Here is a 114,558-nt window from a genome sequence, read left to right as displayed (position 1 = left end):
TTGATGTGTGTGAGCAATGCGATTTTGAACGCTGATTTCGCCTTTGACGCATATAGCTTGTGCCTGACAAAGCAATGGATTTTTAACCTGGTCGCGCAAACCAATGCGCCCAGCGTTGATGGCGATTTGGCGTATGAACAGGCACCCATCCGACCCCACCATTTTGGGGCTGTTGCAGGGCGGGAGGGCTTTGCATAGGCTTGTTCTCAACGGCCCGGGCTACTGAGTCAGCAGCATGGGACGTTAGCTTTTCAGCCAGCAGATAAAGGACTATCTGATGAGTAATGCGATGGATCGTAACCGGGTTTGGGGTTTTTTTGCCGCAGGCTGGTCATTCGCTGAGGAGTTGTTGAAGGATATTTGTAGTTGCGTCTGGCCTGTCGGGTCTTGCGCAAGGTGGGGCTGAGGATTGCTGTCTGAATCGCATGAATGTGCGTCTGGACGCTCACGAAGGCTTCATTGATGTTTCAAGAAATGCCCGGATCCTCTGGATTCGGGCATTTTCTTGTGGGCTGGTTCTTGTTGCGTTGCATTTGCACTGGAGATATGGGCTTTTTGGCCGATACATCTGTATCAAAAATGGCAGTTAGCCATGGACAGCAAGTGCAATGCAGAGAACGCCCACGCATTACGAGCTGCTGAGTGTTGCTCGCGATGCCTCTCCTGAGCAGATCAAGAAGGCTTATCGCAAGCTGGCGCAGAAGCTGCACCCGGACAGGAATTCCGACCCTTATGCCTCGGACATGATGGGCGTGGTCAACGCGTCTCATGATGTGCTGGCGGACCCTTCGCGGCGTGCGGCTTATGATGCGCAGCTTGCTGCAGATGAGCACAAGGCTCGTATGGACGCGTTGCGGCGCAAGCAGGCGCGTGCGGCGGGTGGGCAGGCGGTGCATGTATACGCCGCAAACTCTGCGACTGCCACTGCAACGCCCTCTCGGGCCGCTCGGACGGGCCCGGCGCCCAAGGCTTCTCCTTCCTCTTCATCGCCTTCCAGTGACAAGCGGCGCCGCAGTGCGTGGCGTTGGGCGCTGGTGTTTGTGGTGTTTTGCGCAGCCGGGGCGTGGATGGGTTATGACCCGGGTGCTGGCAAGGCGTTTGTGCCAGCCGAGCCGGTGCCGGTGGCGCAGACGTGGGTCAAGCCAGCGCCCGCCGCGCCGGTTGAAGAGCCTGTGGCCAGCCCGGCCAAGCCGGTTGATGCGGTGACGTCGGAGTGTGAGGTGCCGGCGCTGGATCCGATGGGCGCGCCTTGGCCGGAAAAGGCGGGTTACGTGAAAGATATGCCGTTGCTCAAGGACAACGGCTGGTCGCAGATCACGGTGGATAACTCGGCGGGCGAGTCGGCGGTGTATGCCAAGGTCACGGATGCGGTGGGGCGCAGGGCGTTTCGGCATGCGTTTGTGCCGGCCGGTGCGGTGTTTACGTTCGCCAAGATGGACCCGGGGCTGTATCTGCTCAAGTACAAGATGATGAGCACGGGCTGTGCCTTTGCGTCGGGTCGGATCTTGCTGGAAGAGACGCCGATGGGCAGTCAGATCAAGTCCAGTGCGTACAAGCTGACGTTGCGCAAGTTGCAGAACCGTAGCGTGCCGTTTGCGCGGTTGAAGGATGATCAGTTTTAGCGGTTGGGCTGTGACGTGAGTACCGCGTCGTCTGTTAAGTCTTCGCGGACAAGTCCGCTCCTACGGGCTTCGGCAATTGTGTGCAGAGATCATCTTTTGCAACGCTTTCAGGCCGGTTTTTGCAGGCTTGGTCTCTTTCTTTTGAAGGACATTTCCGAGAGAATCCCCGACCGCTTGCGCCTCTCGATGTGTGCTTCTAATCTCCGCCCGTCGCTGCATATCAGCGATCGGGTTTAGTCGCCCGGATTTGAGTTAAGGCGTATCGCGTCGCTGTTTTGGTCAGGTCTTCTTCCTGCACTTTATGGCGGCTGTGCGCGAGGGCACCTTCGGGTGCGCCGGTCTTAGCTCCCGGTCGACTAACCTTCGCACAGCTGCCACCTCACTCGTTTAGTCGCGACCCCAGTGGCAGTTCCATTGAGGAGAGAGCTAAGCATGGTCAAAATAACCCCCGACCCACCCAAACAGTCCAGCACCGCGCCAATCTTCGACAAGGCGGTCGTCAAGCGCGCCATGGCGTGTTACCTGCCAATCCCCCGCACTGACAAAGAACCCCACGACAGCAAGTTCGACTTCATCAGCCTGGAAGCAACCTTGGTGCATGCGCTGGATTTCCTGCGCTGTGCATCGGCCACTGCCCACGAACTGGGCGATGAATTGTCCGGTGCGCAACGCGACCTGGCGTTTGCCTCCATGCACATGCTGGAAATGGCCAAAGTCATGGTCGAGCGCTCGCTGGAGTGTGTCGAAGAGGTCTGAAACCTCGCACTAAACAAGTCGTGCACAGGCACTTGCGTGTGCACGATTGAGCCAGATAAAAGGCTTGTTCCAGAGCCTTTACCAAATCTTTATGCACAATTGCTTGATAAAAAAATACGCGCGTTACCAGATGTGCGCACATTGGCCTGATGCGCCGCAAGGCATTGTTTTTGCGGGGTACGGAAAGGATTGCGGGAAAAAATAAGGGGCTTTAGTAACTGGCGCGCCAAGCTTTAACGCACTCATCCACATTTTCATCAACAGACTTATCCACAGGTTGCTCAATCGATTTAGGTCACGATTTTCGGGCCAGAATCAGCAGGTTGCGTGGTGTAATCCGGCTGTCACAGAAAGTGCCAACGCTGACGCTGTAGCCCTGCTCGTGGACATACATTGCCCTGTCGAGCACCAGCCACATCTCCAGCGGACGCCGAAACAGGTCGCGGACCAGTTCCAGGTTGCGCACTTCGGCCAGTCTCTTCCAGCCAGCGGCTTCCAGAGAAGCCCAGTCCTGCTGGCCCGGTGCTGGCAGATTCTTCAGTCGCGCCAGATGATTGCAGTAGTCCGCGTAGGACGCATCCAGCCAGGATGTCGGCAGCGAAGGCGTGGGCAAGTAATCGTCAATGCCGCACAAGCTGCGCTGCAGCAGGTCGAAGCCCAGACGGCGGGCCATCGAGGTGTCGCGTTGACGACGCACGCGAGCGCCAGCCGTCACGGTTTCGCTGAGTGGCAGGCCGAGTTCGTCTCGCGACAGCTTTAAACCCGATGCCTTGCCGTCGCTGGACAGCGGTCGATACAGGTCGTGCCGGGTGCGGTTGTAGCAGCATGGCGCGATTGCCATGTGCCGACAGCCGGTCTGGCTTGCCAGCTCCATCAGCTGAATGTGCAGGTCGCCGCAGGCATGCAGCGCCACAGGCGTGTGCTCGGGTTGCAGGCAGCGCCAGGCGTCGTCGGCCATTACATCCTGCTGCACATGCCTGGCGTCGATGCCTTGCCGCGTACTCAGTGCCAGGCCTGCTTCGATCAGCGCCGGGTCGTGCTCCAGGCAGGTCAGACGCTGACCGCGCCCGGTCAGGCGCCGCCCCAGGTGGCCTTTGCCTGCGCACCAGTCCAGCCAGTGAGTGGTGGTATCACGCATGTCCAGATGGCTGGCGAAGGCTTCGATCTGTTGCCATTTGCGCCCCGGCACGTCGACACTCATGCGCGCATCGACTGGCTCCAGAGGATGTGAAGGCAGTTCAGCGACGTGGCTCAGGGCGACGGCTTCGGCGGCCAGTTGCGGGAACGGAAACGGCGCGTCGAGTTGTTCCGGGTGGTTATGCGCGGCCTCGGCCTGTTCCAGCGTGCGTTGCCGCAGCCAGTTTGCGAGGTCCGGGTATTTGTCTTCCCACGGCAGACGCAGGTGCGTGAACGGCTTGGGCCGCCACAAGGCCTGATGCGCGAACAGAAAGCTGTCCAGCGCACGAAAGTGGCTGCCGAGGTGTTCATCCTGCAAGCAAGGTTCAGTGGGCATAGTGGCGGCCTCGCGGGGCAAGGTGCTGACTGGGTCGACGCCAGCACCCTTCATATCAGCGCCCCTGACTGGCGTCTACACGCAATAGCTTTTCCAGCAGGCGGAAGCCTTGTACCAGCACGAACGTCATCACGAGGTAGAACATACCGGCGGCGAAGAAAATTTCTACCGGCAAGTAAGTGCGGGCGATGATCGTGCGGGCCATGCCGGTCAACTCCAGCAGGGTTACGGTGCTTGCCAGTGCGCTGGCCTTGAGCATCAGGATGACTTCGTTGCTGTAGGCAGGCAGGCCGATACGTGCCGCGCGGGGCAGGACGATGTAGAACAATGCTTTCCATTTCGACATGCCCAGCGCCCGCGCAGCCTCGACTTCACCGACCGGCACGGCCTGAATGGCGCCACGCAGGATTTCTGCGATGTAGGCGGCGGTGTGCAGGGTCATGGTGACAACCGCACACCAGAAAGGGTCACGCAGGTATGGCCACAGCGGCCCCTGACGCACCACGTCGAACTGTGCCAGGCCGTAATAGACCAGAAACAGTTGCACCAGCAGCGGTGTGCCGCGGAAGAAAAAGATGTAGGCGTAGGGCAGGGCGCGCACCGGCCAGTGACGCGATGCACGGGCGATGCCCATCGGGATGGCGAGGATCAGCCCGGCGATGACGGCAATCGCCACCAGCTCAAGGGTCAGGGTCGCGCCCTGTGCCAGGCGTGGCAGCCACTTGATGATGATCATGACGCGCTCCTCAGAAAGCCGCGACTGGCACGCTTCTCAAGGAAGTACATGCCGGCCATGGCCAGCACGGTCAGGCCCAGGTACATGAAGGCCGCGACCATGTAGAAGGTGAACGCTTGCTTGGTGAAGCCCACGGCGATCTGCGCGTGGCGCATGATTTCTTCCAGGCCTATCACCGAGACCAGCGCGGTGTCTTTCATCAGAATCATGAACAGATTGCCCAGGCCGGGCAGGGCGATGCGCCACATCTGCGGCAGGACCAGTTTGAAGAGGATGCGCGAGCGTGACATCCCCAGCGCCAGCCCGGCTTCACGATGACCTTTGGGGATGGCCAGAATCGCGCCGCGAAACACTTCGGTCGCGTAGGCACCAAAGCAAATGCCCAGGGCGATGACCCCGGCAGAGAAAGCGCTCAGGGCCAGGTCAGGAATGTCGAACAGTTTGCCCAGAGCGCGCATGCCGTTGACGGTGCCGAAGTAAATCAGCAACACCCAAAGCAGTTCGGGAATGCCGCGTACCAGGGTCGAGTAGGTACTGCCCAGCCATTGCAGAGGCTTGTAGGGCGAGGTCTTGGCCAAGGCGCCGAGCAGTCCGAGTATCAGCCCCAGGCACAGGGCCGAGAGTGCAAGCTGGACCGTCATCAGCGCGCCAGCCGCAAGGGCCGGGCCGAATCCGTGGAGATCAATGTTCATGGGCAGGCTTTGTCAGGGCCGGTCGCCGCGCTTCGACAGGAAGCGGCGGCGACGCGGTCAGGTGAATCAGAGGATGCTGAAAGGGAAATACTTGTCGTTGATCTTCTTGTAGGTGCCATCAGCGATGATTTCTTTCAGGGCCGCGTTCAAGCGCTCGCGCAGGGCATCATCACCCTTGCGCACGGCGATGCCGATCTTGTCGTCTTCAACGACAGGCTCGCCCTTGAACTCGAAGTTCTGACCCGCTTCGCTTTTCAGCCACTCGAAGCTGACGTATTTGTCGGCCAGCATGGCGTCGACGCGACCGGAGGACAGGTCGAGGAAGGCGTTTTCCTGAGTGTCATAGAGCTTGGCGTCCATGATCCCGAGCTTGTCTTCCAGCCAGGTGGCGGCCAGTGTCGATCGCTGTGCACCCACTGACTTGCCGGCAAGGCTTTCTTTGGCTTTTTCAGTGCTCGATACGTCGATCGAGGAAGTTTTCGGCGCGATGAATTGCAGCTTGTTCGAGTAATACGGGTTGGTGAAATCGACCACCTGCTTGCGCTCTTCGGTGATCGACAGCGACGAGATCAGGAAGTCGAACTTGTTGGCCATTAACGCCGGGATGATGCCGTCCCAGTCTGACGTCACCGCTTCGCATTCGACCTTCATCCTGGCGCACAGGGCCTGGCCGATTTCATAGTCAAAGCCCACCACCTGGCCACTCGCGTCCTTGTTGTTGAACGGCGGGTAGGCACCTTCGATGCCCATTTTCATTGTTTCAGCAAAGGCACTGCCGCTGAAGGCAAGGGTGGCCGCTGCGATCAGCAAGATCTTTTTGTACGACTGCATGGGTGTTGCTCCGTTAGCGGTGACTCGACATGAATTGTTTGCACCTTGCCGACAGCGGGTTTTCGAATACTTGCTGCGGTGTGCCCTGTTCTTCGACCATTCCCTGATGCAAAAACACCACTTCAGTTGATACCTGACGTGCAAAATTCATTTCGTGGGTCACCAGCAGCATGGTCCGGCCTTCTTCAGCCAGTGCGCGGATGACGCCGAGTACTTCCTGAACCATCTCCGGGTCGAGGGCCGATGTCGGCTCGTCGAACAGAATGACCTTCGGCTGCATGGCCAGCGTACGCGCGATGGCGGCGCGCTGCTGTTGCCCGCCGGAGAGCTGCGCAGGGTAGGCATGGCGTTTGTCGGCGATACCCACCTTGGCCAGCAGCTCTTCAGCCACCTCGATGGCTTCGGCCTTGCTCTGGCCCAGAACGCGACGCGGGGCCTCGATGATGTTATCGAGCACGCTCATGTGCGGCCACAGGTTGAAGTTCTGAAATACGAAACCGATCTGGCTGCGCAAGCGGTTGATCTGCCGGTTATCGGTGGCAATCAGGTCGCCGTTGCGCGCTGCCTTGAGCTTCAATTCTTCGCCGGCCACCAGAATCTGGCCCTGATGCGGGTTTTCCAGCAGGTTGATGCAGCGCAGCAACGTGGACTTGCCGGAACCGGAGGAGCCGAGGATCGATATGACGTCGCCGTCGCGAGCGGTCAGCGAGATGCCTTTGAGCACCTCAAGCTGATCGTAGCGCTTGTGCAGGTTGCGGATTTCCAGGGCGGGCGTGGCCTCGGCCATGTGGGGTCCTCATTGAAGTGTGCGCGCTGGCTGCCAGCGAACGCCAAGCTAGCACAGCGTTTAAAGGACAACCATCGACGTATTGTGTCGAGCGTGGAGGCGCTCGACGGGTTGTCTCATCCGGGCAGCGGACGGTCGCATGAAGGCAAGTACCATGCCCTGCAAAACAGGGGCGTGCGCGAAAAAGGCGCGATGTTGCCAGCTTTGGCCTGGTGTTGGAAGTAGCATTTGCTGAGTGGTGGTCTGATTTCTGCACCATGTTTGCGCTTTGAGGAAGGTTTGGGGCATTTTTGGTGCGTGCATGTAGATGAATCTGAGGCGTTTGGTAACAAATCCTACAGACTGCGTATAAAAGCCATCGTCTTGCATGCCTCACGGGCTAAGCCACAGGCCTCGTATTCTCTAAGCGACGTCGTTTTCGAAATATTTTGGCGCAATTCTTGCGTCAATAATAAAGAACGGCACCGTAGCTTTCTTTTTACGTAACGCTTCGGTGTGCCTCGCTCGTCTTGCACAGGTGGTTTTATGAGCAGTACCGCTAACTCTTCCGAGCTCGAACAAGGGCTGAAACCGCGACACATTACGATGCTGTCGATTGCCGGCGTTATTGGTGCCGGTCTGTTCGTCGGCTCCGGCCATGCGATTGCCGAGGCAGGCCCTGCCGTGCTGCTGGCCTACGCCGCTGCGGGTACGCTGGTGGTGCTGGTGATGCGCATGCTGGCCGAAATGGCCGTTGCCTCGCCAGACACCGGTTCGTTCTCAACCTATGCCGACCGCGCTATCGGGCACTGGGCCGGCTTTACCATCGGCTGGTTGTACTGGTGGTTCTGGGTGCTGGTGATCCCGCTGGAGGCCAATGCCGCCGCGACCATTTTGCATGCCTGGTTCCCGAACATCGCGATCTGGATGTTCACGCTGGTCATCACATTGCTGCTGACCGCGACCAACCTGTTCAGTGTGAAGAATTACGGCGAATTCGAGTTCTGGTTTGCGCTGATCAAGGTTGTGGCGATCATCGCGTTCGTGGTGCTGGGTGTTGCAGCAATTTTTGGCCTGCTGCCCACCAGTAACGTCAGTGGCGTGAGCCATCTGTTTGATACCGGTGGCTTCCTGCCAAACGGCATGGGCGCGGTGCTGGCGGCGATGTTGACCACCATGTTCTCGTTTATGGGCACCGAAATTGTGACCATCGCTGCGGCGGAGTCCAAGAACCCTGGCAAGCAGATCACCAAGGCCACCAACTCGGTGATCTGGCGGATCTTCCTGTTCTATCTGGTTTCGATCTTCATCGTTGTGTCGCTGGTGCCGTGGAACGATCCGCGCCTGGCCGAGGTAGGTTCGTATCAGACCGTGCTCGATGCGATGGGTATTCCGAACGCCAAGCTGATTGTCGATCTGGTGGTATTGGTTGCTGTGACCAGCTGCCTGAACTCGGCCCTGTATACCGCTTCGCGCATGCTGTTCTCGCTGGGCAAGCGCGGCGATGCACCTGCCGTGTCGAAGCGCACCAGCAAGGGCGGTACGCCTCACTGGGCAGTGATCATGTCGACCGCGGCAGCTTTCCTGACCGTGTTCGCCAACTACATCGCGCCTGCGGCCGTATTCGATTTCCTGCTCGCCAGCTCCGGTGCCATCGCACTGCTGGTGTACCTGGTGATCGCGGTGTCGCAGTTGCGTATGCGCCAGAAGCGCATCGCTGCGGGCGAGGCCATCGACTTCAAGATGTGGCTGTTCCCATGGCTGACCTGGGCTGTGATCGCGTTCATCGTCGCGGTGCTGACCATCATGCTGCTGCAGGAAGAGCATCGCCTCGAAATCATCGCCACCGGCGTACTCAGCCTGTTGGTGATCGGCGCTGGCCTGATCGTATCGCGTCGCCGCAAGGCCGGCCGCGTGGGCGCTGCTGCGCTGGGTTGATTGGCCGCTGACTATCGTGCTGACGCTCTGCGTCGGCACGATCTCGATCAGCGTGCGGCCTTGGTGTCTCGCTTCATCAGCAGATCGGATGCCAGGGTGTAATCCTTTTGGAAGGCAGGGCTTTCGATCCATTCGATCGCCGTGTCTTCGTCTTCATCGTGGTACATGGCGCGGTACACGATCAGCAGGCCCATCATGAAGTCTGTGGCAGGGTCTTCGTCCTCTTCGGAAACGACCAGTGCCAGCACCGGGTACTGCAGGAAAACGACGCACAGCGCCAGTTGGCTGATGGCTTCAGCGGCTTTCATGGCCACGAAGAGATCATCATAGTCGGCCGGGTCGAAGCCGTTCTCTACAATGTCTTTGAAGTCGAACGTGCTTAGATCAAGTTCGACGTCATCAAACGGCAGATTGACCAGCGCAGAGGCAAACACCGGGTGGACGAGGCTGGTTGTGCCCTTGCCCGAGCGGTTCTGCTTGGCCTTGATTTTTGCGCGCTTGGCACGTTTTTGCTGCTTGTGTGGCGAGGCCATGAGCGGTCCTTTGGCTGGCGTGAAATGCGATGGCCGCTATTGAAGCGCAGACGGGCTGGATAACCAAGGCTTGGCCGTAATCTCTGGACAATAAAAAACCCGCAGGACGCGGGTTTTGATGTGCTGGGTGTTACACGATCGTCATCGCTTGCCCGGCTTTGCAAACGCTTCGGCTTCATCCATGCGCGTGGCGAACATGTTCACGGCTTCGACCGCATCGCTTGCGCCGTCGCGGATCTGCACGATGACCTGTCCGGCCTGATCGGCCAGTGTCACACCTCGAATGGCACCTTCCTGCGTGGCATCCATGCTCGCCACGGCTTCACGTGTTTCGGCGAGAATCTTGCCGATCATTTCGGCAATCTCGGTGGTAGAGCCGCTGGTACGTCCGGCCAGTTGCCGGACTTCGTCTGCCACCACGGCAAACCCACGACCCTGATCACCCGCCCGTGCCGCTTCGATGGCAGCGTTGAGCGCCAGCAGGTTGGTCTGGTCGGCGATGCCGCGGATGGTGTTGACGATGGCGGTGATCTGCTCGGAGCGATCGCCCAGTTGGCTCACCAGCTTCGCCGACGCGCCGATGTTTTCGGCAATCTGGCGCATTTCCCGAGCGGTTTCCTGAATGACCAGGGTTCCCTGTTCGGCCACTTTCTCGGTTTCTGCCGAGATATGGTAAGCACGCGACGCACCATGCGCATCGGCTTCCTGCTTTTCGACACGCTGGGTAATGTCACTGGCAAACTTGACGATCTTGTAGAGCTTGCCGTCGACATCAAAAACCGGGTTATACGTTGCTTCCAGCCAGACAACCCGGCCATGTTTGCCGAGGCGTTTGAACTGATCGCCAATGAACTCGCCCTGATTCAACTTGCGCCAGAATTCGGTATATTCCGGGCTGTTGGTCAGTGCCGGTTCGCAGAACGATCTGTGGTGTTTACCTTTGATCTCGTTCAGTGCGTAACCCATGACGTTCAGGAAGTTACTGTTGGCGGTTATCACATTGCCATTGGGCTCGAATTCGCAAACAGCCATGGCCCGGTCTACTGCTGCCAGCTTGCTGTTGGTCTCGTTTTCGAGCATTACGCGTTTAGTGACGTCCAGAGCATATTTGACCACCTTGAAGACTTTGCCCTGCGTATCGGTCACCGGGTTGTAGCTTGCCTCCAGCCAGACGCTACTGCCATTCTTGTCGATGCGCTTGAAGGTGCCGGAGATGAACTTGCCAGCCTTCAGAGACGCCCACAGGTCCGCGTATTCACGGCTGCGGAGCATCTCCGGCTCGCAAAAGTCGCGGTGCGTCTTGCTGGCCAGCTCATCGGCCCGGTAGCCCATCGTTGCAATGAAGTTATCGTTGGCACGAAGGATCTTGCCGTCGAGACCCAGCTCGACCACCGCCATTGATTTTTCCAGTGCGCTTGTCAGTCCTTTGAGTCCATCTACCTCGGCCTTCATGGCTGTCAGTTCAGCTTTGTTCTTGTTTCCGAACATAACCTGCCCCTTGGTGTGTTTGTGGACTTGCTGTGATTAGAGTATCGGCTCGAAAAGCTGCGACATGAACGGGTCATCGCAACAATCGACTGGATAAATGAAGAGATTTTCTGGCGTCAAAAAAGTGCAGTTTTTTGTCAAAAAGAAATACGCTGACTATAGGTACGCAGATATCTGGAAAAGCGCTCTGCCCGTCAAATTCAGGACAAAGAAAAGCCCGCGATGGGGGCGCGGGCTTAAGGATTCACACTTGGGAGCAGCTCTACAATGACGCGGCCGCTGTGAAAACTTTGTGAAGAGTATTCACTGTATTCACTTTTTTTCCGGCTGGATGGTGTTGGTCACTTCGGACGTCGGCACGAAGGTCTTCGATTCTTCGGCAGCCGCTTCCTTGGACGCAGCTTTGTCCTTGGCCGCTTCGGTGTTCTCTTTGGCAGCCTCGTTCACTTTGTCCTGGGCAGACTCCATCTTCTCCTGGGATTTCTCCTGATGAGCCTGAGCGTTCTGTGCTTTCTGTTCGGATTTGCTGTCGCAGGCAGCCAGACCCAGAGTGGCGGCGATGATGAGGGCGGAGGCAGTAAACTTGAGCACGTAATTTTCCTTGTGGAAGCAAATGTATGGCTTCGATGGTGGGGAGGGAAAATTAGTTCAACGGGATGGGGGTGGCAGGGCTCTGGATGGCTGGTCTTGATTTGCTCGAAGCACTGGGCTTCCGCGCTGCGTAACGCATGTGTGAGCATGCCTCTTCCAGGCGAAGGCCTCTCGCAGTCGATAAACGATTTTGGAGTTCAAGTATGGAGACCGTACGGATGACCGATCAAAAGGGCGCTTTAATAAGCGCGCAGACTGAAGTGGGCACGTACACCAGCGACAGCCAACATATTCGCGACTTGATTCGTCGCGAACAGGCCCGGAGCGCAGACATCGAAGCCACCCGGCTTGCGCTGATGAAGGCGAGTCCAGCGGGGCGCCTCGTCCATTCAGCGTAGATGAATTCAAACGGAGAATGTTGAAGGCGAATGGCTGAGTATCGTTTCGCCCAGACAACAAAAAGCCCGCACGAGGCGGGCTTCTTGTGTGTTTTCAGGTGTGCTTGGCATCACCTGAAAACGGAAGGTGGTGCCCAGAGACGGAATCGAACCGCCGACACGGGGATTTTCAATCCCCTGCTCTACCGACTGAGCTATCTGGGCAACGGGGCGCATTAGACGTGTTTTTCAGGAGGTCGTCAAGCGTGTTTTTTAAAAAATTTGAATTATTACCGACGCTTACGACCTTCACTGCGTGAAACGCTTTATTTTTCGGGGGGAACGTAGCCTTCGGCCTGGGCGTATTCTTCGCCCGAGAGAAACTTGTCCATCTCGGTCTGGAGGAATTTCCGGTCTTCGGCGTTCATCATATTCAGGCGGCGCTCGTTGATCAGCAGGGTCTGGTGTTTCTGCCAGTCGGCCCAGGCTTTTTGCGAGACGTGGTTGAAGATGTCTTCGCCCTTGGCTCCCGGATAAGGGGCGCGTTCCAGGCCGGGCAGTTCTTCTTTGTACTTGCGGCACATTACGGTGCGGGTCATGACGACTCTCCTGCGTTCAATACGTCGGCTGCGCGTTTGAGCAGCTTTTTCACCGGGGCAGCAAGGCCCAGGCGTGGCGGGGTGGCGAGGTTATACCAGAGCCAGTCGGCCTCGGCCACGTGATCGGCGGACTCCTGGACCTTGACCAGCCAGGGTTCGATGCTCAACTGGAAGTGGCTGAAAGTGTGGATCAGCCCCGGCAGTTCATGGTGCTCGCCCAATTGCAGTGCATGTTGCGTGGCCAGGTGCTGCAGGTCATCGAAGTCATCCAGTTCCGGAAGGCTCCACAGGCCGCCCCACAAGCCGCTGGAAGGGCGACGATAAAGCAGAATCGCGCCGTCTTCGTTGGCGAGCATCGGCATGAGCGTGCGTTTCTGCGGCACGGTCTTGCGTGGTTTGGGGATGGGGTAGCGGGTTTCCAGGCCGAGCATGTGCGCCTCGCAACTGCGTTCCAGCGGGCAGAGCAGGCAGCTGGGTTTGCTGCGGGTACAGAGCGTGGCACCGAGGTCCATCATGGCCTGGGTATAGTTGTTGACCCGGCTGTGCGGTGTGAAGCGTTCGGCTGTAGCCCACAGCTGTTTGGCCACCTTGGGTTCGCCCGGGTAGCCCTCTTGCGCGGTAAAGCGCGCCAGCACGCGTTTGACGTTGCCGTCGAGGATCGGCGCGCGAAGACCCATACTCAGGCTGGCGATTGCGCCTGCGGTGGATAGACCGATACCGGGCAGCAGGATGAGTTTTTCGACGTCACGGGGAAACTCGCCATCGTGATCGGCAACCACGATTTTTGCGGTCTTCTGCAAGTTGCGGGCGCGGGTGTAGTAGCCCAGCCCGGTCCATAGGTGCAGCACTTCGTCTTCCGGTGCCTCAGCCAGCGCCTGGACGGTCGGCAGGGCCTCCATGAAGCGGTCGAAGTAATTCAGAACGGTGCTGACCTGGGTCTGCTGCAGCATGATTTCCGATACCCAGACCCGATACGGCGTGATGTCTTGTTGCCAGGGCAGGTCATGTCGGCCATGACGGTCGTACCAGTCCAGCACGGCGCTGGAGAATTGTTCGGGTTGCATGGCCTGAAGGGCTCTCGTCGTCGGGATATGAGTCGGGATAGGAAAAGGTGCGCCAGTGGAGCGCCGCGAGGGCGCTCCTGAGCTGTTCACATTGCTCTAGCGTTTGAACAATCCCTTGAGGGCGTCCTTGAGTTCGGGGCTGACCTTGTCACCGAGTTTTTCATTCAGCTTGTCCTCAAGCTTCTCGCTGATCCGGTCGCCTGCCAGCCTGGCAGCGATCTGGCCCACGCCTTCCTTGTCCAGGCGGCAGGCTTTGGCACCCAGTTCCAGCGGGCCGCGGCACTGCACCGGCCACTCGATGCCGACAAAGCGCGGATTGATCTCGCACGCTGGGTCCGGCATGTCGCTCTTGTCGCCTTCGACGATGATGCCGACGCGGTAATTCATGCCCAGTACGCGCAGATCGACGTCGCCGTTACCGTTGACGGCCATGCCCGGCGTACGAACCTTGAGGTCCGGGTTGCTGGCCACGCCGTTGCGTATCACCAGATTGCCGTTGAGCTGCTGGAAAGGAGTGTCCTTGGCGCGCGGTTCGCCGCTAAGCGTCTTGCGGTTGAGGATCGAAATACCCTTGCACAGCTGCTGCTCCAGGTTGGCATTGACCAGTACGCCGTTATTGAGTGCAAAGCTGGCGGTGCCGTTCAGGCTGTCGATCAGGGCTTTTTCGCTGTTGCCTGTGCCGGTCAGGCTGCTGTCTAGGTTCAGCAGGCCACGCACTGGCGGCGTCTGGCCCTGGCTTTCCAGAATGCGTTCGACCGGTACTTTGGCAATGCGCGTCTGTACCGTGGCCACAGGCGTGTCCGGACGCGCGTCCAGATTGCCCTTGACCTCGAAGTTGCCGTTGTACAGGTCGCCACTCAGCGTATCGACCTTGATAAGACCACCGTTGGCTTGGGTCTTGAACGCTGCGTTGTCGATGGGCAGTTTGTTCAGGGTCAGTTTGCCGAAGCTCAGGTCAGCCTCGACATCCAGCGTACGCAAGCGCTCCAGCGGCAGCAGCCTGGCAGTGCTCCAGGCGGCCTTGGTCGGTTGTTCGGGCAGCGGTGAGTCGCCCGCAGCAGCGGCGGCTTCACCGGACTGAACCTCGGATTTGCGCGCGGCCTTGGCACCTTTGCTTTCTTCGCTCTCAGCTGGACGATAGCGGTCGGCGTCGAAGGTATCGCCCTTGAGCTGGACACGCAGCGCCTGTTTGGCGAAGTCGTCCACGGCGATGCGACCGGTGAAGGTGCTGTCGTCGACTTTCAGATTGAGGTTTTCCAGCGCAAGGCTGGTGGGCGTGCCGGCGAGGCGTGTGACCATTTCAACCTTGCTCAGCGCGCCCTCGGACATGGCGGGCAATGGCTGGCCGATGTTTTCGAAGAAGGTGCGCAGGTCGAGCTGGGCGATGGACAGGCCGCCGCTGATCTGTGGCGTTTTATCCAGATCACGGGCACGCAGTTCGCCCAGTGCACGCAACTGGTTGGCTGACACTTTGAGGCTGTTCCATTCGGCGATATTGGCGGCAAGGTCTACCAGCAGCTGGCCCTGCGCCGAGAAAGTGACGGTCTTGCCCTGCAGCGGCTCGCCTGCGACTTCGCCGGACAAGCGCATGTCTTCGAATTGATAGCGCTTGAGTACGCGGTCCATGCGCAGTTCGCCGACCAGTTCGGTCTTGGCGCGCACGACGGGCTGGTTGGTGCTCAGGAACGCCGTCAGTTTGATCGGGATGTCGGATGCTTCACGAATTGGTCCGGTGCTCAGTTGAATGCTCTCGGCCGTGAAGGTTCGGCCTTTGCGGGCATCACTGTAATCCACGCGGGCGTTGTTGACAGTCAGGCTGTCGATATCCAGCCGGATGGGCTGGGAAGGGCGATCGGCCTTGGGCGCGTCCGGGGCAGGCGCAGGGGTTGGTTCGCCAGGCGCTGCGGTGGTTGCGACAGCGGGCTTGCCGATGTCCTCCCAGTTGCCATGACCGTTTTCGTCACGGTGCAGGGCCAGGTTAAGGCCTTCGACGCGGATGTCACTCATCTGCACCTGACGACGAAGCAGCGGCAGGACACGTACGGACAGGCCGAGCATCTGCACATCGGCAAACGGCTGATCGGGGGCGGTCAGGGTGGCGACATGGGCGTCGTGCAATTCCAGGCCGAGCCAGGGGAACAGGCTCCAGCCGATATCACCGTTGAGCGTCAGCTCGACGTTGGCCTTGTCGCGTGCCAGCTGGCGAATCTCGTCTTTGTAGTCGTTGGGATCAAACAGGTGGGTCAGGGCGAAGCCGAGAGCCACGATGATCAGCAACAGCCCGAGAATAAACAGCCCCAGGATTTTGCCGAACGCTTTCATGGGCGAGTCCTTGTGTCGATATTCAAAAATAGCCCGTGAGTATACCGCTCTGACGCGCGTACCGGGCTGCGGATGCCTTTATTGCTGTCCGGTCGCCGGTTTGAGGTAGCAACGCTCCTCTCGACCCTACAGCTACATAGCTTTTCTGCCTCAACTAAGGTTTTGACAGGCTTTTCCTTATCATTTAATTGATTGCATCTATGGCGTCATAGAGCGCGCGGATTAACCGATAAAATAGATAATAAAAAGCATGTAACGAGATGCTTATTTGCCATCAGACAGTGATAGTCTCCGTTTTTGCTGGCTCAGGTGCGTCTTTTTGTCACGTATCTGAACAACCTGCCGATAAAACAGACATGGCCGCTCGGCATGGAGTCTGTGGCGGACCAGCGGACCATCTGCGAGCTTCACACATTGGGGTAATTATAATGAGCACAAGCACAGCCTTGGGCGGCGACGCCGTTCAGCCTGCGTTCTTGTCCAAAGAGCGCATTATCGCCAAGCCCGGTTTCAACCGTTGGCTTGTTCCACCAGCAGCATTGGCCATCCATCTTTGTATCGGTATGGCTTACGGCTTCTCGGTGTTCTGGTTGCCGTTGTCCAAGGCCGTGGGTATTACTGCACCCGTCGCCTGTACTCCGGACATGGGGTTCTTCGCGCAGATGTTCGCGTCGACCTGTGACTGGCAGATCTCCATGCTGGGCTGGATCTACACCCTGTTCTTCATTTTCCTGGGTTGCTCGGCTGCCATCTGGGGTGGCTGGCTGGAGCACGCAGGTCCACGCAAGGCCGGTGTTGTTTCGGCCCTCTGCTGGTGCGGTGGCTTGCTGATTTCCGCACTGGGCATTTATACGCACCAGATCTGGTTGATGTGGCTGGGCTCGGGGGTTATCGGCGGCATTGGTCTGGGGCTGGGCTATATCTCCCCCGTTTCGACCCTGATCAAGTGGTTCCCGGACAAGCGCGGCATGGCGACCGGTATGGCGATCATGGGCTTTGGTGGCGGCGCGATGGTGGGTGCACCGCTGGCCACTGCGCTGATGGGTCACTTTGCCTCGGCTGAAAGCGTTGGCGTCTGGCAGAGCTTCGTGGTGATGGCGGTGATCTACTTCATCTTCATGATCGGTGGCGCGCTGGGCTATCGCGTTCCGCCAACCGGCTGGAAACCTGAAGGCTGGACCGCTCCGGCTGCCAAGGCCAAGAACTCGATGATCACCAACCGTCACGTGCACGTCAGCGTGGCCTGGAAGACACCGCAGTTCCGTCTGGTCTGGCTGGTGCTGTGCCTGAACGTATCGGCCGGTATCGGCATTCTGGGCATGGCTTCGCCGCTGTTGCAGGAAGTGTTCGCCGGCAAACTGCTGGGCGTCGATCTGACCTTCAGCCAGCTCAATGCCGACCAACTGAAAGCCATTGCTGCGATTGCAGCCGGCTTCACGGGTCTGTTGAGTCTGTTCAACATCGGCGGTCGTTTCTTCTGGGCTTCGTGCTCGGACTTCATCGGTCGCAAGGCAACCTACTTCGTATTCTTCGCACTGGGCTTCCTGCTTTATGCGTCGGTTCCGACCCTGAGCCACATGGGTAGCATCGCCCTGTTCGTGGCCGCGTTCTGCATCGTGCTGTCGATGTACGGTGGCGGTTTCGCGACGGTTCCGGCTTATCTGGCTGACCTGTTCGGTACGCAGATGGTCGGCGCGATCCACGGTCGTCTGCTGACTGCCTGGGCTGCGGCCGGTGTGCTCGGTCCGGTATTGGTCAACTACCTGCGTGAGTACCAACTCGCCCACGGTGTTGCACGTGCCGATGCCTACGACATCACCTTGTACATCCTCTCGGGTCTGCTGGTGCTGGGCTTTATCTGCAACCTGCTGATTCGTCCGGTTGCCGACAAGTACTTCATGACCGACGCCGAGCTGGCGGCTGAACAAGCCATCGGTCACGACAAGGGTGCCAATGCCACGACTTCGCTGGAGTGGAAAGCATCCGCAGGCAGTAAGCCGCTGGTCATCGCCGCCTGGCTGGCCGTAGGCATCCCGCTGGCGTGGGGCGTCTGGATTACCCTGCAAAAAACCGCAGTGCTGTTCCACTAAAAGCCTGTAGGTAACAGATAAGCGCTTGCACTTAGGTGCAGGCGCTTTTTTTTGTGCGCAGAATTCTTGTTCCACGCACTCTGAATCGGACGCAGAGCGTCCCACTATAGTTGAGGCTATCGTTCCACACGCTCCAGTGTGGGAATGCCGTTCGTGACGCTCTGCGTCAACTATCTGCGGCTCAATGTGTTTGATGCACTGCCCGTTCCCCCGCAGACGCTGCTACATTAGCAACCCCTGTTCTTATTGCCTGTAGGAGTTGTTTGCATGCTAGCCCACGTGGAGTCATACGCTGGTGATCCGATCCTTTCCCTGATGGAAACCTTTGGCAAGGATTCCCGTGTGGACAAGGTCAATCTGAGCATCGGCTTGTATTACGACGCGCAGGGCCGTATCCCTCAGCTGGCATGCGTAGCAACGGCACAACAGCAACTGGCCGAGGGCGAGCAGGCGGCTTCTGTCTATCTGCCGATGGAAGGCCTGGCGGCTTATCGGCAGGCAGTGCAGACCCTGTTGTTCGGGGCGGATCACCCGCTTGTGCAGGCAGGACGCGTGGCGACCATCCAGACCGTGGGCGGCTCCGGCGCGCTGAAAGTAGGTGCCGACTTCCTCAAGTATGCCTTCCCGGACTCGCAGGTCTGGGTCAGCGATCCGACCTGGGAAAACCACAACGCGCTGTTCGGTGGTGGAGGCTTCAAGGTCAACAGCTACCCGTATTTCGACGCGCAGACTGGCGGGGTCAGGTTCGAGGCCATGCTCGATACGGTGCAGGGTCTGCCTGCGCAGAGCATCCTTTTGCTGCACCCGTGCTGCCATAACCCGACCGGTGCCGATCTGACAGTTGCGCAATGGGACCGCCTGATCGAAGTGATCAAGGATCGTCAGCTCATCGCGTTTCTGGATATTGCCTATCAGGGCTTCGGCAAGGGCATTGATGAGGATGCCTATGCCATCCGCGCAATGGCCAACGCAGGTGTTACAACGCTGGTCAGTAACTCGTTCTCGAAAATTTTCTCGCTGTACGGCGAGCGGGTAGGCGGGCTGTCGGTGGTTTGTGAAGACGCGGCCTCCTCTGCCAACGTGTTCGGCCAGCTCAAGGCGACCGTGCGCCGCAACTACTCCAGCCCGCCTGCGCATGGCGCCTTTCTGGTTTCAAAAGTGCTCAACACGCCGCACCTGCGCGAGCAGTGGCTGAGCGAAGTCGAGGCCATGCGCGTGCGCATCATCGACATGCGCACGCGGCTGGTCGAGGTGCTGGCGCAGAAGGTTTCCGGACGTGATTTCAGCTTTATCCTCAGGCAGAGCGGGATGTTCAGCTATACCGGTCTGACGCCACAGCAGGTCGATGAACTGAAAGACGTTCACGGCATTTACATGCTGCGCAGTGGCCGGGTGTGCATGGCGGGCCTGAATGAAGGCAATATCGACAAGGTATGTAACGCAATCGCGAGCCTCTTCACCCACTAAATGCCCTGCTGGTCGTCTGTTTGCTTCATGGCGGGCGCATCTGGGCCTATAATGCTCGCCTTTTTTCGCCCAATGATTTTGCGGAGCTGGTGATGGCCGAACGTAAGGCGTACGTCGAGCGTAATACTCTGGAAACCCAGATCAAAGCCTCGATCAACCTGGATGGCACCGGAAAGGCCCGATTCGATATCGGTGTGCCTTTTCTTGAGCACATGCTCGACCAGATCGCCCGGCACGGGCTGATCGACCTGGACATCGAGTGCAAGGGTGACCTGGCAATCGACGATCACCACACGGTGGAAGACGTTGGTATCACCGTGGGGCAGGCGTTCAGCCAGGCCATCGGCGACAAGAAAGGCATTCGTCGTTACGGCCACGCCTATGTGCCGCTCGACGAAGCGCTGTCGCGCGTGGTCATCGACTTTTCGGGTCGTCCGGGCCTGCAGATGCATGTGCCGTATACCCGTGCCACGGTGGGTGGCTTTGATGTGGACCTGTTTCAGGAGTTCTTCCAGGGCTTCGTCAACCACGCGAACGTGACGCTGCACATCGACAACCTGCGTGGCACCAACACTCACCACCAGATCGAGACCGTGTTCAAGGCTTTCGGTCGCGCGCTGCGCATGGCGGTCGAGCTGGATGAGCGCATGGCCGGGCAAATGCCATCCACCAAGGGTGTGCTCTGATGCAGACGGTTGCGGTCATCGATTACGGTATGGGCAACCTGCACTCTGTCGCCAAGGCGCTTGAGCACGTAGGCGCAGGCCGTGTGCTGATTACCAGTGACGCCAAGGTGATTCGCGAAGCCGACCGTGTGGTGTTTCCGGGTGTGGGCGCGATTCGCGACTGCATGGCCGAGATTCGCCGTCTGGGCTTTGATTCGCTGGTCAGGGAAGTCAGCCAGGACCGTCCGTTTCTCGGCATCTGCGTCGGCATGCAGGCGTTGCTCGACAGAAGTGAAGAGAGCGGCGGCGTGGACTGCATCGGTCTTTTTCCTGGCCAGGTGAAGTTTTTCGGCAAGGACCTGTATGAAGAAGGCGAGCACCTGAAAGTGCCGCACATGGGCTGGAATCAGGTCGCTCAGGCGGTGGATCACCCGCTGTGGCATGACATTCCGGATCTGGCGCGTTTCTACTTCGTGCACAGTTTCTACATCGATGCCGCGAACCAGCGTCAGGTGGTCGGGCGCGGTCACTACGGCCTCGACTTTGCCGCCGCGCTGGCCGACGGTTCGCGCTTCGCCGTGCAATTTCACCCGGAAAAGAGCCACACCCACGGCCTGCAATTGCTGCAGAACTTCGCTGCCTGGGATGGTCGCTGGTAATCGTATGAGCAAAACCAAGAGCAAGCCGCCGATTCTGACCCTTTCGCCCGAGCATGAGCAGCAGGCGATCGACAAGCTCAAGCGCCTGTTCGCAGAGCGCTTCGAGCTGGAGCTGGGTACGTTTGAAGTGGCTGAGGTACTGGAATTGTTCACCCGCGAGATTGCCCCGCATTACTACAATCGCGCTATTTTCGATGTTCAGCAGCAGCTCAAGGAGCGGTTCGAGAGCATCGAAAGCGATCTCTGGGCGCTCGAAAAGAATTGAATAGAAGCAGCTTTGAGCTTCAGGCTTCAAGCCGCAAGAATCAGTGAGTACGCATACTTGCAGCTAATCGCTTGCAGCTTGCCGCTCTTTTTGACCAAGGAATAAGCATGCTGATTATCCCCGCTATCGACCTCAAAGACGGTGCCTGTGTGCGTCTGCGTCAGGGCCGGATGGAAGATTCCACAGTGTTCTCCGATGATCCGGTGGCCATGGCCGCCAAGTGGGTCGACGGTGGTTGCCGCCGTCTGCATCTGGTCGATCTGAACGGTGCGTTCGAAGGACAGCCGGTCAACGGTGATGTGGTCACGGCCATCGCCAGGCGCTACCCGAACCTGCCGATCCAGATCGGTGGCGGCATCCGTTCGCTGGAAACCATCGAGCACTACGTCAAGGCGGGCGTGAGCTACGTCATCATCGGCACCAAGGCCGTCAAAGAGCCCGAGTTCGTGGCTGAAGCCTGCCGTGCGTTCCCCGGCAAGGTGATCGTCGGTCTGGATGCCAAGGACGGTTTCGTCGCCACCGATGGCTGGGCTGAAGTCAGCTCGGTTCAGGTCATTGATCTGGCCAAGCGTTTTGAAGCCGATGGCGTGTCTGCCATTGTCTACACCGACATCGCCAAAGACGGCATGATGCAGGGCTGCAACATCCCGTTCACCGCGGCGCTGGCGGCGGCTACGCGGATCCCGGTGATTGCTTCGGGTGGCATTCATAACCTGGGCGACATTCAGGCGCTGTTGAATGCGAAGGCTCCGGGCATCATCGGCGCAATCACCGGTCGTGCGATCTACGAAGGTACGCTGGATGTGGCCGAAGCCCAGGCGCTCTGCGACCGCGAACAACGCTGAATAGCTGGAGACTGACCCTGTGGCCCTAGCCAAACGCATCATCCCTTGCCTGGACGTCGACAACGGTCGAGTGGTCAAGGGTGTCAAGTTCGAGAACATCCGGGATGCAGGCGATCCGGTGGAAATTGCTCGTCGTTACGATGAGCAGGGTGCAGACGAAATCACTTTTCTCGACATCACTGCCAGCGTCGATGGCCGTGACACCACGCTGCACACCGTCGAGCGCATGGCCAGTCAGGTGTTCATTCCGCTGACTGTCGGTGGCGGCGTGCGTACCGTGCAGGACATCCGCAACCTGCTCAATGCGGGCGCGGACAAGGTGTCGATCAACACGGCAGCGGTGTTCAACCCTGAGTTTGTCGGTGAAGCCGCCGCTCGTTTCGGGTCGCAGTGCATTGTGGTCGCTATTGATGCCAAGAAGGTCTCCGGCCCGGGTGAAACCCCGCGCTGGGAAATCTTCACCCACGGTGGACGCAAACCCACCGGGCTGGACGCGGTGCTCTGGGCGAAAAAGATGGAAGACCTGGGGGCTGGCGAGATCCTGCTGACCAGCATGGACCAGGACGGCATGAAGAACGGCTTTGACCTGGGCGTCACTCGCGCCATCAGTGATGCGCTGGGCATCCCGGTGATTGCTTCCGGTGGTGTCGGCAACCTTGAGCATCTGGCCGCCGGCGTCATCGAAGGCCACGCCAGTGCCGTGCTGGCGGCGAGTATTTTCCACTTTGGCGAATACACCGTTCCCGAAGCAAAGGCTTATATGGCCAGTCGCGGGATTGTGGTGCGCTGAGTACTGCGCATCAAAGCGGGCGTCGCTTGTTTCAGACCATGGGTTTGAAACAGCCGGCGCTCGCTCTGTTTCAGCCCTGTGGCATTCGAGTATTACCTGTAAGCGACATCGCCGGACAGCGCGCTAGACAGTGCGCCGGGTTCACGGCACTCTGCATGCGTCGTTCATGATCGAGTGCTGGAACATGTTCAAACGTCTATTTCTCGCACTGATCGGTGTCGGCTTGTTGCTGAATGAAACTGCGCGAGCCAGCGACTCAACGCCTTATTCCATGGTGTTGCTCACCGAGAATTTCCCGCCGTTCAACATGGCGGTCGATGGCAGGAATTTCGCGCAGGAAAACAACATCGACGGTATTGCCGCTGAAGTGGTGCGCGAGATGTTCAAGCGCGCAAACATTGGTTACAGCATGACCCTGCGTTTTCCGTGGGACCGGGTTTACAAGCTTGCCCTCGACAAGCCCGGTTATGGTGTGTTCTCCACCACTCGCCTGCCTGAGCGGGAAAAACTGTTCAAATGGGTGGGTCCGGTAGGCTCCTATGACTGGATCATGCTCGCCCGCGGCGACAGCCCCGTCACGTTAACGTCGCTTGAGCAGGCAAAGAACTACAGGATTGGTGCCTATAAAGGCGACGCCATCGGCGAGCGTCTGAACGCGATGGGCCTTAACCCGATTTTGATGCTGCGTGACCGGGACAACGTGAAAAAGCTCGACAATGGTCAGATCGATCTGTGGGCCGTGGGCGATCCGGTTGGCCGCTATCTGGCGAAACTGGAAGGGGTCACGGGGTTCAAGACCGCGCTGCGTTTCAACAGCGCCGAACTTTACCTGGCAGTCAACAAGAGCACGCCTGACGACGTTGTGGCTCGCCTGCAGAAAGCCCTCGACCAGATGCGTGCCGAGGGTTGGGTCGACGCGGTCAAGACGCGCTATCAGTAATCGCTCAACCTGCTGCGGGAAGGGTGTCTTCGCGTACATTGGAAGGCTGCCCATTGATGTCATGGGCGTAAGTGCAGATCTTCAACGGCAGCAGTGTCTGGCGGGCCCACCTTGACCGTGTAATGGTCGATCGGGCGATGTTCGTACGACCAACTGACCGATAATGCGCCCAACCGGTTTTTCCCAATAACCACCTGTGGCTCGGGCGTCGGTCCCGCCAGCTGCAGTTCTATGGCAAGCGCAAGCGGCTGGATGCCATCGTCGATCAGCGTTTCGAGCGTTGGCTGCAATTCGACAATCGCCAGATCCACGCCCTGCATGCTGCTCCAGCTGACGCGTTTCAATGAATAGCTGCGTGCCACGCTGTCAGTGAAAAATTGAACTGGACGCTGCCTTCGATCTCTCCATCAGTAATGATCAGACCGTTCTGCCGACTGATGCAGTGGCCGCTGGTGAGTGCATAGGCAGGCGCATCAGGCGTGCTATCGGCGCTTCGAGTATCGATCAGCGTCGCCGTACAGTTCGAGCCCGACCTGCTGTTGATACGGCCGATGCCGTTCCAGTGGTCGCGTGAGCCGTCGGCGTTCAGCAGAACTTTGGACGGGGCAAGGGAAAGTAGTCCTTCGCCCAGGTCTGCCGCCGCATGAATGGAAAAGGGCAGCAGTGCGGCGATACAGCACGCACCTGTAATCGTTGTTGGTTTCATCATCCTCCTTGATAGCAGTATCTTGGCCTCCGTCATGGAGACACCTTCCTTTAAGTCAGAATTGACACGTTTATCAAAGCTGAAGCGGTGGTGGACATGGAGCGCAGATATATCGGACTTCGTATAGGGAAAGTGCTGACACAGACTGTGAGTGATCAGCTATAAAACCCATATTCCTCTGTTGCCGTAAGCGGTAGTCAGGCTGAACTCACATAAATTCTGGTGTCATTCATGATTTGCACTGATTGCTGATGGATAAAGGGGGGGCAAGGTCGTCTGCCTGATGAACATTTATCGCGATACATCTTGGTTCTGGCGGTTTCCTGCAGACAAAAAAAGCCCCGCCGAAGCGAGGCTTTTTTCCTTCAGCCTTTACAGGCTGTCGAATGCGTCGCAAATCCATTCCCAGGTCCTGTAGGCACTGAAAATATTCATCGCTAGGCGCAGCAGGCGTTTTATAGGCCGCATACTGTTGTCCTCGTGAAAGGACTGCCTCTCTTGGCGCCTCCCAGCCAAACTCCAAGTCGGTCTCACGCGAATGATCCCTTGAGGCTGGTCCAGCTTCGGGCCTTTCGATAAAGCCGAGACGGGTTCCTAGGCCCGCGTCAAAAGGTCCTGCAACAGGCGTCACCGACTGTTGAGCCGGCTCGCATCTTACCAGTCTTTTGAGGGCCTTTTAGTAACCGCTTTTTTACCACTGGCAAAAAAATAGCCTGACCCTGGGAAATTTTCCATGAAGCAGTTTCTCGGGGCCCGTTTCGGTATATTTGAGGCCCTCAACCGGCTCTTCCAAGGGCCTAAATAGGCCATAATTTATGGTGCCATTCGCACAAAGTGTGTACTATCCGCCTCACACGCGAATGATCCCTTGGGATTGCGGAAATGGTTCCTAAGCCATTTCCATCAGAAAAGCCGCTTCCTAGAGCGGCTTTTTTGTGCCCTTTTTTTGGGAAACCTTTTCCCTATCAACTGCAATCAGGTGAGCTGATAGTGAGAGTAGAGGGCAAGTTTGAGCTCTGGCTGAGAGCGACGCGTACGATTAGCGATACACCCCATTCTTGCCATGCGCCGCACTCGCCTGATTGCCGCGTTCGCTGATCATGCTGCGCAGGTCGATCCATTCGACGCCCTGATCCTTGAGTTTGGGCAACTCGCGTTCCAGTACGTCCAGCGTGACAGGGTAGGGGTGACCGATGACCACTGCCGAGCCATGCTTGCGGGCGATTTTGATGGCGGTCTGCAATTGGCGGGTGATGGCTTCAGCCGTGCGCTCGTCGTCCAGAAACACGTCGCGCGAGACGCTGGCGAGGCCGATACGCTGCGCCTCGGCTGCCGCCACGGTTTTTGCGCTGGTGCGGCTGTCCACGAAAAACAGATGCCGTCGTTGCAGTTCGGCCATCAGCCAGGTCATCGCGACCGGTTCGGCGGTCATCCGGCTGCCCATGTGGTTATTGATGCCGGCTGCATAAGGCACTTTCAGCAGCGCCGCATTGAGTCGGCTTTCCAGTTCAGGCAAGGGTAGTTCGGGATGCCAGGCGTAAGGCCCGGTCGCCGGGTCCATCGGCATGTGCAGCATGACCGTCTTACCTGCGCGGTGAGCCTCGCGGGCAAATTCGGTGGCGTGCGGAGTGTCAGGCATGATCGCCAGCGTTACCGGGCCGGGGAGCGCCAGCGTACGGCTGTCCCGCGCCGGGTTCTGACCCAGGTCGTCGATGATCAGGCTGAGATAGGCCTTCGGCGGCTTGCCGGTGTTCTCGGCTGGCGCTGCATGGGCAGCACCAGTGATCGAGAGTGTCAGCAGTAACAGAGCGAGAGCGCGCATCCGTCAATTGCCGCGAGTGATACTCAGCCCTTTCAGCAGGCTGAGCGCCTGGCTGAGCTGGAAGTCATCATCCTGCGGACGCGCCTTGGCTGCTGCGCCACCCTTGACGGTTGGCTTGTCGGCACCGCCGTTGCCGTTGCCCAGGTGACCCATCAGGTCGGCTTCCTTGTAGTTCTCGCCGTCTGCTTCGCTGGTGACCTTGGCCCGACGTACCACGATGTCCGGGTTGATACCCTGCGCCTGGATCGAGCGACCGTTCGGCGTGTAATACAACGCTGTGGTGATCTTCAGAGCGCGATCGTTGTTCAGCGGCAGAACGGTTTGTACCGAGCCTTTGCCGAAGGTATCGGTGCCCATCAGAATCCCGCGTTTCTGGTCTTGCAGGGCACCGGCGACGATTTCCGACGCAGAGGCGCTGCCGCCGTTGATCAGCACCACCAGCGGCACGCCTTCGCTGGCGTCTGCCGGGTCTGCCGAGAAACGCAATTCGGAGTTGGCGATGCGGCCTTTGGTGTAGACGATCAGGCCCTTGGTGAGGAAGTGATCCGCCACCTGCACCGCCGATTGCAGCACGCCGCCGGGGTTGTTGCGCAGGTCGAGAATCAGGCCGCTCATCTTCTTGCCGTTGTCCTTGCGGAATTTGGCCAGCGCCTTGCCGACTTCGTCCCCGGTCTTGACCTGGAACTGAGTGATGCGGATATAGCCGTAGCCGTTCTCCAGCATCTGCGCCTTGACGCTCTTGACCTGGATGGTCGCCCGCGCCAGCGTCACATCAAACGGCGTACCGCCATCGCGCACCAGTGTCAGGGTGATCTTCTCGCCGATCTTGCCGCGCATCTTGTCGACCGCTTCCTGCATGTTCTGGCCCTGGGTCGGCGTACCGTTGATCTTCACGATCAGGTCGCCTGCCTCAATGCCAGCCTTGGAAGCAGGTGTGTCGTCGATGGGTGAAACCACCTTGACGAAACCGTCTTCGACGCCCACTTCGATGCCCAGTCCACCGAACTCGCCGCTGGTGCTTTCCTGCAGCTCCTGGAAATCTTCCGGACCCAGGTAGGCGGAGTGTGGATCAAGGTTGCTGAGCATGCCCTTGATGGCGTTTTCCAGCAGAGTCTTGTCGTCCACCGGCTCGACATAGGCCGCCTTGACCCGATCCATGACCTCGGCAAAGGTGCGCAGCTCGTCAAGCGGCAGCGGCGGCTTGGCGTTGGCATTGGGCTTGGCGGGCGAGACTGCTGCAGGCGTGGCTGGCGCGGTCTTTTCGGCAGCTTGCGCCAAAGGCGCGCCAATAACGATGGCAATTGCCAGGGCCAGCGAGGTGAGGCGGGACAAATGCAGCATGTCTAACGAACTCCTACAGATATTGACGCCGGCTTATCCTTGAGTGCGGCACCATTGGGCTGGATCGCTGGGGCGACCCTGCTGACGAATAGCAAAGTACAACGCTGCCGTGTCCTGACCGCCACTATTGCCGACCGTGGAAATCGCTTCACCGGCTTTTACAATGTCACCTGCCGACTTGAGCAGGCTCTGGTTATGCCCATACAGGGTGAGATAACCGTTGCCATGGTCGAGAATGACCAGAAGCCCGGCACCACGCAACCAGTCGGCGAACACCACTCGTCCGCCATGCACTGCATGTACCTGGCTTCCGGCTGCGGCGCTGATCATGACGCCGTCCCATTTGGTTCGCTCGTCATCACCGCGGGCTTCACCGAAACGCGCAAGCAGTCGACCATCAATAGGCCATGGAAGTTTTCCCCGGGCCTCTGCAAAAGGTCCGCCGTAGGAAACTCCGGCACTGGAAACGACTGCGCCGGGGGCTTTGACCGGGCGACGCGGTGTGGGTTCATCAGCGCTTTTACTGCTGCTGGTGCTGTTGTTACGGGCGACGGCCTCAGCTTCGCGCTGACGTTTCTCTTCGGCCTCGCGAGCGGCGACCAGCGCCTTCTGGCGAGCCTCTTCAGCTTCACGTGCCTGCCGGGCCAGGGTTTCTTCGATGGTCTTGAGAACCTTGGCCAGGTCGGCCTGATCCTGCTGACGGGCCTGCAGTTTCTGATCGCGGGCCTTGTAGTCCTGATTCAGCTTGGCCAGTGCCTGCTGACGCTCCTGATTCAGCTTGGCCAGTTCTTCGCTCTGGCTGTCCAGGTTGCTCTTCTGCACCAGCAACTGTGCCTGTTGCAGATCGATGTCTTTTTCGACATTGGCCAGCTGGCGCAGGGTTTCATTGAAGTTGCGTAGCTGCTCCAGGCGCGCCTGGCTCAGGTAATCGTAATACGTGAGGGTTCGGGCGAACTTCTCGGGGTGCTGCTGATTGAGCAACAGCTTGAGGTATTCCTGGCGGCCACTCTGATAGGCGGCGCGGGCCTGGATAGCGATCAGGCGTTGCTGTTCAACGCGAGCGCTGTTCAGTTTCTTTTTTTCACTGTCGAGCTTTTGCAGCTCGGTTTCCGTCTTTTTTAGTTCCTTTTGCAGGACCTCGACCTGCTTTTCCAACTTGCCCATTTCGGTTTCGGTGGTGCGCAGGTCCTTCTGGACGCCTGCACGTTCTTCCTGAAGCTTGCCCAGGACTTTTTGCAGCTCCGTCACATCCTGACGCGCAGCATCTATCTGTTTTTGGGTTTGCACACGCTCGTCTTCGGCAAACGCCGGATTGAGCAGGCAGATCAGAGCAAGGGCAATCAAGGCGCGAAGCATGTGGGTGGGCGATACCGAGGAATTGTGAGAAAAAATGTCAGGCTTAGTATGCCCGCCATGCGCTGCAAAAAAAACGCCCCGCAGCCACTGCTTTAGGGCTTGAAACATAAAAAACCGGCTTTGCCTGATGGCTATAGGCCGGTTTTCAGCGTTTTACTTCGCCACAAGGATCGAATGGCCCGTCATCTCTTGCGGTTTCTCCATGCCCAACAGATGCAGCATGGTCGGTGCCACGTCAGCCAGAACACCACCTTCGCGGACTTTCAGCGGGCGTTTGCCGACGTACACGAAAGGCACCGGCTCGGAGGTATGTGCGGTATGCGCCTGGCCTGTGGAGTCATCGGTCATCTGCTCGACGTTGCCGTGGTCAGCGGTAATCAGTGCTTCACCGCCGACTTTTTCCAATGCCGCGGTAATGCGACCGACGCAGACGTCCAGGCATTCCACGGCCTTGATTGCCGCTTCCATGATGCCGCTGTGGCCGACCATGTCGCCGTTGGCGTAGTTGACGATAATCACGTCATAACGCTGATGTTCGATGGCATCGACAATTTTGTCGGTCACTTCCGGCGCGCTCATTTCCGGCTGCAGGTCGTAGGTGGCGACTTTCGGCGATGGAATCAGAATGCGCTCCTCGCCCGGAAACGGTTCTTCACGACCGCCAGAGAAGAAGAACGTGACGTGCGCGTATTTTTCGGTTTCGGCGATACGCAGCTGAGTCTTGCCGTTGTCTGCCAGGTATTCACCCAGCACGTTTTTCAGGCTGCCAGCCGCAAATGCCGAGGGCGCAGGGATACTCGCCGCGTATTGGGTCAGCATCACGTAATTGACCTTGGGCTGACGGGCGCGCTCGAAATCCTTGAAATCGTCTTCGACGAACACACGGGTCAGCTCACGGGCGCGGTCGGCGCGGAAGTTCATGAACACCACAGCATCGCCGTCCTCGACACGAGCGGGTTCACCGATGCGTGTTGCTTTGACGAATTCGTCGTTCTCGTCACGCGCGTAGGCAGCTTCAAGCCCGGCAACACCGCTGTCTGCGTGAAATTCGGCGGTGCTGTCGACGATCAGGTTGTAGGCGGTGGAGACCCGGTCCCAGCGGTTGTCACGGTCCATGGCGAAGTAGCGGCCGATGATCGTGGCGGTGCGGCCCTTGCCCAGGCGAGCGAAGGTTGCGTCCATCAGCTCAAGGGATTTCTTCGCGCTGCGCGGTGGCGTGTCGCGACCGTCAAGGAAGGCGTGCAGATAGATTTTTTCTGCACCGCGCTTGACCGCCAGTTCGGCCATGGCGACCAGATGGTCCTGGTGGCTGTGCACGCCGCCATCGGACAGCAGGCCCATGATGTGCACGGCCTTGCCCGCACCGACAGCTTTATCCACAGCGGCACAGATGGTCGGGTTCTCGAAGAACTCGCCGTCGCGAATCGCTTTGGTCACTCGAGTGAAGTCCTGATACACCACGCGACCGGCACCCAGGTTCATGTGTCCGACTTCGGAGTTGCCCATCTGACCGTCCGGCAGACCGACGTCCATGCCCGACCCTGAAATCAGGCCGTTGGGCATGGTTTCGTAAAGACGATCCATGACCGGCATCTTCGCGGCCAGGATGGCATTGCCTTCATGGCTTTCGCTGTGTCCGAAGCCATCCAGGATGATAAGAACCAGAGGTTTTGGCGTGGCAGTCATAGAACCCACTCGATGCTGGTTGAATAAAGAGAGTAACAAAGTACAAGGGAGCGGCATTTTAGGGACAAGTTCAAACGGCGTCACTGCCGTACGGACTTTGGCCCACCTTGGCTGCTGTGTATACTGGCCGACATTTTAACGCCCTGGAACCTACTGATGGTTGCTCACCTGCTTGAATTCGCCACTAACCACTATTTGATCACCGGTGCCTTCGTCATTCTGCTGGGACTGCTGATCGCTTACGAACTGAGCAAGGGCGGTGCCAGCCTGAGCACTCGCGAGCTGACCGCGCTGGTCAACAGCGACCAGGGCGTGGTCATCGACGTGCGCTCGAAAAAGGATTTCACTGCCGGCCACATCGTGGGATCCCTGAATTTCCCGCAGGACAAGGTGCTGACGCGTACCGCTGAACTGCAGAAATACAAGGACAAGACGTTGATCATAGTCGATGCAATGGGGCAGCATGCTGGCACCACCGCCCGCGAGTTGCTCAAATCCGGCTTCAAGGCGGCCAAGCTGTCCGGCGGTATTTCCAGCTGGCGCGGCGACAACCTTCCCCTGGTGAAGTGAACATGGCTCAAGTCATCGTCTATTCCAGCGATTATTGCCCGTATTGCATACGTGCCAAACAGCTGTTGCAGAGCAAGAGCGTGGCCTTCGAGGAAATCCGTGTCGACGGCAAGCCGCAACTGCGTGCCGAAATGACCAAGAAGGCCGGTCGCACTTCCGTACCGCAGATCTGGATCGGCTCGACCCACGTGGGCGGCTGCGATGACCTGTTTGCTCTGGAGCGTGCCGGCAAGCTTGATGCGCTGCTGGCCTGATTCCCCTTAAACTTTCAGCCCTATCTGACAAGGATCCGAGATGACCGACCAACCGAACAACGGCGCTGTTGCCAACGAAGAAAACGGCCCACAATTTTCCCTGCAGCGTATCTACGTTCGCGACCTGTCGTTCGAAGCGCCAAAAAGCCCGGCAATCTTCCGCCAGGAGTGGACACCGACCGTCAGCCTGGACCTCAACACCCGTCAGAAGCAGCTGGAAGGCGATTTCTATGAAGTCGTGCTGACCCTGTCCGTGACCGTCAACAATGGCGACGAAGTTGCTTTCATCGTTGAAGTGCAACAGGCCGGTATCTTCCTGATCAAGGGTCTGGACGACGGCGCGATGAGCCACACTCTGGGCGCGTTCTGCCCGAACATCCTGTTCCCGTATGCACGCGAAGCCATCGACAACCTGGTCGTACGCGGCTCGTTCCCTGCGCTGATGCTGGCCCCGGTGAACTTCGACGCCCTGTACGCCCAAGAGCTGCAACGCATGCAGGAAGCTGGCGAAACGCCGACTGTGCAATAAGCGTTACCGCTAAAAGCAAAAAGCGCCTTTCGGGGCGCTTTTTTGTGTCTGTTCAAGAACGGCGGCCGGGCCATGGATGCTTTTTATCGCGATGGCACTGACGACGTAAATTGCGACGTTAGTGACAGGGCGAAGGGACTCGGCGAGGGGCGAAAAGGTGACCTGAGTCGAGCCTGAATCTCACTGAATCGCAGAACCGCTGTGTGATGCGGAGCATCAGTCTGATTAAGCAAATGTCACACTTAGGCCTAAGCAAATCCGTGCTGACGCCATGCCTCATAGACGGCCACGGCCACTGTATTGGACAGGTTCAGGCTGCGGCAGCCCTCACGCATGGGCAGTCGCAGGCGGTGCTCGCTGCTCAGCGAGTCGAGGATGTCGGCGGGCAGGCCGCGGCTCTCCGGGCCGAACAGAAAGGCATCGCCTGGCTCAAAGCTCGCATCATGAAAAGGCCGAGAGCCTTTGGTGGTGAAGGCGAACAACCTAGGGTTGCCGATCTTCTCCAGACAGCTTGCCAGGTCAGCATGCGTCTGCAGCGTGGCATACTCGTGATAGTCGAGCCCGGCGCGGCGCAAGCGCTTGTCGTCCAGCTCGAAACCCAAGGGTTCGATCAAATGCAGGGTGCAGCCGCTGTTGGCGCATAGCCTGATGACATTGCCGGTATTCGGCGGAATTTCTGGTTGAAAAAGGATGACGTGAAACATGCACGGCTCCGAACGAAAGGACGGGATGCATTCTACCCCTGAAGAGGACCCCAGACCGAAGCTATGGCCGCGAGTTCTGGGTTCGATGGCGATTGTCGGCTTTACCGTGGGCACCATTATCGGTCGTCTGCAGCAACCTGACCCTGTTGAACTTGAGCAGATCGAGGAACTGCCTGCCGGCCTGGCGCTCTGGTTCAATGAAGAACCGAAATACCAAGGGGCGACGGTGGATGGCGCTGTGGTGCTTAACGTCGATGCTTCAGGACAGCCGTGGACAGGCCAACTGAGGTTCGACAACAGGGTTGCACGCTGGAAGGTGGAGCGGGGTGAGAAGGGGTTGGTGCTGACGCTCCTGGCAGCCCGTCCACTTCATGGCGATTGGCGCACTGAGAAGGTGGACGGGCGCTGGAGACTGGAGGTCAGTCTCCGGGAGGAATAAAAGAGGGGAATCCCCGGCCTGCCTGTACCAAGGTCCCCAAAACTGGTGATGTAATACCTATTGCAGAGTGCGTGCCAGTTTTCAGAATTAATCCGAAAGAGCAGGCTGACTTAGTCGTATCCGGTTAAGCATTTCTTGAGTCCAAAGCTCTTTAACCTCATCAACATACTGAATTTATTAAGTATTTTTCATAATAAAAAACCTTGGGCTGGTTGATGAGTCAGACGATGTGAATGCTCGGCGCCGGCATCTGGTCGTCCTGAGTATCGCGCCAGGCCCCGCAATGCGGTATCAGCGCATGCACTCAATTTGCGCACCGCAACGACGCACACACCCATACTGATGCATTAATGCTGCTGACCATGCCAGGGCACCAACCTGCGTTGCAGCGCGCGCAGGCCCAGCTCCATGGCAAAAGCGATCACGGCGATCACCAGAATCCCCAGCACCACAACGTCGGTCACCAGAAACTGCGCCAGTCAACGACAGCGCAGTCAGCAAGCGCAGGGAAAAATGCAGTTTCATGATGGAGCTCCGAATCGGACGGGCCGAGGACTGGCTGGATAAGGAGACTAAGTGATCTAAGAATCTGCAAATAAATAACTTTTGGGAATTAGCTTATGAAGGGTCTTTAGAGCCATCTGCAGAACCCATCTGCACATCAGGGACCTGATACGCATCTGCCAATCGGCTCGGACGTCACGCGCCAGACACCAAAATTGCTTTTTTGTTCACCTGGACTACAGTTGAGCGAATGTTTCAGACGGTAAAAAACGCTGAAAAAGGGTGTGTGGAGCGGTTTTTAGAAAATATTTCATGACCGTGGAGCGTCGGCAGTCAAGGTGATGACAATTGTCACATTTCATCACTAATCTCTCTGAAGTACACGTTTTACAAGGCTTTTACTGGCAGGCAAATTGCGCTTTGCCGTTGGGGACTATGACCGGTTGGTCGCGATTTGGCCGGTCACTGATACAAAACCAAAAGATCTGACGAACGGTACCGAAATAAATTTTGGGAATTACCCGATTAGGTCGATACACTCCGTGACGTCCTGGCTGACACGAGTTGTGACATATGCCTGATTGTTCTTAGAAGCTGAAAAACGGTTTCTTTTGAGCATGAAGAATTTTCACTAACGTACGGCCACCGACATGCGCGGTCTAGTCAAAAGTCGGGGTGTACAGAATCCATTGATCTCCAGATCGGGACTGTCACCTTTCGCAATATCTCTGGGTCAGGGCAATGCCCGGCACCGGAGACATAAAAAATTAGATTCACGAGGAGCGTAGTTAATGAAGAAGTCCACCCTGGCCTTGGCCGTAACAGTCGGTGTATTGGCCCAGCAGGCCGGTGCAGCTGGTTTCCTTGAAGACAGCAAAGCGTCCGTTAGTTCTCGTACTCTGTATTTTGACAACGATTACCGCGAAGGCACTACCCACAACAGCCGTGAGACGGCCACTGGCTTGAAATTCGACTACCTGTCGGGCTTCACTCAAGGCACTGTCGGTTTCGGTCTGGATCTGCAAGGCCTGGTTGGTGTTCATCTTGACGGCGGTCGCGGCGCTCACTCCGGCGCTTTGAACGGCGGCGTTCTGCCTACCGACAGCGACGGTTCTGCTGTTAACGAGTGGAGTCGTCTGGGCGCCAACGGCAAGGTACGCTTCTCGAAAACCGAGTTGAAAGTCGGTAATGCACTGGCTCCTAACCTGCCAATCCTGGTCAGCAACGACGGTCGTCTTCTGCCTCAGGCTTTCCAAGGCGGCATCCTGACCTCCAAGGATCTGGACACCGTAACTTTCACTGCTGGTCAGCTGAACAAGTCGATCGGCCGTGCTTCAAGTAACTGGACTGACCTGTCCGTTGCAGGTGCCTCCGAAACCAGCGATCATTTCCGTTTCGCTGGCGCTGACTGGAAAGTCACCAAAGACCTGACCCTGCAGTACTACTACGCCAACCTGGAAGACTTCTACAAGCAACACTTCCTGGGTCTTGTTCATGTTTACCCAATCAGCGACAACCAGTCTTTCAAGACTGACCTGCGTTATTTCAACAGCAGCTCTGACGGCAAAAACAGCGACGCGGCGACCGGCTACCGTTTCAACAACAACAACGGTTATGCCAAGAACACCGGCGAAGTGGATAACTCCACCTGGTCCGCCATGTTCACCTACTCGTTGGGTGGCCATGCGTTGATGGTTGGTCATCAACAAGTGGGCGACAACGGCGGTATGGTTTTCCTGGGTCAGGGTAGCGTCACTAAAGACGGCACCACACGTTCGAGCCTTGAAGGCAACGGCGGTTCGAGCTTCTACCTGTTCACTGACTCGATGATCAACGGCTTCAACCGCGCGGGTGAGAACACCACGTTCGGTCAGTACTCGTATGACTTCGCCAAAGTCGGCGTTCCAGGCCTGAAAGCAGCAATCGCTTATCTGAATGCTGACGACATCCGCGGCAATACTGCGGCCACTCGCAATAACAGTTACTCCGAGTGGGAAACTGACATGCGTGTTGACTACGTGATTCAGAGCGGTCCGTTGAAAGGCTTCGGCACTACCTTGCGTCACGGTACCTACCGTGCCGATGGTGATCTGAACAACTCGACCAACACCGATCAAACCCGTCTGATCTTCAACTACACCTACAACTTCATGTAAGTGTATTGAGGTTCAAGGAAACCCCGCCTGGTGCGGGGTTTCTTTTGCCTGTTTTTTGATATTCCTGGCAGGTCTATCAATCACATTATTTATTCTTTTTAACTTTTCTCAGCAGGGCGCACAGTAACGTCATACCAAGGCCTACCCGATACAGACAAGGAGCAACACCATGACACTGCGACTTGGCGACATCGCCCCTGACTTCGAGCAGGAATCCAGCGAAGGTCGTATCCGTTTCCATGAATGGCTCGGCAACAGCTGGGGGGTGTTGTTTTCTCATCCGGCAGACTTCACGCCTGTCTGCACCACAGAGTTGGGCTTCACCGCCAAATTGAAAGACGAGTTTGCCAAGCGCGGTGTAAAAGCCATTGCGCTGTCGGTAGACCCGGTTGACTCGCACATCAAGTGGATCGACGATATCAACACTACGCAAAACACCCAGGTTAACTTCCCGATTCTGGCCGATGCCGACCGCAAGGTCTCCGATCTGTATGACCTTATTCATCCCAATGCCAGCGACACACTGACTGTGCGTTCGCTGTTCGTGATCGACCCGAACAAGAAAGTGCGCCTGAAGATTACTTATCCGGCGAGCACCGGGCGTAATTTCCACGAGGTTCTGCGCGTTATCGACTCTCTGCAATTGACCGACAACTACAAGGTTGCCACGCCCGCCAACTGGGTGGACGGCGATGATGTAGTGATTGTGCCGTCGATCAAGGACGAAGCCGAGATCAAAGAACGCTTTCCCAAGGGCTACAAGGCCGTCACGCCTTATCTGCGCCTGACACCTCAGCCAAACCGCTAATTTTCGATCTACCAAGCGTGGGGTTATTCGGGCCGATTCATCGGCCCTTTTTTATTCCTCCCTCATAGCCGCCGACTGCGTTGCTCGATCAAGCGCGGACGCAGAGCGTCCAGAACGGCATGCGACGCGGAGCGTCGCACGATAGTCGAGATCATCGTTCCTCACGCTCCAGCGTACGAATGCCGCGAGTAACGCTCCGCGTCACCGATCTTCGCCCCGCCGCCTGTTCAAGATCGGACGCAGAGCGTCGCACGATAGTCGAGATCATCGTTCCTCACGCTCCAGCGTACGAATGCCGCGAGTAACGCTCCGCGTCACCGATCTTCGCCCCGCCGCCTGTTCAAGATCGGACGCAGAGCGTCGCACGATAGTCGAGATCATCGTTCCTCACGCTCCAGCGTACGAATGCCGCGAGTAACGCTCCGCGTCACCGATCTTCGCCCCGCCGCCTGTTCAAGATCGGACGCAGAGCGTCGCACGATAGTTGAGATCATCGTTCCTCACGCTCCAGCGTGGGAATGCCTGTCGTGACGCTCCGCGTCATGGATATGCGCCACGCCGCATACTCAAGATCGGACGCAGAGGGTCCAGAACGGCATGCCGCCGTAGTACGCCGCACGATAGTTGAAAAATAGTACTGCCCTTTATATTCATTTATGGAATAACTAAATGAATAAATAAGATTTATAGATATAAAAAAGTGCTGTTAATGTCGTCCCTATTCCCGCCTTGTTCGTCTGTGACTGACTGAGCAGGCACTACCCAACAACCGCTAAAGGAGCGCATATGCGCACTGTCATTTTGCGTCGAGGCCTTGTCGCTCTGTTTGCTGCTGCGGTCGCGCTTGGCGCGGTCACCCAGGCCCAGGCGGAAGATCTGCGCATCGGTTATCAGAAATACGGCACGCTGGTGCTGCTCAAGGCCAAGGGTTCGCTGGAGAAGCGCCTGGCCGAGCAGGGCGTAAAGGTTCAGTGGACCGAATTTCCGGGCGGTCCGCAGTTGCTTGAAGGTCTGAACGTGGGCTCGATTGATTTCGGCGTGACCGGTGAAACGCCGCCTGTTTTCGCTCAGGCAGCAGGCGCGGATCTGCTGTACGTGGCTTACGAGCCGCCAGCGCCGACCAGTGAAGCCATCCTGGTACCCAAAGACTCCCCGATCACCTCGGTCAAAGACCTGAAGGGCAAGAAAGTCGTCCTCAATAAAGGCTCGAACGTCCATTATCTGCTGGTCAAGGCACTGGAAGATGCCGGCCTGAAATACACCGATATCCAGACCGTCTTCCTGCCTCCGGCCGATGCGCGTGCCGCTTTCGAGCGCGGCAGCGTGGATGCCTGGGTCATCTGGGACCCTTACCAGGCCGCAGCTGAAAAGCAATTGCAGGCGCGGACCTTGAAAGACGGCACCGGCATCGTCGACAACCACCAGTTCTATCTGGCGACCAAGCCTTACGCGCAAAAGAATCCGAAGGTGATTCAAGCCTTGATCGAAGAAGTTCGTGCAGTGGGCGAATGGTCCAAGGCTCACCCTGACGAAGTGACCAAACAGGTTGCGCCGTTGCTGGGGCTGCCCGCCGACATCACCCTGACCTCGGTAAAACGCCAGGGCTACGGTGCGCTGTTCATTACTCCGCCGGTTGTAGCGGCGCAGCAGAAAATTGCTGACACCTTCTACCAGCTCAAACTGATTCCGAAGCCGCTCAGCATTGCTGATGTGGTCTGGACACCCCCTGCTGCTGTTGCTCAAGCACAGTGATCGTCAGGCCCTTCGAGGAGACAACTCCATGAGCCTCAGTGCTTCGCAACGCATCATTCACCGACTGGCGCCCTGGGCACTTCCAGTCCTGTTGTTGGCCGTCTGGCAGCTGTCGGTCAGCGCCGGATGGCTATCCACACGCATTCTTCCTGCACCCAGCGCAGTCATTGAGGCGGGTATCAATCTGGTTGCGAGTGGCGAAATCTGGACGCATCTGGCGATCAGCGGCTGGCGCGCCGGGATCGGATTCGCCATTGGCGGCGGCATCGGTCTGGCTCTGGGCTTTATCACCGGCCTGAGCAAATGGGGCGAGCGCCTGCTGGACAGCTCAGTGCAGATGATCCGTAATGTGCCGCACCTGGCGCTGATTCCGCTGGTCATTCTGTGGTTCGGCATTGATGAGACAGCGAAGATATTTCTTGTCGCGCTGGGCACCCTGTTCCCGATTTATCTGAACACCTACCACGGCATCCGCAACATCGATCCGGCGCTGGTAGAAATGTCCCGCAGCTATGGCCTGTCAGGTTTCAGCCTGTTCCGGCATGTGATCCTGCCAGGTGCCATGCCTTCGATTCTGGTCGGTGTGCGCTTTGCGCTGGGCTTCATGTGGCTGACGCTGATTGTGGCAGAAACCATTTCTGCCAGCTCCGGCATCGGTTATCTGGCGATGAATGCACGGGAATTCCTGCAAACCGACATCGTGGTACAGGCCATTGTGTTGTACGCCGTCCTCGGCAAACTGGCCGATCTGGCGGCGCGAGGCCTTGAACGTGTGTGCCTGCGCTGGCACCCGGCCTATCAAGTGAGCAAAGGCGGTGCCGCATGACCAGTCTGAAACAGCAGCCTCCACATTTGCTGCGCGGTATTCCGCTGGCAGTACGTAACCTGAAAAAAGCGTTCGGCACTCGCGAAGTGCTCAAGGACATCGACCTGCATATTCCGGCCGGTCAGTTCGTCGCCATCGTCGGCCGTAGTGGCTGCGGTAAAAGTACCTTGCTGCGCCTGCTTGCCGGTCTCGACAAGCCAACCGAGGGTCAATTGCTTGCAGGTTCTGCACCACTGGACGACGCTCGCGAAGATACGCGTTTGATGTTCCAGGAGGCGCGGTTGCTGCCCTGGAAGAAGATCATCGACAACGTCGGCCTTGGCCTGAGCGGCGACTGGCGTGCGCAAGCACTCGAAGCGCTCGAAGCCGTCGGCCTTGCCGAACGCGCCAACGAGTGGCCAGCGGCATTGTCCGGTGGCCAGAAGCAGCGTGTTGCTCTGGCGCGTGCGCTGATTCACAAGCCGCGCCTGCTGTTACTCGACGAGCCGTTGGGCGCGCTGGACGCTTTGACCCGCATCGAAATGCAGCAACTGATTGAAAAACTGTGGGGCCAATACGGCTTCACGGTACTGCTGGTTACTCACGATGTCAGCGAGGCAGTCGCCATCGCCGACCGCGTGATCCTGATCGAAGAAGGCCAGATCGGCCTCGACCTTCTAGTCGACCTGCCACGGCCACGTGCTCGCGGCTCGCACCGCCTTGCTGCGCTGGAAGCCGAAGTGCTCAACCGAGTATTGGCCATCCCCGGCTCGCCACCTGACCCGGAACCGTTTTCGCCACTGCCCACGCAATTGCGCTGGGCAAATTAACCCTGATCCCCAAAGGAAGACATGCCATGACTATCAAAGCCATCAACGTTCGCAACCAGTTCAAAGGCACCATCAAGGAAATCGTCCACGGCGACGTACTGTCGGAAATCGACGTACAGACCGCTTCCGGCGTTGTGACCTCGGTCATCACCACCCGCTCGGTAAAAGAGCTGGAACTGGTCGTCGGCAGCGAAGTAATTGCCTTCGTGAAGTCGACAGAAGTTTCCATCGCCAAGCTGTAAACAGTGGGTAAAAAACACCCCGGACGGTTCTGACCCTCCGGGGTTTTTACTTTTTTACCTGGCAGTTTTGCGAGGAAGGCAGTTTGAGCCCGGTTGGTGAGAGTAGGCTGAATGCGTATGCATAGGTTGGTGGAGATCCGGTCGGGTTCGGGATCCTTCGGGGCATCTTCCGATTAGGCCCGAGTTGATAATAGAGTTAGCAGTTTCAGCGAAAGCGCTCGCAACGATGGGTCGTTTAAAGGAGCCAGTGCTTTTAAAATTGAGAAGTACAACGCTCTGAGCGCCTGGGCGAGCAAACGAGCTAAAGAATATAGCGAACGTTTTACGCCTTATCCTGGAACGGTGAAGAATATCCGTGAATAGTGAGCTTTAAATAACTCGCTTCCCCAAAAATACCGGCAAATACAACCCCAAATAAGCATCAAACACCCGCATCCCTTCCTCAGCCATGCGCGGTGTGATCTCGTCATGCAATTGCACTGATCGCGCATACACCCGATCCCCCAGTTCCATCGCCAGCGCAAATACGTCCACGTCATCCGGCAGCGCAGGCAGCTGGAAGTGGCGGTCAAAGACCCCAAGCATCAAATGCCCCAGCTCTATGTCGTGCTGGCGGTCTGCCTGGTTGATTTCGGTCAGGCCGTGCTGGGCAAGGATCAATTGGCGGGCGGCGGCGTCGGCGTTGTAGATGGCCAGCATGCGCAGTTCGACGATACGCGACAGGTCGCGCCAAGTGGTGAGCTGGTCGTGATCGATAGGCGCTTGCAGTGAGGCGCGGAAAGCCGCGTGAATATCGGCGGTCAGCGCTTCAAGCAGCGCCGGAACGCTGGCGAAGAAGTGATACACCGATGAGGGCGGAATACCTGCGCGTTCAGCCACGCTGTAGATCGACAGGCTGGCCACCCCTTGCTCGGCGAGCAGCGTGCGCGCGGCGTCGAGAATCGAATCGATCCTGGCCTGGCTGCGTGCTTGAGGTTTGCGGGGCGTGGCGGCGCGTGTCATGGGCGTGGCTCGTGGTTGGGCTGACGGCATTGTAAGGGATTCTGACTGGATGAATCTCTGTCGTCGCCAAACGATTATCGCTCCCACGCTCCGCGTGGTAGCGCAGTTCTGGACGCTCCGCGTCCTCTCCTGATTATGCGGCGCGAGAGGTGCTCCGGGCGCAAACAAAAACGCCGCAAAGCTCAAGGCTTTGCGGCGTTTATGTTGCTCAGCCTCAATCAGACTGTGTGCAGGTACCAGTTGTACTCGAGGTCGGAGATGGAGTGTTCGAACTCTTCCAGCTCGCTCTCTTTACAGGCGACAAAAATGTCGATGTATTTCGGGTCGATGTACTTGGCCATGACCGTGTTGTCGTCCAGCTCGCGCAGTGCGTCGCGCAGGTTGTTCGGCAGGCTTTGTTCATGCTGCTCGTAGGAGTTGCCTTCTACCGGCGCGCCAGGTTCGACCTTATTGACCAGGCCGTGGTGCACGCCCGCCAGGACCGAAGCCATCACCAGATACGGGTTGGCATCGGCACCGGCAACGCGGTGTTCGATACGTACCGCGTCGGCGGTGCCGGTCGGTACGCGAACGGCGACCGTACGGTTGTCCAGACCCCAGGTCGGCGAGTTGGGCACGTAGAACTGAGCACCGAACCGACGGTACGAGTTGACGTTCGGGCACAGGAACGCCATCTGTGCCGGCAGGGTCTCGAGCACACCGCCGATAGCGTGACGCAATGCGGCGTTCTGCTCGGGATCCTCGCTGGTGAAGATATTCTTGCCATCGCGATCCAGAATCGAGATGTGGACGTGCAGACCATTACCCGCCTGACCCGGATAGGGCTTGGCCATGAAGGTCGTGTCCATCTCGTGATCGTAGGCGATGTTCTTGATCAGGCGTTTGAGCAGCACGGCGTAATCGCACGCCTTGATGGCATCGGCAACGTGGTGCAGGTTGACTTCGAACTGTGCCGGGGCGCTTTCCTTGACGATTGCGTCGGCAGGAATGCCTTGCTCCTTCGCACCTTCAAGGATGTCCTGAAGGCAGTCGACGTACTCGTCGAGGTCATCGATCAGGTAGACCTGTGTCGAATGCGGGCGTTTGCCGGAGATCGGCGAGCGGGGCGGTTGCGGGCGACCGTTCACGTTCTCCTGATCGATCAAGTAGAACTCCAGCTCGAATGCGGCGCAGATGGTCAGGCCCATTTCGTCGAACTTGGCGACGACCTGGCGCAATACTTCACGCGGGTCGGCGAAAAACGGGTCGCCTTCGAGTTCGTGCATGGTCATCAGCAACTGCGCGGTAGGGCGCTTTTGCCATGGTTCGTTGCACAGGGTGTCAGGGATGGGATAACAGATTCGGTCAGCATCACCGATATCCAGGCCCAGGCCGGTGCTTTCCACCGTGGAGCCATTGATATCCAGAGCAAATAAAGAGGCCGGCAGGTTGATGCCTTTCTCATAAACCTTATGGAGGCTGGTGCGTTCGATGCGTTTGCCACGCACCACACCATTCATATCTGCAATCAGAAGGTCAACGTACAGAACCTCAGGATGTTCCTTAAGGAACGCGTTCGCTTCGTTAAGCTGAACGGCACGCGGGGGTACCGACATGATGCAACACCTTTGTTGTTAAAAATATCAATCATCAATGATTGCGGATCTCAGTCAATCCGAAAGCCATGATGAAGTCAATAGAGCCTTTTTTGCCCTAAAACTGCGCCATATGGCCTTTTTTGCCGCTATTTAGGGCGTTTTATTCCGTTTCTGACCGTTGTTAAATACGAGCTAAAGCGGCCTGTCTTCTATTTTTAACGGGTTGTTGTATAAAAAAATGAACGAGGCTAAGCTCGATCGCAACCCAGTAGAGCAACAATAGCGGGGGTCCTATGCTTCACCTTTCCCTGGTCGACACGCGACTATCAAGTCCGTACAGCGCTCATCATGCCTGTGATATCGGTGCTCGTGGTGGGTTGCCACACTTTGCGACACCCCTGAACGGCTATCGAAGCCAGTCTGCTCTACTCTCAATGCTGGACATTACCACTATAACGGCTTCGTCAGTGTGACCGCGGCCGTCTGGAAATCCGGCCCCGCAGCTGTCACCTTACCCCTAATCGGCGTCTGCCGAAACGAGTTGTACAACATGACGCCTATGCGTCTGGAACGCCTGATCACGATCAGGACAATAAAACCCTGAGGTATTTATGAGTACCAACCTCGACCAGCTCACCGATTGGTTGAAAGAACACAAGATTACCGAAGTCGAATGCATGATGTCCGACCTTACCGGCATCACCCGCGGCAAGATCTCGCCGACCAACAAGTTCATCGCTGAAAAAGGCATGCGTCTGCCTGAAAGCGTGCTGTTGCAGACGGTGACTGGCGACTACGTAGAAGACGATATTTACTACGAGCTGCTGGACCCGGCAGACATCGACATGATCTGCCGTCCCGACCAGAACGCGGTGTATCTGGTGCCCTGGGCAGTCGAGCCCACTGCGCAGGTGATTCACGACACCTACGACAAGCAGGGCAACCCCATCGAGCTGTCGCCGCGCAACGTGTTGAAGAAGGTCCTCAAGCTTTACGCCGATCAGGGCTGGCAGCCAATCGTGGCGCCGGAGATGGAGTTCTACCTGACCAAGCGTAGCGACGACCCGGACTATCCGCTACAGCCACCGATCGGGCGCTCCGGGCGACCGGAAACCGGCCGTCAGTCGTTCTCGATCGAAGCGGCCAACGAATTCGATCCGCTGTTCGAAGACGTCTATGACTGGTGCGAACTGCAGAACCTGGATCTGGACACGCTGATCCACGAAGACGGCACGGCGCAGATGGAAATCAACTTCCGTCACGGTGATGCCCTGTCGCTGGCCGACCAGATTCTGGTGTTCAAGCGCACCATGCGCGAAGCCGCCCTCAAGCACGACGTCGCGGCGACCTTCATGGCCAAGCCGATGACCGGCGAGCCAGGCAGTGCCATGCACTTGCACCAGAGCATCATCGACATCGAGACCGGCAAGAATATCTTCTCCAACGAAGACGTGACCATGAGCGAGCTGTTTCTGAACCACGTTGGTGGTCTGCAGAAGTTCATCCCCGAGCTATTGCCGCTGTTCGCCCCCAACGTCAACTCGTTCCGCCGCTTTCTGCCCGACACCTCGGCACCGGTGAACGTCGAGTGGGGCGAAGAGAACCGTACCGTCGGCCTGCGCGTGCCGGACGCTGTGCCGCAGAACCGTCGCGTGGAAAACCGTCTGCCAGGTGCCGATGCCAACCCCTATCTGGCCATCGCCGCCAGTCTGCTGTGCGGCTTCATCGGCATGGTCGAAGGCATCAACCCGAGCGCACCGGTGGTCGGGCGGGGTTACGAGCGGCGTAATCTGCGTCTGCCGTTGACCATCGAAGACGCGCTGGAGCGCATGGAAAACAGCAAGACCATCGAAAAATACCTGGGCAAGAAATTCATCATCGGTTACGTCGCGGTCAAGCGCGCCGAGCATGAAAACTTCAAGCGCGTGATCAGCTCGTGGGAGCGGGAATTCCTGCTTTTCGCCGTCTGATCACGCAGAGCGCCGCTGCGATTGATGCGCGGCGCTCTGCTAACTGACCTGATCAAAGGAAGTGCTGCATGAGTGCCAATAACCCGCAAACCCTCGAATGGCAGGCCCTGAGCAGCGAGCATCACCTGGCACCGTTCAGCGACTACAAACAATTGAAAGAGAAAGGCCCGCGCATCATCACCCGTGCCGAAGGCGTTTATCTGTGGGACAGCGAGGGCCACAAGATCCTCGATGGCATGTCCGGCCTGTGGTGTGTGGCCATCGGTTATGGCCGCGAAGAACTGGCCGACGCAGCCAGCAAACAAATGCGCGAGCTGCCGTACTACAACCTGTTTTTCCAGACCGCCCACCCGCCCGTGCTGGAGTTGGCCAAGGCCATTTCCGAGATTGCACCGCAGGGCATGAACCATGTGTTCTTCACCGGTTCTGGCTCTGAAGGCAATGACACGATGCTACGCATGGTTCGTCATTACTGGGCTCTCAAAGGCCAGCCGAACAAGAAAACCATCATCAGCCGCGTCAATGGCTACCACGGCTCCACCGTCGCCGGTGCCAGCCTGGGAGGCATGACGTACATGCACGAGCAGGGCGACTTGCCGATTCCGGGGGTGGTGCACATTCCGCAGCCATACTGGTTCGGCGAAGGCGGCGACATGACGCAGGACGAGTTCGGTATCTGGGCTGCCGAGCAACTGGAAAAGAAAATTCTCGAACTGGGCGTCGAGAACGTCGGTGCGTTCATTGCCGAGCCGATCCAGGGCGCTGGCGGTGTGATCGTCCCGCCCGATTCCTACTGGCCGAAGATCAAGGAAATCCTTTCCCGCTACGACATCCTGTTCGCCGCCGATGAGGTGATTTGTGGTTTCGGGCGTACCAGTGAGTGGTTCGGTAGCGATTTCTACGGCCTCAAGCCGGACATGATGACCATCGCCAAAGGCCTGACCTCCGGTTATGTACCGATGGGCGGCCTGATCGTGCGCGATGAAATCGTTGCGGTGCTCAACGAGGGCGGTGATTTCAATCATGGCTTTACCTACTCCGGGCATCCGGTGGCGGCAGCCGTTGCGCTGGAGAACATACGTATCCTGCGCGAAGAAAAGATCGTCGAACGAGTCAAGTCGGAAACGGCACCGTATTTGCAAAAGCGTTTGCGTGAGTTGAGCGATCATCCGCTGGTGGGCGAGGTCCGTGGCGTCGGGCTGCTGGGGGCCATCGAACTGGTGAAGGACAAGGTCACTCGCGAGCGCTACACCGACAAGGGCGCCGGGATGATCTGTCGAACCTTCTGCTTCGATAATGGCCTGATCATGCGGGCCGTGGGCGACACGATGATCATTGCGCCGCCACTGGTGATCAGTTTTGCGGAAATCGACGAACTGGTGGAAAAGGCTCGCAAATGCCTGGATCTGACGCTGGCGGTGTTGCAGGGCTGAAAACGCAAAAAAAGCGTCGATTCAAGCGCAATGTGCATTGTTTGAGGGGCTTCGGCTTGAAAGCCTGCCCAGGAAGTTGCCAGACTAATGGCTACACGCCGCTAACTGACGGTCAGTGATAAAAATACATTGGAGCTACGCATGAAAAAATTTGGCAAGACCCTTCTCGCGCTGTCCCTGATGGGCGTTGTGGCCACTGCTGCGCAGGCCGATGACAAAGTGCTGCACGTCTATAACTGGTCCGATTACATCGCGCCGGACACCGTTGCCAAATTCGAGAAAGAATCGGGCATCAAGGTGGTCTACGACGTTTTCGACAGCAACGAGACGCTTGAAGCCAAATTGCTTGCTGGCAAATCCGGCTATGACATCGTCGTGCCGTCCAACAACTTCCTGGCCAAGCAAATCAAGGCCGGCGTTTATCAGGAGCTGGACAAGTCCAAGCTGCCGAACTGGAAGAACCTCAACGAATCGCTGCTCAAGGCCGTGTCGGTCAGCGACCCGGACAACAAGCACGCATTCCCGTACATGTGGGGTTCGATCGGTATCGGCATCAACCCGGACAAGGTCAAGGCTGCGCTGGGCGCCGATGCGCCGGTCAATTCCTGGGACCTGCTGTTCAAGCCGGAGAACGCAGCCAAGCTGAAGTCGTGCGGCATCAGCTTCCTCGATTCGCCGACCGAAATGCTGCCGATAGCCTTGCATTACCTGGGCTACCCGACCGATTCTCAGGACAAGAAGCAGCTCGCCGAAGCTGAAGCGCTGTTCATGAAGATTCGTCCATCGATTGGCTATTTCCACTCGTCCAAGTACATCTCGGACCTGGCCAATGGCAACATCTGCGTCGCAGTCGGCTATTCGGGTGATATCTACCAGGCCAAATCCCGCGCTGCCGAAGCCGGTGGCAAGGTAAAAGTTGCTTACAACATTCCCAAAGAAGGTGCCGGCAGCTTCTACGACATGGTCGCCATTCCCAAGAATGCCGAAAACGTTGAAGGTGCCTACAAGTTCATGACCTTCCTGATGAAGCCCGAAATCATGGCTGAAATCACCAACGCAGTGCGCTTCCCGAATGGTAACGCGGCAGCGACGGCACTGGTCGACAAGGAAATCACCAGTGACCCTGGCGTTTATCCGCCTGCCGACGTACAGGCCAAGCTGTATGCAATCGCGGACTTGCCTGTTGCCACGCAGCGGATCATGACCCGCAGCTGGACCAAGATAAAGTCAGGTAAATAAGCCTGTCATCAAACCTGTGGATGCTGCGTAGCCTTGGCTGCGCAGCCTCCAACAGACAGGAATATTGCCTAAACCTTTGCTGGTTGGACGCATAGACGGTAAGTTGCGCGCCGGTTTTGTTTTCCGGACGCCCTCCGGCGCTCAGGCCCCTCTGTTAAAAGGACTCATTCTTTGTCTATTTCTATTTTTTCCAAAGCCTTGCTGGCGGCTGCCGGGCTGACACTGTCGATCAGTGCTCAGGCTGAATCCACCGTGCATATTTATAACTGGTCCGATTACATCGGCAAGACCACACGGGCGGACTTCGAAGCCGCGACTGGCATCAAGCCGATGTACGACGTGTTCGACTCCAACGAAACCCTTGAGGCCAAGCTGTTGGCCGGACGCACCGGCTATGACGTGGTGGTGCCGTCCAATCACTTCCTCGGTAAGCAGATCAAGGCTGGCGCGTTCCAGAAACTCGACAAGTCGCTGCTGCCCAATTACAAGAACCTCGACCCGGCGCTGCTCAAGCGCCTGGAGAAGAACGATCCGGGTAACCAGTACGCAGTGCCATACCTGTGGGGTACCAACGGCATCGGTTACAACGTCGAAAAGGTCAAGGCAGTGCTGGGTGTCGACAAGATCGACTCCTGGGCGGTGCTGTTCGAGCCTGAGAACATCAAGAAGCTGTCCAGCTGTGGCGTAGCGTTTCTTGATTCCGCCGATGAAATGTTGCCAGCGGTGCTCAACTACATGGGGCTGGACCCCAACAGCACCAAGGAAGCGGACTACAAGAAGGCCGAAGCCAAACTCATGGCGATTCGTCCCTACGTAACCTATTTCCACTCCTCCAAATACATCACTGATCTGGCCAATGGCGACATCTGTGTTGCAGCCGGTTTTTCGGGCGATGTGTTCCAGGCCAAGGCGCGCGCAGAAGAGGCAGGCAAAGGCGTGAAGCTCGCTTACAGCATCCCGAAGGAGGGCGGCAACCTGTGGTTCGATATGCTGGCCATTCCGGCAGACTCGAAAAACATCAAGGCCGCCAGCGCCTTCATCAATTACATGCTTGACCCCAAGGTGATCGCCCAGGTCAGCGATGAAGTCGGCTACGCCAACCCCAATCCCGCCTCCGGCGAGTTCATGGACCAGAAAATCCGCACCGATGCAGCGGTTTACCCGCCTCAGGAAGTGCTGGACCGCCTGTTCGTGAACAGCGAGTTGCCCCTCAATGTGCAACGTCTGATGACCCGCAGCTGGACCAAGGTCAAGTCGGGCAAATAAAAATCCAGCACCCGGCCGTATTGGCCGGGTTGCCTACCTGTTGGGAGTTTCACCCATGGCAGTTGCCTCCGGCGCCTACAAGAAAGCCCTCGAAGGCGGTCAGCAACCCAAAGAGGTGCTGGTCAAGATTGATCGGGTCACGAAGAAGTTCGACGAGACGATTGCGGTGGACGACGTGTCGCTGCAAATCAACAAGGGTGAGATCTTCGCCCTGCTTGGCGGCTCCGGTTCCGGAAAGTCCACACTGCTGCGCATGCTGGCCGGTTTCGAGCGCCCGACCGAGGGCCGCATCTACCTAGATGGTGTCGACATTACCGACATGCCGCCGTATGAACGTCCGATCAACATGATGTTCCAGTCCTACGCGCTGTTCCCGCACATGACCGTGGCGGACAACATCGCCTTCGGCCTGAAGCAGGACAAGCTGGCCAAGCCGGAAATCGAAGCCCGCGTGGCGGAGATGCTCAAGCTGGTGCAGATGACCCAGTACGCCAAGCGCAAGCCGCATCAGCTGTCCGGCGGTCAGCGTCAGCGTGTGGCCCTGGCCCGTTCGCTGGCCAAAAAGCCCAAGCTGTTGCTGCTCGACGAGCCGATGGGCGCGCTGGACAAGAAACTGCGTTCGCAGATGCAACTGGAACTGGTAGAGATCATCGAGCGCGTCGGCGTGACTTGTGTAATGGTGACTCACGATCAGGAAGAGGCCATGACCATGGCCGAGCGCATCGCAATCATGCACTTGGGCTGGATCGCGCAGATCGGCAGCCCGATCGATATCTACGAAACCCCGACCAGCCGTCTGGTCTGCGAATTCATCGGCAGCGTCAACCTGTTCGAAGGTGACGTGATCGAAGACATGGAGGCACACGCGCTGATCCGCAGTCCTGAGCTGGAGCGCAATATCTATGTCGGCCACGGCGTCAGTACGTCGGTGGAAGACAAGCACATCACCTACGCCCTGCGCCCTGAGAAGCTGCTGATCACTACCGAGCAGCCAGGCTTCGAATACAACTGGTCGCGCGGCAAGGTCCACGACATCGCCTATCTGGGCGGTCATTCGGTGTTCTACGTCGAGCTGCCGGGCGGCAAGCTGGTGCAATCGTTCGTCGCCAACGCCGAGCGTCAGGGCGCACGGCCTACCTGGGGCGATGAAGTCTACGTGTGGTGGGAAGACGACAGCGGCGTGGTACTGCGCTCATGAAAATCCGCAAGATCAAGCGCGCGTTCGAGCGCATAAAGCCCAACGGGCGGCAGATGGTCATCGGCGTGCCGTTCCTCTGGCTGTTTCTGTTCTTTGCCTTGCCGTTTTTGATCGTGCTCAAGATCAGCTTCGCCGAAGCCGACGTCGCGATCCCGCCATACACCGAGATCTTCAGCTACGCCGACGAAAAGCTGCAGATGGTCCTCAACTTCGCCAACTACACCTTGCTCAGTGGCGATGACCTGTACGTTTCGGCCTATCTGGGCTCGCTGAAAATGGCCTTCATCAGCACGTTGCTGTGCCTGCTGATCGGCTATCCGATGGCTTATGCCATTGCCAGCGCCCGTAAAGACCTGCAAACCGTGCTGTTGCTGCTGATCATGATGCCGACCTGGACCGCGATCCTGATCCGCGTCTATGCCTGGATGGGCATTCTCAGCAACAACGGGCTGCTCAATGCCTTCCTGATGTGGCTGGGCCTTATCGACTCACCGTTGCAGATCCTCAACACCAACCTGGCGGTGTACATCGGCGTGGTCTACTCCTACCTGCCGTTCATGATCCTGCCGCTGTACGCCAACCTTGTGAAGCACGACACCAGCCTGCTGGAAGCCGCGTCCGACCTGGGTTCGAGCACCTTCAACAGTTTCTGGAAAATCACCGTACCGCTGTCCAAGAACGGTGTGATCGCCGGCTGCATGCTGGTATTCATCCCGGTGGTCGGCGAGTTCGTGATTCCCGAACTGCTGGGTGGCCCGGAAACACTGATGATCGGCCGCGTGCTGTGGCAGGAATTCTTCAGCAACCGTGACTGGCCGGTGGCTTCGGCGCTGGCAGTCATCATGCTGCTGGTGCTGATCGTGCCTATCATCCTGTTCAACCGCAGTCAGGCCAAAGAACTGGAGGGCAAGGCATGAACCGCTTTCGATTCTCGAACCTGATGCTGGTTCTGGGTTTGCTGTTTATCTATACGCCGATGGTGATTCTGGTCATCTACTCGTTCAACGCCTCGCAACTGGTGACGGTCTGGGGCGGCTGGTCGGTGAAGTGGTACGTCGGCCTGCTGGACAACTCGCAGCTGATGGGCTCGGTGATGCGCTCGCTGGAAATCGCCTGCTACACCGCCGTTGCTGCGGTGGCACTGGGAACGATGGCTGCGTTTGTGCTGACCCGCATCAGCCGCTTCAAGGGCCGCACGTTCTTTGGCGGGCTGGTTACAGCTCCCCTGGTCATGCCGGAAGTGATCACCGGTCTGTCGCTGTTGCTGCTATTCGTGGCCATGGCGCAATTGATCGGCTGGCCGCAGGAACGTGGCATCATGACCATCTGGATCGCGCACACGACGTTCTGCGCGGCCTACGTGGCAGTTGTGGTATCGGCGCGGCTGCGTGAGCTGGACCTGTCGATTGAAGAAGCGGCGATGGATCTGGGCGCGCGTCCGTGGAAGGTGTTCTTGCTGATCACCATCCCGATGATCGCGCCGTCGCTGGCAGCCGGCGGCATGATGTCGTTTGCACTGTCGCTGGACGACCTGGTGCTCGCCAGCTTCGTCTCCGGGCCCGGCTCGACGACCTTGCCGATGGAAGTGTTCTCTGCCGTGCGTCTGGGCGTGAAGCCTGAAATCAACGCCGTGGCGAGCCTGATCCTGCTGGCCGTGTCACTGGCAACCTTTCTGGTCTGGTTCTTCACCCGCCGCGCCGAAAACAACCGCAAGCGTGCGATCCAGCAGGCTATCGAGGAAAGCGCGGCAGACGCCTGGAAGCAGCCTGATCCGAGGCGTGCTCCGGCTGCGTGAAGACCTGATCGTGCCCGGAGGGCGTGGGAGCGAGCTTGCTCGCGAACTGCCGGGTACCGGCAGCAACTAGCTATCTCGGTTTATCGCTCCCACGCTCCAGCGTGGGAGCGCAGCTCTGGACGCTCTGCGTCCGATCTTGATAGCGCGGTGCTACGCAGACTTGTGACGCGGAGCGTCACGAAAGGCATGCCAACGCGGAGCATTGGCACGGTAGTCAAACCCGGTTGTGCCTGATGTACCGTGCGTGAAGGTTTCACTGTCGGTTCCCGACAGTTCGCGAGCAAGCTCGCTCCCACGAGAAGCCTCATTTCCGGGCTCGGCTATTCCCCCGGCACTAACCGTAAAACCCCTTCTGTATGCTCTGCCACGTCTTTCTCGCTGAAGCGCTGTGGCACGTACTCGCCACTCACAAACGCCTTGGCCTGATCCGAATAATGCTTGTCGAACGGCACGCCGCTTTGTCCCACCGGATTTATCCCCAGGCTGTGCGCCGGGTCGGCGAAGTCGATGAGGCGGCGGGTCGAAGGGCCGTAGCCGACGGGCCACGGGGCAGGGCGGATGCTGGATGACAGGTTGTTCGGCACTTCATGGGTGCCCGGCGCTGCATACGGGCCAACGTTGAAGATCATGTCCAGCGGCTTTTGCGACCCCATCGGGTGACCCTGAGTAAGGGTGTGTGCCTTGCCCCACACCCATTCATCCGGGTTGGTGCCATACAGCGACCGCAAGTGCGACACGCTGGCTCGCCAGGCTACCTTGACGGTATTGGCGCGGCTTTCTTCATGGGGTGAATTGCGATTGTTCCACCACGGCGAATCGGCATCGGCGGCCAGACGCGGCAGGGCGGCGTCCAGTACGCGGGTCGACAGCAGCGTTTCGAACATCGTATCGCCCAGTTCGTCGTGGAATGTTTCTTCCGTCAGGTCGAACAGGAACTGGTTGAACAGTGTGGCACCCACCGAGTCAACGGGGTAATCGCCTTTCCAGCTGGCCAGCCGCTCCACGAGGGCGATTTCGTCCGGGTCGCTGACAACGCTGCGCAGTACCGGAATCAGCGGTTTGAGAATGCTCGGTGCGTAATCGGTCTGCGTGCCCAGTTGCAGCGCCTTGCTGGCGGCCAGGTCCCACTTGATGGTGGAGTCGCTCAGTTGCCGGTTCAGCTCCTGACCGCGCTCGGCCGGGTTGTAGTAACCCGGAATCTGCATGCCGGTCGGCGACAGCGGCTGGAAGTTGGCGGACACGATGTAGCCACGCGCCGGGTTTTCTTCGTGCGGGTTGGCGCTGAACGGGTAAAAGCCGAGCTTATCGGCCTGTGCCGTGCTGCCGTCCAGAATGAAGCTCGGGTTGACGCCTTGCGGACGAATCGGCAGTTGCGCCGCCGCCCACCAGCCGATATCGCCTTTGGCGTTGGCCCAGACGATATTGAGGCCCGGCGACTGAATCTTCTCGGCGGCGCTGCGCATTTTATCCAACGTGTCGGCGCGGTTGGCCTCGTAGAAACCATCCAGCACCGGGTTGGCGGACACCAGAAATGACCACCACATCGCGATTGGCGTCTGGCCGGCGTTCTTGCCCATCACATTGTTGACGATCGGTCCGTGCGGCGATTCGAGCAGCGTCAGTGTGACCGGGGCCTGGCCCTTGACGGTGATCTGCTGCTCGGTACGCTTCATGTCCACCCATTGCCCGTGATACCAGACCTGATTGGGGTTATCAGGATTGGTCTTCTCGGCGATCAGGTCCACGTCATCGTTCTGGAACATGGTCAGGCTCCAGCCGAAATCCATGTTGTGGCCCAGAAACGCGAACGGATTGAGCCCCGGAAAGTGTCCGTACAGCTCAAAACCCGGCGCAGAAAGCTGTGCTTCGTACCATACCGAAGGCACCGAGAAACGGATGTGCGGGTCGCCCGCCAGTATCGGTTTGCCGCTTTGCGTACGGCTGCCGGAAATCACCCAGGCATTGCTGCCCTCGAACTGCGGCAGACCTGCGCCTTCCAGCGCTTTGTGGCTCAGCTGGGCCAACTGCGCCAGGCCTTTCCAGTCGGCGCTGGCCAATGCCGGTTTAGAACCGAGCATGCCGTCCGGATGCCAGTCCAGATCAAACACTTTCAAATACTGCGGGCCCAGTTGATCGCGCACATACGTCAGCAATGGTTCGGTTCTGAATGCTGCCGCAAAGCTGTACGCCAGATAGCCACCGATGCTCACGGTGTCTTCGGTAGTGAAGCGCCGCTTGGGAATACCCAGCGCGTCGAACTCCATCGGTCGTGCGTGGGTGTCCTGATACTGATTGACGCCGTCGATGTAGGCTTCCAGCGCTTTCCAGGTCGGGGTGTTCTTGTCCTGGCGTGCAACATACGCGTCGGCATGCTCGCGAATACGCAGTGTGCGAAACAGTTTGTCGGTCTCGACCAGGTTCGGCCCGAGTATCTCCGCCAGTTCGCCACGCGCCAGACGCCGCAGCATTTCCATCTGGAACAGCCGGTCCTGAGCATGGGCATAGCCGAGCGCGCGGTAAAGGTCGGCTTCGCTCTCGGCGCGGATGTGCGGCACGCCACGCTCGTCGTAGCGCAGGGTGACGGGGGCCTGAAGACGGCTCATGGCGATCTCGCCGTCACGTACCGGCAGTTTGCTATTTACGTACCAGCCCGCGCCACCCGCAAGCAGGGCGAAGATGATGGCTAGAATGAAGAGGCTGCGTTTCATCCGGTTTCTCTGTAAATGGCGTAGGCGGGAATTAAGACTATCGTTGTGACGCGGTTGATTCGATGAAACCCGACACAAGAGCCCGTTCGAAACGGCTTCAGGGCGAATTCGGGCAGGTGAGCTCGCGAGCATCGCCCAGTGTGCAGACAGCAATGTGCACGTTCAATGACAGATGTCTGCGATTACAGCCGCTTAGCTTGCCATGCCGGGGCAGACAGAAGAATATCGTTACACAACTTTACGAGTCATTTGTTGAAATCTGGAAACCACATGTCCGTCACGTTCGACCCCGATAACCTGCGTGCCAGCCTGCTGCCGCTGAGCGTTATTGATCCGCTTTCCATGGAGGGACTGGCCTATCAGCGCTTCTACGGTCTTGCCGGACTGTGTGGCGAAAACGTCATACGCAGCTGGCTGGGGCGCCTCGATGTGGCGGGCTATGAGGTGGTCGGGCAGGTCTGGCTGCCTGACAATCCGGTCGCCACGCTGTTTCTGTTTCACGGCTTCTATGACCACATGGGCCTGTACCGGCATGTGATCGAGTGGGCTCTGGAGCAAGGCTTTGCCGTGATCGCCTGCGACCTGCCGGGGCATGGTCTGTCGAGCGGCAGTCGCGCCTATATCAATGACTTCGCCGAATACCAACTGGTGTTGCAACGTCTGCTGTCTGAAGCCGAAGGCCTTGGGCTGCCACATCCCTGGCACCTGTGCGGACAAAGCATGGGCGGTGCCATCGTTACCGATCACCTGCTCCATCAGGGGCACGACACGCCTGCGCAAGGTGAGGTAATCCTGCTGGCACCGCTGGTCAGGCCAAGGGCCTGGGGATGGTCGCGGTTGAGTTATCACCTGCTCAAGCCGTTCGTAAACGGCATTGCCCGGCGTTTCACCGAAAACTCCAATGCGCCTGCGTTCCTGCCTTTTCTCCTGGCGGACCCTTTGCAGCCGCGTCGCCTGCCCACTGCCTGGGTCGGCGCGTTGTCGCAATGGATTGTGCGTATTGAGCGCGCGCCGCGGAGCCTGCGCAGCCCGTTGATCATTCAGGGCGAGGCGGACCTGACGGTCGACTGGTCTCACAACCTCACGGTTCTGAAAGGCAAGTTCAGCCAGCCGCAGATCCTGATGCTGGGGCACGCCCGGCATCATCTGGCCAATGAATCGCCGGAGTTACGGGCAAGGTACTTTGATTTTCTGGAAGGGCGTTTGCGCTAAGCCGTCGGTACCGATCAGGGGTTCAGGCTCGACGCACTCTGCCCGACGGCCAGACCGGCGCGAATCGCAGCCAGTGCTGCCTGATAATAGGCTTTGCCTTCCGGCGACTCGGCGAAGGTCGAGAACTCTTCAAGTTCAGGGTCGGACAGGTCGCGGTACACATACAGCAGCGTGTTGTTCAGGTCGGCGCTGATCTGCGCCATCAGCCTTTCGCGCTGGCCTTCGAGCATGCCTTGCGCCTGACCGCCGCCCAACAGGCCGGGAATCATCTGGCTCAGGCTGTCGGCGGCAACGCCTGCGATGGCAAGGCTGACTTCCGCACCAGCCTGCCTGGCTGGCAGCGCCTGGGCCAGATGGCCAATCAGCAACTGACGCGTGGCGTCCGCTTCGATATGCGGCAGCCCTTGCGCGTGCTTGGCCAGTTGGTCGGCGCGGGTTGCGGTCAGTTCGGCGTTGACGATCTTGCGACCCAGCGGCGACTGAAAAAATTGCAGCGACGGTGTAGGGTCCTTGAGGCTTTCACGCAGGCGCCTGGACGCGCGCTGGTCCATGGCCTGGGGGGAAAAACGCTGATTGCTGTTATTGACCAGCGCTTGATAAACCGCAGGCGGCAGGTTGTTGCTGTAGCGCTGTTGGGCAGCCTTGAGAGCATCGTTGAAATGCGCGCGCTGTTCCGGCCAGCCTGCGGCCTTGTACAACTGATCGTAGCTGTCTGCCCAGGCAGGGGAGGTGCAGAACATCAACAGCAAAACAAACAAACGACGCATTGGGGACTCCTGTCGGCAGGCCGCTATTCTCCGGGTGTTAGCGTGGATTTGTCGAGTTATGAGTGCCGTCGGCGAGTGAAATCTCACGCGTGTGATACCACATGTATACGCCTCTGTCGGATTTCATGGCTTATCGATACTATGCACGCCATGCGCATACCCTCTGACCACCCACTGCTGTTGCGAATCGTCGACGACCTGGCCGCCAACGGCTGGTCGCAGCAGAATATTTTCCTGCCCGAAGCTCTGACTCTTGAACTTGAGCAAGAGTGCCGAAAACGTGCTGCCGAAGGCGAGCTCGAGCCTGCCGCTATTGGCAAGGGCGCAGCGCAGGAAATACGCGAAGGCATTCGTGGTGACCGCATTCAGTGGCTTGAAGCGGGGCAGGTGCAGTGTTGCGACAGCTATCTGGAATTGATGGAAAGCCTGCGTCAGGCGCTCAATCGCGGCCTTTTCCTGGGGCTGGAGGACTACGAAAGCCATTTTGCGCTGTATCCACCGGGTGCCCGCTACCTCAGGCATGTGGATCGCTTTCGCGATGATGACAAGCGCATGGTGTCGGCGGTGCTTTACCTCAACAATGCCTGGCTGCCCGAGCATGGCGGCCAGTTGCGCATGTACCTCAAGGACGATGTGGCTTACGACGTCCAGCCTACAGGCGGTTGCCTGGTGGTTTTTCTGTCCGGTGAAATTCCCCATGAAGTCATGCCTGCCAGCCGTGATCGACTGTCACTGACGGGCTGGTTCAGGCGCCGCGGTAACGAGCTGTTTCAGTGACCTGTTGCCTGTTCATGAAAACTGTTTCATCAATGCAGTGAGCCATTGAGCCCGGCTGCGGTCTATCTTGAGCACTCCTGAACCGACGGATTTGTTGTGTGAGGGTCGACTTACGTCAACTGCAACCGGAGCAATCATGAAATCCTTATTTTCTGGAACGATGGTCGCGGGCCTGTTGCTCAGCGCATCCATGCTGGTCAGCGCCGCCGATATGCCACGCACTGCATCCCCTGAAGGCGCCGAGGTGTACATCATCTCGCCCAAGGACGGTGAAACCGTGACCTCACCGTTCAAGGTGCAATTCGGTCTCAAAGGCATGGGCGTCGCACCTGCGGGTGTGGATGTTCCCGATACCGGTCACCATCACCTGCTGATCGATGTGAACGACCAGCCAGCGATGGATGCGCCGCTGCCGGTCAGTGACAACATCCGTCACTTCGGCAAGGGCCAGACCGAAACCGAAATCAACCTGCCGCCTGGTCAGCACACATTGCAATTACTGATGGGCGACAAAGGCCACATGCCGCTGAACCCGTCGGTCGAGTCGAAGAAGATCACGATCAATGTGAAGTAGGGCTGTCAGTGCTTGTATGACGCAGAGCGTCGTGAACTGCATTCCCACGCTGGAGCGTGAGGAACGATAGGTGCCCGGAAGAACACTGATCGTGCCCACACGGGGTGGGCACGGCGCTCGGGTCAGAACAAAACGCGGCTGCGGATGGTGCCTTTGATCTGTTGCAGCTTGGCCTGGGCAAGGTCGGAGTACTCGGCGTCGACGTCGATGACCACGTAACCGACTTTCTCGTTGGTCTGCAGGAACTGACCGGAGATGTTGATGCCGTTCTCGGCGAAGACCTTGTTGATCTCGCTGAGCACGCCCGGGATGTTCTCGTGGATGTGCAGCAGGCGATGCTTGCCGGGGTGAGCAGGCAAGGCCACTTCCGGGAAGTTGACCGACGATACCGACGTACCGTTGTCGCTGTACTTGACCAGCTTTTCTGCGACTTCCAGACCGATGTTGGCCTGCGCTTCGGCAGTGGAACCGCCGATGTGCGGGGTCAGGATCACGTTGTCCAGGCCACGCAGCGGGCTTTCGAAGATGTCGTCGTTCGAGCGTGGCTCGACCGGGAACACGTCGATTGCAGCGCCGATCAGGTGCTTGTCCTTGATCGCGTCGGCCAGGGCGTCCAGTTCAACGACTGTGCCGCGAGCCGCGTTGATCAGGATGCTGCCCTTTTTCATCGCGCGAATTTCTTTTTCGCCGATCATCCACTGGGTTTCCGAGGTTTCCGGCACGTGCAGGGTAACGATATCGGACATGCCCAGCAGCTCGTTCAGGCTGGACACCTGAGTCGCGTTGCCCAGTGGCAGCTTGGTCAGCGTGTCGTAGAAGTACACCTGCATGCCCAGGCCTTCGGCCAGCACCGACAACTGCGTACCAATCGAGCCATAGCCAATGATGCCGAGCTTCTTGCCACGGATTTCGAAAGAGTTGGCCGCGCTTTTGATCCAGCCGCCACGGTGGCAGGAAGCGTTCTTCTCAGGGATACCGCGCAGCAGCAGGATCGCCTCGGCCAGCACCAGTTCTGCTACCGAGCGGGTGTTGGAGTAGGGCGCATTGAACACTGCAATACCGCGCTCACGCGCTGCATTGAGGTCAACCTGGTTGGTGCCGATGCAGAAGCAGCCGACGGCAACCAGTTTCTTGGCGCAATCGAACAGCTCTTCGGTCAACTGAGTGCGGGAGCGGATACCGATGAAGTGTGCGTCGGCGATCTTTTCTTTCAGTTCGGCTTCCGGCAGAGACTTGGTGTGGTACTCGATGCTGGTGTAGCCGGCTGCCTTGAGGACGTCGACAGCGGACTGATGGACGCCTTCGAGAAGAAGGAACTTGATCTTGCTCTTGTCGAGGGAAGTCTTGCTCATCTGCGTAAACCTGTGTCCCGAAGAAAATTGGCAGGGGGTGCCCGGTTCGGCTCTGGGCACGACTCACGGGGGGCGTATGCTAGCATATGAGCCCCGCGAAACCTCATCCCGAACGTGAACCGTTCTCAGGATGCCCATGAATCGTTCGAGAATTGATTCAATGACCGATCGCGTTTTGATTGATGAGCTGCAGACCCTGGTTGACCCCGGCAAGGTACTCACCGATGCCGGTTCTCTGGAAACTTACGGCAAGGACTGGACCAAGCAGTTCACTCCTGCGCCACTGGCCATCGTATTCCCCAAGACCACCGAACAGGTGCAGGCCATCGTACGCTGGGCCAATGAGCGGCTCGTGGCGCTGGTGCCTTCGGGTGGACGAACCGGGCTTTCGGCGGCCGCGGTGGCTGCCAACGGTGAAGTGGTCGTCTCGTTCGATTACATGAATCAGGTGCTGGATCTGAATCTCACCGACCGGACGGCGGTCTGTCAGCCTGGCGTGATCACCCGGCAATTACAGGCGCTGGCTGAAGAGAGCGGCCTTTATTATCCGGTCGACTTCGCTTCTTCGGGCTCCAGCCAGATCGGCGGCAATATCGGCACCAATGCGGGCGGTATCAAGGTCATTCGCTACGGCATGACGCGCAATTGGGTCGCGGGCCTCAAGGTGGTCACCGGCAAGGGCGACCTGCTGGAGCTGAACAAGGACCTGATCAAGAACGCCACCGGCTACGATTTGCGCCAGTTGTTCATCGGTGCCGAAGGTACGCTGGGCTTTGTCGTCGAAGCGACCATGCGCCTGGACCGTGCGCCGAAGAACCTCACAGCGATGGTGCTGGGCACCTCGGACTTCAACTCGATCATGCCGGTGCTGCATGCCTTTCACGGCAAGCTCGACCTGACCGCCTTCGAATTCTTCTCGGACAAATCCTTCGCCCGGGTCATGGCGCGCGGTGATGTGCCGTCGCCTTTCGACACGCCATGCCCGTTCTATGTGTTGCTGGAGTTCGAAGCGACCACCGACGACCTGGCCGATCAGGCCCTGGCGACCTTCGAGCACTGCGTCGAGCAGGGTTGGGTGCTGGACGGCGTGATGAGCCAGAGCGAACAGCAATTACGCAACCTGTGGAAGCTACGCGAGTACATCTCCGAAACCATCTCGCACTTCACACCGTACAAAAACGATATCTCGGTCACTGTCTCGAAAGTGCCGGAGTTTCTGGCTGAAATCGACGCGATCGTTGCCGAACACTACCCAGACTTCGAAGTGCTCTGGTACGGCCACATTGGCGACGGCAACCTGCACCTGAACATCCTCAAGCCCGAAGGCCTCGACAAGAACGAGTTCTTCGTCAAATGTGCCCGGGTCAACAAGTGGGTATTCGAGACTGTCGAAAAGTACAACGGCTCGATTTCGGCCGAGCATGGTGTCGGGATGACCAAACGTGACTATTTAACGTACAGTCGCTCGCCGATCGAAATCGAATACATGAAGGCGTTGAAAGCGGTGTTCGATCCCAACGGGATCATGAATCCCGGCAAAATCTTCGCCGTTTGATCCGTCGCAACCTTTTGATCCGTCGCAACAATAAGCAGGCTACCTCTTACAGCCTCAGGAGACGTCATGAGCTACCAGCACAAATATGTCGATGGCACCAACATTCACTTCCCGCTGGGTAAAGTGGTCTGCATCGGGCGTAACTACGCCGAACACGCCAAGGAACTGGGCAACGCGGTGCCTACCGAGCCACTGCTGTTCATGAAACCCGGCAGCGCGGTGGTTGCGCTGGAGGGTGGCTTCACTATCCCGGCAGACCGCGGCTCGGTGCATTACGAAGCAGAGATCGTGGTGTTGATCGGCAAGCCCCTGAGCAAGAACCCTTCGCGCGAAGAAGTGCTGGACGCGATCAGCGGCTTTGCGCCCGGCCTGGACCTGACCCTGCGTGACGTGCAGTCGCGTCTGCGTGAGAAAGGCCTTCCATGGGAGCTGGCCAAGTGTTTCGACGGCGCTGCGGTGATTCCGCCGTTCGTGCCCGCCGAGACCTTCCCAGATCTGGAGGACATCGGTATCCGCCTGACCCTCAATGGCAAGGTGGTTCAAGACGGCAACAGCAACATGATGCTCAACCCGATCGTGCCGATGATCCAGCACATGGCAGCCAACTTCTCGCTGCAGGCCGGTGACCTGATCATGACCGGCACGCCTGCCGGTGTCGGGCCGTTCGAAGCCGGCGACCAGATCGCGCTGGAACTGGTCGGGCAGACGCCGTTCGAGAGCGTCGTCAGGTAACCCGACAGCATCTTCAGGCTGCACCCAAAGCCACGCGGGATCACTCCCGGGTGGCTTTTGTTTGTGGAGTGACTGATAGTTCAGCCGATTTTGCGTTTTTTTCACACCTGTTCTGGATAATCCGGCCGTCCCTGCAAGGGCACCACGTCGTCATGAAGTCTCATTTGCTCAGGAACACATGAATGGCCAGTACTGCCGCAACGCCGCCTCGCAACAAAAAACGCTTCGCTTACTTACGCAACATGCGCTGGTACTCGTGGTTGTTAGTGGTTGTCTTGCTGGGCTATGGGCTGGCCTTCATCATGCATTGGGATGATCGCGCGCTGCTCTGGTTTCAGGAGCGGTTCGAGAGCAAGGCAGGTCGTCACGCCAGTATCTGGCTGCCGGACTACCATGTGGATATCGACGCAAAGGTGCTGCCGGGCATGGAAAAGGACGAGGCGTCGGACCTGTCCTATAACCCGGTGACCAAAACGCTGTTTGCGGTCATGGGCAAAAATGCGTTTCTGGTGGAGCTGACGCTCACGGGCGATGTAATGCGCAAGATCCCGCTGGTGGGCTGGAGCAATCCGGAAGGTGTTGCCGTCATGAACGATGGCCTGATTGCGATCACTGATGAGCGCCAACACAAGTTGACCATCGTTAAAGTGAACGCCGACACCACCACCCTGAACATCGCGGATTTCCCCCAGTACGAACTGGGCAAGTCTGCCAACCAGAACAAGGGCTTCGAAGGTATCGCCTGGGACCCGCAGCGTCAGCAGCTGATACTGGGCGAGGAGCGACCTCCCGCGCTGTACACCTGGAAAAGTGATGGCAGTGACGTGCTGAAAGGCGACAAGCAACCGCTGTCGAGTCGCTCGCTGGACATGCGCAATCTGTCGTCATTGAGCATCGACCCGCGCACCGGCCACATGCTCGCGCTGTCTGCCGATTCGCACTTGTTGCTGGAAGTCGACGAGCAAGGCGAGCAGGTAAGCTTCATGACCCTGCTGGGCGGCATGAACGGTTTGAAGGACACAATTCCGCGCGCAGAAGGCGTGGCCCTTGATGAGGCCGGTACGCTGTACATGGTCAGCGAACCGAACCTGTTCTATTCGTTTCACCGGGTGCTTCACAAGCACTGAGCCAGGACGGCAACTACACAGGTCGCCGATACACAATCGGCAAAAATATAGCACCATGCCATTAAGCTTGCTTTCAGGATGGCATGGTATCAATCCCGTCCGCTCAATCTGTTCGAGTCACCCTTCATGCGTCGCTCTACTCGCTCTTTAGTCCTGCTTCTGGCCCTTGTACCCCTGATCGTTGTGTTCGTGATCGCCAATCAGCGATACCGCTATGTTGAAAGTGCCCTGTTCGACTGGCAGGTGTTCTGGCAGTCCGACTCGCTTCAGTCCATTGGCCTGGATCAGTACCGCGTCGTCACCGAAGCACAGGTGATCGACGGGCTGCAGGATGATGTCTCGGGCCTGAGCTACGACCCGGACCGCAAGAGCCTGTTTACGGTGACCAACCAGACCCCCGAACTGGTCGAGCTGAGCCTGGACGGTCGTGTGCTGCGGCGCATTCCGCTGGTCGGGTTCGGTGATGCCGAGGCTGTCGAATACATCAGCCCGGGCACTTATGTGATCAGCGATGAGCGCCGGCTCCGGCTGATTCAGATTCACGTCGATGACAACACCAAAAGTCTGGACGCCGCCCAGGCAGAACAATTGACGCTGGGCATCACCGCCAGTGGCAACAAGGGCTATGAAGGGCTGGCCTATGATTCGGTCGGCAAGCGCCTGTTTGTCGCCCGCGAGCGTGATCCGGTGCAGATCATCGAAGTGCGCGGCTTTCCCAGAACCAACTCCGAGGCTCCCGGCAATCTGCAGGTCATCTCCAACAGCAAGCGCGATGGCCGACTGTCGGTTCGTGACCTTTCCAGCCTGCAATTCGATGAAACCAGCGGCCATTTGCTGGCCTTGTCCGATGAGTCGAAGCGCATTCTTGAACTCGACACCAGCGGTCATCCGATTGGCAGCGGCTCGCTGGCAAAAGGGGCGATGGGGCTGAGCAAGGACGTGCCGCAGGCTGAAGGGATGGCTATGGACGCAGAAGGGACGCTGTATCTGGTGAGCGAGCCGAACCTGTTTTACGTGTTCCGCAAGCCTTGAGCCTGTGAGGGTCATGCCCACCTTGCGTGGGCACGACCGGTTTTATCAGCGCGTCAGGGTTTTCACGCCTTCGGTGGTGCCCAGCAGCAACAGGTCGGCCGGACGGGCGGCGAACAGGCCATTGGTGACCACGCCGACGATGGCGTTGATCTGTGCTTCCAGCTCCACCGGATTGGTGATGCTCATGTTGTGCACATCAATGATGATATTGCCGTTGTCGGTTAGAACACCTTCGCGATAAACCGGGTCGCCGCCCAGTTTCACCAGTTGTCGCGCAACATGGCTGCGGGCCATCGGAATGACTTCGACCGGCAGCGGGAACGCGCCCAGCACCGGCACCAGCTTGCTGCCGTCGGCGATGCAGATGAAGGTCTTGGCCACGGCCGCTACGATTTTCTCGCGAGTCAGTGCCGCGCCGCCGCCCTTGATCAGGTTCAGGTGCTCGTCGCTTTCGTCGGCTCCGTCGACATAGAACTCCAGATCGCTGACCGTGTTCAGCTCATACACCGGAATGCCATGGCCCTTGAGGCGCGCGGCGGTAGCTTCCGAGCTGGCGACTGCGCCATCGAATGCCGCCTTGTGTTTAGCCAGCGCATCAATAAAGCAATTGGCCGTGGAGCCGGTGCCGACGCCCACAATGCTTTTGTCATCGAGCTTCGGAAGGATGAAGTCGACAGCTGCCTGGGCGACTGCCTGTTTGAGTTGATCCTGGGTCATGCGGGCTCCACGGTGCCTGATGTAGGTAAAAAGAGGGGGTATGTAAAAAAGGCCCGCATTATAGCGGCGACTGCGCCGCAAAGCCCTGTCATTCGTATGGTCGTCTTTCGGTGCGCAGAGTAGACTTCCCGACCTTGCCCGCTTCGTCAGTGATGCCACCCCGATGCTTGAACAGTACGTCAAGAAAATCCTCACCTCCCGCGTGTACGACGTGGCGGTCGAAACCCCGCTGCACGGCGCTCGCCAGCTGTCCGAGCGGCTGGGCAATCAGGTGCTGCTAAAACGAGAAGACCTGCAGCCGGTGTTCTCCTTCAAGATTCGCGGCGCGTACAACAAGCTGGCGCAATTGACCGCAGAAGAGGCCGCACGCGGCGTGGTCACGGCCTCGGCGGGTAACCACGCGCAAGGTCTGGCACTGGCAGGGCGTGAACTGGGCATTCTGGCGACTATCGTCATGCCGCGCACCACCCCGGAAATCAAGGTCGAAGGCGTGCGCTCACGGGGCGCCACGGTGGTGCTGCACGGCGACTCCTTCCCCGAGGCGCTGGCCTATTCGCTGAAACTGGTCGACGAACAGGGTTTCGTCTACATCCACCCGTATGACGACCCCGATACGATTGCCGGGCAAGGCACCGTGGCGATGGAGATTCTTCGTCAGCAGCCGGGGCAGCTGGATGCGATCTTTGTTCCGGTCGGGGGCGGCGGTCTGATCGCCGGTATCGCAGCGTATGTGAAATACCTGCGCCCGGAGATCAAGGTGATCGGCGTCGAGCCGGACGACTCCAACTGCCTGCAAGCGGCGATGGCCGCCGGGGAGCGCGTGGTGCTGAGCCAGGTCGGGCTGTTTGCCGATGGCGTGGCGGTCGCGCAGGTCGGCCATCACACCTTCGAAGTGTGCCGCCATTATGTCGATGAAGTGATCACCGTCAACACCGACGAGATCTGCGCGGCGATCAAGGACATCTACGACGACACCCGCTCGATCACCGAGCCTGCGGGCGCGCTGGGTGTTGCCGGGATCAAGAAATATGTCGAGCAGCGCGGCATCAGCGGTCAGACACTGGTGGCCATCGACTCCGGAGCCAACGTCAACTTCGACCGTTTGCGTCACGTGGCCGAACGTGCAGAGCTGGGCGAAGGCCGCGAGGCGATCATTGCCGTGACGATTCCTGAACAACCGGGCAGCTTCAAGGCGTTCTGCGAGGCCATCGGCAAGCGGCAGATCACCGAATTCAACTACCGCTATCACACTGATCGCGAGGCGCACATCTTCGTCGGCGTGCAGACCCATCCCGAGAACGACCCACGCAGCGCCCTGATCGCCAGCCTGACCGGCCAGGGCTTCCCGGTGCTGGACCTGACCGACAACGAACTGGCCAAACTGCACATCCGCCACATGGTCGGCGGGCATGCCGAGCGGGTCAATGATGAAGTGGTGCTGCGCTTCGAGTTCCCGGAGCGACCGGGCGCGCTGTTCAACTTCCTCAACCGCCTGGGCGGCCGCTGGACCATCTCCATGTTCCACTACCGCAACCACGGCGCTGCTGACGGCCGGGTGGTTGCCGGGCTGGTGGTGCCGGAGGAAGAGCGGCATCTGGTGGGCGCAGCGCTGGACGAGATTGGTTACCCGTATTGGGACGAGAGCGAGAACCCGGCGTACAGGCTGTTTTTGGGCTGAGGCCTTAGATACTCCCGTTCCTCACGCTCCGCGTCACAAGAGGACGCGGAGCGTCCAGACCGGCTTGCCCACGTGGAGCACGGGCGCGATAGCGCTTAAGGCACGGCTCTTGTGTCCACACTGCTAAACTCACCCAAGCCCGATTCCAGAGGAACACCGCGTCATGGAACCCATCACCACCCTTAATACCCTGCACATCGTCGCCATTGCGCTGTTGCTGATCAGCGCGCTGGTGTTGGCCAGCGGGGTGGTCAAGGTGCGTCTTGAAGGCGACACGACCGTGCAGAATCGTCTGCTCAAGCGGCCGTTGCTGTTTTTCTGGGTGTTGATGGCCTTGTGTCTGGCGACGCTGCCGTTCAGTGGCTGGTGGCTGGTGCATTTGAAAGGCCTGTCACTGGGCCAGACCTGGGTGCTGGGCAGCAGTGTGCTTTACACCCTGGGGCTGTGCAGTTGGGTCTGGCTGGTGGCCAGGCTCAACCGGTTGCGTCTTGGTGCCAAAGGTGGCAAGCGCGGCTTCACCTTCGCGCTGACGGTGATCAGCGTCGTGTGCTTTGTGGCGATGGCCGGTCTGATGGGCTTCAAACCGGCCTGAGCAGTGCCGACGTTCAGTTACGCAGGGTGATAACCGGCCAGCCGCGTCGCTCGGCTTCGGCACGCAATTTATCGTCCGGATCGACCGCAACCGGGTTGGCCACTTGCTCCAGCAGCGGCAGGTCGTTCATCGAGTCGCTGTAGAAATAGCTGTCCTCAAGGCTGAACGCGTTGTCTTCAAGCCACTGATTGAGGCGTGTCACCTTGCCCTCACGGAAGCACGGAACGCCCGTAGTACGGCCTGTGTAACGACCATCAACCATCTCGCATTCGGTTGCCAGCAGTGTATTGATGCCCAGCCGCGCCACAATCGGTGCGGTCACAAAGCGATTGGTAGCGGTAATGACCACCAGCTTGTCGCCTGCGTCGCGGTGTTTGGCGATCAATTCCAGCGCCTTGGGCAGCATGATCGGCTCGATGCAGTCGCGCATGAAGTCGCGGTGCCATTCCTCCAGTTGCGCCATATCAGTGTTGCCCAGAATCTCCAGGGTAAAATTCAGGTAGTCGGTCATGTTCAGCGTACCGGCCAGGTAATCCTGATAGAACTCATCGTTGCGGGTCTTGTAGGTTGCGGCATCGAGGATTCCGCGTCGGCACAGATAATCGCCCCAGGCATGGTCGCTGTCGCCGCCCAGAAGCGTGTTGTCGAGGTCGAATAAAGCCAGACGCATAGGGTTACTCGCTGAAATAGTTGAAAAAAGAGTCCCAGAATACGAGGTTTTCACAAGTCTTCACATAAGGTGATAAGCCTCGTTGCTGGTTTGATCGCCTTTGTGGAACAATGCGGCGACATGCGTTTGCGAGGTTGTTGCCGTGATCGACCCCGATGGTTTCCGTCCTAATGTCGGGATTATTCTGACAAACGATGCTGGTCAGGTCCTATGGGCTCGGCGTATTAACCAGGATGCCTGGCAGTTTCCTCAGGGTGGAATCAACCCGCAGGAGACGCCGGAAGACGCGCTTTATCGTGAATTGAATGAAGAAGTCGGGCTGGAACGACATGATGTGCAAATACTTGCCTGCACTCGGGGCTGGTTGCGCTATCGTCTGCCGCAACGCCTGGTCCGTACGCACAGCCAGCCGCTGTGTATCGGCCAGAAGCAAAAATGGTTTCTCCTGCGCCTGATCTCCAACGAGCAGCGGGTGCGGATGGATTTGACCGGTAAACCGGAGTTCGATGGCTGGCGCTGGGTCAGTTATTGGTACCCGTTAGGCCAGGTGGTGACATTCAAGCGCGAGGTGTATCGACGCGCACTCAAAGAGCTTGCCCCGCGCCTGTTATCGCGCGACTGACACGGAGTTCGACCCCGAGCCATGCTCAATACGCTGCGCAAGATCGTCCAGGAAGTTAACTCCGCCAAGGATCTCAAGGCGGCGTTGGGCATTATTGTGTTACGCGTCAAGGAGGCCATGGGCAGCCAGGTCTGCTCGGTCTATCTGCTCGATGCCGAGGTCAACCGCTTTGTGCTGATGGCCTCCGAAGGCCTCAACAAGCGCTCCATCGGCAAAGTCAGCATGGCGCCGAATGAAGGCCTTGTCGGTCTGGTTGGCACGCGTGAAGAACCGCTGAACCTCGAAAACGCCGCAGATCACCCTCGTTATCGCTATTTTGCCGAGACCGGTGAAGAGCGTTACGCCTCGTTCCTGGGCGCGCCGATCATCCACCACCGTCGCGTGGTGGGGGTGTTGGTGATCCAGCAAAAGGAGCGTCGTCAGTTCGACGAGGGCGAAGAAGCCTTCCTTGTGACCATGAGCGCGCAACTGGCGGGCGTTATTGCCCATGCCGAAGCCACCGGCTCGATCCGCGGTCTGGGTCGCCAGGGCAAGGGCATTCAGGAAGCCAAGTTCGTCGGTGTGGCCGGTTCGCCGGGCGCTGCTGTAGGTGTGGCAGTGGTCATGCTGCCGCCTGCCGATCTGGAGGTGGTGCCGGACAAGACCGTCACTGACATCGCCGCCGAGCTGGCGTTGTTCCAGAACGCGCTGGAAGGCGTGCGCAATGACATGCGCACCCTGTCAGCCAAGCTCGCCACCCAGCTGCGCCCCGAAGAGCGCGCGCTGTTCGATGTTTACCTGATGATGCTCGATGACGCCTCGCTGGGCAGCGAAGTGACCGATGTCATCAAGACCGGCCAGTGGGCGCAGGGTGCCTTGCGCTCGGTGGTCAGCGAGCACGTCAAACGTTTCGAACTGATGGACGATGCCTACTTGCGGGAGCGAGCCTCGGACGTCAAGGACCTGGGCCGTCGCCTGCTGGCCTACCTGCAGGAAGCGCGGCAGCAGGCGCTGGTCTACCCCGACAACACGATTCTGGTCAGTGAAGAATTGACCCCGGCCATGCTGGGCGAGGTGCCGGAAGGCAAGCTGGTGGGTCTTGTATCGGTTCAGGGGTCCGGCAACTCCCACGTTGCGATTTTGGCGCGGGCCATGGGCATTCCCACGGTCATGGGGCTGGTGGACTTCCCTTACTCCAAGGTCGACGGCATCGATCTGGTGGTCGACGGTTATCACGGCGAAGTCTTCACCAACCCCAGCGAAATCATGCGCAAGCAGTTCGGCAAGGTGGTCGAGGAGGAGCGCCAGCTTTCCCAAGGCCTGGATGCCCTGCGTGAACTGCCCTGTGTGACCCTTGACGGCCATCGCATGCCGCTGTGGGTCAATACCGGCCTGCTGGCTGATGTCGCTCGCGCTCAGCAGCGCGGTGCCGAAGGGGTGGGGCTGTACCGTACCGAAGTGCCATTCATGATCAACCAGCGTTTCCCGAGTGAAAAGGAACAGCTGGCGATTTATCGTGAGCAACTGGCCGCCTTCCATCCGCTGCCGGTGACCATGCGCAGCCTGGATATCGGCGGCGACAAGTCGCTGTCCTACTTCCCGATCAAGGAAGACAACCCGTTTCTGGGCTGGCGCGGTATTCGCGTCACTCTCGATCACCCGGAAATCTTCCTAGTCCAGACCCGCGCCATGCTCAAGGCCAGCGAGGGCCTGAATAACCTGCGCATTCTATTGCCGATGATCTCCAGCACCCACGAAGTGGAAGAAGCGCTGCACCTGATCCACCGGGCGTGGGGTGAGGTGCGCGACGAAGGCACCGACGTGCCGATGCCGCCTGTGGGCGTGATGATCGAAGTGCCTGCGGCGGTCTACCAGACCCGCGATCTGGCGCGTCAGGTCGACTTCCTCTCGGTAGGCTCCAACGACCTGACCCAATACCTGCTGGCGGTCGACCGCAACAACCCGCGTGTGGCCGATCTTTATGATTACCTGCACCCGGCCGTGCTCCAGGCCCTGCAAAGCGTGGTGCGTGATGCACATGCCGAGGGCAAGCCGGTCAGCATCTGCGGCGAGATGGCCGGCGACCCGGCTGCGGCTGTGCTGCTGATGGCGATGGGTTTTGACAGCTTGTCGATGAACGCCACCAACCTGCCGAAAGTGAAGTGGATGCTGCGTCAGATCAACCTCAGCAAAGCCAAGGAGCTGCTTGCGCAGTTGATGACCAACGACAACCCGCAAGTCATCAGCAGCTCCCTGCAACTGGCGCTGAAAAACCTCGGCCTGTCGCGGATGATCAACCCGAGCTCGGTCAAAGGGCACTAAGCGCCACGATAGTTACAGAACTATCGTTCCTCACGCTCCAGCTTAGGAATGCCTTGCGTGACGCTCCGCGTCACAAATCTGTGCCGCTCCGCCTGTTCAAGATCGGACGCAGAGCGTCCAGAACTGCATGCGACGCAGAGCGCCGCACGATAGTGAGGTGATCGTTCCTCACGCTCCAGCGTAGGAATGCTTTGCGTGACGCTCCGCGTCACAAATCTGCGCCGCGCCGCCCGCTCAAGACCGGACGCAGAGCGTCCAGAACTGCATGCGACGCAGAGCGCCGCACGATAGTCGAGATTATCGTTCCTCATGCTCCAGCGTAGGAATGCCGTGGGTGACGCTCCGCGTCACAAATCTGCGCCGCGCCGCCCGCTCAAGATCGGACGCAGAGCGTCCAGAACTGCATGCGACGCAGAGCGCCGCACGATAGTGAGGTGATCGTTCCTCACGCTCCAGCGTGGGAATGCCGTGGGTGACGCTCCGCGTCACAAATCTGCGCCGCGCCGCCCGCTCAAGATCGGACGCAGAGCGTCCAGAACTGCATGCGACGCAGAGCGCCGCACGATAGTGAGGTGATCGTTCCTCACGCTCCAGCGTGGGAATGCCGTGGGTGACGCTCCGCGTCACAAATCTGCGCCGCGCCGCCCGCTCAAGACCGGACGCAGAGCGTCCAGAACTGCATGCGACGCAGAGCGCCGCACGATAGTGAGGTGATCGTTCCTCACGCTCCAGCGTAGGAATGCCTTGCGTGACGCTCCGCGTCACAAATCTGCACCGCACCGCAGACTCAAGATCGGACGCAGAGCGTCCAGAAAGGCGCTACCACGCGGAGCGTGGGAGCGATAACCCCCGCTTCGTCACCACCAGACACATCAGGCGCATCTTTTTTCACTTCGTTCAGGCGGCTTCCATCGGTCGCCGCTAGAGCATCCTGCCGGGCTCCGGTAACATGCGCGCCTGATTCAATCGCTCGCAAGGGCGTTCCAATTGAGGAGTCGCAATGCTGCCTTACCCGCAGATTGACCCGGTAGCCGTCGCTATCGGCCCGCTGCAAATTCACTGGTACGGGTTGATGTACCTGGTCGGCATCGGTGGCGCCTGGCTGCTCGCGTCGCGTCGTCTCAACAAATTCGACCCGACCTGGACCAAGGAAAAACTCTCCGACCTGATTTTCTGGCTGGCCATGGGCGTGATCGTCGGCGGGCGGCTGGGCTATGTGCTGTTCTACGACCTGTCTGCCTACATCGCCAATCCTCTACTGATATTCGAGGTCTGGAAGGGCGGCATGGCGTTCCATGGCGGCTTTGTCGGTGTGATGATTGCGGCCTGGTGGTTTGGCAAACGCAACGGCAAGAGCTTCTTCCAGCTGATGGACTTCGTCGCCCCGCTGGTGCCGATCGGCCTGGGGGCCGGGCGTATCGGTAACTTCATCAATGCCGAGCTGTGGGGCAAGCCGACCGACGTGCCGTGGGCGATGGTTTTCCCGCCGTTCAGCGACCCTGCGCAACTGGCGCGTCATCCTTCGCAGCTCTATCAGTTCGCATTGGAAGGCGTTGCACTGTTCATCATCCTCAATCTTTACGCTCGCAAGCCGCGCCCGACCATGGCCGTTTCCGGCATGTTCGCGCTGTTCTACGGCATCTTCCGCTTTGTGGTCGAGTTCGTCCGCGTCCCTGACGCCCAGTTGGGCTATCTGGCGTGGGGATGGGTGACCATGGGTCAGATCCTCAGTCTGCCGATGGTCATTGCCGGCCTGTTCCTGATCTGGCTGGCCTACAAGCGCGACCCGGCTGCCAGCAAGGCAGCGGCTTAATACCGAAACGCCGGGTGTCAGCACCCGGCGCGTTCAACAAGGCAGGTGATTTATGAAGCAATATCTGGAACTGGTCGCACATGTGATCAAGCACGGGACCTTGCAAGCCAACCGTACCGGCGTGAACACCATCAGCTTTCCGGGTGCGATGCTGCGTTATGACTTGCAGGAAGGTTTTCCGGCGATCACCACGCGGCGCATGGCCTTCAAATCGGCCATCGGCGAGATGGTCGGCTTCCTGCGTGGCGTGAACAATGCTGCCGAATTCCGCGAGCTGGGCTGCAAGGTCTGGGACCAGAACGCCAACGAAAACGCCCAGTGGCTGAACAACCCGTTCCGCAAGGGCGAGGATGACTTGGGCGAAATCTATGGCGTGCAGTGGCGCAAGTGGCCTGCCTACAAGCGTATCGATGCCGGCAATGTCGCAGCCATCGAACTGGCGCTTGGTCAGGGTTATCGCCAGATTGCCGAATCGGAAGAGGACGGCCAGTCGTTCGTAGTGCTGTACAAGGCCATCGACCAGATTCGCCAATGCGTCGACACCATCATCAATGACCCAGGCAGCCGCCGGATCCTGTTCCACGGCTGGAACTGCGCACAGCTCGATGAAATGGCCCTGCCGCCGTGCCACCTGCTGTACCAGCTGCACCCGAACCCGCAGACCCGCGAAATCTCGTTGACGCTGTACATCCGTTCCAACGACCTGGGCCTCGGCACGCCGTTCAACCTGACCGAAGGCGCTGCACTGCTGAGCTTGATCGGTCGCCTGACTGGCTACACGCCGCGCTGGTTTACCTATTTCATAGGGGACGCCCATGTGTACGAAAACCACCTGGACATGCTTAACGAACAGATGACCCGCGAGCCGTACCCGATGCCGAAACTGGTGATCTCCGACCGCGTGCCCGAGTTTGCCAAGACCGGTGTGTATCAGCCTGAGTGGCTGGAGCTGATCGAGCCTTCCGACTTCACACTGGAGGGCTACCAGCACCATCCGGCAATGACGGCGCCGATGGCGGTTTGAGCCCGTAAGAGAACGAATCTAGCGCTGTGCTATAGTTTCAGCGCACACCCCTGACCTTGTTCAATGGAATCGACTATGTTTTTCAATCGGATTGGACATCGTAGTGATACGAAGAAGGCTGAAGACGCAGCACTCATGCAGGCAATCAAGAGCATCGACACTCTTGTGGTAAGGGGGGGGCGCATGTCCATGGACGCCAAAGAAATCGAAGCCTTGGTTCGCTCTTCACGCGATAAGGCTAAAAAACTGGTCACTCCTCAAGCCCAATCCTGATAAATGGCTTTTTTACTTCTGCTGCCACTACTTGTCAGCGGCTTTTTGGTGTGCCTGAAGGATCCCACCGTTTACTGCAGGCTGCATCGCTATGAAGGCCAGATGCTTTACTTGCAGGTGGGGCGATACGGTATTTACTGCTTTGTAGCGGCCATGTGTGTCACTGCAGTCCTTGCAGGCCTGTTCTCGCATGACTGGGGTGTGCTGTGCCCCAAATGGCTGCAAGCGGCAAACGCGGCCTCGCCAGTCTGTTTTGCCGTGAACACCGACTTCATGGGTGCCTTAGGTCAATTGGGACAGGACTTCGACATCACGGGCAGGAATTTTAGCCAAGTGGGTGTGTTCCTTGCCCTCTCAGGTTTACTGACCTTGGCGATGCCAAGTCTGGGGGCCTTTATTACTGTCAGGATTCTCAAGTGGCAACTGGGTGCCAGTAAAAAAGAAGAAATTGCGGCCTATCTGCTGGGCGAGTCTGTAGATCACAGCCCTATCTGCTCGACTCTTTTCGATGCATTCGTCGAAAAGGATGAAGTGATGATCACGATGGCAGATCGAAAGGTCTACGTCGGCTACATCATGGATGTCGGGGCCCCTACCGAAGTGACGGGTGTGAATCAGGAGATTCTGCTAATACCCACCGTCAGTGGCTATCGGGATAAAGACACCCTTAAAGTGGTGTACACGACCGATTATCCAAGCGATACACCGCTCAGGCCTATTGGTTTTCGGCAGGAAAATATTGTCTCGATCAGCGTCTTCAGCGAAGAAGTACGCGAAGCTTTCAAGCGCGTTGATTCTGAGCGGGCGGGTGAAGAGGCTGCGAAAGAGAAAGCTGCCAAAGATCAGCTTGTAAAGGCGATCACTGAGCTTGTGGCGGTGGTGCAAGCTGCGCAGCGTTAAACGAGAGATGTCAAACCCAACTCAATGCCCATGACTCCTCCCCACATGTGAAGGCTCGCCCTCTGGCGCTGCCACAGCCCCGGTCACTTCCAGCCTCTCCAGTATCGCGCAATGCTCTGCTGCGCCATCGCTGCAGCGGCGGCGCAGGTCGAGTAGTTGTTCCTGAAGCGCTTGCAGGCTTGCGACGCGGGCGTTGACGTGTTCGATGTGTTCGTCGATCAGCGCATTGACGCTTTCGCACTGGTCCTGCGGGCTGTCGCGCAGGCTGAGCAGGTTGCGGATTTCCTCCAGGGTCATGTCCAGGCTGCGGCAGTTGCGGATAAACGACAGACGCTCCATGTGTGCCTGAGTGTACAGCCGGTAGTTGCCATCGCTGCGAGCAGGGGCGGGCAGCAGGCCTTCGCGCTCGTAATAGCGGATGGTTTCGACCTGGGTGTCGGTCAGTTTTGCCAGTTCGCCGATTTTCATTTGGACTCATCTCGTTTGAGTGCTTGACCCTATAGTGGCTACAGGGTGTTCACTTGGCAACAAGCAGAATCCTGGAGCCACAACGAATGGGCACGACGATCAAGAATTCCCCCGCACATGACCACGGCGAGCATGCGCCTGAGCAAAAGCCCGTAGAACATGCTCATGCGTGCTGCTCCAGCGATGCACAACCTGCTGTGGTGACCTTTAACGATGCGCTGGCATCAGGTAGTCGCTTGAGCAGCTTTCGTATCGAAGCCATGGATTGCCCGACCGAGCAAACCCTGATCCAGAACAAGCTGGGCAAGCTGGCCGGGGTGCAGAAGCTTGAGTTCAACCTGATCAATCGCCTGCTGGGCGTCTGGCACGATCTGCCGTCCACCGACCCGATTCGTGAGGCCATCAGTTCGCTGGGCATGCAGGCCGAGCCGGTCGAGGAGGGTGCAGCGTCTGACCAAGCGGCTCCGGTCGTGAAGAAACACTGGTGGCCGCTGGCATTGTCCGGCGTTACTGCACTGGGTGCTGAAGTGGTCCATTTGGCGTCACTCGGCCCGACCTGGGTCGTTGCTCTGCTGGCGCTGGTGTCGATCTTCAGTTGTGGGCTGACGACCTACAAGAAAGGCTGGATCGCGCTCAAGAACTTCAACCTGAATATCAATGCCCTGATGAGCATTGCGGTGACCGGTGCAATTCTGATCGGACAGTGGCCTGAAGCGGCAATGGTGATGTTCCTGTTTACTGTGGCCGAATTGATCGAAGCCAAGTCCCTCGACCGCGCCCGAAACGCTATCAGCGGGTTGATGCAATTGACGCCGGAACTGGCCACCGTTAAACAGGCGGACGGCAGTTGGCAGGAAATTGAAGCTAAAAACGTTGAAATTGGCGCTATTGTCCGCATCAAGCCAGGTGAGCGCGTAGGGCTCGACGGTGAGGTGGTGTCCGGTAACTCGACCATCGATCAAGCGTCGATCACAGGTGAAAGCCTGCCGGTCGAGAAGACTGTCGGCGACAAGGTCTTCGCGGGCACTATCAATCAGGCGGGCTCGCTGGAATATCGTGTGACCGCTGCGGCGAACAATTCGACGCTGGCACGCATCATCCATGCGGTAGAAGCGGCTCAGGGTTCGCGTGCGCCGACCCAGCGCTTTGTCGACAGCTTCTCGCGCATCTATACGCCGGTGGTGTTCGTTGTCGCCTTGGGCGTGGCGCTGATTGCGCCGCTGTTTTTCGGCGGCGAATGGTTTGACTGGGTTTACCGCGCGCTGGTGTTGTTGGTAGTCGCTTGCCCCTGTGCGCTGGTGATTTCTACGCCGGTGACGATCGTCAGCGGTCTGGCGGCAGCGGCGCGCAAAGGCATCCTGATCAAGGGCGGCGTTTATCTGGAAATGGGCGAGAAGCTTGATTACCTGGCCCTCGACAAGACTGGCACGCTGACCCACGGCAAGCCCGTGCAGACCGACTACGTGCCGCTGGAGCCGACGGTCGCCGACACTGCGCCGGCCATTGCTGCGAGCCTTGCGGGTCGCTCCGATCACCCGGTTTCGCAAGCGATTGCCAAGTCGGCTGACAGCAGCCTGAAGCTGCATGAGGTCTCGGCGTTTGAAGCCTTGGGTGGACGCGGTGTGAAGGGCGCAATCAACGGCCAGATGTATCACCTGGGCAATCATCGCCTGGTTGAAGAGCTGGGTCTGTGTTCGCCAGAGCTGGAGGCGAAGCTCGATGTTCTGGAAATGCAGGGCAAGACCGTGGTGCTGTTGCTGGACACCTCCGGTCCGATCGCGCTGTTTGCGGTGGCTGACACTGTCAAGGAAACCAGCCGTGAAGCCATCGCTCAGTTGCATGAACTGGGCATCAAAACGGTCATGCTGACTGGCGACAATCCGCACACCGCCAAGGCGATTGCCGATCAGGTCGGTATCGACGAAGCGCAAGGCAACTTGCTGCCTGCCGACAAGCTGAGTGCCATCGAGGCCCTTTATGCTCGCAACCATCGTGTAGGCATGGTGGGTGACGGCATCAATGATGCACCAGCACTGGCTCGGGCCGAGATTGGTTTTGCGATGGCGGCAGCGGGTACTGATACTGCTATAGAGACGGCGGATGTCGCCCTGATGGACGATGATCTGCGCAAGATACCGACGTTCATTCGCTTGTCCCGTCGGACCTCGGCAGTGCTCAAGCAGAACATTGTTCTGGCAATCGCGACCAAGGTGTTGTTTATCGGCATCACGTTTGCGGGCATGGCGACCATGTGGATGGCTGTGTTTGCCGACATGGGCGTGAGTTTGCTGGTGGTGTTCAACGGCTTGCGGTTGCTCAAGAAGTGATCAGTCGAGGGCGTTGAAGGGCGGACGCGGAGCGTCCAGAACGGCATTCCCACGCAGAGCATGGGAACGATAATCGGTGTGGCTATCGGCTGTCTTCGTGAGCAAGCTCGCTCCCACAGAGTTATTAGCTATCGCTCCCACGCTCTGCGTGGTAGCGCTTTTATGGACGCTCTGCGTCCGACTTAGTCAGCCAAACCGCTCCTGTCCCCAGGCAATGAAGGTTTCCAGCAACGGTTTCAGCACCGCGCGGGTCGGTTCAGCAAGGTCCGGGCGGTAGTTGAACGGAACGAACTCGTCCATGTAGGTGCTTTGCGCCAGTTCCAGCTGCACCGCATGGATGTTGTTGGCCGGGTCACCATAGTGGCGGGTGATGTGGCCGCCCTTGAAGCGCCCGTTCAACACATGGCTGTAGTCTTTGGCCGCAGCGCAGACCTGCTCCATTCGGCTGGCCAGCTCCGGGTCGCAGCTCACACCATTGAAGGTGCCGAGGTTGAAGTCCGGCAGGCGGCCGTCGAACAGGTGCGGGATGTGGCCGCGAATCGAGTGGGCGTCGAACAGCAGCGCATAACCGAACTCGTCACGCATGCGCTGCAGTTCCTGCTCCAGCGTCTGGTGATACGGCGTCCAGATCTGTTGCATATACCGCGCTCGTTCCTCGGCGCTGGGCGTCTGGCCGTCCTTGAACAGTGGTACGCCATCGAACAGGATCGACGGAAACAGGCCGGTGGTCGCACCGGCGTACATGGGCTTGTCGTCAGACGGCCTGTTGAGGTCGATGACAAAGCGCGAGTATTCGGCGGCCAGGGTGCTGGCGCCCAATTCAGCGGCGAAGTCATACAAACGCGGAATGTGCCAGTCGGTGTCCGGCAGGCTCAATGCTTCGTCCACCAGCGCGGTTTCGACCACTGGGGTCAGTTTCAGACCGGCATGCGGCATGCTGATCAGCAGCGGAACGCGGCCACGTTTGAATGTCAGAACGTTATCCACAGGGCTCTCCTTCAGATCGATGATTCGACGCCGTGGCGCACGATGCGTTTATCCAGATCGCCGCCCAGCCAGTAGGCCAGATCAGCCGGTCGCTCAATGTCCCAAGCGACGAAATCCGCTACCTTGCCGACCTCCAGCGAGCCGTGGGTCGCGCTCATGCCCAGTGCCTTGGCGGCATTGAATGTCACACCCGCCAGTGCCTCTTCAGGTGTCATGCGAAACAGCGTGCAGGCCATGTTGAGCATCAGACGCAACGACAGCCCTGGCGAGGTGCCGGGGTTCAGGTCGGTGGAAATCGCAATCGGCACGCCGTGCTTGCGCAGCGCTTCCATCGGCGGCAGCTGTGTTTCACGGAGGAAGTAAAACGCCCCCGGCAGCAGCACTGCGACGGTCCCGGCAGCGGCCATGGCGACGGCATCGTCTTCGGTCATGAACTCCAGATGATCCGCCGACAGCGCCTTGTAACGTGCCGCGAGGCTTGACCCGCCCAGCGAAGAAAGCTGCTCGGCATGCAGTTTGACCGGCAGCGCCAACTGCCCTGCGCTGATGAACACCTGCTCGACCTGCGCAGGTGAAAACGCCAGGTACTCGCAGAACGCGTCCACGGCATCCACCAGCCCTTCGGCAGCCAGTGTCGGCAGCATGTCGTTGCAGATGTGATTGATATAGTCGTCGGCGCGATCCGCGTATTCCGGTGGCAGGGCGTGGGCGGCCAGACAGGTGGCGCGTACGGTGACCGGTTGGGTATTACCCAGGCGGCGGATCACCCGCAGGATCTTGCGCTCGTTTTCCAGGTCCAGCCCATAACCTGACTTCATCTCGACGGTAGTCACGCCGTCCTTGAGCAAGTGTCGCAAGCGTCGCTCGGCGCTGGCGTACAGCTCATCTTCACTGGCCGCACGAGTCGCGCGCACCGTGCTGGCGATACCGCCGCCTGCTGCGGCAATCTCGGCGTAGCTCACACCCTGGAGACGCTGTTCGAACTCGCCGCTGCGGTTGCCGCCAAACACTGTGTGCGTGTGACAGTCGATCAGGCCGGGCGTCACCCATGCTCCGCCCAGATCGATACAGTTGTCATGTTCCGGCTCGGCCAGCTCGGTTTCAGGCCCGATCCACTCGATGAGCGCTCCGGAGGTCACGATGGCGGCATTCTCGATGATCGAGTATTTACCGTGCGCCATGCTTGCGATGTGACAGTGTTTCCAGAGCGTTTTCATTCCGGGCCTCTTTGGTCAGTGGGGTTTGTTGAGCGCCTTTGGCTTGACCCACAACCCGTAGGCGATGAGCAGCAGCACAATCCAGATTGCGCCGACGATCAAGGCTGCACGGTTATCCGGGAAATAGCCCAGCACGCCGAAGATGAACAGCATGAAGACGATGGCGGCGGCCGGTCCGTAAGGCCAGAACGGCACCGCGAATTTCAGTTGTGCGGCCTCTTCGCAGCTCATCGAACGGCGCATGGCAACCTGGGTGAGCAGAATCATCAGCCAGACCCAGACCGTGGCAAACGTTGCCAGCGAAGCGATCAGCAGGAACACGTCTTTGGGTATCAGATAATTGAGCAAGACGCCGCCCAGCAGCGCTATGCCCATCACCAGTACGGTCATCCACGGCACGCCATGCCGCGACACGCGGGCAAAGCTCGCGGGTGCCTGACCGTCACGGGCCAGGCCATACATCATGCGCCCGGCGCCGAAGATGTCGCTGTTGATGGCCGACACCGCAGCAGAGATGACCACGATATTGAGGATTGTTGCCGCCGACGCAATGCCCAGATTATCGAAAATCTGCACGAACGGGCTGCCTTGGGTGCCGATCTGCGGCCACGGGTAAATGCACATCAGCACAAACAGTGTCAGCACATAGAACAGCAGAATGCGCAGCGGTACGGCGTTGATCGCCTGTGGCAGGCTGCGTTGCGGGTCTTTGGCTTCGCCTGCCGTGATGCCGATGATTTCGATGCCGCCGAAGGCAAACATCACCACCGCAAACGAAGCGATCAGGCCGGTAACGCCGTTGGGCATGAAGCCGCCGTGTGCCCACAAGTTGCTGATGCCTATTTCGGTGCCGCTGGTCGAGCTGCCGATGCCGAAGATCATGATGCCGAAGCCTGCGACGATCATGGCCACGATGGCGCTGACCTTGAGGATCGACAGCCAGAATTCGGTTTCGCCGAAGACTTTCACATTGCACAGGTTGAGCGCGCCGATCAGGAACACGATGCCCAGCACCCAGATCCAGCGCGGCACCTCCGGAAACCAGAAGCCCATGTAAATGCCGAATGCGGTCACGTCGGCGAGGCAGACAATGATCATTTCGAATGCGTAGGTCCAGCCCAGTACGAAACCGGCCAGCGGGCCCATGTAGCGCGTGGCGTAATGGCTGAACGAGCCGGAAACCGGGTCGTGAACGGCCATTTCGCCCAGTGCGCGCATCACCATGTACACCGCCGCGCCGCCGATCAGGTACGCCAGCAATACGGCCGGACCGGCCTGTTGAATCGCCGAGGCCGAGCCGTAGAACAACCCTGTGCCGATGGCAGAGCCCAGGGCCATGAAGCGGATGTGGCGGGCGGATAACCCGCGTTTCAAACCATCTTGTGACGTCATTTCAGGTCCATTTCATTACATACAGGTATGGCAAAAGCCGCGAAAACGCCTGCAATCGGCTTCCCGCAGCAATGACCAAAGCGAGCCCTGCCAGGCTCGCGGTACATCACAAACTCGGTAGCAGACGTGCAGGAACCAGCGGGTTCAGGCAAGTGGAGGACAACAGCTGACTGGCAGCTTCGATGTCCGGTGCAAAAAAACGGTCCTTTTCATAGAACGGGACCTTGCTGCGCAACAGGCCGCGGGCTTGCTCCAGTTTCGGAGAGGTTTTCAGACCCTCACGCAAGTCCAGACCCTGGCAGGCAGCCAACCATTCTACGGCAAGAATCCCGCGAACGTTTTCTGCCATTTCCCATAACCGCTTGCCAGCGGCCGGGGCCATCGACACATGGTCTTCCTGATTGGCGGATGTCGGCAGGCTGTCGACGCTGTGCGGATGAGCCAGCGCCTTGTTTTCACTGGCCAGCGCGGCGGCCGTGACCTGTGCGATCATGAAGCCGGAATTGACGCCTCCGTTGGCGACCAGGAAGGGCGGCAGTTGCGACATGTGCTTGTCCATCATCAGCGAAATACGCCGTTCGCTGAGCGAGCCGATCTCGGCAATGGCCAGCGCCAGATTGTCTGCCGCCATGGCGACCGGCTCGGCGTGAAAATTGCCACCGGATATGACGTCGTTCTCGGCGGCGAACACCAGCGGGTTGTCGGACACCGCGTTGGCTTCGATTTCCAGCACTTCGGCGGCCTGACGCAGTTGGGTCAGGCATGCGCCCATGACCTGCGGCTGGCAGCGCAGCGAGTAGGGGTCCTGAACCTTGTCGCAGTTGCGGTGCGACTCGGACACGCCACTGCTTTCGCCGAGCAAGTCGCGGTAGCAGGCAGCGGCATCGATCTGCCCGCGCTGACCGCGTGCTGCATGAATACGTGCATCGAAGGGTGAGCGCGAACCGAGCACGGCTTCGACGGTCAGCGAGCCACAGGTCAACGCTGCAGCGAACAGGTCTTCGCCCTCGAACAAGCCGCGCAGTGCATACGCGGTGGACACTTGCGTACCGTTGAGCAGCGCCAACCCTTCCTTGGCTGCGAGGGTCAGCGGTTGCAGCCCAGCGACAGCCAATGCATCGACGGCATTCAGCCATTCGCCCTTGTAACGCGCCTTGCCTTCGCCCAACAGCACCAGCGACATGTGCGCCAGTGGAGCCAGGTCACCCGAAGCGCCGACCGAACCCTTGAGCGGAATATGCGGATAGACCTCGGCATTGATCAACGCGATCAATGCATCGATCACCACCCGACGAATACCCGAGAAGCCACGGCTCAGGCTGTTGACCTTGAGCACCATGATCAAGCGCACCAGATCATCGCTGATCGGCTGACCAACACCGGCCGCATGCGACAGCACCAGCGAACGCTGCAGATTTTCCAGGTCTTCGCTGGCAATCCGCGTCGAGGCGAGCAGGCCAAAGCCGGTGTTGATCCCGTAGGCGGTGCGGTTCTCGGCCAGAATGCGTTCGACACAGGCGACGCTGTCGTCGATCTGCTGGTCTGCACTGCTGTCCAGCGTCAGCCTGACCGGCTGCTGATGAATGGCGCGCAATTGCGCCAGGGTCAGTTGGCTGGGGATCAGGTTCAGCGTCTTGGCAGATAAAGTGGTCACGATGCAGCTACTCCTTGATTGATGTCAGCAACGGCGTGTGGCCGTCCGCCGCTTTTTATAGGGTTGCCGCATGATCGCGGCAGTGCTGGAAAACCCTTTCCAGCGATGTTGCGTCTTTGAGCAGGGCCGCGCTGCTGGCGATATCAGGGGCCAGCCAGCGGTCTTCATCGTAGGCCGGAACCCGCTCGCGCAGCAGTCGCCACGCAGCACCTGTACCCACGCCAAACCCTTGCGCCTTGAGGAATTCGAACGCCTGGGCCGCCAGCAAATACTCGATGGCCAGAATCTGTGTGACGTTGCCTAGCACTTTGTGCAGCTTGAGCGCGGCACTGGTGCCCAGGCTAAGATGGTCTTCCTGCAGGCCGGAGGTGACGTAGTTATCGACCACCGCCGGTTGCGCCATCTGGCGGTTTTCCGCGCACAGCGAGGCGGCGACGTACTGAACGATCATCATCCCCGAATTCACCCCCGGCTGGCTGACCAGAAACGCCGGCAGGCCGCTGACCATCGGGTTGATCAGGCGGTCGAGGCGTCGCTCGGCGATGGAGCCCAGTTCTGCCAGCGCCATGCACAGCAGGTCTGCCGCCATCGCCACCGACTGGCCATGCGGATTGGCCTGAGACACCACGCGCCAGTCATCGGGCGTGCCGAGCAGCATGGGGTAGTTCAGCTCGGTCTCGATCTGGCGAATGGCATGAGCCAACTGATCGCGGGTTGCGCCATGCACTTGGGGAATCGAGCGGATGCTCAGCGCGTCCTGGGTACGAATGCCCTGGCGGCTGGCAAGCACTTCGCTGCCCGCCAATACGCTGCGCAGGTTTTTGCCCACCTGCTGCATACCGGGATGCGGTTTGAGGGCAAGAATGCTCTCATCGAATGCATCCAGCTGACCGCCCAGTGCTTCGAAGCTCATCGCGCCGATCACGTCGGCCCACTGGCTCAGACGCTCGGCGTCGGCGATGGCCAGACAGCTCAGGCCGGTCATGCACGGTGTGCCGTTGACCAGGCACAATCCGTCCTTGGCACCGAGGATGACCGGAGCCAGACCTTCTTCGTCCAAGGCCTGCTCAGCCGGGACGATCTGCCCGCGATAGCTGACTTGGCCGATGCCCAGCAACGCGACGCCGACGTGCGCCATGTGCGTCAGGTAACCCACCGAGCCCTGCGCCGGTACTTGCGGCGTGATGCCTCGGTTGAGCAGGGCCAGCAGCGCTTCGACCACTTGCCGGTGAATGCCGGACTTGCCCTGGCTGTAGTTGAGAATCGCGGCGCAGATGATTGCGCGAGCCTGCTCGTCGGCCAGCGGCGCACCCACGCCGCAGGCATGGCTGAGCAGGGTATTGCGCGACAGGCGACTGAGCTGTTCGCCTTGCAGTGACACATTGCACAGCGCGCCGAGCCCGGTGTTCACGCCATAGGCGCGCTCGCCGCTGACGACAATCTGCTGCACGATGGCCTGCGCGTTATCGATCCGCGCCCAGGCGGCATCCGACAACACCAGTTGCGCCTCATGGCGGGCCACGGCGACTACGTCCTGCCAGCCCAGCGGGGCTTCACCGATGACGATCTGTTCTGCTCGCGACATCTGCAACGGTCCTTAAAGGGTAGCCACGCGGCGCTGAACGAAACGGTCCACGTAATCGTCGGCGGGCGAGTGAAGGATTTCTTTCGGTGTACCGACCTGAATCAATCGACCATCCTTGAGGATCGCGATGCGATTGCCGATGCGTACCGCTTCGTCCAGGTCGTGGGTAATGAACACGATGGTCTTGTGCAGGCTGGCTTGCAGTTCCAGCAACTGGTCCTGCATCTCGGCGCGAATCAACGGGTCGAGGGCGCTGGACGCTTCGTCCATCAGAATGATGTCGGTGTCGGCCGCCAGCGCGCGGGCCAGACCCACACGCTGACGCATGCCGCCAGAAAGCTGGTGCGGGTATTTGTTCTCATAGCCCTTCAGGCCTACGGTCGTTATCCAGTGCTGCGCGCGTTCCTGGCACAGCGCCTTGCTCTCGCCGCGCACTTTCAGGCCGTACGCGACGTTGGCCAGCACGGTCTTGTGCGGCAGCAGGCCGAAGCTCTGGAACACCATGCTGATCTTGTGCCGACGGAATTGGCGCAGCGCCTCCATGTCGTAGCGCAGGATGTCTTCGCCATCGACCAGAATCTCGCCGCTGGTAGGGTCGATCAGGCGGTTGAAGTGGCGTACCAGCGTCGATTTGCCGGAACCGGACAGGCCCATGATGACGAAGATTTCGCCACTGCCGATCGACAGCGACAGGTCGTTGACCCCGACCACGCAGCCAGTTTGCGCCAGTACCTGATCCTTGCTCTGGTTCTGTTTGATCAGCGCCAGTGCTTCCTTTGAGCGGTTGCCAAAAATCTTGAATACGTTTTTAACGACGATCTTGCTCGGTTCCACGCTGCTCATTTGTGCGCCTCATGCCGTGGGCGGCCATAGGCCTGCGTGATACGGTCGATGACGACCGCCAGAATGACGATGGCCAGACCCGCTTCCAGCCCGCGTCCGACGTTGAGCGTCTGAATGCCCACCAGCACGTCTTCACCCAGCCCGCGTGCGCCGATCATCGAGGCGATGACAACCATCGACAGCGCCATCATGGTGGTCTGGTTGATCCCGGCCATGATGCTCGGCATGGCCAGTGGCAGTTGCACACCAAACAGCTGCTGCCAGCGGTTGGCACCGAAGGCGTTGATGGCTTCCATCACTTCACCGTCAACCTGACGAATGCCCAGGTCGGTCAGACGAATCAATGGCGGCGCGGCATAGATCACCGTGGCGAAGATGGCCGGGACCTTGCCCAGGCCGAACAGCATCAGCACCGGAATCAGGTAAACGAAGCTGGGCATGGTCTGCATGATGTCCAGCAGCGGCATCAGCACCGAGCGCAGGCGATTGCTGCGCGCGGAGAGAATGCCCAGTGGAATGCCGATCAGTACCGCAATGATCGTGGCGACCAGCATCAGCGCCAATGTCTGCATCAGCTTGTCCCACAACCCGACCGCACCGACCAGAAACAGCAGGCCGACGATGACCAGCGTCGTGACGATCTTGCGTGTCGCGTGCCAGGCAATGCCGCCAACGATTATCAGCATCAGCCACCACGGCGCCATGCGCAGCAGGCTTTCGAGGTTGACGATGGCCCATAGCAGGGTGTCGGAAATGTGCCGGAACACATCGCCATACTGAGTCACCAGCGAGTCGACCCCGTCGTTGACCCAGTTGGCGATCGAGAAAGTGAAGCTTTCAGGAAACATAAGCGGCTCTCAAATGAGGTGTGTCGGGTCAACGTCAGGGCAGTCGGATTTGTCAGTCCGACTGCCCTTTCGTTTACAGCGAAGCGTCCACCTTTTTCGCGGCGTCTTCGCTGATCCATTTGTGCCAGACTTCGGGGTGCTCTTTCAGGAAAATCTTCGCCAGCTTCGGCGATTCGATACGTTCCTTGGCCATGCGCCCCAGGTTCTGGTTGAGCAGGTCGATAGGCAGGTTGACCTTTTCCAGGATGGCGACCAGTTCAGGGGCCTCATCGTGGAACACTTTGGACACGCCGACCTTGATATCGATCGTCTTGTTGACCCCGGCTTTCTCCTCCAGACGCACCAGGTCCACCTGGCCCATGAGCGGAGTCGGCGACCAGTAGTAGGTCAGGATCGGCTCGCCACGTTTGTAGCTGGAGAGAATAGCCGCATCCAGCGCAGGGCCGGTGCCCGGGCGGAAGTTGGTGTATTTGCTTTCCAGGCCATAGCTCTTGAGCATTTCGCTGTTTTCCAGCTCGCAGGTCCAGCCAGCCGGGCAGTTGTAGAAGCGGCCTTTGCCGGGCTCTTCCTGATCCTTGAACACCGCCGAATATTGGGCCAGATCGCTGATGGATTTCAGGTTGGGTGCCTTGGCTTCAAGCTTGCGTTTGGCATCGCCTTCGATCACATAGCGGGGCACATACCAGCCTTCCACTGCGCCAACGATAGGCGCGCCGACACCGACCACTTTTCCGGCTGCGGCGGCCTTGCTCCAGACCTCGCTGCGGCCGACCCATTCTTCGGCAAAGATCTGGATATCGTTGGTGCTCAAGGCGTTTTCCATGGCGATGGAATTACCAGGCAGGGCGTCAACGGTGCAGCCGTAACCCTTGTCCAGAACGACCTGCAGAATGTCGGTCAGCAGCATCGCGCTTTCCCAGTTAAGACCGGCGAATTTCACCGGCTTGCCTGATTCGCACCAGCCGGCAGCCTGACTTGTGCCTGCGCTGGCGAGCAGGCCAGCGGATACCAAGGTGGTCAGCAGGGCCTTTTTCATATTCATTATCGATGCTCCTAAGCCTGAAATGGATGACGGCAGCTTCAAGTAGGCATCCGGCCTGTGGGCATGTTCATGCCCGTTCCCCCGAGTCTGTCGGTTTGATAACCGCAGCCCCCTTAACGTCCGATCATCGGCAGGTTCAAGCCCTGCTCTCTGGCACAGTCGATGGCAATGTCATAACCGGCATCGGCATGGCGCATCACACCGGTGGCCGGGTCGTTATGAAGGACGCGGGCGATGCGTTCGGCGGCTTCGTCCGTACCGTCACAGACGATCACCATGCCGGAGTGCTGCGAGAAGCCCATGCCCACGCCGCCGCCGTGGTGCAGCGAAACCCAGGTCGCGCCGCTGGCGGTATTGAGCAGGGCATTGAGCAGCGGCCAGTCGGAGACGGCATCGGAGCCATCGCGCATGGATTCGGTTTCGCGGTTGGGGCTGGCGACCGAACCGGAGTCCAGGTGGTCGCGGCCGATTACCACCGGTGCCGACAGCTCGCCGCTGCGAACCATTTCATTGAAGGCCAGACCCAGCTTGGCGCGCTGACCCAGGCCGACCCAGCAGATGCGCGCGGGCAGCCCCTGAAAACTGATGCGTTCACGGGCCATGTCCAGCCAGTTGTGCAGGTGATCGTCGTCGGGAATCAGTTCCTTGACCTTGGCGTCGGTCTTGTAGATGTCTTCTGGGTCACCCGACAGCGCGGCCCAGCGGAACGGCCCGATGCCGCGGCAGAACAACGGGCGGATGTAGGCCGGGACGAAACCGGGGAAATCGAAGGCATTGGCGACGCCGACTTCTTTGGCCATCTGGCGAATGTTGTTGCCATAGTCGAAGGTAGGAATGCCCGCTTGCTGGAAGGCGAGCATGGCTTCGACGTGTTCGGCCATCGATTGCTTGGCCGCCTTGACCACACTGGCCGGCTCGCTGACCGAGCGGGCACGGTACTCGTCCCAGGTCCAGCCTTTGGGCAGGTAGCCATTGAGCGGGTCGTGGGCGCTGGTCTGGTCGGTGACCATGTCCGGGCGCACACCGCGACGGACCATTTCCGGCAGAATTTCTGCTGCGTTGCCGCACAGGGCGATGGAGATGGCTTTGCCTTCGGCGGTGTATTTGGCAATGCGCGCCAGAGCGTCATCCAGATCAGCGGCCTGTTCGTCGACGTAGCGGGTCTTGATGCGGAAATCGATACGGCTCTGCTGACATTCGATGTTCAGCGAGCAGGCCCCGGCCAATGTCGCGGCCAGCGGCTGCGCGCCACCCATGCCGCCCAAACCTGCGGTCAGCACCCAGCGACCCTTGAGATTGCCGTCATAGTGCTGGCGTCCGGCTTCGACGAAGGTTTCGTAGGTGCCTTGCACGATTCCCTGGCTGCCGATGTAGATCCAGCTGCCTGCGGTCATCTGGCCATACATTGCCAGGCCCTTGGCATCCAGTTCGTTGAAGTGCTCCCAGCTGGCCCAGTGCGGCACCAGGTTGGAATTGGCGATCAGTACGCGCGGGGCGTTGCTGTGGGTCTTGAACACACCAACCGGCTTGCCGGACTGCACCAGCAGGGTCTCATCATCGTTGAGCTGAGTGAGGCTTTCGACGATTTTGTCGTAGCACTCCCAGTTGCGCGCAGCGCGACCGATGCCACCATAAACCACCAACTCGTTGGGGTTCTCGGCGACTTCCGGGTCGAGGTTGTTCATCAACATGCGCAGCGGCGCTTCGGTCAGCCAGCTTTTGGCTGTCAATTGAGTGCCGCGGGCAGCCCGTACGACGCCTTCGCGATGGCGGGTCCAGTTCTGCTTCAGGTCTTGATTATTCTCGGTCACAAAAAAATCCTCGGCGATCAATGCGAACCAGCCCGTTGAAGGGCGAACAGTGCCTGGCGAAGCAGGCCGATTCAGTCCAGTAGAAAGACAGAATGTCTAGCCTGTCTCTACTTGTACATACAAGCATATGCAATCAGAAGACCAACTTTGTCTGGCGGCTGTTCATTGATCGTTCGATGGCCCTGCGGCTCAGTGTTTTCAAGGGGTAGCGGACTTTTCCGAGCAGGCGAACAATGTGTGAGGCGAGGTCAGGCGTGTTACCTGAAGCGTGATTTGCGCGCTTTTGGGGCGGCAGGTAACAGAATGGTGCGGTAAATGTGCGCAGGGTCGCAGGGTCAACATCGGTCATTTATAGATACCTGAAAAATCCCCGTTGGGAGGGCCTGAATTGTGTTGCCTGAGGATGGGAACGATCCCGCTCAAGCATGCGTCATACCCAAGCCTGAGCGAGCATTCACTGGCCCCCGATTAGTCTTTACGGGCACTTTCATGTTTAATTTGAACGCTCGTTCAAGTTAAACCGGTGGTTCGCTGCCCGCTCACAACAGGAGGCTTACCCTTGCCGTATCCGCTTTTTGCAGTTGGTTTTATCAGTCCGGAGGCACGCAACCGATGAGCTCTCCGAGTACTTCTTCAAGCGGCAACGTCCGCATGAACGCTCCAGTGTTCTACTTCGCCGCGAGCTTTATTCTGATTTTTGGCATCGTTGTCATTGCCTTCCCGCAAGCCAGCGGAGAATGGCTGCTGGCGGCGCAAAACTGGGCGGCCAATACGGTCGGCTGGTACTACATGATGGTCATGACGCTGTATCTGGTCTTCGTGGTGGTCACCGCCTTGTCGGGCTTCGGCAAGATCAAGCTCGGCGCCGACCACGACGAACCCGAGTTCAGTTACCTGTCATGGGCCGGGATGCTGTTTGCCGCCGGCATCAGCATCACGCTGTTCTTTTTCTGCGTTTCAGAGCCACTGACGCACCTGCTGCAACCGCCGCAGGGCGAAGGCGGTACGGCTGAGGCCGCGCGTCAGGGCATGCAGTTGCTGTTTCTGCACTGGGGCCTGCATGGCTGGGGCGTGTTTGCCTTTGTCGGCATGGCGCTGGCCTACTTCGCTTATCGCCACAACCTGCCGCTGGCCCTGCGTTCGGCGTTGTACCCGCTGATCGGCAAGCGCATCAATGGCCCTATCGGTTACGCGGTCGATGGCTTCGGCATCATTGCGACCATCTTCGGCTTGGGCGCAGACATGGGCTTCGGGGTATTGCACCTCAATTCCGGTCTGGATTACCTGTTTGGCGTGGCGCATACCCACTGGATTCAGGTCGGTCTGATTACCCTGATGATGGGCGCGGCGATTCTGGTCGCGATAGCCGGTGTCGACAAGGGCGTGCGCGTCATGTCCGACATCAACATGCTGCTGGCCTGTGCGCTGCTGCTGTTCGTGCTGTTTGCCGGCCCGACTCAGCACTTGCTCAACACGCTGGTGCAGAACATCGGTGACTACCTGGGTGCACTGCCGAGCAAGAGTTTCGACGTGTATGCCTACAACGAGCCGAGTGACTGGCTGGGCGGCTGGACCGTGTTCTATTGGGCCTGGTGGATTGCCTGGGCGCCGTTCGTGGGCCTGTTCATTGCGCGCATCTCGCGTGGCCGGACCATCCGTGAGTTCGTCTTCGGTGTGTTGCTGATCCCGCTGGGTTTCACCCTGGCCTGGATGTCGATCTTCGGCAACAGCGCCATCGATCAGGTGCTCAACCACGGCATGACTGCGCTGGGCCAGTCGGCCATCGATGATCCGTCGATGACCCTGTACCTGCTGCTGGAAACCTATCCGTGGAGCAAGACTGTCATTGCGGTCACGGTATTTATCAGCTTTGTGTTCTTTGTCACCTCTGCCGATTCGGGCACGGTGGTGCTGTCGACGCTTTCCGCCAAAGGCGGCAACCCTGACGAAGACGGTCCGAAATGGCTGCGGGTGTTCTGGGGTGTGGCGACTGCACTGATCACCAGCGGCCTGCTGTTCTCGGGCAGTATCGATGCGCTTAAATCAGCGGTGGTGCTGACGTCGTTGCCGTTCTCGCTGATCCTGCTACTGATGATGTGGGGCCTGCACAAAGCGTTCGTCATGGAATCCCAGCGCCAGATTGCGCAACTGTATTCGCTGGCACCAGTGTCCGGCTCACGACGTGGCGGCTGGCGTCAGCGTCTGAGCCAGGCCGTGCATTACCCGTCGCGAGACGAGGTGTATCGCTTCCTTGACCAGACCGTGCGTCCAGCGATTGAAGAAGTGACAGCGGTGTTTGTCGAGAAGGGCTTGAGCGTGGTCAACGTACCTGACCCTTCCAACGACTCGGTGACCCTGGAAATCGGTCACGGCGAAGAGCGTCCGTTCATCTATCAGGTGCAGATGAAGGGCTTCTTCACCCCTTCGTTCGCGCGTGGCGGCATGGGTTCCAAACAGTTGAACAACCGCCGCTACTACCGCGCCGAGGTTCACCTGAGCGAAGGCAGTCAGGACTACGATCTGGTGGGCTACACCAAGGAACAGGTCATCAACGACGTGCTCGACCAGTACGAACGGCATATGCAGTTCTTGCATCTGGTGCGGTGATAGAGGATTAAGAGCACCTATCGTCCCTCACGCTCTGCGCCGCGCCTCATGTTCAGGCGAGGACGCAGAGCGTCCAGAACGGCATGCGACGCGGAGCGTCGCACGATGGCTGAAGTCATCGTTCTACGCCCCCCAGCGTAGGCTTGAGATTGCGTCGGGCTCACGTACTCTCGCGCTCTACCAACCGGCACTCCAGCAAATTCAGCCGCTGTATGTCTCCCTCCACCGGCAACACGCCAAGGCTTTCAAGCACACGCGTTGCGGCCAGTACGCCGATCTCCAATGCTGGCGGTTTGATAGTGGTCAGGCTAGGGAGCATCATTTCTGCGAAGGCGTAATCGCCAAAGCCCATCACGGCACAATCCTTCGGTATATGCAGGCCTGCGCGCTGGCTGGCGAGCAGGGCGCCGGCTGCCAGGTTGTCGTTGGCGAAGAAGATGGCGTCGGGGCGCGGTGTTTGGCTCATTAGTGTTTCCATGGCCTGTTTGCCTGCTTCGAACGGCGCGCGTCCGGCGTCAGGGACAAAGACCCACGGTTTGATGCCGAGCCCTTCAAGTGTGGCGATATAGCCGTCACGCCGCTCCAGTGCGCTGAAGTCGCCTGCGATGCTGTTCTGCACGAACGCGATGCGGCTTGTCGTACAAATAGCGGGCTGCCGTGACGCCGACGTCATAGTGAGAAAAGCCAATCTGGATCGGGCTGCGTTCGGGCTGGTGGTCCCAGGTTTCGATCACCGGGACATCGGTCTGCTCGATCATTTTCTCGGTAGCCGGGCTGTGGAAACGACTGGTCAGCACCAGTGCTGCCGGTGACCAGCCCAGAAACGCCCGCACTGCGCTTTCTTCCTGTTCGGCGGAAAAGTAGCTGGAGGCCAGCAGCAACTGAAAACCATGCTGGCTCAGCGTGTCGCTGAAACCCTGAATGGTGTTGGCGAAGATCGGCCCGGAGATGTTGGGAATCACCATCGCTACCACCCGGCTGCGCGCCGACGCCAGGCCGCCTGCCACCAGATTGGGCACATAGCCCAGCGCATTAACCACGGCTGCAATCCGCTCACGCAGTTCGGGCGAGACTTGCTCCGGCTGATTGAAATAGCGCGATACGGTAATGGCCGAGACACCGGCCTCACGCGCCACTGCCGTGATCGTCACCCGGCCTGCGCCTCGGCGTTTGCGTGTCGCGGGTTTCTCGTCGGCCATGCTCGATCACTTCGTATAAAAGTAAAAAGAATATAAAACTAATTTTTCAGTATTGGACGATCTATTCGCCGTTTCCTGATACTGGCTATGTTAGCGCTAACAAAGATGGTTTGTCTGCTACTCGCCACCGCGAATGCCCGGACCCCGGTTTAGCCAGCAATCAACAGGCGTCAGTGCGTATCGCATTGTCGGATCAGGGCATATTTCAGGTAGGCACGCAGATGCACACAACACATGGGGATAGCATCAAACACACACTACTGGCGCAAGCCATCGATCAGGCTCATGCGGCGCGGGGGCGCCGTTATGGCTGGCTGTTGATGGGGCTTGCGGCGTTGCCGTGGGTTCCGGCAATGGCAGATAACGCAGCAACGCAGAGCACTGAAACGGTAGCGCTGGAGTCCGTCACCGTAACGGCCACGCGCCGTGAAGAGTCGCTGCAAAAAGTACCGGTCGCAGTTTCGGTAATTCAGGGCGAACAGCTGGAGCGGGACAATCGCAACGGCGTGGCCAGCATCGTTCAGCAAGTGCCTTCGCTGAATTTCCGTACCGGTGCGTCCAACAAGGACACCTCGCTGTTCATTCGCGGTGTCGGCACCATTTCCACCTCGCCGGGTGTCGAGCCTACAGTGGCGACAGTCATCGATGGCGTGGTGTACGCGCGTCCGGGCCAGGCCACGCTGGACCTGCTCGACCTTGAGCGCATCGAAGTGCTGCGCGGCCCGCAAGGTACGTTGTTTGGCAAGAATGCCTCGGCTGGCGTGCTCAACGTCACTACCAAGGCGCCGACCGAAGAGACCCACGGTTACATCGATCAGTCGTATTACAGCGGCAACGAAAGCCGCACCCGTTTCGGCATCGGCGGCAGTCTGATTCCGCAAACCCTCAAGGGCTCGATTACCACGCTGTTCGGCAGCTATGACGGCAACGTCGATAACAAGCTCAACGGTCAGGAAGTTAACGGTTACAACCGCAAGGGCGCACGCGGCAAGCTGGAATTCACACCCAACGACGACATCACCTTCACCCTTGCCGCGGACTACATGCAGTCCCATGACGACGCGCCAAACGGCGTGGTGAGCAAGGCGCTGACCCCGGCGTTCGCCAGTGCGCTGTCACCGGTGCGCGCCGACAGTGACAACCGCAACGTGCTTAGTGATTACCGCAGCCATGTCGAGGACGTCAACAAGGGCCTGTCCGGCCAGCTTGACTGGCAACTGGGCGATTACACCCTGACCTCCATCACCGCCTGGCGGGGCTGGGATAACACCCAGTATCAGGATGGCGACCGTCTCGGCACCGTCACCGCTGCATTCCCCGGCACCGAAGACAAAGGCGATCTGGAGTTCAATCAGTACTCTCAGGAGCTACGTCTGGCATCGCCAAAGGGCCAGTTTGTCGAGTATGTCGGCGGTCTGTTCTATATGCATGGCAAGAGCGACGAGACCTACCAGCGCACGCTCATCACGCCAACCCGTCAGGACCGTGGTATCGCCGATTACAGCACCACCACCGACAGCTATTCGGTATTCGGCGAAACCACCTTCAACTTCACCCCGGACTTCCGTGCGATTGCCGGGGCGCGCTGGACCCACGATGATCTGGAATACGACCATCGCCGCGTTTCGACATCGGCGACCACGGTCAGCGGCATTCAGCCTGCGACCAGCAGTTCCGGTTCGGTGGACGAGGATGGCAAGTCCGGGCGGCTGGGTCTGCAATATGACCTGAGCGACAGCGTGATGACCTACATCACCTACTCGCGCGGCTATAAAGGCCCGGCTTACAACGTGTTCTTCAACATGCAGCCGCGTGACACCGACGCTTTGAAACCGGAGACCTCGAACACCTGGGAAGTCGGGGTCAAGGCCACCACCTGGAACAATCGCCTGACCACCAACCTGGCGGTGTTCCATAGCGATTACGATAACTATCAGGCGAACTTCTTCGACAGCGTTGCCGGGCAGGTCGTTACGCGGCTGATCAACGCAGGCAGTGTCAGTACTGAAGGCGTCGAACTGGATTACGCCTTGCAGGCCACCCGTAACCTGAAATTCTCCGGCGCGCTGTCTTACACCAAGGCGCGCATCGACAGCTTTGCCTGCCCGGCCGGTGCAGCGGCGTCGTGCAACGTCGATGGCAAAACCCTGCCGTATAGCCCTGACTGGAAAAGCTACGTTCGTGCCGACTACACCATCCCGCTGGACAACGGTCTGGATATCGAGTTGGGCACCGATTACAGCTGGCAGAGCGAAGTGCAGTACGACATCAGCCAGAACCCGGACACCAAGCAAGGCGCTTACGGCATCTGGAATGCCAGCGTGGCATTGGCCGATTACAACAGTGGCTGGCGCGTGGCGCTGCTCGGCAAGAATCTGGCAGACAAGTCCTATTCGCCGATGCTGGCCACCGGTGGTAGCTATGTTTACCGGTCTGTACCGTGTGATAACGAGCGTTATTTCGGCGTACAGCTACGCAAGGATTTTTGAGTCGTGGCACGCGGTAACACAGTAAGGAGTGAAGAATGAGCACGACTGCTCGACAGATGAAACTCGGCGCTTTTCTGATGGCCACCGGGCACCACGTTGCGGCTTGGCGTCACCCTGATGTGCCTGCCGATGCAGGGCTGGATTTCAAGCACTATCGGCACGTGGCCAAGGTCGCGGAAGCGGCAAAATTCGATACGTTGTTCGTGGCCGACAGCGTGGCTGCCGCCACCGGCGATATCGCCAGCCGCATGGCCCGCTCTGATCATTTCGAGCCGCTGACTCTGCTCTCGGCGTTGAGCGCGGTGACCGATCACATCGGTCTGATCGCGACGGCGACCACCACCTACAACGAGCCGTATCACGTTGCTCGCAAGTTCGCCTCGCTGGATCACTTGTCCGGGGGGCGAGCGGGCTGGAATCTGGTGACCTCCGATGCCGCCGCCGAAGCGCAGAACTTCGGGCGCGCCGAGCATGTGGGGCATGCCGAGCGCTATAGCCGCGCACGGGAGTTTCATCAGGTGGTGACCGGCCTGTGGGACAGCTGGGCAGATGACGCGTTTACCCGCGACAAGACCAGCGGTGAATATTACGACCCGGCCAAATTACATGTGCTCAATCATCAGGGTGAGCACTTCAGTGTCAAAGGCCCGCTGAACGTGGCGCGTTCGCCGCAAGGGCAGCCCGTGGTCGTGCAGGCGGGTTCCTCTGAAGTCGGCCGCGATCTGGCGGCGCAGACCGCGGAAGTGGTGTTCACCGCACAGACCTCGCTGGCCAGTGCCCAGGCGTTTTATGCGGACATCAAGGGCCGCCTTGGCGGATACGGACGTGACGCAGATTCGTTGAAAGTCATGCCCGGCGTGTTCATCGTCGTGGCCGAAACCGAGGCGTTGGCGAAAGCGAAATTCGAGTCGTTTCAGGAGCTGGTCGAGCCTCAGGTGGGTGTCGCCCTGTTAGGCCGTATGCTGGGCAATTTCGACCTGTCGGGCTACCCGCTGGACGGCCCGTTGCCAGAGCTGCCGCTAACTGACAGCGGCCAGCGCAGCCGGCAGAAACTGCTCACCGAACTGGCCGATCAGGAAAACCTGACCCTGGCGCAGCTGGGACGGCGGATTGCCGGTGGGCGAGGGCATTACAGCCTGATCGGTACGCCTGAGCAGATCGCCGATGAGCTGCAAACCTGGTTCGAACACGGCGCGGCAGACGGCTTCAACGTGCTGGTGCCGCATTTGCCGGGAGGTCTGGAAGACGTCGCGCAATTGCTGGTGCCGGAGCTACAGCGGCGCGGGCTGTTTCGTACTGAATATGAAGGCACAACGTTGCGCGAGAACCTGGGGCTGCAGCGGCCTGCTTACAAATTTTGATCGTTGCCGCATGCAAGTCCTGATGAGCGCAGAAAGCGGGCTTCTGCCCGCAGGGCGTGGGAGCGACCGGGGCGGTGGTCCGCATTGTTCGCGAAGACGGTATTTCAGACGATGAATTTTCAGTGCTTGTACCGGCCCTTTCGCGAACAAGTTCGCTCCCACGGCCTTCGGCCAGAATCAAAGGCAGATTTTTATACAGAATTAAGGGATCCCCCATGAAACCATTCACGTTTATCGCCGCCATTCTGGCTTTCAGCGGTTTGCTCAACACAGCCTTTGCCGACGAACTTGGCACTCTGCGCATTGGCTATCAGAAGGGCTCGATCACGCTGGTGCTGGCCAAGGAACATGGCCTTCTGGAGAAGCGCTTTGCTGCTACAAAAGTCAAATGGATCGAATTCCCGGCCGGGCCGCAGATGCTTGAAGCACTGAATATCGGCAGTCTGGACATTGCCTCTACCGGTGACATTCCGCCGATCTTTGCTCAGGTTGCCGGGGCAGACCTGGTCTACATCGGCGCAGAACCGGCCAAGCCAGAGGCGGAAACCATACTGGTGCGCAACGAAAGCCCGCTGCACAGCGTGGCAGAGCTGAAAGGCCGCAAGGTCGCACTTCAGAAAGGCTCCAGCTCGCATAACGTGGTGTTGCGCTTGTTGAACAAGGCAGGGTTGACGTTCAAGGATGTTCAGCCGATTTACCTGACCCCCGCCGATGCCCGCGCCGCCTTTGAAAACGGCAGTGTCGATGCCTGGGCAATCTGGGACCCGTACTACTCCATCGCCCTGAACGAAGGCCATAGCCGCCTGCTGGCCAATGGCGAAGGGCTTGGACTGTCCGGGCCGTTCTATACCGCACGCCGGGCTTTTGCCGAGAAAAATGCGGCGTTTGTGCAGCAGGTTCTCGACGAACTGACGGTGGCCGATGGGCTGACTCGCTCGCAACGCAACGAAAGCATTCAGATCCTGGCGCGCAGCATGGGCTTGTCCGAAGCGGTCATCACTCAGTATCTTGATCATCGACCTGAATCACCCAGCCTGCCGATCACAGCAGAGATCGTGCGTGCGCAGCAGGCGACCGCCGATCTGTTTTACGACAACCACCTGATACCCAAGCGGGTCGATATCCAGCAGGTGGTCTGGCAAAAGCCATGATTCTTGCGCGGCGAGCAGACGCTTCTGGCTCGCCAACGCACCGCAAGACGCCTCGAATATCCCCCAGACAAGAGAGGATTCAATGACTTACATCGCTGCCGAAAATCGTTACAACGACATGCCTTATCGCCGTACCGGCCGCAGCGGGCTGGTGCTTCCGGCGCTGTCGCTCGGCCTGTGGCACAACTTCGGTGACAGCACGCCGATCGACACTCAGCGCGCCATGCTGCGCACAGCGTTCGATCTGGGCATCAACCATTTCGACCTGGCCAACAACTATGGCCCGCCCTACGGCAGCGCCGAGATCAACTTCGGTCGCCTGCTGCGCGAAGACTTCAAGCACTACCGCGATGAACTGATCATCTCCAGCAAGGCTGGCTGGGACATGTGGCCAGGGCCGTACGGGCAGGGCGGTGGTTCGCGTAAATACGTGCTTGCCAGCCTCGATCAGAGCCTGCAGCGCATGGGCCTGGATTACGTCGATATTTTCTACTCGCACCGCTTCGATCCGGACACCCCGCTGGAAGAAACCGCCAGCGCGCTGGCTACGGCAGTGCAGCAGGGCAAGGCGTTGTATATCGGCATCTCGTCGTATTCCGGGGCCAAGACCCGCGAAATAGCGGCGCTGCTCAAAGAGTGGAAAGTGCCGTTGCTGATTCACCAGCCGGCCTACAACCTGCTCAACCGCTGGGTCGAGAAAGACCTGCTCGACGCGACTGAAGAGCTGGGCGCTGGCGTGATCGCGTTTACTGCGCTGGCCCAAGGGCTGCTGTCGGACAAGTACCTGAACGGCGTGCCCAAGGATGCGCGGGTCAATCGTCCGGGCGGCGGCTCGTTACAGGCTTCGCACCTGTCCGAGCAGAACATCGCCCACGTGCGTGCGCTCAACGAAATCGCCCAGCGTCGTGGTCAGAGCCTGGCACAAATGGCCCTGGCCTGGACGCTGCGTGACCCGCGCGTGACGTCAGCGCTGATCGGTGCGAGCCGTCCCGAGCAGATTGTCGAAAACGTCGGCGCACTGAAGAACCTGGCGTTCAGCCCGGAAGAACTGGCCGAGATCGACAGCTTTGCGGTAGAAGGCGGAATCAACCTGTGGGAAAAGCCGTCACTGGCTGAGTAAGCACAGCCGTTTCCGGGTAATAAGTCAGGCCCTGCGTGGGCCGCCATCGCACGTTGAAAAATGCGCTTGGCGGCTCACTCGCCTGCACCGGCAGCAATGCCGGGTTGTTCAGTGGCTTCCACTGGATAACGAAGAAGGAGGTCCTCATGATTTTTTCCTTCTGCCCTCGGCAATGATCAATGGGTCGGCTGAGTACTGCGATGGAATCTCGTCCAGTGTCCAGAGATGAAACGCTGCGGCCGGGGCGAAATCCGGGTCTGGCGGCGCCTTGGTGTGATACTCGGGATAGTGCGTCTGAAAGTCGATGGCGGCCTGCACGAGCATTGGTTCACTGAAGCGCCTGCCCCAGAACGCCGCCGTAATGGGTAATTGCTTTGGCACGCCTGTCGCGCCATGACCGATGGGCAGTGTCAGCATGGGCCAGGCCAGCGCGTTGGGCATATCGAAGTACATACGCTGTACCGGGAGTGTCTTCGCCAGTGCGCCTGCCCGCTCGCCGATGTGAGCTCCGAGCGGTAGCACCATCATGAAGTCAATCTGATAGTCATTCAGTACCTTTTCAAAACCTCCCTGTTGTTGACGACGTCTGTTCTCCGCTTCAAGTCTGATCCCCACTGGAATGAGTGAGGCAGCCTGATCGAAGGACTCCGGATGTCTTTGTAGCAAATAGTCTCTGTGGTCTTGATTCTCCAGCAAGTCTGCAAAATCGCGCACGGCCGACCAGTGCCGGGTTTCCAGTTGGTTGGCGTAACTGGTAACGGCTTGAGCGTTGACGCTCATCAGAATGCTGCCATCACTGTTCAGCAGGTCATGAATGGGTTCTGGCGAGGAGTAAGGAATGTTTTCAAGGATTTCAGCATCCAGCCAAGGAAAGTCGATGACCTTGGCACCCAGCGCTACAAGCTGATCTTTGAACCTGATGAAGGCAGCGCCGTAGTCCTGATCGTAAGACTGCGCAGGTGGTTGGCCTGGCGAAGACATCCAGTCCGTCTGCGGAATGCCTATGGTCAGCCCTTCCAGAGGAACAGAGCCGGGGGTAGGGGTAATGCAAAGCTGCTCGCCTATCGATGGGGCCGACAAGCTTTGCGGGTCGTTTTCTCCATCAGGGCCGGCAATGATGGACAGTATCAGCGACGCATCGCGAATCGAACGGGCCATGGGGCCGACCACATCCCAACCGCTTCGCAGTGGCATCACGCCAGCGCCAGACACCAGCCCCAGCGATGGTTTTATTGCGCTGGCACCATTGGCTGCGGCAGGAATGATAATCGAGCCGGCCGTCTCTTCGCCCAGCGCTGCGGCGCACAGACGCGCCACCGGAGCGACCCCCGAGCCCTGACTGGACCCGCCTGGCGTACGTGTAGGGTCCCACGCATTCCCAGCAAACTGGCCGACCGTATGGGTCGAGAGTTCGGAGCAGATGGTATGACCGATAATGATTGCGCCCTGAGCCCTTAGCCGGGCTACGCATGTTGCATCACGTAATGCCAGGTTGCCGGAAAAAGCCTGAGTGCCGTTTTTGCTTTCAAGGCCCTGGAGGGCGAAGGAGTCTTTTATGCCGAAGGGGATTCCGCACAGCGGAGGTGCCGGACCGCGTTCATCGTCTGGAGTGGTCAGCCATTGATCGGCGAGTATTGCCTGCTTCAACAGTGTCGAGAAATCTTCCAGCCGCACAAAAGCGTTGTATTTGCCGTTATTGCCGTAGGTTTCTTCCGGGCCATTGAACTGAAGGATGCGGTTCCAGTACGCCATGAACAGTTGTTCAGAGGTCAGCTTTTCAGGATTGCCCTCGCGCAGCAGTGCGGCGAGTTCGACGATGTCGTAGTCAACAATCCGCTCGCGTTTTTCAATGCTGGCACCATGCGGCAGTGCTGCAAGCAAACGTAAATTATTGGCGTGCTGTCGGGCGTCAGGTTCGCCGAGTAATTTATTTTCCATATTGATCAGCTCCTTATGACTCCTTGAGTGGAGTCAAAAGAAGCTAATCATTAACGGGCGGGTAACTGTCAGAAATGACAGTGCCTGAGACGGCTCAGCCCTCGTCAGCCTCGTCGTCATCCCCGCCATCGACCTTCATGCCCAGTTCCTTGATCTTGCGGGTCAAGGTGTTGCGGCCCCAGCCCAGCAGCACGGCGGCGTCGCGGCGGCGGCCGGCGGTGTGCTTGAGGGCGGTTTCGATCATGATCCGCTCGAAAGTCGGCACAGCGCTGTCCAACAGGCTGGACTGACCGCGAGACAACGCCTGGTCGGCCCACTGACGCAGCGCCTGTTCCCAGTTGGTGACCGGTGCTGCGTCCTGCGGCAGGCTCAGCAGTTCTGGTGGCAGATCGCTGATGTGCACTTCACGGCCCGAGGCCATGACCGTGATCCAGCGGCAAGTGTTTTCCAGCTGTCGCACGTTGCCAGGCCACGGCAGATGCTTGAGGTATTCCTCGGTCTCGGCCTTGAGCAGCTTGGGTTCGACTGCCAGTTCCTGAGCCGCACGGCTGAGGAAGTGCTTGGCCAGGGTCGGGATGTCCTCGCGGCGGTCCGACATGCGCGGAATGTGGATACGGATCACGTTCAGGCGATGGAACAAGTCCTCACGGAACTTGCCGGCCTGTACCAGGGTTTCCAGGTTCTGGTGTGTCGCGGCAATGATCCGCACATCGACCTTGACCGGCGTGTGCCCGCCTACCCGGTAGAACTCGCCATCGGCCAGCACGCGCAGCAGACGGGTCTGGGTGTCGGCTGGCATATCGCCGATTTCATCGAGAAACAGTGTGCCGCCGTCGGCCTGTTCAAAACGACCGCGACGCAGGTTGGCCGCGCCGGTGAATGCGCCTTTTTCGTGGCCGAACAGCTCTGACTCCATCAAGTCCTTGGGAATCGCCGCCATGTTCAGTGCAATGAACGGCGAGGCCGAACGCGGGCTGTGGCGGTGCAGTGCATGAGCGACCAACTCTTTACCGGTCCCCGACTCACCGTTAATCAGAACAGTGATGTTGGAGTGGCTCAGGCGCCCGATAGCGCGAAATACTTCCTGCATCGCTGGCGCTTCGCCAATGATTTCAGGGGTGCGGGTCAGGGTCGGTGCGACGTCCAAGCCTTGCTGTTCCTGGGCGTGCTGATTGGCGCGTTTGACCAGCGAGACGGCTTCATCGACGTCGAACGGCTTGGGCAGGTACTCGAAAGCGCCACCCTGATAAGACGCCACGGCGCTGTCCAGATCTGAATGGGCGGTCATGATGATCACCGGCAGACGTGGATGCTGCTCGCGAATCCGCGCCAGCAGGTCCAGACCACTGGCACCGGGCATGCGGATGTCGGAAATGATCACGTCCGGCTGCTGACGGGCCAGACGGCTCATCACCCCGTCGGCGCTGTCGAAGCTCTGCGTGGTCATGCCTTCCTGTTGCAAGGCCTTTTCCAGTACCCAGCGGATAGAACGATCGTCGTCTACGATCCAGACAGTTTCACTACGGCTCATGTCGAAGCTGCTCCTTGTTCCAGCGGCAGGAAGATCGAGAACGTGGTGTGGCCGGGATGGCTGTCACACTCGATCAGGCCCTGGTGCTGGCTGATGATGTTCTGGGTAATGGCAAGACCTAGCCCTGTGCCATCCGGGCGGCCACTGACCATCGGGTAAAAAATGGTTTCCTGAAGTTCGGCCGGAATACCGGGGCCGTTGTCGATGATTTCGATCTTGCTGACCAGCCGATGGCGAACGTGGCCGATAGTGAACTGACGCATGGCGCGGGTGCGCAGGGTGATTCGTCCCAGGCGCAGCTCGTTCTGGCCGCTGATGGCCTGCATGGCGTTGCGCACGATATTGAGCACGGCCTGGATCATTTGCTCGCGGTCGATCAAGACGTCGGGAATGCTTGGGTCATAGTCGCGCACCAGCGTGATGCAGCCCTGACTTTCGGCCTCGACCAGGCTGCACACTCGTTCAAGCACTTCGTGCACGTTGGTCATCGCCAGCGACGGCAGCTTGTTGGAACCGAGCATGCGGTCGACCAGATTACGCAGACGATCGGCCTCTTCGATGATCACGTTGGTGTAATCCTTGAGGCTTTCTTCAGGCAGCTCGCGGGCCAGCAGCTGTGCGGCGCCGCGAATGCCGCCCAGCGGATTCTTTATTTCGTGAGCCAGGCCACGCACCAGCATCTTGGTGGTTTCCTGCTTGGACAACTGGGCCTCTTCCTTGGTAATGCGCAGCAGCCTGTCACGTGGGTGCACTTCAAGCAGCAGCAGGGTATCGCCCTTGCTGAGGATCGGCGTCACGGCATAGTCGACAGTCAGTGTCTGACCGGTCAGTGCGGTGAGCATCGCTTCGCGCTTGGTGAAAGGATGAGCCTGTTCCACTGCCTGACGCAGCGAACTCAGTGCCTCAGCCGACTCGGTGAACAGCTCGCTGATGAATTGCCCATGGCTGCGCTGCCCGCTGATGGCGAGCAGCATTTCCGCTGCCGGGTTCATGTACTCAAGTCGCAGGTCGGCGTTGAGCAGAATGGTGGCAGTGGTCAGGTTATCCAGTAACAGTCTGTGCAGCGCGTCGCTGATAGTCATGAATCGTGTTGACCTCTTTTGGCACATTGCAGTTGCGCAATGCTGGTGCTGGTTGGTCTGCGCCAGCAGGAGCAAGGCCACCAATACGGTGCTGTCTCAGTGAAGTTGCAAAAACCAAACCAAGGCTCCGAAAAGAAGCGCTTTATCTGCAAAGTCGAGCCGTTTTTCGAGCGAGTGCCCGCATACGGCGCTACTTTCAGTGCGTTCCTGAACCAAATTGGACTGTATTGTTGCGCAGGTGTGCAGGTGGCGCACCAAAAAGGTGCTTCTGCGTTGTCGAGGATCAGAAGAAAGGCAGGATGCTGCTTTTAGGCTCGGGCTTGTCCTTGAGCGGACATTCCGGGCGCACTCCGTAGTCACCCTCCTTGCAGGGATGAGTCGCGCGCTTTTGCGCGAGTGAAATGCGCTGCACGTGAAACGGCTGGTTCGGCGTTTTTTCCAGGACACGGCCAAGTTCGTCGAAAATCTCTACCGATAATTGATGCGTGCCCCGATCCACATTGCTCAGCGGGAAGACAGGGCTGCGTCCGGCCTCGCCGACGGCAACGCCATCCAGCAATAGCCGGTAGCTGTGACCCGGCTGTAAAACCGGTTCGCTGGTGACGGTAACGATCAGATCGCCACTGGGATTGACCAGCGTGGCGTCCGGCTCGGGCACCAGAATTCTCAGCAGTTGATAATGAAACATCGGCTGCACTGCGGGTTTGGCGGGGTGCGCTTTCAGGGTTCGGGTCGGCGGGGTGCCGGTCATGTTGTTGCTGGGTGGAATATCAACGCGTGTGGCGTTCTTGCGCGGCTGGTCGGTAAACACCCGATTGCCTTGCGCGTCGATGTAGGTATAGACGTCGGCAGCGGCTGGCAGCGCTATCAGCAGCAGCAAGCAGATCAGCGCGCTGTGCATTCTGTGTCTGTTCATGGTTTGCCGAGGTGCACGCGTTGAATGGTCAGCGTAATGGTCTCGCTCTGCTGAATGATCCGCTCGCCGTCTTTCACCACTACCGCGAAGCTGTGCTCGCCACGATCGATGTTGACCACCTGAAAGCGCGGCAGGTTGGAGGGCTGCCCATACAGATTGCCGTCCAGCAGCAATTGCAGGCGATGGTTCTGTTGCAGGCGTGGCTGAATCTTCACGCCTATGATGAACGTGCCGTTGTTGGCACGTAATGCTTCATCGGCTGGCAGGTCTGTCAGTTCCAGCACGTCATAGGCCGTCTGTGGCTGTGATTGTGGCTGAGGTTGTGCCGGGGCCGGTTGCGGCGCACTGTTGACGACCGGTCTGGAAGGCGTCTGCGTTTCTATGCTGTTGAGTGGCGGCAACTCGACCACTTCGGTCTTGGCCCCGTTGGGCGGCTGGTTGCTGAACGCGGTGTTACCGTTCGCATCGGTGTACTTATAGATCTGCGCCAGCGCGGGCAGGCTGATCAACAGCAGCAGGCAAATCAGACTTTGACGCATGGGACTCTCGACAGCAATGGCACAATTGGCCGTCAGCATAGAACACATCGCCCTATGCTGCGCTATCCGCCTGATGTGTCAGAGTTTCGCAGGACAAAGGTCGGCAGTGGCCAGTACCAGCGCCTGATCGTGAATCGGGTCGGTCTGATAACGCTTCAGCGCCGCATCCAGTTGCATCTGGCAGGTTTCCGCCTTGCGCAGTGGCTGGAAGTCCGCGTAGGCCTGGAGCAGTTGGGTTTGCAGGCGATCCAGCTTCGGACGGATGTCATCGACCAGGCTGAGTCTGACCGTGTCGGGCGCTTTGCCTGCCGCGTGCCACTGGGCGAGCAGGGCGTTCTGCACCTGTTTATTGGCTTCGATCTGGGCGCGGAACAGACGTTGAACATCATCGGGGTTCAGCTTGAACTCGGCAGCGCGGGCCTGCGCTGCGCTGATGACTTGCAGCTCGCGCGGCGGGTCCTCGACCGCTTTGCCACTGTCCCATTTGCTCAGGGCAACCTGATCCGCAATGGTCAGGCGCTCGCTGATGGCTTGCAACAGCGGCTCGATAGCAGAGGGCTTCTGCTCGGCGGCGAAGGCGAAGCAGGAAGACATGCACGTCAGGGTCAGCAGGGAAGAGGCCAGAAGCAGGCGCATGGCGGTCCATCTCGAGTTGTTGATGAGACGCAGATTTAACGCCAAGTTGCCGGATCAGGGCCAGTCTTGCGGGGTGAATAAAACTTCACGCCACAAAATCCAGGCAAAAAAAAGACCTCCCGAAGGAGGTCTCTTGTTACGCCATCAACGCTGGCGCGTCTGTATCAGCAGCTGTAGTACAGCTCGTATTCCAGTGGGTGTACGAAGGTACGAACGCGGATTTCTTCTTCGCTTTTCAGTGCGATGTAAGCGTCGATGAAGTCGTCGCTGAATACGCCGCCTTTGGTCAGGAACGCACGGCCCTTGTCCAGTTCTTCCAGCGCCTCTTTCAAGCTGCCGCAAACTTGTGGGATCTCTTTGGCCTCTTCAGGCGGCAGGTCATACAGGTTCTTGTCAGCTGCGTCGCCAGGGTGGATCTTGTTCTGGATGCCGTCCAGGCCAGCCATCAACAGAGCCGCGAAGGCCAGGTACGGGTTGGCCGAAGGATCCGGGAAGCGTGCTTCGATACGGCGGCCGCGTGGGCTGTTGACGTAAGGAATACGGATCGAAGCGGAACGGTTACGCGCCGAGTAGGCCAGCATGACCGGTGCTTCGAAGCCTGGAACCAGACGCTTGTACGAGTTGGTGGACGGGTTGGTGAAGCCGTTCAGCGCCTTGCCGTGCTTGATGATGCCGCCGATGAAGTACAGAGCAAGGTCGGACAGACCGGCATAGCCTTCACCTGCGAAGGTGTTCTTGCCATCTTTGGCGATGGACATGTGCACGTGCATGCCTGAACCGTTATCACCGTACAGAGGCTTTGGCATGAAGGTCGCGGTGCGGCCGTAAGCGTCAGCAACGTTGTGAACAACGTATTTCAGGGTCTGAACTTCGTCAGCCTTTTTAACCAGCGTGTTGAATTTCACGCCGATTTCGTTCTGGCCAGCGGTCGCCACTTCGTGGTGGTGAACTTCAACGGTCTGGCCCATTTCTTCCAGAGCGTTGCACATGGCGGTACGGATTTCGTGGTCATGGTCAAACGGCGGAACCGGGAAGTAACCGCCTTTGACGCCTGGGCGGTGGCCTTTGTTGCCGCCTTCCACGTCCTGATCGGACATCCACGAACCTTGTTCAGAGAAGATCTTGAACATGGAACCCGAGATGTCGGACTTGAATTTCACCTCGTCGAAGATGAAGAATTCTGGCTCAGGGCCTGCGAATACGGTGTCACCGATACCAGTGGACTTCAGGTATTCCTCGGCGCGACGAGCGATGGCGCGTGGGTCACGATCGTAACCTTGCATGGTCGACGGTTCGATGATGTCGCACACCAGGATCAGGGTCGGTTCTTCGGTGAACGGGTCCAGAACAGCGGTTTCGTCGTCCGGCAGCAAAATCATGTCGGAAGCTTCGATGCCTTTCCAGCCAGAGATGGAGGAGCCGTCGAACATCTTGCCGACTTCGAAGAAGTCATCTTCCAGCGCATCGCGAGCTGGCATGGTCACGTGGTGCTGCGTACCTTTAGTGTCCGTGAAGCGCAGATCAATCCACTTAACGTCATGATCTTTGATGAGTTGAACCGACTTCGACATGGTGTCCTCCGGGTGGCTAAGAACCGCCTTCTATAGGCTGGGTCCCTTGAATTTGGGTGATGCCGGCGCGAATATTCTGCCAAGGCAACCTGCCTCACAAGGGAGCAATTTGCATGCCAGTGCCCCGTGTTGGGTTTTTTGCTTCAAAAGCAGGCTTTCAGGGGATTTAAACGCGTCTGCCGAGAAAAGTACGCACCGTTATGGCGCTGCAGTTTGGTGCGTCGACTCTTTTTGGTGCGCTGATGATCGGGTATACGATAACTGGTTAAACGTTGAGCAATTTCCGCTATAATCCGCGCCCCCCTTTTTCAGTCGGCACCTCACGCGCTGTTTCCATGAAACTAATCGTTAAAGTTTTTCCAGAAATCACCATTAAAAGCCCGCCGGTGCGCAAGAAATTCATCCGGCAACTGGGCAAGAACATTCGTACCGTGCTCCGTGAAATGGACGCGGACATTGTCGTGGGTGGCGTATGGGACAACCTTGAGGTGGAGACCCGCCAGACCGACCCCAAAGTGCTTCAGGGCATCAGGGACCGGCTAAGTTGCATGCCCGGCATTGCCAACTTTCTGCAGGTGGCCGAGTACCCGTTGGGCGACATGGATGACATCGTTGCCAAGTGCAAACTGCACTACGCCGACCTGCTGCCCGGCAAGATGTTTTCAGTGCGTTGCAAGCGCGCCGGTCGCCACGATTTCAGCTCGATGGATGTCGAGAAATACGTCGGTAGCAAGTTGCGCATGCAATGCGGTGCTGCCGGAATCGAGCTGAAAAAGCCCGATCTTGTCGTACGGATGGAAATTCGCGACCAACGGTTGTTTGTCGTTCATGACCAGCACCAGGGCATGGGCGGCTACCCGCTGGGTGCGCTGGAGCAGACCCTGGTATTGATGTCCGGCGGTTTCGATTCGACCGTTGCGGCCTACCAGATCATGCGCCGCGGCCTTATGGCGCACTTCTGCTTCTTCAATCTGGGCGGAAGAGCCCATGAACTGGGCGTGATGGAAGTCGCTCACTTTATCTGGAAGAAGTACGGCAGTTCGCAGCGGGTGCTGTTTGTCAGCGTGCCATTCGAGGAAGTTCTCGGAGAAATTCTGCAGAAAGTCGATAACAGTCATATGGGTGTAGTTTTGAAGCGTATGATGTTACGCGCTGCATCCGCCGTGGCTGATCGTCTCGAAATCGACGTGCTGGTAACTGGCGAAGCGATTTCACAGGTTGCCAGCCAGACGCTGCCAAACCTGTCGCTGATCGACGCGGCTACAGACAAGCTGGTCCTGCGACCGCTGGTCGCGAGCCACAAGCAAGACATCGTGGACCTGGCGACTGAAATAGGCACTGCCGACTTTGCCCGCCACATGCCTGAGTATTGCGGGGTGATTTCGGTCAACCCGAAGACCAACGCCAAGCGAAATCGCGTTGAGTACGAAGAAAAACAGTTCGACATGGCGATTCTCGAGCAAGCGCTTGAACGCGCGAAGCTGATTTCGATCGATCGGGTGATCGACGATCTGAGCCGCAATGTCGACATAGAAGAAGTCAGCCAGGCGCTGGCCGGTCAGGTCATCATCGACATCCGTCACCCGGATGCCCAGGAGGACCAGCCGCTGCAAGTGCCTGGCGTGGAGATACAGACGTTGCCGTTCTACGCATTGAACAGCCGTTTCAAGGCACTGGATGACACGCGCCAGTACCTTTTGTATTGCGACAAAGGCGTCATGAGTCGCCTGCATGCTCACCATTTGCTCAGTGAGGGGCATGCCAATGTGCGCGTTTATCGACCGAGCTAAGTGCCCGGGGCTGTTTGCCTGTGGCTTGCGTCACCGGCCCCCCGACACCAGTCGTCATGCCGTAACGGCTTTTGCCGACTCGAAATAGTTAATCGCTGCCTTATAAAATAGTTAATCGCTGCCTTATAAACAGTCAGCAGACCGAATCCTCTGATCGAGATACACAAGTGATCGAAAATCTACGCAACATCGCCATCATTGCTCACGTTGACCATGGTAAGACCACCCTGGTAGACAAACTCCTGCGCCAGTCCGGCACCCTTGAGCGCAACGAGCTCAACGACGAGCGCGTGATGGACTCCAACGACCAGGAAAAAGAGCGCGGTATTACCATTCTCGCGAAGAACACCGCGATCAACTGGAATGGCTACCACATCAACATCGTGGACACCCCGGGCCACGCCGACTTCGGTGGTGAAGTAGAGCGCGTGATGTCGATGGTCGACTCCGTACTGCTGCTGGTTGATGCCCAGGACGGCCCTATGCCGCAAACCCGTTTTGTGACCAAGAAGGCTTTCGAAGCCGGCCTGCGTCCAATCGTGGTCATCAACAAGGTTGACCGTCCAGGCGCGCGTCCGGACTGGGTTCTGGACCAGATCTTCGACCTGTTCGACAACCTGGGTGCCACCGAAGAACAGCTGGACTTCAAAGTCGTCTACGCCTCGGCCCTGAACGGCATTGCCGGTCTGGAACACACCGACATGGCTGAAGACATGACTCCGCTGTACCAGTCGATCGTCGATCACGTTCCTGCGCCAAAAGTTGACCGTGACGGTCCTTTCCAGATGCAGATCTCGGCTCTGGACTACAACAGCTTCCTGGGCGTCATCGGTGTTGGCCGTATCGCTCGCGGTCGCGTCAAGCCAAACACTCCGGTTGTTGCCATCGATGCCGAAGGCAAGAAGCGTAACGGTCGTATCCTGAAGCTGATGGGTCACCACGGTCTGCACCGTGTGGACGTTGAAGAAGCAGCTGCCGGCGACATCGTCTGCATCAGCGGCTTCGACCAGCTGTTCATCTCCGACACCCTGTGCGACCCACTGAATGTCGAAGCGATGAAGCCGCTGACCGTTGACGAACCTACCGTTTCGATGACCTTCCAGGTTAACGATTCGCCGTTCTGCGGCAAGGAAGGCAAGTTCGTCACCAGCCGTAACATCAAGGAACGTCTGGACAAGGAACTGCTGTACAACGTTGCCCTGCGCGTTGAAGAAGGCGACACCGCCGACAAGTTCAAAGTCTCCGGCCGTGGTGAGCTGCACCTCTCGGTACTGATCGAAACCATGCGTCGCGAAGGCTTCGAAATGGGTGTTGGTCGTCCGGAAGTGATCATCCGTCGCGTAGGCGACGTGAAGCACGAACCGTACGAAAACGTGACCATCGACCTGCCGGAAGAATCCCAGGGCGCGATCATGGAGCAAATGGGTCTGCGTAAAGGCGACCTGACCAACATGGTTCCGGATGGCAAGGGCCGTGTTCGCCTCGAGTACAACATCCCGGCCCGCGGCCTGATCGGTTTCCGTAACGAGTTCCTGACCCTCACCTCCGGTGCTGGCATCCTGACCTCGATCTTCGACCGTTACGACGTGATGAAGTCCGGCGACATGTCCGGCCGTCAGAACGGCGTTCTGGTTTCGGTTGAAACCGGCAAGGCGCTGACCTACTCCCTGGAAACCCTGCAAGCGCGCGGCAAGCTGTTCGTCGAGCACGGTCAGGAAATCTACGGTGGTCAGATCGTTGGTCTGAACAGCCGCGACAACGACCTGGGTGTGAACCCTACCAAAGGCAAGAAGCTCGACAACATGCGTGCTTCGGGCAAAGACGAAACCATCGCCCTGGTTCCACCTGTCAAGTTCACCCTTGAACAGGCTCTGGAATTCATCCAGGACGACGAGCTGTGCGAAGTAACGCCGAAGTCCATCCGTCTTCGCAAGAAGATCCTGGACGAAAGCGAGCGTACCCGCGCTGCCAAGAAAGCCAAGGCTTGATACTTAGCCCGCGCTGAATAAAAAACCCCGGTCGAGAGACCGGGGTTTTTTATGCCTGATGGATTATCGGGACACGCAACCGGCTGAAGCTCAGGGCGGGTATCAAGTGTCTAGCGCTTGCCACCCACCGGGGCCAGCAACAATTCGATACGTTGCTTACGGATACCATCCGCTGCGGCTTCAGCAAGCGCGGCATCGGTGATGATGGTGTCGAACTGCTCGAGCCCGGCCACCTTGTACATGCCGAAGGTGCCGTATTTCGAGCTGGTCGCGACCAATACGGTTTGCGAGGCTGACTGCATGGCGGCCTGTTTGACCTCGACTTTCAGCGCCGACGGTGTAGTCGTGCCGCGTTGCAGGTCCCACGAACTGGTCGACATGAAGGCCACATCGGTCGCCAGTTGCCGCAACGTCGCTGCCGCCAGCCCGCCTACGCTGGAGCGGTTCGGGTGATCGAGCAGCCCGCCGGTGTGAATCACATCCACATGCGCAGCGTCGGCCAGCGCGTTGACTACGCCGAAATCATTGGTGACCACAGTCATGCCTGACAGCGCGATGATATGAGGGACGATTTCGAGTGTGCTGGTGCCTGCGTCCAGATAGATCGTCATGTCCGGGTGCAGCAAACCCGCCGCGAGCCTCGCCATGCCCTGTTTGTGCGGCAGCTCTATAACCGCCTTGGACTGATGGCTGGGCTCGCTGTGCACCTGGCTGGCGATACGCACGCCACCGGTGACTGAATAGGCCCGGCCTTCCTGTTCCAGCTGGGCGATATCGCGGCGGATGGTCATGTGCGAGCAGTCGAACATCTCCATCAACTGATGAACGCTGAGTACCTGATGCTTGCGCAATTGACGCAGCATCAGCTCCCGGCGCTGATCGGGGATCATAGGTGTACCGCCGGAAATGGCGATCTCCTCTTCAGTGGACATTCGTGCTCCTTGATGAGCCGCCAAGACAACAGGCGGTCCGCGCATCTTAGCCAATCGCTCCGGCAATGGAAGCAGCGACGGGCCTTTTTGCACGGACTTGCTCATCTTTGAAGCCGACACACCTCAGCTCATCCAGTTGCCACCATCGACGTTATAGGTCTGCGCGACCACGTATTCACTGTCCGGCGAAGCAAGGAAAATCGCCATGCCGGTCAGGTCGTCCGCCGTGCCCATGCGTCCGTATGGCACCTGTTCGCCGACCAGTTTCTTCTTCTCGCCCAGCGGGCGGTTTTCATAGCGGGCGAACATCGCATCCACGCCATCCCAGTGTTCGCCATCGACCACGCCCGGTGCGATGGCGTTGACGTTGATACCGTGCCTGATAAGGTCCAGCCCGGCCGATTGGGTCAGGCTGATCACCGCGGCCTTGGTCGCGCAGTACACCGCCACCAGCGCCTCGCCACGCCGACCGGCCTGGCTGGCCATGTTGATGATCTTGCCGCCGTGCCCCTGGGCAATCATTTGCCTGGCTGCTGCCTGCAAAGTGAACAGGGTGCCCGCGACGTTGATCGAAAACAGCCGCTCGTAACTGTCGCGGGTGATATCGACAATTGGTGCCAGATCAAACAGCGCGGCGTTATTGATGAGGATATCCAGCTTGCCGGTCTGTGCGACCACGGCGGCGATGGCCTGATCGATGGACGTCTGATCCGTCACGTCCATGCTGACCGCGTAGGCGTTGGGCCCCAGCTCGTTCGCCGTGGCCTGTGCGCGTTGCAGATTGATATCGGCAATGGCTACACGAGCACCTTCCTGGATATATGCCTGGGCAAACGCCCGCCCGATGCCTCGCGCCGATCCGGTGATCAGCGCGCTTTTACCTTCAAGTCGTTTCATGGGTTCATTATCCGTCCAATACAGTTGAGGGCCGCAGCTTTACTTCGGATAACCGGCGCGTTTCATCTCGCGTTCGGTGACGGCCTGTGCAGCGCTGAGCGCCTGTTCAGTGGTGGTCTGGCCGGTCACGGCAGCGGAGAACAGCTTGCCGACCGACGTGCCAATGGCCTGGAACTCGGGAATGGTCACGTACTGGATACCAACGTAGGGCACAGGCTTGGCCGAGGGGTGCGCCGGGTCGGCGTGTTGCATCATCTGCAGCGTGACCTTGGCGAATGGCGCAGCTTTCAGGTAAGCCTCGCTGTAGGTGGAGGCGCGTGTGCCAGGCGGCACATTACTGATGCCGTCTTTCTCGGCGACCAGCTGGATATAGGCTTTGGACGTCGCCCAGGTGATGAACGTCTTGGCCGCGTCCTTGTGCTTTGAGGTGGCCGGTATCGCCAGCGACCAGGCGTAGAGCCACGAAGAGCCCTTGTCAGTCACTTCAACCGGCGCAGGCGCAAAGCCGACGCTGTCGACCACCTTGCTCTGTTCCTTGTCCGTCGTGAAGGAGCCGGCCACGCTGGCGTCGACCCACAAGGCGCATTTGCCGCTGTTGAACAGCGCGAGGGTTTCGTTGAAACCGTTGCTCGACACGCCCGGCGGGCCGTACTTTTTCAGCGTATCGACGTAGAAATTCGCCGCTTTGCTCCATTCCGGACTGGTCAGTTCGGGCTTCCATTGCTCATCGAACCAGCGCGCGCCAAACGCGTTGGCCATGGTGCTCAGCAGCGCGATGTTCTCGCCCCAACCGGCCTTGCCGCGCAGGCACATGCCGTAAACGCCCTTGTCGGGTTGATGCAGCTTCGCCGCGAACTCACCCATTTGGGTCCAGGTTGGCTGCTGCGGCATGCTCAGACCTGCCTGCTTGAACAGGTCGGTGCGGTAATAGGTGATCGTGCTTTCGCCATAAAAGGGCAGGGCATAGAGCGTGTCCTTGACCGACAAACCCTGGCGCACCGAGGGAAATATGTCTTCCAGTTCGTACTCGGGCGCAAGGCCGGTGATTGGTTCCAGCCATTGCTTGGCACCCCACAGTGGCGTTTCGTAGGTGCCGATGGTCAGCACGTCGAACTGGCCGCCCTGCGTGGCGATGTCGGTGGTCAGGCGCTGGCGCAGGACGTTTTCTTCGAGCACTACCCAATTGAGTTTGATATCAGGATGCTGCTGTTCGAAGATTTTCGACAGGCGCTGCATGCGGATCATGTCGCCGTTGTTCACGGTAGCGATGGTCACGGTCTCGGCGGCCTGCGCTGCCATGCTGCTGAGGGCGACGGACACGCCCGCTGACAGGAAAAGCGCTTTGCGGATGTTCATCTCAGGGCTCTCCACCCCGCGCCTTGTCTGGCGGGAGTCATTGTTTTTGTTGTTGGCCACGGCTGAATCACCATGGTGGACGGCTCGATTACAGCAGCCTGTTGCGGCCTGAACAAACGCACGGCGAACGATCGGCTGATACTTTTTTAACCGCTTGCCACGCGGCGCTCTGAAAGCAAAAAAGTACCAGTAGCGGATTAATTGTGAGCTAGCACTGGCCGAGCCGTAGGGCGTATGTTTAGGTGTCCATAGAGCATTTATAACGATAAAAGGGGCATCCAGTGCCTGACAGCCGAGCGGCTTTGTTTGAGCAGCGTCCTGCCGAGCTTGAGGTTATTCTCCCGCAACCAGACCACTGCTTTCGCTGGTACGAGCACGACTATCCCTACTCGCTGGCCCGCTGGAACCACCATCCAGAATTTGAAATCCACCTGATCCGCCAGGGCAGTGGCAAGCTGGTGGCCGGTGATTACATCGGTGAGTTCGGTGCCGGTCATGTGGCCCTGATCGGTCCCGATCTGCCCCACGACTGGATCGGCGATCTGGCCCCCGGCGAGCACTTGGCCGGGCGTGACGTGGTGTTGCAGTTCGATGGCGCGGCGTTGCTGGCGCTACGTGAGACGCTGCCGGAACTGGGCGATTTGCAGCGTCTGTTCGAACAGGCACGTCGCGGGTTGGAGTTCACCGGCGAAACGGCCATGCAGGCTGCGCAACTGCTGGAGCAGATCGGCCCGGCACAAGGCCTGGAACGGCTGATTCTGTTTCTACAACTGGTCAATACACTGATGAAGGCACCTGTGCAGGAGGCTCGTCTGCTGGCCAGCGCCTGGTACGCCCCGACCCTGGATGCGCGCAGTTCCGAGCGGATCAACAAGGCGTTCGATTATCTACTGACTGAATTGACCAGCGATATTCGCCTGTCAGTCATCGCGCAACGGCTGGACATGAGTGATCCGGGCTTTTCGCGCTTCTTCAAACGCACCACCGGGCATTGTTTTATTGATCTGATGCGCAAGCTGCGGGTTCAGCGGGCTTGCCGGTTGCTGCTGCACAGCGAGATGTCGGTGTCGGACATCTGCTTTGAAGTGGGTTACGCCAACCTGTCCAACTTCAACCGGCATTTCCGCGTGGAGATGCAGCAGACGCCCAGTGAGTACCGGCGCGCCGCTGCATCCGGCTGATCAATGCTCTGCGGGCTCTTTCGCCTGAGGCGAACGAGTGACGGCATGCACCAGCTTACCGATCGTCAGGCCCTGCAAGAGGATCGACAGCAACACCACGATGTAGGTGATGCTCAGCAGCAGGTCGCGCTCCGGCCCGGT

Annotated in this window: 97 protein-coding genes, 1 tRNA gene and 4 pseudogenes (2 of these 102 only partly in view); 54 read left to right on the top strand and 48 right to left on the bottom strand. The window is 58.8% G+C overall.

Going from position 1 to position 114,558, the window contains the following annotated elements; translation table 11 throughout:
* The 3 genes from AC4ANE_RS26360 to AC4ANE_RS26350 all read left to right on the top strand — a co-directional run.
* A protein-coding gene (locus tag AC4ANE_RS26360; protein WP_080718878.1) for a hypothetical protein crosses the window boundary here: on the top strand, positions 1-198 show its 3' portion. Its footprint begins 42 nt before the window's first position; 198 of the gene's 240 nt are visible here — the last part of the coding sequence; its start codon lies off the left edge, out of view; its stop codon occupies positions 196-198.
* A 410-nt stretch (positions 199-608) separates the two neighbouring features.
* The gene (locus AC4ANE_RS26355) at positions 609-1,622 is read left to right on the top strand and encodes a J domain-containing protein (protein WP_002555788.1); all 1,014 of its coding nucleotides are present in this window, start codon (positions 609-611) and stop codon (positions 1,620-1,622) included.
* Positions 1,623-2,054: 432 nt separating this feature from the next.
* Positions 2,055-2,378, top strand: coding sequence for a DUF6124 family protein (locus tag AC4ANE_RS26350; RefSeq protein WP_002555787.1), 324 nt, complete (start codon positions 2,055-2,057; stop codon positions 2,376-2,378).
* Between the two features lie 295 nt (positions 2,379-2,673).
* Here the strand turns inward: AC4ANE_RS26350 and AC4ANE_RS26345 are convergent, their stop codons facing one another.
* From AC4ANE_RS26345 to AC4ANE_RS26325, 5 genes are all read right to left on the bottom strand, one after another.
* Positions 2,674-3,945: a methyltransferase gene (locus AC4ANE_RS26345; protein ID WP_002555786.1), complete on the bottom strand. Its 1,272-nt coding sequence runs from the start codon at positions 3,943-3,945 to the stop codon at positions 2,674-2,676.
* A gap of 1 nt (position 3,946) precedes the next feature.
* Positions 3,947-4,627 (bottom strand): ABC transporter permease, encoded by a 681-nt coding sequence (locus AC4ANE_RS26340; protein WP_460408611.1) that lies wholly within the window; start codon positions 4,625-4,627, stop codon positions 3,947-3,949.
* Positions 4,624-5,319 (bottom strand): ABC transporter permease, encoded by a 696-nt coding sequence (locus tag AC4ANE_RS26335; RefSeq protein WP_005730198.1) that lies wholly within the window; start codon positions 5,317-5,319, stop codon positions 4,624-4,626. Before AC4ANE_RS26335 ends, AC4ANE_RS26340 begins: the two co-directional genes overlap by 4 nt.
* 66 nt (positions 5,320-5,385) lie before the next feature.
* The gene (locus AC4ANE_RS26330; protein WP_002555783.1) at positions 5,386-6,150 is read right to left on the bottom strand and encodes an ABC transporter substrate-binding protein; all 765 of its coding nucleotides are present in this window, start codon (positions 6,148-6,150) and stop codon (positions 5,386-5,388) included.
* Positions 6,151-6,163: 13 nt separating this feature from the next.
* Positions 6,164-6,937, bottom strand: coding sequence for an ABC transporter ATP-binding protein (locus AC4ANE_RS26325; protein WP_002555782.1), 774 nt, complete (start codon positions 6,935-6,937; stop codon positions 6,164-6,166).
* Between the two features lie 525 nt (positions 6,938-7,462).
* Between AC4ANE_RS26325 and gabP the strand changes: the two genes are divergently transcribed.
* Positions 7,463-8,854 (top strand): GABA permease, encoded by a 1,392-nt coding sequence (gabP, locus tag AC4ANE_RS26320; RefSeq protein ID WP_005730201.1) that lies wholly within the window; start codon positions 7,463-7,465, stop codon positions 8,852-8,854.
* Positions 8,855-8,901: 47 nt separating this feature from the next.
* On the opposite strand, the gene AC4ANE_RS26315 is transcribed toward gabP, so the two are convergent.
* The 3 genes from AC4ANE_RS26315 to AC4ANE_RS26305 form a co-directional block, all read right to left on the bottom strand.
* Positions 8,902-9,387 carry a hypothetical protein gene (locus AC4ANE_RS26315; RefSeq protein ID WP_002555780.1) on the bottom strand — a complete coding sequence of 162 codons (486 nt, stop codon included), beginning with the start codon at positions 9,385-9,387 and terminating at the stop codon, positions 8,902-8,904.
* A 141-nt stretch (positions 9,388-9,528) separates the two neighbouring features.
* Positions 9,529-10,875 (bottom strand): methyl-accepting chemotaxis protein, encoded by a 1,347-nt coding sequence (locus tag AC4ANE_RS26310; protein ID WP_002555779.1) that lies wholly within the window; start codon positions 10,873-10,875, stop codon positions 9,529-9,531.
* Positions 10,876-11,187: 312 nt separating this feature from the next.
* Positions 11,188-11,466, bottom strand: a complete 279-nt coding sequence (locus AC4ANE_RS26305) for a hypothetical protein (protein ID WP_002555778.1) — start codon at positions 11,464-11,466, stop codon at positions 11,188-11,190.
* 203 nt (positions 11,467-11,669) lie between these two features.
* Here AC4ANE_RS26305 and AC4ANE_RS26300 point away from each other — a divergent pair.
* A pseudogene (locus tag AC4ANE_RS26300) lies at positions 11,670-11,902 on the top strand (ribbon-helix-helix domain-containing protein).
* A 90-nt stretch (positions 11,903-11,992) separates the two neighbouring features.
* Here AC4ANE_RS26300 and AC4ANE_RS26295 read toward each other — a convergent pair.
* From AC4ANE_RS26295 to AC4ANE_RS26280, 4 genes are all read right to left on the bottom strand, one after another.
* Positions 11,993-12,068: transfer RNA gene (locus AC4ANE_RS26295), tRNA-Phe, on the bottom strand.
* 101 nt (positions 12,069-12,169) lie between these two features.
* Entirely contained in the window at positions 12,170-12,442 is a 273-nt protein-coding gene (locus AC4ANE_RS26290; protein WP_002555777.1) for an oxidative damage protection protein, read from the bottom strand.
* Positions 12,439-13,506 carry an A/G-specific adenine glycosylase gene (gene mutY, locus AC4ANE_RS26285; RefSeq protein ID WP_002555776.1) on the bottom strand — a complete coding sequence of 356 codons (1,068 nt, stop codon included), beginning with the start codon at positions 13,504-13,506 and terminating at the stop codon, positions 12,439-12,441. The genes AC4ANE_RS26290 and mutY overlap by 4 nt, the downstream gene beginning before the upstream one ends.
* 96 nt (positions 13,507-13,602) lie before the next feature.
* On the bottom strand, positions 13,603-15,828 hold the full coding sequence (locus AC4ANE_RS26280; RefSeq protein ID WP_002555775.1) for an AsmA family protein: 2,226 nt from the start codon (positions 15,826-15,828) through the stop codon (positions 13,603-13,605).
* 428 nt (positions 15,829-16,256) lie between these two features.
* Between AC4ANE_RS26280 and AC4ANE_RS26275 the strand changes: the two genes are divergently transcribed.
* From AC4ANE_RS26275 to AC4ANE_RS26240, 8 genes are all read left to right on the top strand, one after another.
* Positions 16,257-17,918: an OFA family MFS transporter gene (locus tag AC4ANE_RS26275; protein WP_002555774.1), complete on the top strand. Its 1,662-nt coding sequence runs from the start codon at positions 16,257-16,259 to the stop codon at positions 17,916-17,918.
* Between the two features lie 267 nt (positions 17,919-18,185).
* A complete protein-coding gene (locus AC4ANE_RS26270; protein ID WP_460408609.1) occupies positions 18,186-19,385 on the top strand; it encodes an amino acid aminotransferase in 1,200 nt (399 codons plus the stop codon).
* Between the two features lie 92 nt (positions 19,386-19,477).
* Positions 19,478-20,071 carry an imidazoleglycerol-phosphate dehydratase HisB gene (gene hisB, locus AC4ANE_RS26265; RefSeq protein WP_002551454.1) on the top strand — a complete coding sequence of 198 codons (594 nt, stop codon included), beginning with the start codon at positions 19,478-19,480 and terminating at the stop codon, positions 20,069-20,071.
* On the top strand, positions 20,071-20,709 hold the full coding sequence (gene hisH, locus AC4ANE_RS26260; protein WP_002551455.1) for an imidazole glycerol phosphate synthase subunit HisH: 639 nt from the start codon (positions 20,071-20,073) through the stop codon (positions 20,707-20,709). Before hisB ends, hisH begins: the two co-directional genes overlap by 1 nt.
* Before the next feature lie 4 nt (positions 20,710-20,713).
* Positions 20,714-20,974, top strand: a complete 261-nt coding sequence (locus AC4ANE_RS26255; RefSeq protein ID WP_002551456.1) for a DUF2164 domain-containing protein — start codon at positions 20,714-20,716, stop codon at positions 20,972-20,974.
* A gap of 107 nt (positions 20,975-21,081) precedes the next feature.
* Complete coding sequence (gene hisA / locus AC4ANE_RS26250; protein WP_002551457.1) at positions 21,082-21,819, top strand: 1-(5-phosphoribosyl)-5-[(5-phosphoribosylamino)methylideneamino]imidazole-4-carboxamide isomerase; 738 nt, start codon at positions 21,082-21,084, stop codon at positions 21,817-21,819.
* A gap of 19 nt (positions 21,820-21,838) precedes the next feature.
* Positions 21,839-22,609 carry an imidazole glycerol phosphate synthase subunit HisF gene (gene hisF, locus AC4ANE_RS26245; protein WP_002551458.1) on the top strand — a complete coding sequence of 257 codons (771 nt, stop codon included), beginning with the start codon at positions 21,839-21,841 and terminating at the stop codon, positions 22,607-22,609.
* A 184-nt stretch (positions 22,610-22,793) separates the two neighbouring features.
* A complete protein-coding gene (locus AC4ANE_RS26240; RefSeq protein WP_002551459.1) occupies positions 22,794-23,549 on the top strand; it encodes a substrate-binding periplasmic protein in 756 nt (251 codons plus the stop codon).
* Between the two features lie 4 nt (positions 23,550-23,553).
* On the opposite strand, the pseudogene AC4ANE_RS26235 reads toward AC4ANE_RS26240, so the two are convergent.
* The 5 genes and pseudogenes from AC4ANE_RS26235 to gpmI all read right to left on the bottom strand — a co-directional run bounded on the left by AC4ANE_RS26235 (position 23,554) and on the right by gpmI (position 30,460).
* A pseudogene (locus AC4ANE_RS26235) lies at positions 23,554-24,291 on the bottom strand (trypsin-like serine peptidase).
* Positions 24,292-25,294: 1,003 nt separating this feature from the next.
* Positions 25,295-26,077 (bottom strand): divergent polysaccharide deacetylase family protein, encoded by a 783-nt coding sequence (locus tag AC4ANE_RS26230; protein WP_002551462.1) that lies wholly within the window; start codon positions 26,075-26,077, stop codon positions 25,295-25,297.
* 3 nt (positions 26,078-26,080) lie between these two features.
* The gene (locus AC4ANE_RS26225; RefSeq protein WP_002551463.1) at positions 26,081-27,418 is read right to left on the bottom strand and encodes a S41 family peptidase; all 1,338 of its coding nucleotides are present in this window, start codon (positions 27,416-27,418) and stop codon (positions 26,081-26,083) included.
* 33 nt (positions 27,419-27,451) lie between these two features.
* On the bottom strand, positions 27,452-28,774 hold the full coding sequence (locus AC4ANE_RS26220) for a murein hydrolase activator EnvC family protein (RefSeq protein ID WP_002551464.1): 1,323 nt from the start codon (positions 28,772-28,774) through the stop codon (positions 27,452-27,454).
* Between the two features lie 153 nt (positions 28,775-28,927).
* The gene (gpmI, locus tag AC4ANE_RS26215; RefSeq protein WP_002551465.1) at positions 28,928-30,460 is read right to left on the bottom strand and encodes a 2,3-bisphosphoglycerate-independent phosphoglycerate mutase; all 1,533 of its coding nucleotides are present in this window, start codon (positions 30,458-30,460) and stop codon (positions 28,928-28,930) included.
* A 156-nt stretch (positions 30,461-30,616) separates the two neighbouring features.
* Here gpmI and AC4ANE_RS26210 point away from each other — a divergent pair, with 156 nt between their 5' ends.
* The 3 genes from AC4ANE_RS26210 to secB are packed head-to-tail and all read left to right on the top strand — an operon-like array spanning position 30,617 to position 31,813.
* Positions 30,617-31,030, top strand: a complete 414-nt coding sequence (locus AC4ANE_RS26210) for a rhodanese-like domain-containing protein (RefSeq protein ID WP_002551466.1) — start codon at positions 30,617-30,619, stop codon at positions 31,028-31,030.
* 2 nt (positions 31,031-31,032) lie between these two features.
* Complete coding sequence (grxC, locus tag AC4ANE_RS26205) at positions 31,033-31,284, top strand: glutaredoxin 3 (RefSeq protein WP_002551467.1); 252 nt, start codon at positions 31,033-31,035, stop codon at positions 31,282-31,284.
* 40 nt (positions 31,285-31,324) lie between these two features.
* A complete protein-coding gene (gene secB / locus AC4ANE_RS26200) occupies positions 31,325-31,813 on the top strand; it encodes a protein-export chaperone SecB (RefSeq protein WP_002551468.1) in 489 nt (162 codons plus the stop codon).
* Between the two features lie 248 nt (positions 31,814-32,061).
* Here the strand turns inward: secB and trmL are convergent, their stop codons facing one another.
* Complete coding sequence (gene trmL, locus AC4ANE_RS26195; RefSeq protein ID WP_002551469.1) at positions 32,062-32,517, bottom strand: tRNA (uridine(34)/cytosine(34)/5-carboxymethylaminomethyluridine(34)-2'-O)-methyltransferase TrmL; 456 nt, start codon at positions 32,515-32,517, stop codon at positions 32,062-32,064.
* On the opposite strand from trmL, the gene AC4ANE_RS26190 reads away from it, so the two are divergent.
* On the top strand, positions 32,516-32,956 hold the full coding sequence (locus tag AC4ANE_RS26190; protein ID WP_031595513.1) for a hypothetical protein: 441 nt from the start codon (positions 32,516-32,518) through the stop codon (positions 32,954-32,956). The two genes, trmL and AC4ANE_RS26190, sit on opposite strands and share 2 nt — an antisense overlap.
* Before the next feature lie 347 nt (positions 32,957-33,303).
* On the opposite strand, the pseudogene AC4ANE_RS26185 reads toward AC4ANE_RS26190, so the two are convergent.
* Positions 33,304-33,432 (bottom strand): annotated as a pseudogene (locus AC4ANE_RS26185) (taurine ABC transporter permease); the annotation flags it as partial.
* Positions 33,433-34,251: 819 nt separating this feature from the next.
* Between AC4ANE_RS26185 and AC4ANE_RS26180 the strand changes: the two are divergent.
* The 6 genes from AC4ANE_RS26180 (at position 34,252) to AC4ANE_RS26155 (ending at position 40,053) form a co-directional block, all read left to right on the top strand.
* Positions 34,252-35,616, top strand: coding sequence for an OprD family porin (locus AC4ANE_RS26180; RefSeq protein WP_005733626.1), 1,365 nt, complete (start codon positions 34,252-34,254; stop codon positions 35,614-35,616).
* 169 nt (positions 35,617-35,785) lie between these two features.
* Positions 35,786-36,424 (top strand): peroxiredoxin, encoded by a 639-nt coding sequence (locus tag AC4ANE_RS26175; RefSeq protein WP_031595515.1) that lies wholly within the window; start codon positions 35,786-35,788, stop codon positions 36,422-36,424.
* A gap of 786 nt (positions 36,425-37,210) precedes the next feature.
* The gene (locus tag AC4ANE_RS26170; RefSeq protein ID WP_002555773.1) at positions 37,211-38,176 is read left to right on the top strand and encodes a sulfonate ABC transporter substrate-binding protein; all 966 of its coding nucleotides are present in this window, start codon (positions 37,211-37,213) and stop codon (positions 38,174-38,176) included.
* A 28-nt stretch (positions 38,177-38,204) separates the two neighbouring features.
* Entirely contained in the window at positions 38,205-39,002 is a 798-nt protein-coding gene (gene ssuC, locus AC4ANE_RS26165) for an aliphatic sulfonate ABC transporter permease SsuC (RefSeq protein WP_002555772.1), read from the top strand.
* Entirely contained in the window at positions 38,999-39,811 is an 813-nt protein-coding gene (ssuB, locus tag AC4ANE_RS26160; protein WP_002555771.1) for an aliphatic sulfonates ABC transporter ATP-binding protein, read from the top strand. Before ssuC ends, ssuB begins: the two co-directional genes overlap by 4 nt.
* Before the next feature lie 26 nt (positions 39,812-39,837).
* Complete coding sequence (locus AC4ANE_RS26155; RefSeq protein ID WP_002555770.1) at positions 39,838-40,053, top strand: TOBE domain-containing protein; 216 nt, start codon at positions 39,838-39,840, stop codon at positions 40,051-40,053.
* Between the two features lie 369 nt (positions 40,054-40,422).
* Here AC4ANE_RS26155 and AC4ANE_RS26150 read toward each other — a convergent pair whose 3' ends face one another.
* On the bottom strand, positions 40,423-41,055 hold the full coding sequence (locus AC4ANE_RS26150) for a TetR/AcrR family transcriptional regulator (protein WP_002555769.1): 633 nt from the start codon (positions 41,053-41,055) through the stop codon (positions 40,423-40,425).
* Between the two features lie 218 nt (positions 41,056-41,273).
* Positions 41,274-42,650, bottom strand: a complete 1,377-nt coding sequence (locus tag AC4ANE_RS26145) for a glutamine synthetase family protein (RefSeq protein WP_002555768.1) — start codon at positions 42,648-42,650, stop codon at positions 41,274-41,276.
* Positions 42,651-43,243: 593 nt separating this feature from the next.
* On the opposite strand from AC4ANE_RS26145, the gene AC4ANE_RS26140 reads away from it, so the two are divergent.
* The 7 genes from AC4ANE_RS26140 to AC4ANE_RS26110 all read left to right on the top strand — a co-directional run bounded on the left by AC4ANE_RS26140 (position 43,244) and on the right by AC4ANE_RS26110 (position 51,533).
* Positions 43,244-44,602: a glutamine synthetase family protein gene (locus tag AC4ANE_RS26140; protein ID WP_460408608.1), complete on the top strand. Its 1,359-nt coding sequence runs from the start codon at positions 43,244-43,246 to the stop codon at positions 44,600-44,602.
* 68 nt (positions 44,603-44,670) lie between these two features.
* Positions 44,671-46,035: an aspartate aminotransferase family protein gene (locus AC4ANE_RS26135; RefSeq protein WP_002555766.1), complete on the top strand. Its 1,365-nt coding sequence runs from the start codon at positions 44,671-44,673 to the stop codon at positions 46,033-46,035.
* A gap of 141 nt (positions 46,036-46,176) precedes the next feature.
* On the top strand, positions 46,177-47,274 hold the full coding sequence (locus AC4ANE_RS26130) for a polyamine ABC transporter substrate-binding protein (RefSeq protein WP_002555765.1): 1,098 nt from the start codon (positions 46,177-46,179) through the stop codon (positions 47,272-47,274).
* Positions 47,275-47,445: 171 nt separating this feature from the next.
* A complete protein-coding gene (locus AC4ANE_RS26125) occupies positions 47,446-48,540 on the top strand; it encodes a polyamine ABC transporter substrate-binding protein (protein WP_031595519.1) in 1,095 nt (364 codons plus the stop codon).
* Between the two features lie 55 nt (positions 48,541-48,595).
* A complete protein-coding gene (gene potA, locus AC4ANE_RS26120) occupies positions 48,596-49,738 on the top strand; it encodes a polyamine ABC transporter ATP-binding protein (RefSeq protein WP_002555763.1) in 1,143 nt (380 codons plus the stop codon).
* On the top strand, positions 49,735-50,655 hold the full coding sequence (locus tag AC4ANE_RS26115) for an ABC transporter permease subunit (protein WP_002555762.1): 921 nt from the start codon (positions 49,735-49,737) through the stop codon (positions 50,653-50,655). The genes potA and AC4ANE_RS26115 overlap by 4 nt, the downstream gene beginning before the upstream one ends.
* Entirely contained in the window at positions 50,652-51,533 is an 882-nt protein-coding gene (locus AC4ANE_RS26110; RefSeq protein WP_002555761.1) for an ABC transporter permease subunit, read from the top strand. Before AC4ANE_RS26115 ends, AC4ANE_RS26110 begins: the two co-directional genes overlap by 4 nt.
* A gap of 320 nt (positions 51,534-51,853) precedes the next feature.
* On the opposite strand, the gene AC4ANE_RS26105 is transcribed toward AC4ANE_RS26110, so the two are convergent.
* On the bottom strand, positions 51,854-54,241 hold the full coding sequence (locus AC4ANE_RS26105; RefSeq protein WP_005733634.1) for a penicillin acylase family protein: 2,388 nt from the start codon (positions 54,239-54,241) through the stop codon (positions 51,854-51,856).
* Between the two features lie 270 nt (positions 54,242-54,511).
* On the opposite strand from AC4ANE_RS26105, the gene bipL reads away from it, so the two are divergent.
* On the top strand, positions 54,512-55,453 hold the full coding sequence (bipL, locus tag AC4ANE_RS26100) for a phospholipase BipL (protein WP_002555758.1): 942 nt from the start codon (positions 54,512-54,514) through the stop codon (positions 55,451-55,453).
* 14 nt (positions 55,454-55,467) lie between these two features.
* Here the strand turns inward: bipL and AC4ANE_RS26095 are convergent, their stop codons facing one another.
* Positions 55,468-56,220, bottom strand: a complete 753-nt coding sequence (locus AC4ANE_RS26095) for a DUF2059 domain-containing protein (RefSeq protein WP_002555757.1) — start codon at positions 56,218-56,220, stop codon at positions 55,468-55,470.
* 141 nt (positions 56,221-56,361) lie between these two features.
* On the opposite strand from AC4ANE_RS26095, the gene AC4ANE_RS26090 reads away from it, so the two are divergent.
* Both AC4ANE_RS26090 and AC4ANE_RS26085 read left to right on the top strand, forming a co-directional pair.
* A complete protein-coding gene (locus AC4ANE_RS26090) occupies positions 56,362-56,997 on the top strand; it encodes a 2OG-Fe(II) oxygenase (RefSeq protein ID WP_002555756.1) in 636 nt (211 codons plus the stop codon).
* A gap of 136 nt (positions 56,998-57,133) precedes the next feature.
* On the top strand, positions 57,134-57,571 hold the full coding sequence (locus AC4ANE_RS26085; RefSeq protein WP_002555755.1) for a DUF4399 domain-containing protein: 438 nt from the start codon (positions 57,134-57,136) through the stop codon (positions 57,569-57,571).
* A 122-nt stretch (positions 57,572-57,693) separates the two neighbouring features.
* On the opposite strand, the gene serA is transcribed toward AC4ANE_RS26085, so the two are convergent.
* Positions 57,694-58,923 carry a phosphoglycerate dehydrogenase gene (gene serA / locus AC4ANE_RS26080; RefSeq protein WP_002555754.1) on the bottom strand — a complete coding sequence of 410 codons (1,230 nt, stop codon included), beginning with the start codon at positions 58,921-58,923 and terminating at the stop codon, positions 57,694-57,696.
* A 160-nt stretch (positions 58,924-59,083) separates the two neighbouring features.
* Here serA and AC4ANE_RS26075 point away from each other — a divergent pair, with 160 nt between their 5' ends.
* The 4 genes from AC4ANE_RS26075 to AC4ANE_RS26060 all read left to right on the top strand — a co-directional run bounded on the left by AC4ANE_RS26075 (position 59,084) and on the right by AC4ANE_RS26060 (position 63,369).
* Positions 59,084-60,478, top strand: a complete 1,395-nt coding sequence (locus AC4ANE_RS26075) for an FAD-binding oxidoreductase (RefSeq protein ID WP_002555753.1) — start codon at positions 59,084-59,086, stop codon at positions 60,476-60,478.
* A gap of 66 nt (positions 60,479-60,544) precedes the next feature.
* Positions 60,545-61,210: a fumarylacetoacetate hydrolase family protein gene (locus tag AC4ANE_RS26070; RefSeq protein WP_002555752.1), complete on the top strand. Its 666-nt coding sequence runs from the start codon at positions 60,545-60,547 to the stop codon at positions 61,208-61,210.
* Between the two features lie 182 nt (positions 61,211-61,392).
* Complete coding sequence (locus AC4ANE_RS26065) at positions 61,393-62,337, top strand: SdiA-regulated domain-containing protein (RefSeq protein WP_002555751.1); 945 nt, start codon at positions 61,393-61,395, stop codon at positions 62,335-62,337.
* Positions 62,338-62,463: 126 nt separating this feature from the next.
* Positions 62,464-63,369, top strand: coding sequence for an SdiA-regulated domain-containing protein (locus AC4ANE_RS26060; RefSeq protein ID WP_031595525.1), 906 nt, complete (start codon positions 62,464-62,466; stop codon positions 63,367-63,369).
* Positions 63,370-63,414: 45 nt separating this feature from the next.
* Here AC4ANE_RS26060 and rpiA read toward each other — a convergent pair whose 3' ends face one another.
* Positions 63,415-64,086 carry a ribose-5-phosphate isomerase RpiA gene (rpiA, locus tag AC4ANE_RS26055; RefSeq protein ID WP_002555749.1) on the bottom strand — a complete coding sequence of 224 codons (672 nt, stop codon included), beginning with the start codon at positions 64,084-64,086 and terminating at the stop codon, positions 63,415-63,417.
* A 163-nt stretch (positions 64,087-64,249) separates the two neighbouring features.
* On the opposite strand from rpiA, the gene ilvA reads away from it, so the two are divergent.
* Together ilvA and AC4ANE_RS26045 are read left to right on the top strand one after the other, a co-directional pair.
* Positions 64,250-65,764 carry a threonine ammonia-lyase, biosynthetic gene (ilvA, locus tag AC4ANE_RS26050; RefSeq protein WP_460408607.1) on the top strand — a complete coding sequence of 505 codons (1,515 nt, stop codon included), beginning with the start codon at positions 64,250-64,252 and terminating at the stop codon, positions 65,762-65,764.
* Positions 65,765-65,927: 163 nt separating this feature from the next.
* Positions 65,928-66,356 (top strand): DUF2269 family protein, encoded by a 429-nt coding sequence (locus AC4ANE_RS26045; RefSeq protein ID WP_002555747.1) that lies wholly within the window; start codon positions 65,928-65,930, stop codon positions 66,354-66,356.
* Positions 66,357-66,369: 13 nt separating this feature from the next.
* Here the strand turns inward: AC4ANE_RS26045 and AC4ANE_RS26040 are convergent, their stop codons facing one another.
* Complete coding sequence (locus AC4ANE_RS26040) at positions 66,370-67,026, bottom strand: histidinol-phosphatase (protein WP_002555746.1); 657 nt, start codon at positions 67,024-67,026, stop codon at positions 66,370-66,372.
* Between the two features lie 142 nt (positions 67,027-67,168).
* Here AC4ANE_RS26040 and AC4ANE_RS26035 point away from each other — a divergent pair, with 142 nt between their 5' ends.
* The 6 genes from AC4ANE_RS26035 to AC4ANE_RS26010 all read left to right on the top strand — a co-directional run bounded on the left by AC4ANE_RS26035 (position 67,169) and on the right by AC4ANE_RS26010 (position 73,959).
* Positions 67,169-67,648, top strand: coding sequence for an RNA pyrophosphohydrolase (locus AC4ANE_RS26035; protein ID WP_002555745.1), 480 nt, complete (start codon positions 67,169-67,171; stop codon positions 67,646-67,648).
* Between the two features lie 21 nt (positions 67,649-67,669).
* Complete coding sequence (gene ptsP / locus AC4ANE_RS26030; RefSeq protein WP_002555744.1) at positions 67,670-69,949, top strand: phosphoenolpyruvate--protein phosphotransferase; 2,280 nt, start codon at positions 67,670-67,672, stop codon at positions 69,947-69,949.
* A 1,000-nt stretch (positions 69,950-70,949) separates the two neighbouring features.
* Entirely contained in the window at positions 70,950-71,762 is an 813-nt protein-coding gene (lgt, locus tag AC4ANE_RS26025; protein WP_002555743.1) for a prolipoprotein diacylglyceryl transferase, read from the top strand.
* Between the two features lie 52 nt (positions 71,763-71,814).
* Positions 71,815-72,786, top strand: a complete 972-nt coding sequence (locus AC4ANE_RS26020; protein WP_002555742.1) for a thymidylate synthase — start codon at positions 71,815-71,817, stop codon at positions 72,784-72,786.
* Between the two features lie 75 nt (positions 72,787-72,861).
* Complete coding sequence (locus AC4ANE_RS26015) at positions 72,862-73,059, top strand: hypothetical protein (RefSeq protein ID WP_031597134.1); 198 nt, start codon at positions 72,862-72,864, stop codon at positions 73,057-73,059.
* Positions 73,060-73,062: 3 nt separating this feature from the next.
* On the top strand, positions 73,063-73,959 hold the full coding sequence (locus tag AC4ANE_RS26010; RefSeq protein ID WP_002555741.1) for a hypothetical protein: 897 nt from the start codon (positions 73,063-73,065) through the stop codon (positions 73,957-73,959).
* A gap of 21 nt (positions 73,960-73,980) precedes the next feature.
* Here the strand turns inward: AC4ANE_RS26010 and cadR are convergent, their stop codons facing one another.
* Positions 73,981-74,427 carry a Cd(II)/Pb(II)-responsive transcriptional regulator gene (gene cadR / locus AC4ANE_RS26005; RefSeq protein WP_002555740.1) on the bottom strand — a complete coding sequence of 149 codons (447 nt, stop codon included), beginning with the start codon at positions 74,425-74,427 and terminating at the stop codon, positions 73,981-73,983.
* Between the two features lie 86 nt (positions 74,428-74,513).
* On the opposite strand from cadR, the gene AC4ANE_RS26000 reads away from it, so the two are divergent.
* A complete protein-coding gene (locus tag AC4ANE_RS26000) occupies positions 74,514-76,754 on the top strand; it encodes a heavy metal translocating P-type ATPase (protein WP_002555739.1) in 2,241 nt (746 codons plus the stop codon).
* Between the two features lie 186 nt (positions 76,755-76,940).
* On the opposite strand, the gene hutG is transcribed toward AC4ANE_RS26000, so the two are convergent.
* From hutG to hutU, 9 genes are all read right to left on the bottom strand, one after another.
* Entirely contained in the window at positions 76,941-77,741 is an 801-nt protein-coding gene (gene hutG, locus AC4ANE_RS25995) for an N-formylglutamate deformylase (protein WP_002555738.1), read from the bottom strand.
* An 11-nt stretch (positions 77,742-77,752) separates the two neighbouring features.
* The gene (gene hutI, locus AC4ANE_RS25990; RefSeq protein WP_002555737.1) at positions 77,753-78,958 is read right to left on the bottom strand and encodes an imidazolonepropionase; all 1,206 of its coding nucleotides are present in this window, start codon (positions 78,956-78,958) and stop codon (positions 77,753-77,755) included.
* 15 nt (positions 78,959-78,973) lie between these two features.
* The gene (locus tag AC4ANE_RS25985; protein WP_002555736.1) at positions 78,974-80,350 is read right to left on the bottom strand and encodes an amino acid permease; all 1,377 of its coding nucleotides are present in this window, start codon (positions 80,348-80,350) and stop codon (positions 78,974-78,976) included.
* Positions 80,351-80,456: 106 nt separating this feature from the next.
* Entirely contained in the window at positions 80,457-82,004 is a 1,548-nt protein-coding gene (gene hutH, locus AC4ANE_RS25980) for a histidine ammonia-lyase (RefSeq protein WP_002555735.1), read from the bottom strand.
* A gap of 55 nt (positions 82,005-82,059) precedes the next feature.
* A complete protein-coding gene (locus tag AC4ANE_RS25975) occupies positions 82,060-83,589 on the bottom strand; it encodes an HAL/PAL/TAL family ammonia-lyase (RefSeq protein WP_002555734.1) in 1,530 nt (509 codons plus the stop codon).
* A gap of 12 nt (positions 83,590-83,601) precedes the next feature.
* Positions 83,602-84,432 (bottom strand): quaternary amine ABC transporter ATP-binding protein, encoded by an 831-nt coding sequence (locus tag AC4ANE_RS25970; protein ID WP_002555733.1) that lies wholly within the window; start codon positions 84,430-84,432, stop codon positions 83,602-83,604.
* Positions 84,429-85,280, bottom strand: coding sequence for an ABC transporter permease (locus AC4ANE_RS25965; RefSeq protein WP_002555732.1), 852 nt, complete (start codon positions 85,278-85,280; stop codon positions 84,429-84,431). Before AC4ANE_RS25965 ends, AC4ANE_RS25970 begins: the two co-directional genes overlap by 4 nt.
* 73 nt (positions 85,281-85,353) lie before the next feature.
* Complete coding sequence (locus AC4ANE_RS25960; protein ID WP_002555731.1) at positions 85,354-86,322, bottom strand: ABC transporter substrate-binding protein; 969 nt, start codon at positions 86,320-86,322, stop codon at positions 85,354-85,356.
* A 113-nt stretch (positions 86,323-86,435) separates the two neighbouring features.
* Complete coding sequence (gene hutU, locus AC4ANE_RS25955) at positions 86,436-88,133, bottom strand: urocanate hydratase (RefSeq protein ID WP_002555730.1); 1,698 nt, start codon at positions 88,131-88,133, stop codon at positions 86,436-86,438.
* Between the two features lie 651 nt (positions 88,134-88,784).
* Here hutU and betT point away from each other — a divergent pair.
* The gene (gene betT / locus AC4ANE_RS25950) at positions 88,785-90,740 is read left to right on the top strand and encodes a choline transporter BetT (RefSeq protein WP_004663279.1); all 1,956 of its coding nucleotides are present in this window, start codon (positions 88,785-88,787) and stop codon (positions 90,738-90,740) included.
* 160 nt (positions 90,741-90,900) lie between these two features.
* Here betT and AC4ANE_RS25945 read toward each other — a convergent pair.
* Positions 90,901-91,939, bottom strand: a pseudogene (locus AC4ANE_RS25945) (LacI family DNA-binding transcriptional regulator).
* A 173-nt stretch (positions 91,940-92,112) separates the two neighbouring features.
* Between AC4ANE_RS25945 and AC4ANE_RS25940 the strand changes: the two are divergent.
* From AC4ANE_RS25940 to mgrA, 4 genes are all read left to right on the top strand, one after another.
* Positions 92,113-94,428, top strand: coding sequence for a TonB-dependent receptor (locus tag AC4ANE_RS25940; RefSeq protein ID WP_460408604.1), 2,316 nt, complete (start codon positions 92,113-92,115; stop codon positions 94,426-94,428).
* A gap of 35 nt (positions 94,429-94,463) precedes the next feature.
* Complete coding sequence (locus AC4ANE_RS25935; RefSeq protein ID WP_002555726.1) at positions 94,464-95,789, top strand: LLM class flavin-dependent oxidoreductase; 1,326 nt, start codon at positions 94,464-94,466, stop codon at positions 95,787-95,789.
* Between the two features lie 215 nt (positions 95,790-96,004).
* Positions 96,005-96,940, top strand: coding sequence for a sulfonate ABC transporter substrate-binding protein (locus AC4ANE_RS25930; RefSeq protein ID WP_002555725.1), 936 nt, complete (start codon positions 96,005-96,007; stop codon positions 96,938-96,940).
* A gap of 82 nt (positions 96,941-97,022) precedes the next feature.
* Positions 97,023-98,060, top strand: coding sequence for an L-glyceraldehyde 3-phosphate reductase (gene mgrA / locus AC4ANE_RS25925; protein ID WP_002555724.1), 1,038 nt, complete (start codon positions 97,023-97,025; stop codon positions 98,058-98,060).
* Between the two features lie 144 nt (positions 98,061-98,204).
* Here mgrA and AC4ANE_RS25920 read toward each other — a convergent pair whose 3' ends face one another.
* The 7 genes from AC4ANE_RS25920 to glnA all read right to left on the bottom strand — a co-directional run bounded on the left by AC4ANE_RS25920 (position 98,205) and on the right by glnA (position 106,273).
* Entirely contained in the window at positions 98,205-99,998 is a 1,794-nt protein-coding gene (locus AC4ANE_RS25920; RefSeq protein WP_002555722.1) for an amidase, read from the bottom strand.
* A 94-nt stretch (positions 99,999-100,092) separates the two neighbouring features.
* Positions 100,093-101,529, bottom strand: coding sequence for a nitrogen regulation protein NR(I) (gene ntrC, locus AC4ANE_RS25915; protein WP_002555721.1), 1,437 nt, complete (start codon positions 101,527-101,529; stop codon positions 100,093-100,095).
* Positions 101,526-102,611, bottom strand: a complete 1,086-nt coding sequence (gene glnL, locus AC4ANE_RS25910) for a nitrogen regulation protein NR(II) (RefSeq protein ID WP_002555720.1) — start codon at positions 102,609-102,611, stop codon at positions 101,526-101,528. Before glnL ends, ntrC begins: the two co-directional genes overlap by 4 nt.
* A 283-nt stretch (positions 102,612-102,894) precedes the next feature.
* Positions 102,895-103,512 (bottom strand): DUF4124 domain-containing protein, encoded by a 618-nt coding sequence (locus tag AC4ANE_RS25905; RefSeq protein ID WP_005733882.1) that lies wholly within the window; start codon positions 103,510-103,512, stop codon positions 102,895-102,897.
* An 11-nt stretch (positions 103,513-103,523) separates the two neighbouring features.
* Positions 103,524-104,066: a DUF4124 domain-containing protein gene (locus AC4ANE_RS25900; RefSeq protein WP_002555718.1), complete on the bottom strand. Its 543-nt coding sequence runs from the start codon at positions 104,064-104,066 to the stop codon at positions 103,524-103,526.
* A gap of 78 nt (positions 104,067-104,144) precedes the next feature.
* The gene (locus AC4ANE_RS25895; protein ID WP_002555717.1) at positions 104,145-104,702 is read right to left on the bottom strand and encodes a chorismate mutase; all 558 of its coding nucleotides are present in this window, start codon (positions 104,700-104,702) and stop codon (positions 104,145-104,147) included.
* A gap of 164 nt (positions 104,703-104,866) precedes the next feature.
* A complete protein-coding gene (glnA, locus tag AC4ANE_RS25890; RefSeq protein ID WP_002555716.1) occupies positions 104,867-106,273 on the bottom strand; it encodes a glutamate--ammonia ligase in 1,407 nt (468 codons plus the stop codon).
* Positions 106,274-106,608: 335 nt separating this feature from the next.
* On the opposite strand from glnA, the gene thiI reads away from it, so the two are divergent.
* Positions 106,609-108,063 (top strand): tRNA uracil 4-sulfurtransferase ThiI, encoded by a 1,455-nt coding sequence (thiI, locus tag AC4ANE_RS25885; RefSeq protein WP_002555715.1) that lies wholly within the window; start codon positions 106,609-106,611, stop codon positions 108,061-108,063.
* Between the two features lie 167 nt (positions 108,064-108,230).
* Positions 108,231-110,051: a translational GTPase TypA gene (gene typA / locus AC4ANE_RS25880; RefSeq protein WP_002555714.1), complete on the top strand. Its 1,821-nt coding sequence runs from the start codon at positions 108,231-108,233 to the stop codon at positions 110,049-110,051.
* Positions 110,052-110,161: 110 nt separating this feature from the next.
* Here the strand turns inward: typA and AC4ANE_RS25875 are convergent, their stop codons facing one another.
* From AC4ANE_RS25875 to AC4ANE_RS25865, 3 genes are all read right to left on the bottom strand, one after another.
* The gene (locus AC4ANE_RS25875; protein WP_002555713.1) at positions 110,162-110,983 is read right to left on the bottom strand and encodes a DeoR/GlpR family DNA-binding transcription regulator; all 822 of its coding nucleotides are present in this window, start codon (positions 110,981-110,983) and stop codon (positions 110,162-110,164) included.
* Between the two features lie 123 nt (positions 110,984-111,106).
* Positions 111,107-111,880 carry an L-iditol 2-dehydrogenase gene (locus AC4ANE_RS25870; RefSeq protein ID WP_002555712.1) on the bottom strand — a complete coding sequence of 258 codons (774 nt, stop codon included), beginning with the start codon at positions 111,878-111,880 and terminating at the stop codon, positions 111,107-111,109.
* A gap of 39 nt (positions 111,881-111,919) precedes the next feature.
* The gene (locus AC4ANE_RS25865) at positions 111,920-113,236 is read right to left on the bottom strand and encodes an ABC transporter substrate-binding protein (RefSeq protein WP_002555711.1); all 1,317 of its coding nucleotides are present in this window, start codon (positions 113,234-113,236) and stop codon (positions 111,920-111,922) included.
* A 281-nt stretch (positions 113,237-113,517) separates the two neighbouring features.
* Here AC4ANE_RS25865 and AC4ANE_RS25860 point away from each other — a divergent pair, with 281 nt between their 5' ends.
* Positions 113,518-114,417 (top strand): AraC family transcriptional regulator, encoded by a 900-nt coding sequence (locus AC4ANE_RS25860; protein ID WP_054072679.1) that lies wholly within the window; start codon positions 113,518-113,520, stop codon positions 114,415-114,417.
* Here AC4ANE_RS25860 and AC4ANE_RS25855 read toward each other — a convergent pair whose 3' ends face one another.
* Positions 114,418-114,558, bottom strand: partial view of a cation:proton antiporter gene (locus AC4ANE_RS25855; protein ID WP_004654928.1) — the 3' end only. 1,119 nt of this gene lie beyond the right edge of the window; 141 of the gene's 1,260 nt are visible here — the last part of the coding sequence; its start codon lies off the right edge, out of view; the stop codon is at positions 114,418-114,420.

Source organism: Pseudomonas sp. Pme6b, from assembly GCF_058129925.1.
Note: the sequence above shows the minus strand (reverse complement) of the source record. Positions and strands in the feature narration are given on the sequence as shown.

What these genes read in the sequence shown, in the direction of transcription:
- AC4ANE_RS25935 (WP_002555726.1), top strand. Translation starts at nt 94,464, where the DNA reads ATGAGCACGACTGCTCGACAGATGAAACTCGGCGCTTTTCTGATGGCC.
- AC4ANE_RS26275 (WP_002555774.1), top strand. Translation starts at nt 16,257, where the DNA reads ATGAGCACAAGCACAGCCTTGGGCGGCGACGCCGTTCAGCCTGCGTTC.
- AC4ANE_RS26105 (WP_005733634.1), bottom strand. Translation starts at nt 54,241, where the DNA reads ATGAAACGCAGCCTCTTCATTCTAGCCATCATCTTCGCCCTGCTTGCG.
- AC4ANE_RS26110 (WP_002555761.1), top strand. Translation starts at nt 50,652, where the DNA reads ATGAACCGCTTTCGATTCTCGAACCTGATGCTGGTTCTGGGTTTGCTG.
- lgt (WP_002555743.1), top strand. Translation starts at nt 70,950, where the DNA reads ATGCTGCCTTACCCGCAGATTGACCCGGTAGCCGTCGCTATCGGCCCG.
- AC4ANE_RS26190 (WP_031595513.1), top strand. Translation starts at nt 32,516, where the DNA reads ATGCACGGCTCCGAACGAAAGGACGGGATGCATTCTACCCCTGAAGAG.
- AC4ANE_RS25895 (WP_002555717.1), bottom strand. Translation starts at nt 104,702, where the DNA reads ATGCGCCTGCTTCTGGCCTCTTCCCTGCTGACCCTGACGTGCATGTCT.
- AC4ANE_RS26355 (WP_002555788.1), top strand. Translation starts at nt 609, where the DNA reads ATGCAGAGAACGCCCACGCATTACGAGCTGCTGAGTGTTGCTCGCGAT.
- AC4ANE_RS26135 (WP_002555766.1), top strand. Translation starts at nt 44,671, where the DNA reads ATGAGTGCCAATAACCCGCAAACCCTCGAATGGCAGGCCCTGAGCAGC.
- AC4ANE_RS26045 (WP_002555747.1), top strand. Translation starts at nt 65,928, where the DNA reads ATGGAACCCATCACCACCCTTAATACCCTGCACATCGTCGCCATTGCG.
- trmL (WP_002551469.1), bottom strand. Translation starts at nt 32,517, where the DNA reads ATGTTTCACGTCATCCTTTTTCAACCAGAAATTCCGCCGAATACCGGC.
- AC4ANE_RS26115 (WP_002555762.1), top strand. Translation starts at nt 49,735, where the DNA reads ATGAAAATCCGCAAGATCAAGCGCGCGTTCGAGCGCATAAAGCCCAAC.
- AC4ANE_RS26345 (WP_002555786.1), bottom strand. Translation starts at nt 3,945, where the DNA reads ATGAAGGGTGCTGGCGTCGACCCAGTCAGCACCTTGCCCCGCGAGGCC.
- gpmI (WP_002551465.1), bottom strand. Translation starts at nt 30,460, where the DNA reads ATGACTGCCACGCCAAAACCTCTGGTTCTTATCATCCTGGATGGCTTC.
- glnL (WP_002555720.1), bottom strand. Translation starts at nt 102,611, where the DNA reads ATGACTATCAGCGACGCGCTGCACAGACTGTTACTGGATAACCTGACC.
- ilvA (WP_460408607.1), top strand. Translation starts at nt 64,250, where the DNA reads ATGCTTGAACAGTACGTCAAGAAAATCCTCACCTCCCGCGTGTACGAC.
- AC4ANE_RS26140 (WP_460408608.1), top strand. Translation starts at nt 43,244, where the DNA reads ATGAGTACCAACCTCGACCAGCTCACCGATTGGTTGAAAGAACACAAG.
- AC4ANE_RS26000 (WP_002555739.1), top strand. Translation starts at nt 74,514, where the DNA reads ATGGGCACGACGATCAAGAATTCCCCCGCACATGACCACGGCGAGCAT.
- ntrC (WP_002555721.1), bottom strand. Translation starts at nt 101,529, where the DNA reads ATGAGCCGTAGTGAAACTGTCTGGATCGTAGACGACGATCGTTCTATC.
- AC4ANE_RS26325 (WP_002555782.1), bottom strand. Translation starts at nt 6,937, where the DNA reads ATGGCCGAGGCCACGCCCGCCCTGGAAATCCGCAACCTGCACAAGCGC.
- AC4ANE_RS26255 (WP_002551456.1), top strand. Translation starts at nt 20,714, where the DNA reads ATGAGCAAAACCAAGAGCAAGCCGCCGATTCTGACCCTTTCGCCCGAG.
- AC4ANE_RS25960 (WP_002555731.1), bottom strand. Translation starts at nt 86,322, where the DNA reads ATGAATATGAAAAAGGCCCTGCTGACCACCTTGGTATCCGCTGGCCTG.
- AC4ANE_RS25930 (WP_002555725.1), top strand. Translation starts at nt 96,005, where the DNA reads ATGAAACCATTCACGTTTATCGCCGCCATTCTGGCTTTCAGCGGTTTG.
- hutI (WP_002555737.1), bottom strand. Translation starts at nt 78,958, where the DNA reads ATGAAAACGCTCTGGAAACACTGTCACATCGCAAGCATGGCGCACGGT.
- gabP (WP_005730201.1), top strand. Translation starts at nt 7,463, where the DNA reads ATGAGCAGTACCGCTAACTCTTCCGAGCTCGAACAAGGGCTGAAACCG.
- AC4ANE_RS26130 (WP_002555765.1), top strand. Translation starts at nt 46,177, where the DNA reads ATGAAAAAATTTGGCAAGACCCTTCTCGCGCTGTCCCTGATGGGCGTT.
- AC4ANE_RS26075 (WP_002555753.1), top strand. Translation starts at nt 59,084, where the DNA reads ATGACCGATCGCGTTTTGATTGATGAGCTGCAGACCCTGGTTGACCCC.
- AC4ANE_RS26230 (WP_002551462.1), bottom strand. Translation starts at nt 26,077, where the DNA reads ATGCGCGCTCTCGCTCTGTTACTGCTGACACTCTCGATCACTGGTGCT.
- AC4ANE_RS26240 (WP_002551459.1), top strand. Translation starts at nt 22,794, where the DNA reads ATGTTCAAACGTCTATTTCTCGCACTGATCGGTGTCGGCTTGTTGCTG.
- AC4ANE_RS26020 (WP_002555742.1), top strand. Translation starts at nt 71,815, where the DNA reads ATGAAGCAATATCTGGAACTGGTCGCACATGTGATCAAGCACGGGACC.
- AC4ANE_RS26085 (WP_002555755.1), top strand. Translation starts at nt 57,134, where the DNA reads ATGAAATCCTTATTTTCTGGAACGATGGTCGCGGGCCTGTTGCTCAGC.
- ssuC (WP_002555772.1), top strand. Translation starts at nt 38,205, where the DNA reads ATGAGCCTCAGTGCTTCGCAACGCATCATTCACCGACTGGCGCCCTGG.
- AC4ANE_RS26180 (WP_005733626.1), top strand. Translation starts at nt 34,252, where the DNA reads ATGAAGAAGTCCACCCTGGCCTTGGCCGTAACAGTCGGTGTATTGGCC.
- thiI (WP_002555715.1), top strand. Translation starts at nt 106,609, where the DNA reads ATGAAACTAATCGTTAAAGTTTTTCCAGAAATCACCATTAAAAGCCCG.
- AC4ANE_RS26090 (WP_002555756.1), top strand. Translation starts at nt 56,362, where the DNA reads ATGCACGCCATGCGCATACCCTCTGACCACCCACTGCTGTTGCGAATC.
- cadR (WP_002555740.1), bottom strand. Translation starts at nt 74,427, where the DNA reads ATGAAAATCGGCGAACTGGCAAAACTGACCGACACCCAGGTCGAAACC.
- grxC (WP_002551467.1), top strand. Translation starts at nt 31,033, where the DNA reads ATGGCTCAAGTCATCGTCTATTCCAGCGATTATTGCCCGTATTGCATA.
- betT (WP_004663279.1), top strand. Translation starts at nt 88,785, where the DNA reads ATGAACGCTCCAGTGTTCTACTTCGCCGCGAGCTTTATTCTGATTTTT.
- AC4ANE_RS25985 (WP_002555736.1), bottom strand. Translation starts at nt 80,350, where the DNA reads ATGACGTCACAAGATGGTTTGAAACGCGGGTTATCCGCCCGCCACATC.
- ssuB (WP_002555771.1), top strand. Translation starts at nt 38,999, where the DNA reads ATGACCAGTCTGAAACAGCAGCCTCCACATTTGCTGCGCGGTATTCCG.
- AC4ANE_RS26315 (WP_002555780.1), bottom strand. Translation starts at nt 9,387, where the DNA reads ATGGCCTCGCCACACAAGCAGCAAAAACGTGCCAAGCGCGCAAAAATC.
- AC4ANE_RS26340 (WP_460408611.1), bottom strand. Translation starts at nt 4,627, where the DNA reads ATGATCATCATCAAGTGGCTGCCACGCCTGGCACAGGGCGCGACCCTG.
- AC4ANE_RS26070 (WP_002555752.1), top strand. Translation starts at nt 60,545, where the DNA reads ATGAGCTACCAGCACAAATATGTCGATGGCACCAACATTCACTTCCCG.
- AC4ANE_RS25905 (WP_005733882.1), bottom strand. Translation starts at nt 103,512, where the DNA reads ATGCACAGCGCGCTGATCTGCTTGCTGCTGCTGATAGCGCTGCCAGCC.
- ptsP (WP_002555744.1), top strand. Translation starts at nt 67,670, where the DNA reads ATGCTCAATACGCTGCGCAAGATCGTCCAGGAAGTTAACTCCGCCAAG.
- AC4ANE_RS25965 (WP_002555732.1), bottom strand. Translation starts at nt 85,280, where the DNA reads ATGTTTCCTGAAAGCTTCACTTTCTCGATCGCCAACTGGGTCAACGAC.
- AC4ANE_RS26335 (WP_005730198.1), bottom strand. Translation starts at nt 5,319, where the DNA reads ATGAACATTGATCTCCACGGATTCGGCCCGGCCCTTGCGGCTGGCGCG.
- AC4ANE_RS26210 (WP_002551466.1), top strand. Translation starts at nt 30,617, where the DNA reads ATGGTTGCTCACCTGCTTGAATTCGCCACTAACCACTATTTGATCACC.
- AC4ANE_RS25975 (WP_002555734.1), bottom strand. Translation starts at nt 83,589, where the DNA reads ATGTCGCGAGCAGAACAGATCGTCATCGGTGAAGCCCCGCTGGGCTGG.
- AC4ANE_RS26270 (WP_460408609.1), top strand. Translation starts at nt 18,186, where the DNA reads ATGCTAGCCCACGTGGAGTCATACGCTGGTGATCCGATCCTTTCCCTG.
- hisA (WP_002551457.1), top strand. Translation starts at nt 21,082, where the DNA reads ATGCTGATTATCCCCGCTATCGACCTCAAAGACGGTGCCTGTGTGCGT.
- AC4ANE_RS25900 (WP_002555718.1), bottom strand. Translation starts at nt 104,066, where the DNA reads ATGCGTCAAAGTCTGATTTGCCTGCTGCTGTTGATCAGCCTGCCCGCG.
- AC4ANE_RS26150 (WP_002555769.1), bottom strand. Translation starts at nt 41,055, where the DNA reads ATGACACGCGCCGCCACGCCCCGCAAACCTCAAGCACGCAGCCAGGCC.
- AC4ANE_RS26155 (WP_002555770.1), top strand. Translation starts at nt 39,838, where the DNA reads ATGACTATCAAAGCCATCAACGTTCGCAACCAGTTCAAAGGCACCATC.
- AC4ANE_RS25870 (WP_002555712.1), bottom strand. Translation starts at nt 111,880, where the DNA reads ATGAAACGACTTGAAGGTAAAAGCGCGCTGATCACCGGATCGGCGCGA.
- AC4ANE_RS26350 (WP_002555787.1), top strand. Translation starts at nt 2,055, where the DNA reads ATGGTCAAAATAACCCCCGACCCACCCAAACAGTCCAGCACCGCGCCA.
- AC4ANE_RS25920 (WP_002555722.1), bottom strand. Translation starts at nt 99,998, where the DNA reads ATGGAAAATAAATTACTCGGCGAACCTGACGCCCGACAGCACGCCAAT.
- AC4ANE_RS26060 (WP_031595525.1), top strand. Translation starts at nt 62,464, where the DNA reads ATGCGTCGCTCTACTCGCTCTTTAGTCCTGCTTCTGGCCCTTGTACCC.
- AC4ANE_RS26330 (WP_002555783.1), bottom strand. Translation starts at nt 6,150, where the DNA reads ATGCAGTCGTACAAAAAGATCTTGCTGATCGCAGCGGCCACCCTTGCC.
- AC4ANE_RS26145 (WP_002555768.1), bottom strand. Translation starts at nt 42,650, where the DNA reads ATGTCGGTACCCCCGCGTGCCGTTCAGCTTAACGAAGCGAACGCGTTC.
- AC4ANE_RS26220 (WP_002551464.1), bottom strand. Translation starts at nt 28,774, where the DNA reads ATGCTTCGCGCCTTGATTGCCCTTGCTCTGATCTGCCTGCTCAATCCG.
- AC4ANE_RS26065 (WP_002555751.1), top strand. Translation starts at nt 61,393, where the DNA reads ATGGCCAGTACTGCCGCAACGCCGCCTCGCAACAAAAAACGCTTCGCT.
- rpiA (WP_002555749.1), bottom strand. Translation starts at nt 64,086, where the DNA reads ATGACCCAGGATCAACTCAAACAGGCAGTCGCCCAGGCAGCTGTCGAC.
- potA (WP_002555763.1), top strand. Translation starts at nt 48,596, where the DNA reads ATGGCAGTTGCCTCCGGCGCCTACAAGAAAGCCCTCGAAGGCGGTCAG.
- AC4ANE_RS25875 (WP_002555713.1), bottom strand. Translation starts at nt 110,983, where the DNA reads ATGTCCACTGAAGAGGAGATCGCCATTTCCGGCGGTACACCTATGATC.
- mgrA (WP_002555724.1), top strand. Translation starts at nt 97,023, where the DNA reads ATGACTTACATCGCTGCCGAAAATCGTTACAACGACATGCCTTATCGC.
- AC4ANE_RS26175 (WP_031595515.1), top strand. Translation starts at nt 35,786, where the DNA reads ATGACACTGCGACTTGGCGACATCGCCCCTGACTTCGAGCAGGAATCC.
- mutY (WP_002555776.1), bottom strand. Translation starts at nt 13,506, where the DNA reads ATGCAACCCGAACAATTCTCCAGCGCCGTGCTGGACTGGTACGACCGT.
- AC4ANE_RS26280 (WP_002555775.1), bottom strand. Translation starts at nt 15,828, where the DNA reads ATGAAAGCGTTCGGCAAAATCCTGGGGCTGTTTATTCTCGGGCTGTTG.
- AC4ANE_RS26010 (WP_002555741.1), top strand. Translation starts at nt 73,063, where the DNA reads ATGGCTTTTTTACTTCTGCTGCCACTACTTGTCAGCGGCTTTTTGGTG.
- AC4ANE_RS26040 (WP_002555746.1), bottom strand. Translation starts at nt 67,026, where the DNA reads ATGCGTCTGGCTTTATTCGACCTCGACAACACGCTTCTGGGCGGCGAC.
- AC4ANE_RS26015 (WP_031597134.1), top strand. Translation starts at nt 72,862, where the DNA reads ATGTTTTTCAATCGGATTGGACATCGTAGTGATACGAAGAAGGCTGAA.
- serA (WP_002555754.1), bottom strand. Translation starts at nt 58,923, where the DNA reads ATGAGCAAGACTTCCCTCGACAAGAGCAAGATCAAGTTCCTTCTTCTC.
- AC4ANE_RS26290 (WP_002555777.1), bottom strand. Translation starts at nt 12,442, where the DNA reads ATGACCCGCACCGTAATGTGCCGCAAGTACAAAGAAGAACTGCCCGGC.
- AC4ANE_RS26225 (WP_002551463.1), bottom strand. Translation starts at nt 27,418, where the DNA reads ATGCTGCATTTGTCCCGCCTCACCTCGCTGGCCCTGGCAATTGCCATC.
- AC4ANE_RS25865 (WP_002555711.1), bottom strand. Translation starts at nt 113,236, where the DNA reads ATGAACATCCGCAAAGCGCTTTTCCTGTCAGCGGGCGTGTCCGTCGCC.
- hisH (WP_002551455.1), top strand. Translation starts at nt 20,071, where the DNA reads ATGCAGACGGTTGCGGTCATCGATTACGGTATGGGCAACCTGCACTCT.
- AC4ANE_RS26095 (WP_002555757.1), bottom strand. Translation starts at nt 56,220, where the DNA reads ATGCGTCGTTTGTTTGTTTTGCTGTTGATGTTCTGCACCTCCCCTGCC.
- glnA (WP_002555716.1), bottom strand. Translation starts at nt 106,273, where the DNA reads ATGTCGAAGTCGGTTCAACTCATCAAAGATCATGACGTTAAGTGGATT.
- AC4ANE_RS26170 (WP_002555773.1), top strand. Translation starts at nt 37,211, where the DNA reads ATGCGCACTGTCATTTTGCGTCGAGGCCTTGTCGCTCTGTTTGCTGCT.
- AC4ANE_RS25970 (WP_002555733.1), bottom strand. Translation starts at nt 84,432, where the DNA reads ATGAGCAGCGTGGAACCGAGCAAGATCGTCGTTAAAAACGTATTCAAG.
- secB (WP_002551468.1), top strand. Translation starts at nt 31,325, where the DNA reads ATGACCGACCAACCGAACAACGGCGCTGTTGCCAACGAAGAAAACGGC.
- bipL (WP_002555758.1), top strand. Translation starts at nt 54,512, where the DNA reads ATGTCCGTCACGTTCGACCCCGATAACCTGCGTGCCAGCCTGCTGCCG.
- AC4ANE_RS26310 (WP_002555779.1), bottom strand. Translation starts at nt 10,875, where the DNA reads ATGTTCGGAAACAAGAACAAAGCTGAACTGACAGCCATGAAGGCCGAG.
- hisB (WP_002551454.1), top strand. Translation starts at nt 19,478, where the DNA reads ATGGCCGAACGTAAGGCGTACGTCGAGCGTAATACTCTGGAAACCCAG.